The organism is Dickeya lacustris, from assembly GCF_029635795.1.
In the GTDB taxonomy this organism is placed as follows: domain Bacteria; phylum Pseudomonadota; class Gammaproteobacteria; order Enterobacterales; family Enterobacteriaceae; genus Dickeya; species Dickeya lacustris.
In genome coordinates this window covers 3,169,196-3,284,538 of record NZ_CP114280.1, presented here as the reverse complement: position 1 = coordinate 3,284,538, position 115,343 = coordinate 3,169,196, and the positions used below count along the sequence as shown (strand labels likewise).

The following is a 115,343-nucleotide window of genomic DNA, read 5'->3' as shown; positions in this document are numbered from 1 at the left end:
CGAAAACGGATGGCACAATAAAAATGCATGGTGAATGAAAACATCAAAAATAAACACAATTATTAAAATAATGGATATTTTTAATGCGCCTGCACCGTTATTGTGCGCAATGCGATTTATTCATTCACACCATGCAACTTTCTGGTGCTCTGACGCGTTTCGTATCGAAATAATGCAAATTTTGCATTATTTGCCAATTTGCACTTAACATCGTCTTTTTGCATTATAGAGTAAATTATTGGATGAACAATATGCGATTCTTATCACAAAAAGAGATTGACTCAGCTAAAAGCCGAAATATATTTAATATGCTTCACAAAAAACACCGCTATTTTTGCTCATAATTGGCCGCCACAAAGGACAGTTATGCAAATTTGCATTCATGCATCAGGAATGCCGTCAGCGATACCCAGTGTGTCAGGGTAATGGGTATTAACCGGCGCTACCTATTTTTGGAAGGAAGGGGTTTATGAATCGCTATCAACACGCGCTGTTATTTTCCTTCATCACGCTGGGTGCGCTTGCCAGCAACAGCGCTATCGCCGCTAAAACACAAATTACTTTTTTATACAGTGACGACGATCCAGAGCTGGTTCATTTTATGGAGCAGAAAGTTAAATCGTTTTCACAAAATAACGATCATATTGACGTTAATTTTGTCAGCACCGGTTATAACGCGCTGCAAACCCAATTACCGATGCAACTGGCCGCCGGCCTCGGCCCGGATATCGCCAAAACCACCCAGATGGGCCTGCTTTCCTACACGCTCGACCTGCGCCCTTATCTGACGGACGCCGCCGGATTTGAAAAGCGTTACGGCGCGGGCATTGAAAAAATTATGCGCATCAAAGGGGTGCATAAAGACAATGCGCTGCCGGGCTTTGTCGCCTCCTGGACGGCAGACCTGCCGTTCGTCAATGCCACGTTGTTCCAGCAAGCAGGCGTGCCGCTGCCGCAGCCGGGTTACACCATGGAACAACTGATGCAGGCCTCGAAGAAAGTGGCGGAAAAAACCGGCGTGGCGATCCCGTTTACTATCGATCGCAGCGGTTTTCGCTTCTCCGGCCCGGCCTACTCCTATGGCGCTCGCTACGATAAAGACGGCCAGATAAACTTCCCCGATGCGGCGGCACAGGCCTGGATCAAAGATTTAAAACGCTGGTCAGACGAAGGGATTTTCCCGCGTGAAATGTGGGGTGCCGCCGGTGGCGGGCAGTACAAAAGCATGGCGGATGACTTTGTGAACGGCAACATCGTCACCTATTTCTCCGGCAACTGGCAGTTAAACCAGTTCAGTAAGCAAGTCGGCAACGGTTTCGACTGGAAAATGCTGCCTGCGCCGTGCAAAGAAAAATGTATTTCGATGGGCGGTGCCACCTTCATTATGCCGTTTAAGACCAGTAAGCATCCGAAAGAAGTGGCGGAGTTCATGGAGTGGCTGGGCAGCGAAGCGACCCAGCGTGAAGTTGCCGAACGCTTTAACATTATTGTCGGCGCGGATATCGCCAACCTGAACTACCAAACGAAAGATCAGCATGTGATTGAGGGGCTGAATACGGCACGCGCTGAAATCGCCAAAATTCCGGCGTATGTCTTCGACTGGGAGAAAATGGAGAGTCTTGGCGGCAGCGAGCTGTACCCGATAATCCTGACGCGCTTCACGCAATATCTGAATAATCAGGTGTCGTATGAGGAGTATTTGCGCCTGACGGACAATGACGTCAAACGACTCAATCAGACCATTACCAGCAACCGTCAACAGCAAAAAGCCCAATAAACAAGCGGAGTCACGCCGGGATGAAACTTGCGCTCATGTCTGTCGCGATTGACGGTGATACTCCGTTCGACCGGCAGGCAGAACATGAACACTGTCAGCGGCACTGGCCGGATACTTCGCGCTGGTTGCTGGTGAGCGGCGCGTTCACCCGGCTGTTGCACTGGCAACCGGGCACGTTGCACTGCTACGGCGGCGGCCTGTTTCCGCTCGGCGACCCGGCGAGCCTGGCTCGTCTGGGGCTGTCTGGCGTACAGGCCATGTTGCAGGCGGTTGAAGGCATCACCCCTTCGACACCGCTGGCAGAGCAACTCTTTCGCCATTTCTCCGGCCATATCGAGCAGGTGGTGGACTGGTCAAAACAGGCGCGTGCCGCTGATTATGCGGCACTGGCCGCCGATATTCTGGCCCACCCGCACGACCCGCTCGCCCAACGGCTGCTCAAACAGAGTACCCAGGAACTACAGCATTTGCTGGATGTTGCAAGGGCGCAACAGGCGCAACAGGTTTGGCTCAGTGGGCCGCTGTGCGCCTGCTGTTTGGCGGCACTGAGCGACGATAACCACCGGGAGTTCCGTGAATGAGCAGTAACGATAACGCACGCGCGCCGCTGTATGCCGGGGTCGATGGCGGCGGCACCGGGTGCCGGGCGCGTCTTTATTGCGCGGATGGCACCCCGCTCGGTCAGGGTGTCGGGGGACGCGCCAACCTGCTGCTTGGCGTTGCCGCTGTGCGCCAGTCGGTGGATGACGCGCTGCATCAGGCGCTGCGACACAGCGGCTTGAGTACAGCGGACGCTGCGCGCCTGCATGTCGGGCTGGCGCTGGCTGGTGCCGAGCATCGCAGCGCTTATCAGGCGTTTCTGGCGTTGCCGCACGGCTATGCCTCGCAAGTGCTCAATACCGATGCGCTGGGCGCTTGTCTTGCAGTGAACCAGGGTAAAGAAGCCGGTGTGGTGATAGCCGGTACGGGCTCCTGCGCACTGGCATGGCAACCGTGTACCATCACCGCCTATGGCGGCCACGAATTCCCGATTTCCGATCAAGGCAGCGGGGCGCGTCTTGGCCTTGCGGCATTGCAATATTTATGGGGCGTCAGACAGGGCTGGGCGGCACCGTCTGCGCTCAGTCAACAACACGCCCTTCCCTTTGACAATCAACAGGATGCAGAGCAGTGGCTCCAACAGGCCCAGCCGGGAGACTACGCCCGGTTCGCGCCTGCCGTATTTGATTGCGCCCGTCAGGGTGACGCGCAGGCCACCGCACTGCTGCAACACACCGCCCACGAAATTGAAGCGCTGCTGGCGGCGGTGTCACGCCATTCGCTGCCACGCCTGTCGCTGATGGGCAGTATTGGCCTGCACATCCGCCCCTGGTTGTCGCCAGCGTGGCAACAGCGCTTATCGCCGCCGAGCGGCGACGCGCTGGACGGCGCGCGCCTTCTCGCCGTACATGGCTACGCGCTCTACCCTGAAGACGCAGCGCCCGGCTAAAAATCTCCCGGTTTTACTGCCCCACGCCTGCGCAATATGCTTGATCTTTGGCCTTTGCCCCTTCTTTGCCAGACGCCATGACGACGGCACAACGCCAGTCGTCAGCGTACATCCCGCTCTGCCGCCAGCCGGACACACTTTTTTACCTCTGATTCCCCCGCTCATAATTGTTATGTTATAACATATGATGATTAATCGGAGGATACTGTGACCAGTCTTTACGCGTTTTCTGCCGTCGCCCGTCTGGGGCTGGCTGGCATGATGTTGTTGTTACTGTGGGGATTGATTGGCTGGGCGGTGGCGCTGGCATGATTGCACTGCATTCACTGACGTTCGGCTATTCCGGTCAGCCGCTCGGCACGCTTGATGGCTGCTTTGAACACGGCTCGCTCACGGCAATTATCGGTGCCAACGGCTCGGGTAAATCCACCTTATTGAAAACACTCGCCGGGCTGTTGCCTGCGCTGTCAGGCCATTTCTGTATGGCGCCACAGGCGCGCCGCTCGCTTGGCTATCTGCCGCAGCTCAGTGAGTTTGACAGGCAATTTCCTCTTAGCGTCAGCGATCTGGTGCTGATGGGGTGTGTGCCGCATTGCGGTTTACTTGGCCGCATCAGCGGCACCTGGCGTCAACATGCGCAGCAGGCGCTTCACACCGTCGGCATGGCCGAGGCCGTGCACGCACCGATCGGCACGCTGTCAGGCGGCCAACTGCAACGGGTGCTGTTTGCCAGACTGCTGGTGATGCAATCACCGGTCATTTTGCTGGATGAGCCGTTTACCGGCATTGATGAACACACCACTCAGTTGTTGCTGGCGACCATCCACCAGTTACATCAGCAAGGGCGTACCATTTTGGCGGTACTGCACGATCTTGAGCAGGTAAGGACTCACTTTCCTCAGGTACTGATGCTGCACCCAGGCAGCCATCGCTGGGGCGATGGCTCATCGGTTCTGGCGGCTAACGCTGCCGCCACGCCGCCGCTGGAACAGGCCCGGCGCCCGGCGCTAAGGCAGGTGACATGATGTGGCTCGAACTGCTAACCACACCGTTTAGCGATTTTGGCTTCATGCGCCGCGCGCTGGTCGGCTGTCTGGCGTTAACGCTCAGTGCCGCGCCGCTCGGCTGCTTTTTGCTGTTGCGTCGTATGAGTTTGATAGGCGATGCGCTCTCTCATGCGGTGCTGCCCGGTGTGGCCATCGGCTACCTGATTTCTGGTATGTCGCTGCTGGCAATGGGCATCGGCGGTTTTATTGCCGGGCTCTCCGTTGCCATGCTCTCCGGGGTGGTCAGCCGCCGCACCGAGCTAAAAGAGGATGCCAGCTTCGCGGGCTTTTACCTCGGCTCACTGGCGCTCGGCGTCACGCTGGTGTCGCTGCGCGGCTCAAGCGTTGACCTGCTGCATGTGCTGTTTGGCTCGATACTGGCAATTGATGCTGAGGCCCTTATCACCATTGGCGCTATCAGTTCCGCCTCGGTGCTGATACTGGCGGTTATCTATCGGGCACTGGTGATTGAATCGTTTGATGTCACCTTCATGCGCCTGCTGTCACACCGCGCGCGCGCGATGATTCACGGGGTGTTTCTGTCACTGGTGGTACTGAATCTGGTCGCCGGATTTCAGCTCCTTGGCACATTGATGGCCGTCGGCATGATGATGCTGCCTGCCGCCTGTGCCCGTTTCTGGAGCCGCCGCCTGCCGGTGATGCTGGCGCTCGCCGTTGTTATCGGTGCTACAGCCAGCCTGGTCGGGCTTATCTGGTCTTACTATGCCGATTTGCCCGCAGGCCCGGCGGTCATCCTCACCACCACGCTGTTGTTCTGTTTTTCGGTTCTGTTTGGTTCCAATGGCGGCATGTTACGCACAGGTCGCACTACGACTCACTGAGAGGGAAGAGAAAATGAAACGTTCTGTATTGACTGTACTACTGGCCGGTTTGCTGTTAAGCCCTATGGCGATGGCCAAGGCATTGAATGTGGTTGCCAGTTTTTCTGTGCTGGGCGATATGGTCAGCCAAATCGGCGGCGCATACGTCGATGTCACCATGCTGGTCAAACCCAATGGCGACCCGCATGAGTTCGAGCCCTCCCCCAAAGACAGCAAAACGCTGTCACAGGCGGATCTCGTGTTCGTTAACGGCCTTGGGCTGGAAGGCTGGCTGGATCGCCTGATTAAAGCCTCTGGTTACAAAGGCGAAGTGATAACGGCAAGCCACGGCATTCACACGCTGAAAATGGCAGAGGATGGGAAAACCGTCACCGACCCGCATGCCTGGAACAGCATGAAAAACGGCATCAGCTACGCCCATAATATCGTCGAGGCGCTGGTAAAAGCAGACCCGCAGCACGCCAATGAGTATCGTCAGCAAGGCGATCGCTATATTCAACAGTTACAACAGTTGGATGACTACGCCACACAAACGTTCGCCGCAATCCCGAAGGACAAACGCAAAGTGCTGACCAGCCACGACGCTTTCGGGTACTTTGCCGCCGCTTATGGCGTACGTTTCCTCTCACCGGTGGGCTACTCTACCGAATCACAGGCCAGCAGCAAAACCGTCGCGAAGCTCATCACCCAGATAAAACAGGAGCAGGTTAAGCTCTATTTCATCGAAAACCAGACCGACCCGCGTCTGGTGAAACAAATCGCTGACGCCAGCGGCGCACAGCCGGGCGGCGAACTGTACCCAGAGGCGCTGACGGATGCCAGTGGCCCGGCCGCGACCTACACCGCTGCCTTTAAGCACAATGTTGACACCCTGGCTGCCGGTATGAAGTAAGCCAGCAGGCTGCCCGGTATCGCCGGGCAGTCCGCCTGCCTCGCCATGTCGCCGCACCGCGTTTTGCCCCCTGCGTTCTGATTATCGTTCGATAGCCCCTCATCGCCGTTTCGATTATGCTGATGGCGCGATAACGCTCTGGTTAATCGAGCGAAGGTCTACCCCACTCGCTCCTGCCGTCATCTGACAGACAGCATCGATAAACTCAGGTTACAGAAGGAATACTATGTTGAAGTTCGGCGTATTTTGCGGTTCAGCTCTCGGTAACAACGCGATTTATCAGCAACAGACGCAATCTCTCATCCGTTATCTGGTCAGCCAGAACGCCGGTATTGTTTACGGCGGCGGGAAGGTGGGCCTGATGGGGCTGGTGGCGGATACCGCGCTGGCCTATGGCGGCCACATAACCGGAGTTATCCCTAAGCACCTGGTGAATAAAGAACTGGCGCACCCGACGCTCACTGAACTGGTTATCACAGAAGACATGCATGAGCGCAAAGCGAAAATGGCTGAACTGGCCGATGTGTTCATCGCGTTGCCGGGCGGTGCCGGTACGCTGGAAGAAATCATCGAACAGTGGACCTGGGCGCAACTGGGCCTGCACCATAAAGCCTGCATCCTGTTTAACGTCAACGGCTACTATGACGGCTTTATCGATTTTATCGCCCGTACCGTGCGCGATGGCTTCATGAAGCAGGATTATCTCGACATGCTTATCGTTTCAGACAGCCCCGAAGCGGTGCTGGACAAAGCGCTGTCTTATCAGCCGCCCAAAGCCAAATGGGATAAATAAATGGCATAAATAAGTAGCATAAATAAGCAGCACATAGGCTGAGAACCCTCAGCCTATGCTCATCATCCCGGCTTACCCAAAACGCGCCAGTTCTTTATCGAAATCCAGCGGCTGAATGCCTTGGGCGTCACTATCTGCCGCCGTCAGTTGATTGGCAGGAATAAACCAGGTTATCTCAAACAGCAGGCCATCCGGGTCATGTCCGTACACGCTTTTATGCACGCCGTGATCTTCCTCCAGCCCTAAACGCCCCTCTTGCGCCAGCGTGTCGCGAATGCGCTTTAACTCGTGCAGCGAATCAACCTCCCACGCCAGATGGTAAAGCCCGGCGGGGGGTTCATGCTCGCCGGGTTGCTCGCCGCGCGCGCGAAACACCCCCGCCCGCTGCTGCCCCTGATTTTTCGCAAACAGCGCCAGATCATGGTCGTTATCCGATTCTGCCGCCTGGGTAAATACTGCCTGACGGCCACCCGGCTTTGGGCGAAACCCCAGCACATCACGGTAGAACGCGGTGCTTTTTTCCACATCCGATACATATAAAACAGCGTGATTCAAACGGGTGATCCCCATACACCTCTCCTGATGGCCTGATGAGTGAACCGGCATCGTGACACAACTGAATCAGCGTTTTATATATCGATTTCAGGCAACGAACGTCACCCGGCGCATAATCCCAACCGCATAGGGTAGAGGAGCGAGAAAGAGTGAGAAATAGACGGTGAAAAATAGACCGTGGAAAATGGAGAGTGGAAAACAGAGAGTGGAAAACAGAAAACGGCGGGAAACAGCGAGTGAGATACAGCGGAAAAAGGCCGCAGATCAGCGGCCTGTTACCGTCACCAATTGCAGTTCCAACGGCTGGGCGCGCAGCTGGCGCTCCACCTCGGCCGGTAACGCGCTATCGGTAATAATATCGGTCAATTCAGACAACGGCGACACGCAAAACAGCGAATAAGCGCCGTATTTACTGCTGTCGGCCAGTAATACCCGGCGACTGGCATTGGCACCAAGATCCTGCTTGATCCCAGCTTTTTCCTCGGTTGGCGTGGTAATGCCCTTCTCCAGACTCCACGAGTTACAGCTGATAAAAGCAATATCAGGATAGACGCTGCGCAGCAGGCGACGCCCGTGCTCGCCGATACAAGACTGGCTGCTGTCATCAATGCGCCCGCCGATAATCGTCACCTCGATTTGCTTGAACTCACACAAAAACAGCGCAATTTGCAAATCAGCGGTAATCACGCGCAGCGGCAAGTGGGTCAAATTACGCGCCAGTTCCAGCATCGTCGTGCCCGCATCCAGCACCACGGCATTGCCCGGTTTCACCAGCGCAGCCGCCTGTCGCGCTATCGCCTGCTTCTCTGCCAGGCTACGCTGTAATTTTTCATTGGTGGTGGGCTGGGAAGGGATAAAACGGTTGAGCGTCACCCCACCGTGGCTGCGGCTGATAACCCCCTGTTCGTCGAGTTTTATCAAATCGCGCCGGATAGTCGCAGGAGAAGCATCAATGACCGTCACCAGCTCATCCACCGTCACCAGATTATGACTTTTCAGATAATCCAGAATCTGATCAAGACGGCTCTGCCCTTTCACTCGCTCTCCGGTTATACGCAACGTATCAGTCAATCTATGCCCCACGACCTCATTAACAGGTTCCTTGCTCTCTCGCCACCGGCAACACCTTACCGCCACCGACAACGCCTTACCGCGACTGGCAACATTTTACTGCGACTGGCGATGCCTTTCACGGCTGACAGGGGAGGATTATGCCATATCAGGCATCAAGCCTGCCTCTTTTGCCTTCACAAAAAGGCGACGAGGCAGGCGTCACTACCGTCTGACACTGGCCGGATAAGCGCGTTTGCCGACAAACGCCCCGCGCTGTCAGCGCTCGCTATCAGGCTCGTTCGTTATCAGGCTTGTTTGTTATCAGGCTTGTTTGTTATCAGGCTAATTGCATCGCCAGTTTAATCGAAACGGCCATACTCTCAGGCTTCGCTTTACCTGTCCAGGCGATATCAAAGGCCGTGCCGTGATCGGCTGAGGTGCGAATAAACGGCAGCCCGGCCGTGATATTCACGCCATCATAGAAGCCCAATAGCTTCAGCGGAATGTGTCCTTGATCGTGATACATCGCCACCACCATGTCGTATTGACCTTCATAAGCCTGTAGGTAAACGGTGTCCGGCGGGCACGGGCCGTAGGCATCGATACCTTTGGCTTTCATCGCCTCGATGGACGGGCCGACAATCTTGATTTCCTCATCGCCAAACAAACCGTTCTCACCGGCATGCGGGTTCACCCCGGCAACCGCAATGCGCGGAGCCTGATAGCCGACACGTTTGAGGAAGGTATCGGCCATGGCAATCACGGTTTCCACCCGATCGCGGTTCAGCGTGTCCAGGAATTTACGCAACGCAATATGGGTGGTGACGTGAATCACTTTGAGTTTGTCGGTATAGAGCACCATGGCGTAATCGCGGCTGTTGGTCAGCTTCGCCAGCAACTCGGTATGCCCCGGATAGAGATGCCCGGCGGAGTGCAGCGCTTCTTTATTGAGCGGTGCGGTGGCAATGGCATGGACTTCACCCGCCATCGCCAGCTCAGTCGCACGTTTCACGCAGCGATAGGCCAAATCGCCCGCCTGCGCCTGTACCACCCCTTGCTTGAGGTTGTCAGGATCGGCCAGCGGCTCATCAATCACGTTAATCACGCCGGGCGCGAAACGCGCATCGGCAGGACGCGCAATTTCATTGAGCTCCACCTGCGGCACTACGCCTAATGCCAGAATACGGCGCAGCGTCTGTACGCAGCCCACCACCACTGCCGATGCGCCAGATAACTCACCTTCAGCCAGCGCCTTAATGATGATTTCAGGGCCAATGCCTGCCGGGTCGCCCATTGTTACCGCAATAATTTTACTCACACGCACTCTCCTCAATAAAACGCAAAACATGTAGCAGGGTGGCGTCATCGCCAAACCCGCCCGCTTTCGTCATCACAGGGATATCTCCTGCCAGGCTGTCTTGCAGGCGTCCCCAGGGAACGCAACCGGCAATTTGCCCCAGAATGCGAAATCCGTTGGCGTGCAGCGCATTGGCTGCCGCTATCGCAATATCCCCGCCCGATAAATAGAGCCCGCCCGGTCGCTGGCGCTGCACTATCTGCCGCGTCAGTTCACCCAGCCGTTGACTAATGGCATCCCCCAATTGCTGACGGTTCATGCCGTGGCGCTGACATAAGCGCTCTACCTCAAACCGCTGATTGTTGTTATGGCAGGTACGCACGATGCAGTGCTGACCGTGGCTTAATGAGGCCGTTGCCTGCGCGACGGTTTGCGCTATGCCCTCATCCCCCGCCAATACGCTGTCGATATCCACCTCCAGCAGCGTGACATCCGCACGCTGGCTGGCAGCCTGAATCTGTAATTGAGCGATTTCGCTCATCGAACCGACGACCGCCAGCAGCGCCCGGCACGGGGACCGCAGCGTCAACTGCCGCGCCAGCGCATCACTCATCCCGGCGGAGCCCGCCAACAGCGGTTTTTCCGGCAATTGGGCGGCAGCGCGTACAATCGCGTCGAGATCCTGTTGCGACTCGGCATCCAGCACCACCAGGCGCACGCCGCTATCGCAGAGCTGTTGCAGGCGCGCGGCAAGCTGCTGGTCGCGCACCTCGCGCAAAGACAGCCGCGCCTGAGCAAGCGGCGTCTGCTCGGCCAGCCGCTCCCCCACGCACGCCGAGCGTACCGGCGTTTTCGGATCGCTGGCGAATTCGGTGTCGGTCAGCAACTTACCGTATACCCACACCTGGCCATCGCGGGTAATGCGGCCAAGCGTCGGCGCGGCGGGAGCCACCAGCGCCAGCGACAGCCCGGCGGCAGTCAAGGCAGCGTCAATTTCTGCACCGGGATTGCCGCGTAACGTGGAGTCGATCTTTTTGATAATCCAGCCGCCAGCCTCCCGTTGCCGCCATGCCGATACCGCCTGCGTGGTTCGTTCTGCCGCTAGCCGGGCCGATAACGCCCGGCTATCCGTGTTGACAACCCATGCATCGCCCGCTGGCGCGTTATGCATATGCAGCACATCAAACAGCACGCTCACGTGCGCCCCTTTGCGCGCCAGCCCAACGCCGGCATCATTCGCGCCGGTAAAATCATCTGCCACCACTAATACGTTGGCCAGTTCACGTACGTTGGCCAGTTCACGCCGGTCTGACATGCCCGCTCTCCCTCTGTTCGACAACCTTAAATTGATTATATTGAATCACGTTTGATTATATGTGAGCAATATCAAATTATTCAAAACCAATTTCACCTATAAATTAGCCACACAATGCGAAAAAACGATTTATTTCCATCACAAACACAAGATGTGATTGAAATAAATCACTCATATCTCACTGACATCGCAGTGAAAAGGCGAGAAGACAAGGTCATCGTATGAATATCAACAGCACTCTTATCAGCGGTTATCAGGCACTGTTGGATCTCAGTTACCTGCTGCGCGACAAGCAGCATGTCCTGCTGGTCACGGACAAGAATATTGTCGGTTTAACGGGCGTGCAGACCCTGATGGCCCAGTTGAAAACGCACGTGCCGCAGCTTTCGGTCATTGATAACGTACCGGCAGAGCCGAGCCAGCATGATGTGGCGGCAGTCTTGCAGCAATTGCCTGCCACCCAGCCTGATCTGGTGATAGGCGTCGGCGGTGGTAGCGTACTGGACGTCGCCAAACTGCTGTCGCTGCTGTGCTCTGGCGAAGAAGGCATCACGCTTGATAGCCTGCTGGAAGGCCGCAAACCGACGCGTCGCACCACTTCGTTGCTGATCCCAACAACAGCGGGCACCGGTTCCGAAGCCACGCCCAACGCGATTCTGGCTATCCCGGAAAAAGAAACCAAAGTGGGCATTATCACCCCGGTGATGCTGCCGGATTATGTGGCGCTGATCCCTGAACTGACCACCAGCATGCCAGCGCACATCGCCGCCTCAACCGGCATTGATGCGCTCTGTCACCTGATTGAGTGTTTCACGGCCACCATCGCCAACCCGGTAGCGGATAACTATGCCTTAATCGGCATGAAGAAACTGTTCGCCAACATCGAAACAGCCGTCAATGAGCCGGGCAATCTGGAAGCGCGCTTGAATATGCTGTGGGCGTCTTATTACGGTGGCGCGGCCATCGCCCATGCGGGCACCCATCTGGTGCATGCCATGTCTTACCCGTTGGGCGGCAAATACCACATTCCACACGGGGTGGCGAACGCCATTTTATTGGCACCGTGTATGCGTTTTGTGCAACATGCCGCAGCAGAAAAATTCGCTCAGGCTTATGACCTGCTGCCAGACGCCAACCAGTCGCTTTCCACTGAGCAGAAAGCCGCTGCGCTGGTGGATTACTTCACCGCGCTGGTGAAACGACTGAATCTGCCGTCATCGCTGCAACAATTGGGCATTAGCCGGGATGATTTGCCCTACCTGGTGGACTCGGCGTTACAGGTGCAACGCTTGATGAAGAATGTCCCAACGACAGTACGCGCCGACGATGTACACGCCATCTACTCAAGCCTGTTTTAATGCGCTTTTCCAGGGACGCACAGCAGGTTAGTGAACAACGATTTTGCTACATAACAGTTGACATATACCCCAAATAATTCGAGTGGCAGGAAGGCGACGAGAGAGTGAACCCCGATGAGCTTACTTCGGTACGTGATTCGGGTGAGCGAACGCAGTCAACACGCCGGCAACGTGAGGTATGACGGGTATATAACGGTTGATGAATAACGAGGCATAACAATGAGTAAACCAATTAAAGGCGTTCTGACCGCGATCGTCACGCCCTTTGACCATCAGGGGGAATTCAGCCCCACCGCCCTGCGCCAGCAGGTTCAACGCCAGATGCGCTACGGCAACGGCATTTTCTGTAACGGCACCAACGGTGAATTCTTTGTGTTGCACACCGACGAGAAAGTAGCCGTCACCGAAACCTGCGTGGACGAAGCCGCCGGAAAAGTGCCCGTCGTGGCACATATCGGTGAAATTTCGACCCGTGAAACCATCAAGCTCGGCAAACGCATCGCCGCACTGGGCGTGGATGCCGTTTCCGTGATTACGCCGTATTTCGTGCCGCTCAAGCAAAGTGAGCTGATTGCCCATTACCGGGAAGTGGCAGACGCGCTGCCGGTACCGGTGTTCATGTACAACATTCCGGCCCGTACCGGCAATACGCTGCAACCGGAAACGGTGCGCGTACTGGCCGAGCACCCGAACATTATTGGCATCAAAGACAGCGCCGGTAGTTACGAGAGCCTGAGCGGTTTCCTGAGCGCGGTAAAAGATATGCCGGGCTGCGATGTGCTCAACGGCCCGGACTCACTGATTCATCAAGGCTTCGTTGACGGCTGCTCCGCCTGTATTTCTGGTCTTGCCAACGTTGCGCCACGCGCCATTAGCGAAATCTGGCACCGTTTCCACGCCGGTGACATCGAAGGCTCCCGTCAGGCGCAGGAGCAGGTGAGCGAGCTGCGCAAAACGCTTTATGCCGTTGCGTTCTCACCTGCGGTGGTGAAAAAGGCGTTGGTACTGATGGGGCAGGACGTCGGCGTCAGCCGCTATCCCATCCAGTTCTCTGCCCAGGATGAAGACACTATTCGTCAGATTATTCAACCGTTCGCTGAGTGAATGAACGCTTACCCTTACTCCTACAGGATCGAAAACCATGAACCATTTTGATCTGACAGACACACTTATCATCATCGGGATAATTGTTGTCTATATTGCCCTTACCTCCTGGCTGACGCTGCGCCTGCGCAGTAACTCCAACGCAGAATTCATGGAAGGCTCACGCGCGCTGCCCGCGTTTATCGTCGGCGTGCTGTTGATGACCGAATTTATCGGCGCGAAATCGACCGTCGGCACCTCGCAGGCCGCCTTTGAAAGCGGTATCGCCGCCTCCTGGTCGGTGATTGGCGCCGCCATCGGTTTCCTGCTGTTTGGCATGATTCTGGTGAAAAAGATTTATAACACCGGGAAAATCACCATTTCCGGGGCGATTGCCGAACGTTATGGCAACACCACCAAGAACATTATCTCCATCATCATGATCTACGCGCTGTTGCTGGTGAACGTCGGTAACTACGTCAGCGGCGCGGCGGCCATCTCCACCGTGCTGAAAGTCAGTCTGCCGGTGGCGGCACTGATTACCGCTATCGTCAGTACCTTCTATTTCTACTTCGGCGGCATCAAAGGCGTTGCTTACGTCACGCTTATCCACAGCGGCCTGAAATACGTTGGCGTGATGATTATTCTGTACGTGGCGCTGAAAATGACTGGCGGCATCACGCCGATGGTCGAGAAGATGCCGGAATTCTACTGGACATGGGACGGCAGCATCGGTGCCAGCACCATCGGCGCATGGCTTATCGGGACTATCGGCTCGATTTTCTGTACCCAGTTTGTGATTCAGGCTATTGCCTCCACCAAAGATGAGAAATCTGCCAAACGGGCGACCTGGATTGCGTTCCTGTTCTGTATGCCGATTGCCATTGCGATTGCCATCATCGGTGTTGCGGCTAAATTCGTCCACCCGGAAATCAAGAGCCTGTACGCGCTGCCCATCTTCCTGCAGGACATGAATCCGTGGCTGGCAGGCCTGGTGACGACGTCGCTGGTCGCCTCTATCTTCATCAGCGTGAGTACCGTTGCACTGGCGATTGCATCTCTTATCGTGAAAGATTTCTACGTGCCGTACTGCAAACCGACGCCAGAAAAAGAGTTCAAGATGACGCGCGTGTTCTCGCTCATCATCGGTTTCCTGCCGCTGGTGTTCGTGCTGCTGGTGCCGGAAGTGCTGAAACTGTCGTTCTTCACCCGTGCCATTCGCCTGTCGATTTCCGTGGTGGCAATGGTTGCCTTCTACCTGCCGTTCTTTAGCAGTTCCCGTGGCGTCAACGCCGGTTTGATTTTGTCGTGTGTGGTGACATCCGTGTGGTACATCATGGGCAACCCATTTGGCATCGACAATATGTACATTGCCCTGGCAACACCGGCGGTGGTGATGGCGATTGACCGCCTGATCCCCAACAAAGCCGCCAAAGCCGGACAAAAAACTGAACCATCCGTCCCCCACTCTGGAGCCTAAGTAGTCATGACGACCGAAACCATTACCATCGAACGCGACGGCCTGGTGCGCCCGGCTGATGCTGACAACCAACGTCTTGATGCCTACATTCCGTCAGAATGTCCGCAGAACCATGCGTCTAACCTGCTGCATCTGCCTAACGGCGATGTGCTGTGCGTCTGGTTCGGCGGCACGCAGGAAGGGGTGTCGGACATCTCGATTTACCTGTCGCGACTGGTCAACGGCAGCAACCAATGGACACCTGCCGTCAAGCTCTCCGACGACCCGACTCGCTCCGAACAGAACCCGGTGCTGTTTCTGGCACCGGACGGCGTACTGTGGTTACTGTACACCGCACAGAAATCCGGCAATCAGGACACCGCCATCGTGCGTTACCGCCAGTCGCAGGATCAAGGCGAGACCTGGGGTGAGATTGGCACGCTGCTGGAGCAGCCCGGCACCTTTATCCGCCAGCCGATTACCGTGCTGCCCAACGGCGACTGGCTGCTGCCGGTGTTCTACTGCCGCATCCAGCCGGGTGAAAAATGGGTCGGCAACGATGATATCAGCGCGGTGAAAATCTCAAGCGATCAGGGGCAAACCTGGCGTGAATCGGTGGTGCCGAACAGCACCGGCTGTGTACACATGAACATCACCCTGCTCAAAGACGGCACCCTGCTGGCGCTGTTCCGTAGCCGCTGGGCCGATTTCATCTACCGCAGCCACTCCACCGACGGCGGGGAAACCTGGTCAGAGCCGGAGGCGACCACGCTGCCTAACAACAACTCGTCGATTCAGGTGACGACGCTCGATAACGGCCATCTGGCACTGGTGTTTAACGCCATGAATGCCGACGGCGCGACCGAACGCCGCCTGTCGCTGTATGACGAAATCGAAGATGAAGAAGAGAGCGAGGCCAAAATGCCGGAAATCACCGCCGGACGCAGCGCCTTCTGGGGCGCACCGCGCGCGCCGATGACGCTGGCGATTTCCGAAGACGGCGGTAAAACCTGGCCGTGGCAGCGCAATCTGGAAGTGGGTGACGGTTACTGCATGACCAATAACTCGACGGATAAGCGTAACCGCGAGTTCTCCTACCCCAGCATCAAACAGGGGCCGGACGGCAAACTGCACATCGCGTTTACCTACTTCCGCCAGGCGATTAAGTACGTCTGCGTCAGCGAGGCGTGGGTCAAAGGCTAATACCGCTCCCCGCCCCTCCCCGTTGCCGGGGAGGTAATCAGTGGCTACCCACACCTTGTTGGCCCGTTGCCGACAAAATGGCGCGGGTAGCCGCACGGTTCATTCCCGTTCAGGGAGACTCTCGCCGCCTCCCTTCAATTTGCTCACTACTTGCTAAGGAACCGCTAATGATCGCAGGTAATCTGAATCATCTGCCGCTGGCAACGTTGCCTGAACCACTGCTTCGTATTCTGTCCGGCTTCACGCTCACACAGCTAAACGCCTTGCGGGAAGGCAAATACCAGCCCGAAGGCGTTGACTGGTTTTACTCTATCGGCACGGTATCGACTGCGCCGAAAGCCGAACGCCATACCGAATTCCACCGCCGTTTTCTCGATATTCAGTTGATTCTGGCAGGCGAAGAGATCATCGGCTACGACCTGAATGACGCAGGCGATCGCGCCGCCACCGAGCGCAAACCGGATCTGTTTATTCTGGATAAGCCGCAGGTGCCGCACGCCATTCGGCTCTCCGCCGGGGATTTCGTCACCTTCTATCCCGGCGAACCGCATCAGGCGCTGTGCGCCATCAACGACCAACCCGCGCCAGTGAAAAAAGCGGTGTTCAAAGTACCGGTTGAATTACTGAACACGCAGGGGTAAGCCGTATGTCAGCACAGAAACAGGCGGTGATCACCGGCAGCAGTTCCGGCATCGGCGCTGCCATTACCACCACGCTGCTGGCAGCGGGCTGGAAAGTGATTGGGCTATCGCGCCAGCCCGGTGCGCATCAGCATCCGAACTTCACGCATTATCCGCTGGATATCACCGATACACCGGCGCTCTGCGCGTTGCTGGACAGCCTGCCCGCCGTCGATGCAGTGATTCATGCCGCCGGGGTGATGAAAGCCGCCACACTGGGTGCGCTGTCCTACGCCGACAGCGAGCAGTTGTGGCAGTTGCATATTCAGGTGGCGGAAGTGCTGGCCGACCGGCTGGTGAACAAACTGCCGCAGGGCGGGCGCATCGTTCTGCTGGGCAGCCGCACCGCCAGCGGTGCCGCCGGACGCAGCCAGTACGTCGCCACCAAATCGGCGATGATCGGCATGGTGCGAAGCTGGGCGGCAGAGCTCGCGCCACGCGGCATCACGGTGAATATCGTGGCACCGGGTGCCACCGAAACACCGATGCTCAACCAACCGGGAAGACAAAGCTCGCCGCCGAAACTGCCGCCGATTGGCCGATTTATCCAGCCGCAGGAAGTCGCAGATTTGGTGGCCTACCTGCTGTCGCCATCGGCATCAGCCATCACCGGCCAGCAACTGGTTATCTGCGGCGGCGCGTCGCTCTAACGCGGTGAGCCGTGCGGGGGTTAATCACACAGCGTTAGCGGCAAGCGTCGCAAGGGATGCCCTGCGCCGCTTGCGGTCGCCTGTGCCACGATACGGCGGCGACATGATGATACGACGGGTTATCCCACTGATTACACGCCAGCGGGCAGCGCCATTAACCGCAGGGGCTAGCGCCCGCTCCTCCACGCTAAAACGGCTGACAGATTGTTTCAGCTGCTGTGAATGGGTTTCCAGATAAGCGGTTTCCGTCGCCGTTTGCTCGACCATCGCCGCATTCTGCTGGGTCGAGAGCTCCATGTCGGCAAGGGAGCGCGCTATGCCCTGCGTGGCGACGGATTGCTCTGCCGAGGTATCCGCAATCTTCCTGATAAACTCACTCGATAAATCCACCGACTGATTAATTTTCTGCATCACCTCGGCAGCCTGACTGATTTCGCTATAGCCCGTGCCAATCTTGTCTGATGAAGCATCGATAAGTTTTTTTATCTCATGCGCAGAGGCGGTGGTCTTCTGCGATAACGCGCGTATTTCCGCTGCCACAACGGAGAACCCCCGTCCGACATCGCCGGCTCGCGCGGCTTCCACAGCGGCATTGATAGCCAGAATGTTAGTCTGGAACGCAATACCTTCAATCACTTGGGTAATGGAGGAAATGCTGTCCGAATGCTGCTTAATACTCTCCATGGTACTGACGATTTGGCTCACCAGCTGATAGCCCTGATGCATTTCATGCGCGGCATTCTCCGATAACTGGCTCGCTTGCCGGGCATTGGCCGCATTCTCCTGCACGGATGCCGACACCTGCCCCATTGCCGACGCGGTATGCTGCAATGCAACGGCCTGCGTATCGGTGCGCTGTGATAACTCTACGCTGCTTGTACGGATATTCTCACTGGCTGAGGTTACGCCATCAGCGCTGGTGAGTACGTGTGCCACAATCGCGATTAATGACTGGCGCATGGTTTCAATGGCGGCCATCACACTGTATTGCTGCTTTTCATTAATCGCCGTTTTGACCGTCAAATTCCCTGACGCTATCGCTCTGGTCATCGCTAATAACACGGCAGGCTCCGCCCCCAGCGACTGGAAAATACGGCGTCGGGTCGCCAGCATCGCCAGTGTGCCCAATAATATTGCCGCAAATAAAATAACCGGCATCGCCAGCGAAAAATGACGTGCTGTTTCTCTGGCTGCAAGCGTTAATTGATTATTCTGCGCGGCCTCATCATTTATAAATGCATTCACGTCCGCCAGCCATTGTACAAATGCCGCACGCCCTTCATTTAATAAAAGAATACGCGCAGCATCATTTTTTTCGTCACGTTGCAGGCGAATCAACTGTTCGATAATTTCCCGGGTTTTATTAGCCGATTGCTGAATATTTTTATATAACTGTTTTTCTTTTTCTGTCGCATCCGATTTCCGCAACATGGCATCAAGACGCGTATCTGATTGTTGATAGAAATCAGATAATTCATTGATATGATTAATGATAGAAACAGATTCTTGTTTATCGGCAATCAGTAAATCACGCATAGCAATCGACCGGTCATGCACGCTACCGCGTAAATTCACCGCATAAAATTGCTTAACGCTATTTTCATCATTAATTTCAGTTAAAATCGAGCTGATATGGCGAATCGTCAGCAACCCTAAAACACCCAACAACACACTGACAACAATCGGAATAATAAAACCAACCACAATTTGCTTTTTTACCGTCATGGTATTTTTCATACTGCCTCCGGTGCCAACCTCATCACTGACTGTTTTTTTTATGTCTCAGTCATATTCTTATTTCATACTAAGTCAAATTGGCACCACAATCGATAGGTGGGTACATCGTCTCATTCTATTAATACGATTGGAGACAATGATATAACTTCGCGAGTCACACTGGCAGCAATCAATGGGTTTACAGGAATGGATTTATGTCGAATCGGATTACAGTAATAGATTGATACCCTAAATAATTTGAGTTGCAGGACAACACGCAGGCGCGTTGAACAACGCAACGCGTTGGCCCTTTAGGGCGAGGCCCAAGGGTGGGCCGAGTCATTAAAGCCAACGCACCTGCAACTTGAAGTATGACGGGTATATATCGGCAACCGGCTAACCTGACATGTTCACAAGGCAAGCAAAATAGCACCGGCTGCCGTCACCGGCCCCAACGACCAACGCACACATACACAGCCGCCGTTAGCCCTTATCAATAAAAGCGCGGTATTTTTCCAGCAATGCCAGAAAATCATCCAGCCCGCACAGCGACAGGCTCTCTTCATCATAATAACTCATGCCTTCTTCCAGCTCGCTGGTATCAAACGCCAGTTGATTGGCTCGCACCATCACCTCTTCACTGTCTAATAACAGTGAATATTCATGGCCAGCCCGCTCCCACTGGCGTTCACTGCCTGCCAGTTCACGTACCGCAGCCTCGACTTCATCAAGCACGCCCTGCTGCCCTTTAACTTCTTCATTTAGCCAGTGGCCGACGGCTTCATGCCCCATCGACATGCGCACGACGACCTGCCCGGTCACATCACGCAAAAATTCATAGTCCATATTCGTTCTCCAGCATGCCACCCTGAGAAACATCTCGGTGGTAAAAGAGCAAAAAAGGGAGGCCTCACGGCCTCCCTTCCTTATGTTACGACGAACTATAGCGATTTAGACGGCGGTCTGGAAGATCACCTTGTCAGCTTTATCAGCGTATTGCTGCAACTGATCAAAGTTGAGATAACGGTAAGTATCCACAGCCGTTTTATCTACCTGCTCCATATACGCCTGATACTCTTGCGGTGTCGGCAGTTTCCCTAACAGAGCGGCCACAGCGGCCAGCTCGGCAGACGCCAGATACACATTCGCGCCATTGCCCAGACGGTTCGGGAAGTTACGGGTCGAAGTAGAGACGACGGTTGAACCATCAGCGACACGTGCCTGGTTGCCCATGCACAGCGAGCAACCGGGGATTTCAACCCGCGCGCCACTTTTGCCAAATACGCTGTAGTAACCTTCTTCGGTCAGTTGTGCTGCATCCATACGGGTCGGCGGAGCCACCCACAGGCGCGTCGGTAACTGACCTTTGTTTTGATCCAACAGTTTGCCTGCGGCACGGAAATGGCCGATGTTGGTCATGCACGAACCGATAAACACTTCATCGATCTTGTCGCCCTGCACGGTAGACAGCAAACGCGCATCATCAGGATCGTTCGGCGCACACAGAATCGGCTCTTTGATCTCGTTCAGATCGATATCAATCACTGCGGCATATTCGGCATCGCCATCAGCCTCAAGCAACTGCGGGTCTGCCAGCCATTTTTCCATGCCCTGAATACGGCGCTCCAGCGTGCGACGGTCGCCATACCCTTCAGCAATCATCCACTTCAGCAGCACGATATTCGAGTTCAGGTACTCGATGATCGGCTCTTTGTTAAGCTTAATGGTACAGCCCGCCGCCGAGCGCTCTGCCGAGGCATCAGTCAGTTCAAACGCCTGCTCGACTTTCAAGTCCGGCAAGCCTTCAATTTCCAGAATGCGGCCAGAGAAGATGTTTTTCTTACCTTTCTTCTCAACGGTCAGCAGCCCCTGCTGGATAGCGTAATACGGGATAGCATGCACCAGATCACGCAGGGTAATGCCCGGCTGCATCTGGCCTTTAAAACGCACCAGCACCGATTCCGGCATATCCAGCGGCATCACGCCGGTTGCAGCAGCAAACGCCACCAGACCAGAACCCGCCGGGAAAGAGATACCGATCGGGAAACGGGTATGGGAGTCACCGCCGGTGCCGACGGTATCCGGCAACAGCATGCGGTTTAACCAGGAGTGGATGACGCCATCACCCGGACGCAGCGACACACCGCCACGGTTCATGATGAAATCCGGCAGGGTGTGATGAGTGTTCACATCCACCGGTTTCGGATAGGCCGCCGTGTGACAGAAAGACTGCATCACCAGATCGGCAGAGAAACCGAGACACGCCAAGTCTTTCAGCTCATCACGGGTCATCGGGCCGGTGGTATCTTGCGACCCCACTGACGTCATCTTCGGCTCGCAGTAAGCGCCCGGACGAATACCATCCACGCCGCAGGCACGGCCAACCATTTTCTGTGCCAGCGAGAAGCCGCGATCGCTCTGCGCCACATCTTTCGCCTGACGGAAAACGTCACTGTGCGGCAAAGCGAGAGCTTCGCGCGCTTTCGCCGTCAAACCACGACCGATAATCAGTGGAATACGGCCACCGGCGCGGACTTCGTCCAGCAGCACATCGGTTTTCAGCTCAAAATTAGCCAACAGCTCATCGGTTTCGTGATGACGTACCTCGCCTTTGTACGGGTAGATGTCAATCACATCGCCCATATTCAGTTTGGTGACATCCACTTCAATCGGCAATGCACCGGCATCTTCCATGGTGTTAAAGAAGATTGGCGCAATTTTACCGCCCAGCACTACGCCGCCCGCACGCTTATTTGGCACATTCGGGATATCTTCCCCCATGAACCACAGCACCGAGTTGGTGGCAGATTTACGTGAAGAGCCCGTCCCCACCACATCACCGACATACGCCAGCGGGAAGCCTTTCTTATTCAGCGCGTCTATCTGTTTGATAGGGCCAACGGCACCGGCTTGATCCGGCTCAATGCCCTCGCGAGCGTTTTTCAGCATCGCCAGCGCGTGCAGCGGAATATCCGGGCGCGACCAGGCATCTTGTGCCGGCGACAGATCATCGGTGTTGGTTTCCCCTGTTACTTTAAAAACAGTAACAGTAATTTTTTCAGCCAGTTGCTCGCGAGACAGGAACCATTCAGCGTCGGCCCAGGATTTCACGACCTGCTGTGCATAGCTGTTACCCGCTTTGGCTTTTTCTTCTACATCGTAAAAGTTGTCGAACATCAGCAGGGTATGCGATAACGCCTTGGCCGCGACCGGAGCCAGAGTGGGGCTGTCTAACGCCTCGATCAACGGCTGAATATTGTAGCCGCCTTGCATGGTGCCCAGTAATTCAGTGGCTTTTTCAGGAGTGACGAGAGGAGAGACCGTCTCGCCTTTGGTGATGGCTGCCAGGAAACTGGCTTTGACATAGGCCGCCTCATCAACACCAGGCGGAACGCGGTTCACTAACAGATCGACTAAAAATTCTTCTTCTCCGGCGGGGGGATTTTTCAGCAATTCCACCAATGCCGCCATTTGCGAAGCCTCTAGCGGTTTGGGTACGATCCCTTGTGCAGCCCGCTCGGCTACGTGCTTGCGATATTCTTCTAGCACGACGTTCTCCTCGCTCTCATTGTCTAATTATGCCCGGCACTCAGTTCCAGGTTGTTCCCCTACTTCACGTTGCCGGTACGTTGGCTTTTTTACCCTGCCCGATGGGCCGTGACAAACCACTTTAACATCAGCCTTTAACATCAGTTTTTGCCGGGTTGTCACTCCTCCGATCACCGATTTGAGTGAGCGGCATTGGATTCGTTTACACTGGCCCCGCCACGCAAATGATTTATGATCATTACCGATCTTGATGAATGAGCTGTGCGTGAATAGCCAAAACCAGCGGCCCAGTCCAGCTAATCGAGCATACCAGAGTTCAAACTGATTGTTAATTCGTTTACATTAAAGCAACATTTCATAAATAAGCTGCCCGTCACGGTTATTTTTATATTTTCGGTTCCCGTGTTGACGCAACGTACTCATACCTTTCATTTAACAGCGCTGTACCAGCACGATATCGGGACACCAGCGCACGCCGCGCAACCCGTAATTCAGTAAATGGGCTATAAAGGCCAGCATAGCAGTTGACATGAAAATCAACCACCGGGCAAACCACATAAACAACAAGGATAAAAAGGGCGCTATCTCCAGTGAACTCCGTTACCTAAACCGACTTGAGCCGCAGGGATTTCACCGTTATCTTCAATTGACGCGACCAACGATTCGTAGCCTATACATGATGTCCCATGTACATGATGCCCCATGCGGCATTGTGTTTATTTTTATCCATCAGCAAATGACCTGAGCCACTATTACTATGTCTGCTCACGCAAGCACTATTTCTGCTCACACAAGCAGTATGTCTGCCCACGAAAGCCTCACCCGCCAACTGGCGGAGCGTATTGTCACAACCCATCCAGACTCACACGCACAGCATCTTGCCCGCGATGGCGTCATCGATTTTCTCGCCTGCGTGTTGCCCATCTGGTATGGCGCGGTTGTCGATAGCGGCTTTACCCCGCTGAAGTCTGTCTATCAGGGCAGCGATAGCCAGACGCGCAGCCTGCTGCTGGGCTACGCGGGCCACGCACTCGATTTTGATGACTTTCATTCAAGCTTTCGTGGCCACCCCGGCACGGTTATCTTGCCCGCTTTATTCGCGCTGGCCAGCGAGCGCTCGCTCACCGAAGCCGATTTTCTCAGCGCTTATGTCATCGGTATAGAAACCGCCGGACGGCTCGGATTAGCCGCCGGGCCGCGCCACTACAGCCTTGGCTACCATAACACCGCAACGCTAGGTGCGCTGGCCGCGGCTGCTGCGGTGTGCCATGCCTGCCGGACGACCGTCGAGCAGACAGCAAACGCGCTCGGTATCGCTGCAACCCAGGGAGCCGGGCTGCGTGCGCAATTTGGTTCAGCAATGAAGCCACTGCATGCCGGGCTGGCGGCTCGCGCCGGTTTAAGCGCCGTTCAGCTAGCATTGGCCGGGTTTCACGGCAACCACGACAGCGTGGTGGAGGCCTTTCTGAGTGCCCACGGCGACGGTCAACACCATAGCAGCGCATTGATAGACAACTGGAGCAACCCGTGGCGTATTGAGACGCCAGGGTTGACGTTCAAACGCTATCCTACCTGTGGTGGTACACACAGCGCCGCCGAAGCCGCCTTTCAACTACGGGCTGAGTGGCAGCGGCATACCAACCTGCCGTTTGAGCAGTTAGCCGCATCCGTTGAGCGAATCACGGTTTCCTTCCCGCCAGGTGGTGATGCCGCTCCATTTATCCATCAGGCCCGCACCGGTGTTGAGGGGCGTTTTAGTCTGGAATATGTGATTGCAGCCGCACTCATTGAAGGTGAATTACGCTTAGAGCGCTTTAGCGAAAGCCCGGTTGAACAACATATCGCCACGTTAGCCAGCAGCGTCTCACGTCAGCCAGATTCCAATGCACCGCCAGATGAGCAAAATCCCGATGCGCGTTTTCATGACGTCACCCTGTGGCTAAAAGGAGGAAGCAGCCTGAACGCCAGAGTGAGCTGGCAGCAAACCGCCGCCATGCCGACTGACGTGCTAGCCAAACTTGACCAAACGCTGAAGCTGCTGCCCACGCTGCCAGCCCGTCAAATACGCCAGGCCTGCTTGCTGGCCGCACCGGGGTCGCTATCAGCGCTGGTGCATTGGCTTTCATAGCCGCATCGTCTTAGTCGGGCCAGTCGGGGCCTCACCGCGAACGCCCCGAATGCGCTTCTGACACACCCAGTTTGCTATCCAGCCAGTGAAACACCGCATCTTGCTGTTCCTGATAGAACACATGCCCCAGATCCGGCCAGATGCGCGTTTCCAGTTGCGCCTGCGCATGCTGCGACTGCCACACCTGATGCAGACGCCGATACGCCTCTTCCACCACCGGTTGGCTAAACAAAGGGTCTTTACCACCGTTAAAAAGCAGCATCGGGCGTGGTGCGGCAATGCTGGCTACATCAGGAAAATCCAGATGCGCGGGCAAACCGGGGTGCAACATATAAAACGATGACTGACCACGCAGGATGTTATTGCCAGGCACCATCAGGCCGTCATACGTCCCCATCCAGGCGATGGCGGCGCTGGCCGCCGCTTTATCAGATAACGCCGCCAGTTGCCAGGCGCGATAGGCCCCCATGGAAAACCCCAGTACGCCGATACGCTTAGGGTCAACCTCTGGCAACGAGGCCAAAAAATCCAGTGCTCGGGTATCTTCATAAGCCACCAAACCCGCCAGCGAGCGGCCAAGGTTAAAGAAATTACTGGCCAGCGCCTGCTGTTGCTCGTATTTCAGCGGCCCTCGGTCGCCAAATCCCAGTGCGTCCACGGCGAATACCACATAACCTCGCCGGGCCAGTTCATCACCCACAAAACGCCCGGAGAAGTAGCGTTCAGCCCAGGCGGTAGCGGAGGCGATACGGCCCTCATCGCCCCACGGACGAACCATTTTCTCTTTACCAATATCAAATTTCGCGCCGTGATCGTGCAGTAATAGCACCGCTGGGTGTGGTGCAGGCGTTTTCGGCACGAGCATTAACCCCGCCACCCGACTCTCATCCGTGAGGTTAAACACCACTTTCTGGGCGACATAGTCCCCCCTATCCTGATTATCAATAACCTGTGGTGAAAAAGCGCGCTGGGAATCTGGCGTCAGAAGCTGTGCGCGCACGAGCTGTCTGGCGTGTTTCTGCCAGTCGGCAAAGTGGTGATAACGCCCGGACAGCCAGGAGTCAGGATAGGTAAGCTGTTGTTTAAGTTGCGGGTAGAACGTGGGTAGCGCGTCATCGGTGATTGCACGCGTTGTGTAAGCAGTATCATTAGCCATAAGCGAAAAACTGACCAGACATCCCATCAGGGTACTGAGGATACGACGTACGCTAAATTTTTTCATGGACGTTATGATGAACGTTTTCATGCACATCGTCATGAGCACCTCCCTTTGATCATTCGCGATGTTCCGTGCTGTGACAGAGTGTAAATCACTCTTTAATCCAGCATAGGGAGAAAAATAAATTCTGGGAGCAAGGTTAAAAAAAATCCGGCAACACGTGCCGGATAGAGAGGAAAACAGCAAGATACGCCGCACTCCGCCGGATACCGACGGAGTCACGAATTATTTCTTCTTCGCTTTGGCGTTTGGCAGGTCGGTAATACTGCCTTCAAACACTTCTGCGGCCAGGCCGACAGATTCATGCAGCGTCGGGTGAGCATGAATGGTCAACGCGATGTCTTCAGCGTCACAGCCCATTTCAATGGCCAGACCAATTTCACCCAACAGTTCACCGCCGTTGGTGCCGACAATCGCCCCACCGATCACACGGTGCGTTTCTTTGTCGAAAATCAGCTTGGTCATACCGTCAGCGCAATCAGAGGCGATCGCACGGCCTGATGCCGCCCACGGGAACACGGCGGTTTCGTAGCTGATGCCTTTCTCTTTCGCTTCTTTCTCAGTCAAACCGACCCAAGCCACTTCCGGCTCGGTATAGGCGATAGACGGGATCACTTTCGGATCGAAGTAGTGTTTCTTACCGGAGATCACTTCAGCGGCAACATGGCCTTCATGTACGCCTTTGTGCGCCAGCATCGGCTGACCGACGATGTCACCGATAGCGTAGATGTGCGGCACGTTAGTGCGCAATTGCTTGTCCACACGGATAAAGCCGCGCTCATCGACCTCTACACCCGCCTGACCCGCATCCAGCAGCTTGCCATTCGGCACACGGCCGATAGCCACCAACACCGCATCATAACGCTGTGCTTCAGCAGGCGCATTTTTGCCTTCCATCGACACATAGATGCCATCTTCTTTGGCTTCTACCGCAGTCACTTTCGTTTCCAGCATCAGGTTAAATTTCTTGCTGATACGCTTAGTGAATACTTTAACGATGTCTTTATCGGCTGCGGGGATCACTTGATCGAACATTTCCACAACGTCTATCTGCGAACCCAGAGCATGATAGACCGTGCCCATTTCCAGGCCGATAATACCGCCACCCATGACCAGCAGACGGCCAGGAACAGTTTTCAGCTCCAGCGCATCGGTCGAATCCCACACGCGCGGATCGTCATGAGGAATAAACGGCAGTTGGATCGGGCGGGAACCCGCAGCAATAATGGCATTATCAAAATTTACCGTGGTGTTGCCACCTTCGCCTTCTACGACCAGCGTATTCGGGCCGGTAAATTTACCAAAACCGTTGACGACTTTGACTTTACGGCCTTTCGCCATACCAGCCAGACCACCGGTCAACTGATTGATGACTTTCTCTTTCCAGGTACGGATTTTATTGATGTCAGTCTGCGGTTCGCCAAAAACGATACCGTGTTCAGCCAATGCTTTGGCCTCTTCGATAACTTTCGCGACATGCAACAGCGCTTTGGAAGGAATACAGCCGACATTCAGACAAACACCACCCAACGTGGAGTAGCGCTCAACCAATACCGTTTCCAGACCTAAATCTGCACAACGGAACGCCGCAGAGTAACCTGCGGGGCCCGCGCCAAGTACCACCACCTGAGCTTTAATTTCAGTACTCATCATGACCTCTTGTTTTGTTTGTCCGGCGGGTCAGACGTCGTTATTTATGGCGAGTCAAGTCATTACGCCCGTCATCCACCGGGACGCGTCCACCGCCAGCAGTTTACAGAATTGTTAATAATCTGCAAAGCACGTAACGGTGCGCCTCACTCGCACCAATAGAACACAGGCGGTGTGCTACGGTGCGGGCATGAACAAAAAGGCTGGCCGCAGGGCCAGCCTCTACGGTTACATCACCAACCGGCGAATATCGCTCAGTGTGTTGTTGATGATGGTGATAAAGCGGGCACCATCAGCACCGTCGATCACGCGGTGGTCGAACGACAAGGAGATAGGCAGCATCAGGCGCGGCACAAACTCTTTACCATTCCAGACCGGCTCCATCGAGGATTTAGACACCCCAAGAATCGCCACTTCCGGTGCATTGACGATAGGTGCGAAGTGGGTCGTTCCCAAACCACCAATGCTGGAGATGGTAAAGCATCCGCCCTGCATTTCGCCTGCCGTCAGTTTACCATCACGGGCTTTCTTGGAGATGACGGTCAGCTCACGAGATAACTCAATGATGCCTTTCTTGTTAACATCCTTGAACACCGGCACAACCAGGCCATTTGGCGTATCTACCGCTACACCGATGTTGATGTATTTCTTCAACGTCAGGCGCTGGGCGTCTTCAGACAGTGAGCTGTTGAAACGCGGCATCTGCTCAAGCGCAGTCGCAACGGCTTTCATGATGAACACGACTGGCGTTATCTTCACATCCAGCTTACGCTTCTCGGCTTCCACGTTCTGCTGTTTGCGGAACGCTTCCAGATCGGTGATATCGGTTTTGTCGAAGTGCGTAACGTGCGGAATAACCACCCAGTTACGGCTCAGGTTGGCACCAGAGATCTTCTGAATACGGCCCAACTCGACTTCTTCGATTTCACCAAATTTGCTGAAATCGACTTTCGGCCACGGCAGCAAGCCAGGCAGAGAACCGCCGGTCGCCGCACCCGCAGCTGGCGCAGATTCAGCGCGTTTTACCGCGTCTTTCACATACGCCTGCACGTCTTCACGCAGGATACGACCTTTACGGCCAGTGCCTTTTACTTTCGCCAGATTCACGCCAAATTCACGTGCCAGACGGCGGATAACCGGGGTCGCATGGATATAAGCGTCATTTTCAGCAAACTCGCTCTTACCCTCGGCTTTCGCTGCCGCCGGAGCAGGAGCCGCCGCTGGAGCGCTGGCTGCCTGAGCCGGTGCCGCAGCAACAGAAGCCACTGCCGGAGCCGCACCTTCGACTTCGAACACCATAATCAGCGAACCGGTTTTGACTTTGCTACCGGTGCTGACTTTGATTTCTTTTACGGTGCCCGCAAACGGTGCCGGGACTTCCATTGAGGCTTTGTCACCTTCAACGGTAATCAGCGACTGTTCGGCCGCCACTTTATCACCGACTTTCACCAGCACTTCGGTCACTTCGACTTCATCGCCGCCGATATCCGGCACGTTGACGTCTTTGGCGCCACTGCTCACAGCCGGGGCCGCAACCGGGGCACTGGCTACAGGAGCCGCTGCCGCCGCAGGCGCGGCACCCGCCACCTCAAACACCATGATAAGCGAGCCAGTTTTTACCTTGTCGCCTGCCTTGATGCGAATTTCTTTGACGGTGCCCGCAAACGGTGCTGGCACTTCCATTGAAGCTTTATCGCCTTCAACGGTAATCAGTGATTGTTCGGCGCTTACAGCATCGCCGACTTTCACCAACACTTCGGTCACTTCAACTTCGTCACCGCCGATATCCGGTACTTCCACCTCTTTGGCGGCGCTGGCAGCGGCAGGTGCCGCAGCAGGCGCTGGCGCAGCAGCGGCTGGAGCCGGTGCGGCAGCCGCCGCACCCTCTGCTTCAAAGACCATGATTAATTTACCGGTCGCGACTTTGTCACCAACCGCTACTTTGATTTCTTTCACCACACCGGCTTGCGGTGAGGGCACTTCCATCGAAGCCTTGTCGCCTTCTACAGTGATAAGCGACTGCTCGGCGTCCACTTTGTCACCCACTTTGACCAGCACTTCGGTGACTTCAACTTCATCTGCACCGATATCCGGTACGTTGATTTCGATAGCCATTACGCTTTCCTTCTTATGCTACGCGCGGGTTAACTTTTTCAGGGTTAATGTCGAATTTCTTGATGGCTTCAGCCACAACAGATTTCTCAACTTCACCGCGTTTAGCCAGTTCGCCCAGTGCAGCAACAACCACATAGGAAGCATCAACTTCAAAGTGGTGGCGCAGGTTTTCACGGCTGTCGGAACGACCGAAACCGTCCGTACCCAGTACGCGGTAGTCGCTAGCCGGAACGTAAGTGCGTACCTGCTCGGCAAACAGTTTCATGTAATCGGTAGACGCGACTGCCGGTGCGTCGTTCATCACCTGAGCGATGTACGGTACGCGCGGCGCTTCGGTCGGGTGCAGCATGTTCCAACGCTCGCAGTCCTGACCATCGCGGGCCAGTTCCGTGAAGGAGGTGACGCTGTACACATCAGAACCGATGCCGTAGTCATTCGCCAGGATCTGTGCGGCTTCACGCACATGACGCAGGATAGAACCTGAACCCAGCAACTGAACCTTACCTTTGCTGCCCGCCACCGTTTCCAGTTTGTAGATACCTTTGCGGATACCTTCTTCGGCACCTTTCGGCATCGCTGGCATGTGGTAGTTTTCGTTCAGCGTAGTGATGTAGTAGTAAATGTTTTCCTGCGCATCACCGTACATACGAACCAGACCGTCATGCATGATGACAGCGACTTCATAAGCGAAAGCCGGATCGTAGGAAATACAGTTCGGGATAGTCAGCGACTGAATATGGCTGTGGCCATCTTCATGCTGCAAACCTTCGCCGTTCAGCGTGGTACGTCCAGACGTTCCGCCAATCAGGAAGCCGCGAGCCTGCTGGTCGCCAGCCGCCCAGCACAGGTCGCCAATACGCTGGAAACCGAACATTGAATAGTAGATATAGAACGGGATCATCGGCAGATCATTGGTGCTGTAAGACGTTGCCGCCGCCAGCCAGGATGAACCTGCGCCCAGTTCGTTGATCCCTTCTTGCAGGATCTGACCTTTCTGATCTTCTTTGTAGTACGCCACCAGCTCGCGATCCTGCGGGGTGTACTGCTGACCGTTCGGGCTGTAGATACCAATCTGACGGAACAGACCTTCCATACCGAAGGTACGCGCTTCATCAGCGATGATAGGCACCAGACGGTCTTTGATAGACGGGTTCTTCAGCATCACATTCAGCGCACGGACAAATGCGATGGTGGTGGAGATTTCTTTGGTCTGTTCTTCTAACAGCGAGCTGAAATCTTCCAGTGAAGGCAGAGCCAGTTTCTCAGAGAATTTCGGCTGACGCGACGGCAGGTAGCCTTCCAGCGCCTGACGACGTTCGTGCAGGTATTTGTACTCTTCGGAGTTTTTGTCGAAGGTAATAAACGGCAGGTTTTCGACATCTGCGTCCGCAACCGGCACATTGAAACGGTCGCGGAAGTAACGCACGCCGTCCATGTTGATTTTCTTAACCTGATGGGCAATGTTTTTGCCTTCGGCCGCATCACCCATACCATAACCTTTAATGGTATGAGCCAGAATAACCACCGGCTTGCCCTTGGTTTCCTGCGCTTTTTTCAGTGCAGCGTAGACTTTCTTCGGATCGTGACCACCACGGTTCAGAGCCCAGATGTCGTCATCGCTCCAGTCTTTCACCAGCTCGGCAGTTTCCGGGTATTTACCAAAGAAATGCTCGCGTACATAGGCACCGTTTTTGGACTTGAAGGTCTGGTAGTCGCCATCAACGGTTTCGTTCATCAGTTGAATCAGCTTACCGCTGGTATCTTTACGCAGCAGCTCATCCCAACGACCGCCCCAGATAACCTTGATAACTTCCCAGCCTGCGCCACCAAAGATGCCTTCCAGCTCGTTGATGATTTTACCGTTACCTGTTACCGGGCCATCCAGACGCTGCAAGTTACAGTTGATAACGAATACCAGGTTGTCCAGTTTTTCACGGGTTGCGATGGTGATAGCACCCTTAGACTCTGGCTCATCCATTTCACCGTCGCCGAGGAAGGCGTAAACAGTCTGCTTCGTTGTATCTTTCAGACCACGGTTATTGAGGTATTTCAGGAATTTAGCCTGGTAAATCGCGTTAATCGGGCCAAGACCCATAGAAACGGTTGGGAACTGCCAGAATTCCGGCATCAGTTTCGGATGCGGATAGGAAGACAGGCCGTTGCCATGCGCTTCCTGACGGAAGTTGTTCATCTGTTCTTCAGTCAGGCGGCCTTCAAGGAAGGCACGGGCGTAAACGCCGGGAGAAATGTGGCCCTGGAAGAACACCAGATCGCCGCCATCCTGTGCATTACGGGCACGGAAGAAGTGGTTAAAACACACTTCATAGAAGGTAGCGGAAGACTGGAAAGACGCCATGTGACCGCCCAGCTCCAGATCCTTCTTAGAGGCACGCAGTACCGTCATCACAGCGTTCCAGCGAATTGCGGAACGAATACGGCGCTCCAGATCAAGGTTCCCCGGATATGCAGGTTCATCTTCAAGCGCAATGGTGTTGATATAGCTACTGCTGGCACTGCCCGCAGCAACCTTTACCCCACCTTTGCGTGCTTCAGTCAGCACCTGATCAATCAGGAACTGAGCGCGCTCAACACCCTCTTCACGGATAACCGATTCGATCGCTTGCAGCCAGTCGCGCGTTTCGATCGGATCCACGTCATTATTCAAACGTTCTGACATGGTGTATTCCTTATCTGTTTCTAATCAGTGGATTTATCTGGAGCCTGTCTTCTTGTACTCTGTTCCCGCTGGAGAAAGCACAGGAAGACAGGCCCTTCGTCTTGTTTGCCGCATTTGGCCGCCAACTGGCGACCTAATCCTTGCGTTGCTGGAGCCGTCGTAACGAGCGTTCTCGCCGGCTGTGTTCCCGGTTAAGTTCCAGCAATACTTCTTCTATAAATGCCAGATGGCGATGTGACGCCTCGCGGGCCTTTTCCGGCTCACGGGCGACAATTGCCTCAAAAATTCTGGCACGATGGTCGCTCACCTGCGTCAGCACTTCACGACTCAGATAAAGCAACTCAAAATTCTGCCTGACATTCTGCTCAAGCATTGGCCCCATGCACCTTAGCAAATGCAGCAACACCACATTGTGCGTCGCCTCAGTGACCGCAACCTGATAATGCATCACCGCTTCTGACTCGGCGACCAAGTCTCCCGACTCACGCGCAGTATCGATTTGCGCGTGGCAGTCGCGAATACGCTGCAAGTCCTCTTCCGTACCGCGTAAAGCAGCGTAGTAAGCAGCAATGCCTTCCAGTGCATGACGGGTTTCAAGGAGATCAAACTGCGCTTCGGGGTGATTACTCAGTAATTCTGCCAGCGGATCGCTGACACTCTGCCAGAGGTTACTCTGCACGAACGTGCCGCCACCCTGGCGACGCAAAAGTAATCCTTTAGCCTCAAGACGTTGGATAGCTTCGCGCAACGAAGGGCGGGAAACATCAAACTGTTTAGCTAACTCACGTTCGGGAGGAAGTTTCTCACCAGGACGCAAGGTTCCTTCAAGGATCAGAAACTCCAGTTGCTGTTCAATCACATCTGACAGTTTGGGCTGACGGATCTTGCTGTAGGCCATGTAGATTCTTCCCGGCGAAAAGCGCGGAGTCAATTGGTAATACCAATTTTAAAAACGTGACGCACAAAGTAACAAAGTATTCACCTTCTGTCCATACGGAGGTCGAGTGAAATTACCAATCACCCCACTTTTTAACAAATGCCTGGAATTTTATGGAAAAACCGCCAAGCGGTCAGTGGTATTACCATTCTACCTCTGGGTTTGTTTTAACTTTTCTGAAACTAAAACCAGTCAAAGCTGAACCGTTTAACCCATTACCGAGTGAATAAAAAGCACTAAAAATCGCATAAAAAAACAAACCTATGCATTTAAGCAGTCATTCACTTCACCTTGAGGCTGCGTATTTGGCACGCGTCTCTATTATTGAACGTCATGAGCTAAAACATCGGCTAACGGCTCCATCTTGTACGGTGTAAAAAACCATGGAGAAAAAAGATGCCGCGATGGGCTTCATTAGGTAGCCAGCATCTCACGGTAAGAGCGGCAAGAAGGCAAGGCACATGAATTATCACATCACACTTTTGCGTTTCTGCTCGCAAGAAATCAGTGCAATTCTGCACGCTTATCACTATTCTCTGACGCGCGATAGCACTGATAACAATTCAGGTTTGTCAATATCGTAAAAATAAAATTACATATACGTAAAAAGGCAAGCACACCGCGCAGGTGCCCGGCTTACCTTTCCATCGGCAGAGGGTTAAAAAGCATGCAAGATCAACAAGACGGTACGCTACAGCGTGGCTTGAAAAACCGTCACATACAGTTGATTGCCCTGGGGGGTGCAGTAGGAACCGGCCTGTTCCTCGGTATCGCACAGACGATCAAAATGGCAGGCCCTTCGGTGTTGCTGGGTTATGCGATAGGTGGATTGATTGCGTTTTTCATCATGCGTCAGTTAGGCGAGATGGTCGTAGAAGAGCCGGTTGCAGGCTCATTCAGCCATTTTGCTTACAAATACTGGGGCAACTTTGCCGGTTTTGCCTCCGGCTGGAACTACTGGGTGCTCTACGTATTAGTCGCGATGGCAGAACTGAGCGCAGTCGGCATTTATGTACAGTATTGGTGGCCGGGCGTGCCTACCTGGGTTTCCGCTGCGGTATTTTTCGTCCTGATTAACGCCATAAACCTCGCTAACGTCAAGATGTACGGCGAGCTGGAGTTCTGGTTTTCGATTATTAAAGTCGCCGCGATTATCGGCATGATTGCTTTTGGCAGTTGGCTTTTGATGAGCGGCCATGGCGGCCCGGAAGCAACCGTAACCAACCTCTGGGCACAGGGCGGCTTTTTCCCCAATGGCATCAGCGGGTTAGTCATGGCGATGGCTGTCATTATGTTTTCGTTTGGCGGCCTCGAGCTGGTGGGTATTACTGCCGCTGAAGCCGACAAACCAGAAGAAAGCATCCCACGCGCAACCAACCAGGTGCTCTATCGTATATTGCTCTTCTATATTGGCTCACTCACCGTGCTGTTATCTCTCTATCCTTGGGGGAAAGTGGTAGAAGGCGGTAGCCCGTTTGTGATGATTTTCCATGCATTAAACAGCGAACTGGTGGCTAACATTCTCAATCTGGTTGTTCTGACAGCTGCGCTATCTGTTTACAACAGCTGCGTATACTGCAACAGCCGTATGCTTTACGGCCTAGCCAAACAAGGTAATGGCCCGCAATCGCTGCTGAAAGTCGATCGTCGCGGTGTTCCTGTCGTCGCCATTGGATTATCAGCGCTGGCAACCGCCTTGTGCGTACTCATCAACTATCTCCTGCCGGGTAAAGCCTTTGAACTGTTGATGGCGCTGGTTGTTTCCGCATTGGTTATCAACTGGGCGATGATAAGTCTGGCCCACCTGAAATTCCGCGCAGCGAAGGACAAACAAGGCGTTAAAACACGTTTTCAGGCGCTGTGGTTCCCTTATGGTAATTACCTGTGTCTGGCCTTCATGGTTGGCATACTGGTGATTATGTTTATGACTCCGGGCATTCAGATTTCTGTTTTGCTGATCCCGGTATGGCTGGTGATATTAGGTATTGGCTACCGTTTTAGAAAACGCCATTAATTTAAACCTCCGACAGTTTTAACCGACGGACGAAAGAGAAAGAGGATGAGCGCAATGCGGTCATCCTCTTTTTTTCTTTCTTATTTTCTCTCTTCTTTTCTCGCTATTTTTCTCGCTATTTTTCTCGCTATCGGCCGCTAAATCAGCGTGCCGTAAATCGTCAACAGAGCAACGACGACAACCAATATCTGCGTAACTTTTTTTGCCAACGATACCGCTGCCTGTGGCGTAGATATTGGGTCGCTATGCGGCTCTCTTTCCAAAGAGAATTGCGCCAGCCGGGTTAGCACCCAATACTGCGACGAACGCCAGTCCATCATCGCGGCAAACCATGCAGGCAGTGCCTTTTCACCATGCCCTAACAGAGCATACGCCACCCCAGCCAGACGAACAGGAAGCCAATCAAGCCAATGCAGCAGGGTATCAACCCCCGCATTGGCGCGCTCCAGCGGCGTGTGATGGCGGGCGAGACAGCATTGCCTGGCGCGTAATACGGTATAGCCGACCAATGCGACTGCGCCATACGGGCCTGCCACCACAAACCAAAACAGCGGTGCCAGATAAAAACGGAAATTTAACCACAGCAGCGCATTTTGCAGCTCTTTTAACCGCTCGCGCGCGGTCGCTTCCTGCGGTAAACCATGGATGAGCGCCAGCTCAACCGCCATTTCCTGACAAGCATCGCTCTCACCGCGTTTTGCCGCCTGAATATAGCGGTGATAATGTTGGCGCGACTCGCCTGCGCCAATGCACAATAGCCCAATGACAATCCACAGAAAAAGCTGCGGCAAGCCGAATAGCCAGCCACTCAGCAGCCGCTGCAACACAAACACGCCCCCCATTGCTGCCAGCGACAGGAAAAGCGTCTGCAACAAAGACGGGGATGAAAGATGACGAAACAGCCGCTCCAAATGATGATCCAGTTGCCAGCGATCGCTACGCTTAAAGCCCCGTTCCCACCCTAAAACCAACAATAGGCTAAACAGCGTCATTGGCTTACTCCCCTTTCTGCACGTGTGCCTGCCATAACTGTTGATACCGTGCCCAATCAAATGCCGGGCCCGGGTCTGTTTTACGTCCTGGCGCAATGTCGCTATGCCCGGTAATTCGCGCCGACGTAATACCATAATACTCATTGAGTAGCCGCGTCACCTGCGCGAGGCGGTTATATTGCTCGGGGGTAAAGGGCGTGCTATCTGTGCCTTCAAGTTCAATACCAATAGAGAAATCATTACAGCGCTCGCGCCCCTCAAACTGAGAAACACCGGCATGCCAGGCGCGTTTATCAAAAGCGACATACTGAATAACTTCGCCGTCACGACGAATCAGACAATGGGCTGACACCCGCAAATGGCTAATCGTGGCAAAATACGGATGGTCGCTACCCTCTAATGTGCCGGTAAAAAGCCTATCGATATAGGGCCCGCCAAACTCACCCGGCGGTAAACTAATATTATGGATGACCAACAGCGAGGGAAGCTCCCCCTGCGGACGTTCATCCTGATGCGGTGACAGAATATGTGTCACCCCTGTCAGCCAACCATTCTCGACCCTCATCGCTCCTCCTTTAAGCAATCTGCCATGTAAGTGACAGTCATTAAGCGATCTGCCACAGCTGATGACTTATCATGTCGGTATCTTACCGCATCTGCCACATTGCCGATGCGTTAGATTTATCCACTGCTTGCACCGCAGAATATGCGCACAATCTATGATGTTCCGCCTGTCTTCTGGTATGCTGCGCCCCTTCTTTCTGATGGGAAGCTAAGAAAGCGCGCGCCGCAAGCAAACGTTTCCGCCTACCCCATCGCCAGAAAGTTTTCTCAACATTTTTTTGTTATTACCGTCCGAATGGCTATCCCACAGGCTGATAGTTCAGGCTGTTGATGATAGGTCGGGCAACACAGAGAATCGTCATGAAAAAAATCCTTGCTGCCTGTGCAATTAGCACGTTGTCATACAGTTTACCCACTCTTGCGGAGAGTCATGATCCGCAATATCTCTCTGACTGGTGGCATCAAAGTATTAACGTTGTAGGCAGCTATCACACGCGTTTTGGGCCCCAGTTGAATAACGATGTATACCTCGAGTATGAAGCTTTCGCCCGCAAAGACTGGTTTGATTTCTACGGTTATATTGACGTGCCAAAAACGTTTGGCGCGGGCAACACGCCTGACCGTGGTATTTGGGACAAAGGTTCCCCGCTGTTCATGGAACTTGAACCGCGTTTTTCAATTGATAAATTAACCCACTCGCAGTTAGGTTTCGGCCCGTTTAAAGAGTGGTACGTTGCGAATAATATTATCTACGATCAGGGTCGTAATAACGATTCGCGCCAGAGTACCTGGTACGTAGGTCTGGGTACCGACATTGCCACCGGCACCGATCTCTCACTGTCTGCCAATATCTACGCCAAGTATCAGGGCCAGAACTACACCGCGCCCAATGAAGATCGTTGGGATGGATACCGCTTCAAAATTAAATACTTCTACCCGATTGCCTCCGTGTGGGGCGGCAAGCTGACCTATATCGGCTTTACCAACTTTGATTTCGGCTCAGACCTGGCTAACGCAGCAGGCCCATCACGTACTAGCAACGCGATTGCCTCTAGCCATATTCTGGCCTTGAACTACGATCACTGGCACTATTCTGTGGTCGCGCGTTACTTCCACAACGGTGGCCAATGGGCTGAGGGCACGGAATTAGATTTTGGCCGTGGCCCATTCAATGTTCGCTCTACCGGATGGGGATATTATCTGGTCGCAGGCTACAACTTCTGATTGTTGCCATCATGTATCCCGGCTATCGTCGGGATACGAAATAACGCGCTGAATTTATAAAACTATCTCTTATTCAGCGAGATAGCATAATTCTGAATTGCCGTCGGGGTCGCACAATGACAACACGCCGTTATAGTCAGGAACAACGCCAGGCCGAACTGCTTGGTCGTATTGAGCAAGATATTCCCACCAGCGTCAGCCTGGCATTACGTGAGGATCTGGGGGGGGAAGTCAACCAAGAGCACGATATCACCGCACAGCTATTACCGGCAGAGACCATGGCCAGCGCCGTTATTATCACCCGTGAAGCGGGCGTCTTCTGCGGCCAACGCTGGCTGGACGAAGTATTCCGCCAGTTAGGCGGCAACATCACCATTGACTGGCAAGTCCAAGACGGTGATGCATTGACCGCTAATCAAGTGCTGTGCCAACTACACGGTGTCTCCCGCATCCTGCTCACCGGAGAGCGCACCGCGCTCAATTTCCTGCAAACGCTCAGTGGCGTGGCAACCGAAGTCAGCCGTTATGTTGCGCAACTGACTGGAACACGAACCCGCTTGCTGGATACGCGAAAAACGGTGCCAGGTTTACGTACTGCGCTTAAATACGCGGTACTGTGCGGTGGCGGCAGCAATCACCGTCTGGGTTTGGCAGATGCATTTCTTATCAAAGAGAACCACATTATTGCAGCCGGCTCCATCAAACAGGCGGTCGAAAAAGCCCTTCAGCTACGTAGCGATGTGCCGGTAGAAGTCGAGGTAGAGACCCTGAACGAACTGCAACACGCTCTTGATGCAGGTGCAGACATTATCATGCTGGATAATTTTACGCTGGCCGCCATCCGGGAAGCTGTCACATTGACCAACGGCCGTGCGCTATTGGAAGTCTCTGGCAACGTCACACTGCAAACCCTGGCAGATTACGCAGCCACAGGCGTTGACTATATTTCGGTGGGCGCGTTAACCAAGCATGTGCGGGCGCTCGATTTGTCGATGCGCTTTAGCTAGCGCACGATGGCATAAAACCGCTACGCCATCAGCCGGGCATACCAATGGGCTGATGGCGTAGCGGCAACAGACTCCACGCCATCCTTTTTTCCGTTTCTCTACTTTTCTACTTTTCTACTTTTCTACTTTTCTACTTTTCTACTTTTCTACTTTTCTACACGACTATTTCTCGGCCCGCTCCCTCACATCGTCATTTTGCGAGGCGCTTCGCCTCTATTTTGTAACGCTCCCTCATAAAGCACTGCGGTTTAGCGGGCGGCTTCCTGATTTAAACACTGCTCATCGCCAACCATACAGGCCGCCATTATCCTGCCGCTACCAGCCATACCAGGGAATGCATACCATGACACAACACGGATTTTCATTAATCGAACTGATGGTGGTCATCGCCATTATTGCCATGCTGAGTGCTTTAGGCATACCGGCTTACCAAGGTTATCTACAAAAAGCGGCGATGACAGATATGCTGCAAACCATGGCGTCGTATAAAACTGCCGTCGATCTCTGCGGGCTGACGAACGCCGGGTTTGGCGAGTGCAATGCCGGGGTACAAGGCATTCCTGCCGCCACATCCTCACGCTATGTCAGCGCTGTAACCATCAATAGCGGCGTCATTACACTTACCGGTCAATCAACACTGCAAGGCCTGCGCATTGTGATGACGCCAGTCATGGATACACCAAACGGCGCACCCCGCTGGACTCGCGCCTGCCAGCCTGACGTAACGGCAGAAAGCCTGCGGCAGGCCTGCGAAGACGTGTTCCGTTTTGACAGCAATGCGGGGTGAACGATATGCAAGCCCACACATCACACCACCATGAGTTGCAGCAGCTTTGCCAGCGCTATCATGCCTTACTCTTAAGTGTGGATGAGCACACCGTTTGTATTGCTGTAGCCGGTTTGGTGGCAGAAGAACTGATAGCCGCGTTGCGTTTTACCAGTCATCGACGGGTCATCGTTGAGCAGTGGCCAGCCGCACGAATTGAACAACGGTTGACCATGCCGCAGGCACAGGAAACGGTAACAACTTACGGTAGCGCAGCCTTAGCGCCACAAGAGGATATCGATGATGTCCCGGTCGTTCGATTTATTAATCATACATTAGAGCTCGCTATTCATAAGCGGGCCTCTGACATTCACTTCGAGCCCTTCTCCTGCGGCTACCGCATCAGATTACGTATTGATGGTGTTTTACACCCCGCACCTCCCGTGCCGGATGATATCGCAAACCGGCTCATTGCAAGGCTCAAGATAATGGGTTGCATCAATATTGCAGAACGTCGTCTGCCGCAGGATGGTCAGTTCACGCTACCAGTAGGGCAGCAGGTCTACTCGCTGCGAATCGCTACGTTACCGGTTCAAGGTGGCGAAAAAGTTGTTCTTCGGGTACTACAAACACAGCAACAGGCACTCAAACTCGATGAATTAGGGCTACCCAACCCGGCATTACAGCTCTTCAAACGTACACTGGCATTACCACAAGGGCTAATTCTGGTAACAGGGCCGACTGGCAGCGGCAAGACTTTCACACTCTATAGCGCAATTGACTGGCTCAATGACGTCAGCCGTAATATTTGCAGCGTCGAAGACCCGGTAGAAATACCGCTTCCCGGCATTAATCAAACCCATGTGCACAGTAAAAGCCCGTTGGATTTCGCCAAGGTACTGCGCGCGTTACTGCGCCAAGACCCGGATGTGATCATGATTGGCGAAATACGCGATGCAGAAACCGCTGAAATCGCGGTGAAGGCCGCACAAACCGGCCATTTAGTGCTCTCAACGCTACACACGAATTCAGCCATTGAGACGCTCACTCGTCTCGGTCATCTTGGCATTCCCGGCTACTTACTCGGCGCAGCATTGAAACTTATCATTGCACAACGTTTAGTCCGCCGTTTATGTCCACACTGTCGGCAACCGTTACGCGAGCTCACCTCATTGCCTGATGCACTTTGGTCTGGCCCTTTACGTCAGTGGAGCCCTATTGGATGTGAGCACTGTTTCTCAGGCTACTATGGCCGTGCGGCGCTCTACGACTTACTGCCTGCCACATCGGAAATTCAGCACCGGCTCGTCACGCAAACAGCCCACTTACATCATCAACCATCCACGCCATTGAGCGAAGAAAATGGCCTGCTGCGCGCAGGCTTAATCCTGGTTCATGAAGGTATTACGTCTCTTGCCGAAGTCTATCGCGTCGTTGGAGAGAGAGGGAATCCGCAACCATGATGGCAAAACGCAAACTTTACTACTGGCAGGCACTACGGCCTGATGGGACATGGTGTAGCGGTGAGCGCATAGGTAACAGCAAGCATGATATCTACCATTTTTTGTTATCTATGGGCTATCAGCCATTGCGCCTAAAAACTGGCGCCTACCTGACAGCACGTTACTGGCGTGGGCCACAATTGCAGTTATTTATCCAGCAGTTAGCCACGCTATTACAAGCAGGATTACCGCTACTCGATGCGCTTGACTTGTTAAGCAGTCAGCATGAGAAACCGGCATGGCGCTGCCTGATACAGGAAGTTCGGCTGCAAGTCACTCAGGGGCGGGCGCTTTCAAACGTTCTGGCAGACTATCCAGATATATTTCCACCAATTTTCAGCGCATTAGTTACCGTTGGTGAATTAACCGGCAAATTGGATGAGTGCTGCGCGCAATTGGCTGACTATCAGGAGGCTCGGCAAAAAATGGCTGGCAGTGTTATCAAAGCGCTGCGTTACCCAGCCTTCATCATCGTCTCAGGGCTTATGATTGCCTTGCTGATGCTGACGCTGGTATTACCCGAATTCGCCAGCCTCTATAGCGCCTTCAATGCCCCGCTACCTTTACTCACCCGAATGATGCTTGCTCTCTCGCGATACCTTGGCGATTACAGCGTATGGCTCATGGGGTTATCGGCAACTGTCGTGCTGTATTATCAGCGATTACGCAGGAAATCCCCGCACTGGCAAAGGCGAGAACATCAACTCTTGCTCAGACTACCGCTACTCTGCGAACTGATTAGAAGTCACTGCCTCAGCCAGATATTTTATACACTATCGATGACACAGCAGGCAGGGTTAACACTTCCTGTGGGTCTGAGTGCGGCAGCAACACTGAATAATCGGGTATATCAGCACTCGCTCATAGCGATACAGCATCAACTGGAGCAAGGCATTCCGCTCGGGCAGGCGATGCAATCCTATCCACAGCTATATCCCTCACCTTGCGAGCAATTCATTCGTGTTGGAGAAGAGAGCGGTGCTCTCGATACTCTGTTTACTCGCCTGGCGCACTGGTATGAAAGCCATACCAAACAGCGTGCCGATATGCTGACCCAGACATTAGAACCTGTGTTGTTAACCGCCGTTGGCGGTCTGGTCGGCATACTGGTTATCGCCATGTATCTGCCTATCTTTCAATTAGGGAACATGTTAGCCGGAGCCTGAGACCCAGACCTCATCACGGAAACTCACCCGATACGAACACCGAAGGCTGTATTAAATAGCATCTTCACGGCATAAACATCGTGACGGAATAATGGCTGTGTACAACACTGCGATTTTCTACCGAATTGGGCTAGAATCCGGTAAATTTATCCGGCCATTCTCAGTGGATTACTATGGCATATACCATCGCATTAACCGGCGGCATTGGCAGCGGAAAAAGTACCGTCGCACAAGGGTTTGCCGATTTAGGCGTCTGTGTTGTCGATGCCGATGTGATAGCTCGACAGGTGGTAGAACCTGGGCAGCCAGCGCTGGTCGCGATTGCCGAACATTTCGGACGTCGCATCTTGCTGCCTGATGGCTCATTAAATCGTGCAGCGCTACGCGAGCGCATTTTTGCAAATGAAGAAGAGAAGTGTTGGCTTAACGCCCTGCTTCACCCGCTCATTCAGGCACAGACACGGCATCAGTTAGCTGAAGCGACAACGCCTTATGTACTCTGGGTTGTACCCCTGCTGGTAGAAAATCATCTACAACCACAGGCACAACGTATATTGGTCGTGGATGTTGCAGCGGAAATTCAATTACAACGCACCATGGCACGCGATAAAATCTCACGAGCACAGGCGCAGCGTATTCTGGCTGCACAAGCCAGCCGGGAGCAGCGACTTGCCTGTGCTGATGATATTATCGACAACAACAATAATCCGAACGAGCTTGCCCTGCGAATCGCCGAACTTCACCAGCGCTATCTCGAACTGGCGGCCATCGCAACTGACAGGATGAACCATAATGAGTGATGAAACTCCAACAGTCCTTTTTGAATATCCGTTAAATGAAAAAATGCGCACCTGGCTGCGACTGGAGTTTTTACTCCAGCAGATCTATGACAACTACGAATTAAAAGATATTAGCGTCGCACTGGTATTTTTCCGTGCCGTAGCAGAGCTGCTGGATATCCTTGAGCGGGGCGATGTACGCCCGGATTTACTAAAAGAGCTGGAGCGACAACAGCAAAAGTTGGCGCAATGGGGGGAACTTCCAGAAGCAGATATTTTAAGAATCAACACATTAGTGCACAAGCTTCGTAATTTGTCCACAGAACTCATCTCCGCACCACGAATGGGCCAGAGCCTTCGTGAAGACAAACTTATCAGTATGGTCAGGCAACGCCTTAGCCTTCCTAGCGGTTGTTGCAGCTTCGACTTACCCACTTTGCATATTTGGCTGCATCAAATACCAGAGGTCAAACTGCGCCAGACCTACATTTGGCTTGAGAGCCTCACGGCAATGAAACGGTCGCTGGACACGGTTCTTGAGCTCATTCGTCAAGCTGGCGCGTTTCGTGAGCAAATCAGCCTCAACAGTTTTTATCAGGATAACGCGAGCGATGCCGACCTGCTGCGTCTAAAAATCGCGCTCGAGCACCAGATTTATCCACAGGTATCAGGCCATAAGACACGCTTTGCTATCCGTTTTTTGCCGCTGGAGAGCGATCAAATTACTCCAGCGAGGTTTACTTTTGAGCTTGCCTGCTGCTAGCAAACCCCATAGCGCATTTGGGAGCGCGGGCAAAAGCCTGGTCAATCATATTGATGGGTACACAGGCGCGGATAATACGGGTAGACATCCTCGCATCTGAACATCTTTCGCTTTACCCCACTGGATATCGATAACGTGGATAACGAGATAATTTTTGTAAAATGCCCGACGTGCATGAAAGCTGTTGAATGGCGGGAAACCAGCCCCTATCGTCCATTTTGCAGTAAACGTTGCCAGCTAATTGATTTGGGCGAATGGGCCGATGAAGAAAAGCGCATCCCCAGCGAGGAAGATATTTCAGATAGCGACACCTGGAGCGAAGAGCAGCACTAATCGGCTCAGGTAGGTCAGCGGGCGGTGACACAAAGCTCGGCCTCTTCCAGGAAGGCGCTGCTGAAAATGCCTCGATTAAGAACGCATATCGAGTGAAAACAGATCTATTGAAAACAGATCAATTGAAAACAGATCAATTGAAAACATATCGATTCATGCCGCGCTGTGGCATGAATCGTCATAGCCTGTTTATGCTGATGCAATACCGGCTTTAAGACGTTTTATCATCTCCGCATTTGCAGGCGGGAATGCATTTTCATCCAGCTCATCAGCGCGTAGCCACCGTGAAGCCTGTCCTTCTCGTCCATACGGCTCGCCATGCCATTGCTCCACCAGAAAAAAATGCAATGTAATGATGCGATCCCCTGCTGAAAACGTTTTACTCTCCAGAGGTTGCGCGCTTACAACATCGATACCGACTTCCTCATGTAATTCGCGAACCAAGGCCTGCTCAGGTGTTTCGCCCTCCTCAACCTTTCCTCCGGGAAACTCCCATTTTCCGGCCATATGCACCCCTTCAGGGCGGCGGGCAATAAAAAATGCCTGCTGCGGATTACGGATAATCCCTACGGCAACAGATAAAGATTTTTGCACCATCTTATTCCTCTCTATCAGTAAAAAGGCGGTCATAGACCGCCTTAGCAAACCGCTTAACGCGCCATCGCTACGCTATTTTTGCAAACGGCCATGACACTGTTTGTATTTTTTCCCTGAACCACACGGGCAAGGGTCGTTACGGCCAATTTTGCGATCGGCAAACGGCGCATCACCAGTGGCCGCAGCCTCATCCTGATGGCTCAGTTGCTGCTGGCGGGCCAGGCGCTCGGCCTCTTCGCGGCGCTGTTGTTCAAGCGCCTCGATTTCTTCCGGCATTCTTATCTGCACTTTGCTCAGGGTACTGATGACTTCATATTTCAGGCCCTCCAGCATCGAAGCAAACATCGCGAATGACTCGCGTTTATACTCCTGTTTTGGATCTTTTTGCGCATAGCCACGCAAATGGATGCCCTGACGCAGATAATCCATTGCAGCCAGATGCTCTTTCCACAGTGAATCCAGCGTTTGCAGCATGACGCCTTTTTCAAAGTTACGCATCACGTCGCTACCCACAACCTCTTCTTTACGACGGTAAACGTCCACCGCTTGCTCATAGATACGCTCACGCAGCGTTTCTTCATGCAATTCCGGCTCTTTATCCAGCCACTCAGCTATCGGCAAGTCGAGATCAAAATCGTTTTTCAGCCGCTGCTCAAGCCCCGCAATATCCCACATTTCCTCAAGCGATTGCGGTGGAATATGCGCATCAATGGTGGCTTTAAACACGTCTTCACGGATGCTATTGATGGTTTCACTGACATCCGATGCGTTAAGCAATTCGTTACGCTGTGTGTAAATCGCTCGTCGTTGATCGTTCGCCACATCATCATATTCAAGCAGCTGTTTACGAATATCGAAGTTACGGTTCTCCACCTTACGCTGTGCGTTAGCGATAGCTTTCGTTACCCAAGGATGCTCAATAGCCTCGCCTTCTTTCATACCGAGTTTACGCATCATGTTAGACACGCGATCGGAGGCAAAAATACGCATCAGAGCATCTTCCATCGACAGGTAAAAACGCGATGAGCCCGCATCCCCCTGACGACCAGAACGACCGCGCAACTGGTTATCGATACGGCGCGACTCATGGCGCTCGGTGCCAATGATATGCAACCCACCTGCCGCCAGAACCTCATCATGACGCTGCTGCCAGCGCGCCTTAACTTCGGCTATCTGTGCATCATCCGGGTTCTCAAGTTGCGCAACCTCAGACTGCCAGCTTCCCCCCAGCACGATATCGGTACCACGACCGGCCATGTTAGTTGCAATCGTCACGGCACCGGAGCGTCCCGCCTGCGCAACAATATCGGCTTCCATGGCGTGGAACTTGGCATTGAGAACATTGTGTGTAATGCCGGCCTTCGTCAGCGCATGAGAAACCACCTCGGATTTTTCAATCGAGATAGTCCCGACCAATACCGGCTGGCCTTTAACGGTACGTTCTTTGATATCTTCAATGATTGCGCCGATTTTTTCCTGCTCAGTCATGTAGACCAAATCAGGCAAATCTTTACGGATCATCGGCCGGTTAGTCGGTACCACAATGGTATCCAGCTTATAGATGGAGCTGAACTCAAACGCTTCTGTGTCCGCCGTCCCTGTCATCCCCGCCAGTTTTTCGTAAATACGGAAATAGTTCTGGAAGGTAATCGAGGCCAGCGTCTGGTTTTCGTTGTTGATTTTTACATTTTCTTTGGCCTCTACCGCCTGATGTAAACCATCAGACCAGCGACGCCCTTGCATGGTACGCCCCGTGTGCTCATCAACAATGATCACTTCGTCGTCTTTGACGATGTAATCCACATCGCGGGTAAACAAGACGTGCGCGCGCAGTGCTGCGGTTACATGGTGCATCAGCATAATATTGGTTGGAGAATACAGTGACTCACCTTCCGCCATGATGCCTTCATTCACCAACAGCTCTTCAATTTTGACCAAACCGCGCTCCGTCAGGTTAACCTGACGCGCCTTCTCATCAACGGAAAAATGCCCTTCCCCCTGGAAAGTATCAGAGTCCTCTTTTTCCTGACGGATCAGATGCGGGATGATTTTGTTAACCCGCATATAGAGTTCAGAGCTATCCTCCGCCGGGCCGGAAATGATGAGCGGCGTACGCGCTTCGTCAATTAAAATGGAGTCAACTTCATCCACCAGTGCGTAATACAACTCGCGCTGTACACGCTCTTCTGGGCTGAAAGCCATGTTGTCGCGCAGGTAGTCAAAACCATACTCATTGTTAGTGCCATAGGTGATATCGGCTGCATACGCCTCACGCTTGGCTGGTGCTGGCATCCCTGGCAGGTTAATACCTACCGTTAAGCCGAGAAATTCGAACAGCGGGCGGTTATTTTCCGCATCACGCTGCGCCAGATAGTCATTCACCGTTACAACGTGTACACCACGACCGGTCAGCGCGTTCAGGTAAGCCGGCAGCGTTGCGGTTAACGTTTTCCCCTCACCGGTACGCATTTCCGCAATACAACGTTCATTCAGCACCATGCCGCCTATCAGCTGTACATCAAAATGACGCATGCCAAACACACGTTTACTGGCTTCGCGAACAACAGCAAAAGCTTCCGGTAGTAATGTTTCCAGCGTTTCACCTTTCTTAATCCGCTCACGAAACAGCTGTGTTTTCGCTTTTAGCTCGTCATCGGAGAGTTTCTCCATATCCGGCTCAAGGCGGTTGATGACTTCAACAATTTTGCGCATACGGCGCAGCGCACGGTCATTACGGCTACCAAAAACTTTGGTTAATAATTTGATTAACATAATAATTTTAGTCTCAACAATGCCAGTTCACTGATGCTGGCAAACATCAAACAAGGAAAATTTCAACACAAGCACCACTCGCACACACGTGCGTAGCAGCCATCAGCACATTGGACCGGCTCGAATGCCCTGAACCTGTGATAACCACAGACCTGTGTGATAAGAAAGGGTAGTATGGGGGGGCGGTACAACTGATACGCCAGAAAACGCAAGCGGCGTATCACGTATTAACAATGCGTTAAGCGTCTCCAGCAACGCCTGACGATGGTCAGAAGTGACGTCAGTCACCGCCACTGCGGGCGTTAAGGCAAACGAGAGATGCCGGATGACCGTGCGAATCGCGTGTTGATGCCAAAAATCGTTACTCAGCAGTGATCGACGGCGAGAATCCTTTAAGGCGACCAGATCGTGAAGATTAAAGTAAGAAACGTGTTGGCGGCTAACGGTCGGGACAGCATTGGGTTCCGTTGAGGTATCACGCGACTCGCTAAAATTGGCAGGTAGGCCAAGCGTCGCCGCAACCATACCTAATAACAGGTGAGGCCAGAAATAACGTCTGCCAAATTGTCGCCAACGATTTAAAATACCAATCACAAGTTTCTTTCCGTCGGAGCCTGCGTTATGCGTGATAACCGTCCACAATCACTGGAGTCATTTTTTGATGGCGCATCGCCAGCCGCTTCAGGCCCGTTGCACGATATTCAACAACGAGCACTGGCTTTATTAAAGCTCAATCGGGCTGTCATGGGTTTGCTCCCCTCTGCGCTGCATCCCTTTTGCCGCGTCGCTAACTATCGACAGGGGCTACTGATACTGGAAACAGCCAGCGCCAACTGGTTAATGCGGTTACGTTATGAGCAACCCGCAATACTGTCAGCGCTGCGCGCACAAATACTACCATCATTGGTCGCAATCGACATCAGGATTAATCCAGCACTGGCCGCAAAAGTGCATGAAAATGAGCGCGCGCCGACAATCGAAACGATAGCCGATATACCATCGACGACGCGAAAGTTAAGCGTTCACAGTGCGGAAATACTGAATAACCTGGCGGAGCAAAGTCCAGAGGGGTTGCAGAAAATACTAAAACGACTGGCGTTACTGGCCGGAGAGAATACCAGCAACACCTCGTCGTTATAAGATTACATCGTTACAAAAGCACGATAGCGCTAATAATACAGGGATTAACCTTGATGGTTTATCCTCTGTATCATCCGTCACTTACGCCAGCACAGCAGAAGGGGCTTTGAATGCCAATGGCATTTCCGCTTCGTCTTCAAAGGTGACGAATTCCCACGCTTCCTGTTTAGCCAGTACAGCTTGCAGCAATTTGTTATTCAGCGCATGGCCAGATTTGAAAGCGGTGAATGCACCGATAATGTTGTGGCCGCACATGAACAGATCACCAATGGCATCCAGCATTTTGTGACGAACAAATTCATCATCAAAACGCAAACCATCTTCATTCAATACACGGTAGTCATCCACCACAATAGCGCAATCGAAACTGCCACCCAGACACAAACCACGCGACTGTAAATATTCAATATCGCGCATAAAGCCAAAGGTACGAGCGCGGCTGATCTGGCGCACAAACGCATCAGCGGAGAAATTCAGCTTGAAACGCTGTGAACCGGCATCAATCACCGGGTGATTGAAATCAATGGTGAAATCCAGGCTAAAACCATTGAATGGTTTCAGTTCGGCCCATTTATCGCCGTCTTCCACCCGCACAGCTTGCTTGAGGCGAAGGAATTTTTTAGCACAATTCAGCTCTTCGATACCCGCATCCAATAGCAGGTAAACAAAAGGACTGGCGCTGCCATCCATAATCGGGATTTCCGGCGCATCGACTTCAATCACAATATTATCGATACCCAACCCTGCCAGAGCCGCATTCAGATGCTCCACGGTCGAAATACGCACGTCATGCTCATTAACCAGGCAAGTACAGAGCATGGTATCACGCACGGATTTGGCATCAGCCGGAAAATCAACCGGTGGATTCAAGTCAGTGCGACGATAGATGACCCCGGTATTTGCCGGTGCAGGACGCATAGTCAGGGTGACTTTCTTGCCGGTATGAAGCCCGACCCCTGTCGCCTGTACGATACGTTTTAGTGTACGTTGTTTGATCATCATATTATCTCGCATTCATCTGAACCTACGGCCTTAGCTTATACCAAGACCGGCGGCACAGTTTAGCACAAAGAGCGGAGATGCCAACCGGCCTTAGTCGGCCTGCTTGCGCAAGAAGGCCGGAATATCAAGATAATCCGGTTCCTTATTGGGCTGTACGCTCTGATCATTCACGACTTTAGCAGCAGGTTTCTCCTGCGGCAATGGCGCCATTCCATGTTGTTGATAACGGTGATCCATAACAGGCTGGCTGCTGGTCTGCTTATTCGTCACCAACGTGATTTCAGGGCGTTTATCCATACCGATACCCGTCGCCACAACAGTAACACGCAGCTCGTCATTCATGTCTGGGTCAAGCGAGGTACCGATCACAACCGTGGCATTATCAGAAGCAAATGCACGAATCGTGTTCCCTACCGTTTCAAACTCATCCAAACGCAGATCAAAACCCGCAGTAATGTTAACCAGCACACCACGAGCACCCGACAGATCGATATCTTCGAGCAGTGGGCTGGAAATCGCCATTTCAGCGGCTTCTTCGGCACGGTCTTCACCACGGGCAACGCCAGAGCCCATCATCGCGTAGCCCATTTCAGACATCACGGTACGCACGTCGGCGAAGTCTACGTTCATCAGACCTGGGCGAGTGATCAGTTCCGCAATCCCCTGAACCGCGCCTTTTAGCACATCGTTCGCTGCGCCAAACGCATCAAGCAAAGAGATACCGCGCCCCAGCACTTTCAGCAACTTATCATTCGGTATGGTAATGAGCGAATCGACATGCTTAGAGAGCTCGGCAATACCCTGCTCGGCAAACGCCATGCGTTTTTTGCCTTCGAAGTTAAACGGCTTCGTCACCACAGCAACGGTTAAGATGCCGAGCTCTTTAGCCACCTCGGCGACAACGGGTGCAGCGCCAGTTCCGGTGCCTCCGCCCATTCCAGCCGCAATAAAGACCATGTCTGCACCTTCCAGAGCGGTGCGCAGTGCATCACGATCTTCTTCGGCTGAATTACGGCCCACTTCAGGGTTAGCTCCGGCACCCAGCCCTTTGGTGATACCGCTACCAATCTGGATTGTCTGACCTACTGCCGTTTTTCTCAGTGCCTGGGCATCGGTGTTAACCGCAAAGAATTCAACACCTTCGATGCGTTCACGCACCATGTGTTCGACGGCGTTACCGCCACCGCCACCGACGCCGATGACTTTAATCACCGCGTCGTTGGTTAACTCCATTGGTTCAAACATAATCTCTCTCCGTCTTGTGCCTGTGTTACTTCAAGATCAAAAAAGTCGTAATCATGATCTCTTTTGATAATCGTCAAAATTCTTTTCTTAGCCAGCTATTCAGGCGTTTAAACCAGTTGCTGACAGAAGCGCGCTTCTCAACTTCGTGTTCACCACTCAGATGAGACTCTTTGCCGTAATGCAGCAACCCTACAGCGGTCGAATAGTAGGGTTCCTGTGCATAATCCGTTAAGCCTGTAATGTTTAGCGGCTGACCAATACGCACCTGTGTATGAAAAACACGCTGCGCACAGGCGGCCAGCCCATCAATCTGCGCGGCACCGCCGGTCAGCACGATACCAGCCGCCAGATGGTGTTTCACGCCTTGCTGACGCAACTGCTCCTGCAACTGCAACAGCTCTTCATTAACCAGATTCAACAATTCGGTGTAACGCGGTTCAATCACTTCAGCCAGGGTCTGACGTTGCAGACTACGAGGTGGCCTGCCGCCAACACTCGGTACTTCCACCGTTTCATCCTTGCTGACAATCGAACCCAGCGCACAGCCATAACGCACTTTTATGGCCTCGGCATCGGTCGGCGGCGTACCAAACGCGTAGGCTATATCGCTCGTAACCACGTTACCAGCATACGGAATCACTTTTGTGTGGCGTAACGCACCACCGGTGTAAACAGCCATATCCATGGTGCCACCGCCGATATCCACCACACAGACACCTAACTCCCGCTCATCCTCGGTCAGCACCGCATAACTTGATGCCAGACCAGCGAAAATCAGTTGATCCACTTTCAAGCCACAGCGTTCTACTGCCTTGACGATATTCTTCGCCATATCATTATGGCAGGTGATGAGGTGCACCTTGGCCTGCATACGGACACCGGACAAGCCAACCGGGTTTTTAATCCCTTCCTGATAATCAATCGCGTACTCTTGCGGGATAACATGCAAGATGCGGTGCTCGTCGCGCACCCGGACAGATTTGGCCGTATGCACCACGCTTTCTACATCGTCCTGAGTCACTTCTTCTTCCGAGATAGGCACCATACCAATCTCGTTCTGGCAACTGATATGTTTGCCAGACAATGCCAGATACACCGAAGAGATCTGGCAGTCCGCCATCAGTTCCGCCTGGTCGATGGCGCGCTGCACACACTTGACCACCGACTCCAAATCATTAACACCACCTTTATCCATACCCCGGGATGGGCAACTGCCCACACCGATGATATTGATCATGCCATCTGGCAGAACCTCACCAACCAGTGCAGCGACTTTTGCTGTACCGATTTCCAGCCCAACTACCAGTTTTCTGTCCGTCGACTTGATCATTGCTGTTTAGCCTGTGCCTGATTTTGCTGATTACCGTTCTTTTGCTGACCAATGTCTTTTTGCTGATCACTGTCTTTTGGCTGCTCAATAAACGCCGGGCCCCATCCTACTGCCGCACCGGTGTCGTACCGTAAATCGACATAATTGACCCGCTTGTTTTCCGTTTGAGCCTGCCGCTGTAATAACGCATACAACTCCAGAAAACGCGCCAGTCGCCGATTGCGGTCATCACGCCCCAGATTAAGGCGGACATCATCTTCCAAGCCTACCTGCCATGAATGGCGCGCGGTCATCGCCACCATCTTCACCATGAATTTGCCTGCCACCAGGGTCTGGCTAATTTCACGATATCCCTCAAGCACATCGTCTTCACTGCCTTCGGGGCCATAAAGCATCGGCAGTTTTTTATTACCAACCCGTTCAGCCGGCACGCTGAACGTATTTCCGTCACTATCAACCATTAGCTGGTCATTCCAGCGCGCAAACGGAATATATTCAACCAGATGAATCTTTAATTCATCCGGCCACTGCTTGCGCACGCTCGCTTGTTTGATCCAAGGTAAGCGTTCTATCTGCTGCTGAATGACATTCACATCCTGTGTCATAAATGTCCCTGGCGGCCCTAATGACAAAATCGCCTGCCGAATATCATCGTTGGTGGTGTAGTGCCGCTCACCGGTGACAACCAATCGGGAGAGTGGCAGACGGCTGGCATCTTTCATCCACCCCAGCACCATCCAGCTTCCCCACAGGATAGTTCCCACCACCATGAGCAGGAACACGATTCCAGCCAGTTGAACACCGTTACTGCTGCCTCGCGAACTGTTCCCCGGTTCACGCCCGTGTGTATTTAACGCCGCCTGCGACATACTAATCAGCCAATTCCGCAAGACATGCGCGGCAATACCCCTGCCTTTTTCGGGGGCGAGTGCGAAAAACACACCTCATAGCAGTGCTTCAGCCAGTGTCCCGTCTGCTCAACATCGGGCTTCTGGCCAAAAAGACAACCCATAAAGGTTCGTTTTATCACTGCCATCACGCGCTCATATTCCCATTTTCAGTCTTTAGCTGCCGGTTGCAGGCGGGTTTCCGCCAGCCGACGCGCCAGTTTGCCAATGTTACCGGCACCTTGTACCAGTATCAGGTCATCACCCTGCAATGCTTGCGCCAGTAACTCCGGTAACGCGTCAACATCCGGCACCATGATAGGATCTATCTTTCCGCGCCCGCGAATCGTCCGACACAGGGAACGGCTATCGGCACCAGGAATCGGTGCTTCACCGGCCGGGTACACATCCAGCATCAGTAACACATCGACCTGAGACAAAACATGCGCGAAGTCATCGTACAGGTCACGAGTACGGGTATAACGGTGCGGCTGGAAAATCATCACCACACGCTTATCCGGCCAGCCCGCCCGTGCCGCCTTAATGGTCGCGTCAACCTCGGTTGGATGATGCCCATAGTCATCAACCAGCATGGCGCTGCCGCTTTTGCCATTAACCGGCACCAGGGAAAACTCGCCCAGAAAATCAAAGCGGCGACCGGTTCCCTGAAAACGCGCCAGCGCCCGCAAGATGGCCTCGTCGTCAATACCTTCTTCCGTTGCAACCGCGACGGCGGCGGCGGCATTCAACGCATTATGACGCCCCGGTGCGTTGAGGGTGACATTCAGCAGCGGTTTACCCTGTCGCGCCAGCGTGAACATGCCCTGTGCGCCAACCTGACGGTAATCAGCCACGCGTACATCCGCATTCTCACTAAAACCATAGGTCGTAATATGGCGGCCAACACGCGGCAACAGCTCACGAATCACCGCATCATCAAGGCACATCACCGCATGCCCATAAAAAGGCAGGTTATGCAGGAAATTGATGAACGTCTGTTTGAGGTTCTCAAAATCGCCCTGATACGTATCCATATGGTCAGCTTCAATATTGGTGACAATAGCGACCATCGGCTGCAAATGCAGAAACGAGGCATCGCTTTCATCCGCCTCAGCTATCAAAAAACGGCTCGAGCCCAAACGGGCATGCGTCCCCGCCGCTTTAACCAATCCGCCATTGACAAACGTCGGGTCTAAACCCGCTTCGGCATAGATACTTGTGACCATTGCCGTCGTCGTGGTTTTGCCATGCGTACCCGCAATTGCGATGCCATGACGAAAGCGCATCAATTCTGCCAGCATTTCTGCTCGACGAATCACGGGAATACGGGCCTCATGAGCCGCTATAATCTCTGGGTTGTCTGCTGTAATCGCGCTGGACACCACAACCACACTTGCGTTATTCACATTTTCCGGGCGATGGTGAAAATAAATCTGCGCACCCAACTCGGTCAGTTGTTGCGTCACCGCATTCGGTGCCAGGTCAGAACCGCTTATTTCATAGCCTTCATTCGCCAGAACCTCAGCAATGCCACCCATACCGGCACCGCCGATACCGACAAAATGGATGTGCCTAACTCGGTGCATCTCCGGCACGATGGAACGCAGTTTCGCCAGTTCTTGTGTATTCACTATTTATCGCAACCTACATCAATGCCGGGAGAGTTCCGGCCATATCATTAATCCTGAGCAGAACGAGAGGAGTTCGCTGTCGCTGCGGCGATAACGTGCTCTGCTACCTTCTGCGTTGCATCGGGGTGCGCTACCGTGCGGGCTCTTTGCGCCATCTCACGGAGTGTTGCCCGATCCCAGCCAGAGAGCGTTGTGCTTAATGCTTCAACGCTGAGGTCTGACTGTTCAATAATTTTGGCCGCCCCAGCCTTTTCCAGCGGTAAAGCGTTCCAATATTGTTGGCGATCTTTATGCTGAAAAGGCACGAACAGCGCCGGTAAACCTGCGGCAGCGACTTCACTGACGGTTAATGCGCCAGAGCGGCATACCACGACATCCGCCCAGGCATACGCCTGTGCCATATCATCGATAAATTCCGTAATACGATGCTGCGGCTGCCCGGCATCGGCATAGGCCGCCTGAACATCGCTTTGCGCGCCTTTCCCGGTCTGATGCCAGATAGTCACCGCCTCACCCAACGCGGCGGCCACACCGGGCAACGTTTGGTTGAGCACGCGCGCGCCCTGGCTGCCGCCAACGACCAGCACGCGCACCGGGCCATGGCGATCGGTCAAGCGTTGCTCAGGGGCCGGTAGCGCCAACACATCGGTTCGCACCGGGTTCCCCACCACCTCTGCGTCAGAAAAAGCGCCGGGAAATGCCTGTAAAACCCGGCTGGCGATACGCGACAACCAACGATTGGTCAGCCCGGCGATACCATTTTGCTCATGTAAAACCACCGGAACACCGCACAGCCAGGCGGCAATACCACCCGGGCCTGACACATAACCGCCCATGCCCAGCACCACATCGGGTTGATAACGGCGAATAATCGTCTGGGCCTGTCGCACGGCGCGAAAAATACGCACTGGCGCAAGCAGCAGCGCAACAAGTCCCTTCCCTCTCAACCCCGAAATGCGAATAAAGTCGATATCGATGCCGTGTTTAGGCACCAGTTCGGCTTCCATTCTGTCAGCAGTGCCAAGCCAGCGCACCTGCCAGCCCTGCGCCATCAAGTGTTGCGCAACGGCAAGACCAGGGAACACATGCCCACCGGTTCCGCCTGCCATCACCATCAAACGCTTGCCTTTGCCACTCATCGGGCACTCCTCGTAAACGCCTGCGCTTTCGTCAGGCGCGTCTCATAGTCAATACGCAACAACAACACGATGGCCGTTGACATAATCAACAAACTGGAACCACCGTAACTGATAAGCGGTAGAGTCAACCCTTTCGTCGGCAACATACCTGCCGCCGCACCGACATTGACCAGTGTTTGAAAGCTGAACCAGATACCTATTGAGCAGGCCAGAAAACCAGAAAAACGCTGATCGATTTCCAGTGCTCTGCGTCCGATAGACATCGCCCGAAAAGCGACGCAGAATATCATTAACAGTGCTAAAACCACACCGATATAGCCAAGCTCTTCTCCTAAAATGGAGAAAATAAAGTCGGTGTGCGCTTCAGGTAAGTATTCCAGCTTCTGTACGGAGTTACCGAGCCCTTGTCCCCATAATTCCCCACGGCCAAACGCCATAAGCGATTGGGTGAGCTGATAGCCGCTGCCAAACGGGTCGTCCCACGGGTTCCAGAACGAGGTCACGCGGCGCACACGGTAAGGCTCGGCAATAATCAACAGCCCAACGGCAAAAGCGCCGCAACCGATAATGGCAAGAAACTGCCACAATTTGGCACCGGCCAAAAACAGCATGGCCAGCGTGGTAATAAACAGCACAACGACAGTACCCAGATCCGGCTGGGCCAGCAGCAGCACCGCCAGCACTACCATGACGCCCATCGGTTTACAAAAGCCCCAGAAGTTACTGCGCACTTCATCAACCTTGCGCACCATATAGCTGGAGAGGTAGCAAAACAGCGAAAGCTTGGAGAGCTCGGCAGGCTGAACACGCAACGGGCCAAGGGAAATCCAGCGGGATGCGCCATTCACCGAGCTGCCAACCACCAACACCACCAGCAGCATCACGATGGATGCCAACAGCAAGACAATGCTATAGCGCTGCCAGACCTCCATCGGCACCCGCATCGTCACCAGCGATAAGCCAAATGCCAGCCCAAGATAGAGCGCATCACGTTTGGCAAATAAAAACGGGTCGCTTGCCAAACGCTGTCCTACCGGCATGGATGCCGATGTCACCATCACAAAACCAATAATCGCCAGCCCCAGCGTCAGCCACAACAGCGTCCGATCATACAGTACGGCGCTGAGGTCATCGCTTTCGCGAGTCCCCATCATCCAACTTTTCAGACGCCCGACAATACTGGCTCCGACAATGCGCATTATCCCAGCTCCTGCGCCAAACGGGCGAATTCGTCGCCGCGCTGCTCAAAGCTGCGGAACTGATCTAAACTGGCGCAGGCAGGCGAGAGCAGTACCATGTCACCGGAGCGCAGACGCTCGGCGATCAGGTGCATTGATTGCGCCATGGTTTCCGTCTGCGCGGCAATGTCAGGGCGCAGCGCCGCCAACTGCCCGCCATCGCGTCCAAAGCAGTACAGCCGGATATGCTCGCCCTGCAAATAAGGCAACAGCGGAGAAAAATCTGCCGATTTACCATCGCCGCCCAACAGCAAGTGCAGCGTGCCATCAACACGCAGCCCACTCAGCGCCGCTTCGGTACTACCGACATTGGTGGCTTTCGAGTCGTTAACCCAGCGAACGCCGTTACGCTCCAGCGCCAGTTGGAAGCGATGCGGCAAGCCGGTAAACGTGGTCAGCGCCGTCAGCGCCGAGGCACGCGGAATCCCAACGGCATCAGCCAGCGCTAATGCAGCCAGCGCATTGGTATAGTTATGCTGCCCAACCAGTTTGATTTCGCGGGTATTTAACACGCGCTCGCCGTTAACACGTAACCAGGTTTCCCCTTGCTGACGATTAAGGTGGTAATTACCGACATCGACACCAAAACTCAGGCAGCGATCGTCGGCACCGCGTACCGGCATGGTTAACGCATCATCCGCATTGACAATACAGACGCTGGCTTGTTCGTAGATACGTAATTTGGCGGCACGATACTGCTGCAACCCCAGCGGATAGCGGTTGGTGTGATCTTCGGTGACATTGAGGATAGTCGCAGCGGCGGCACGCAGGCTGTAGGTGGTTTCCAGTTGAAAACTGGACAGCTCCAGTACATATAGCGAGCACTCTTGCTTGAGCAGTTCCAGCGCCGGAACACCGATATTGCCGCCTACGCCTACGGCTAACCCCGCCGCGCGCGCCATTTCACCAACCAGCGTGGTCACGGTGCTCTTGCCGTTGGAACCGGTGATAGCGACGATAGGTGCCTGCGCTTCACGGCAGAACAATTCGATATCGCCGATAATTTCAATCCCCGCCTGCGCCGCCTCACACAGCAGCGGCGTCGCCAGCGCAATACCGGGGCTTGCGATAATCAAATCCGCAGACAACAGCCACGCTTCATTAAGGCTGCCGAGGTGACGCTCAATATTGGCAGGTAACTTATCAAGGCCCGGTGGACTGATACGGGTATCCACCACGCGTGGCACAACACCGCGCGTCAGGAAAAAATCAACACAGGACAGCCCTGTCAGGCCTAACCCGATAATGACAACCTTTCTACCCTGATAGTCCATGTTTACCGTACCTTATTTACCGTACTTTGAGCGTGACCAAACCGATGAGCATCAGCATCATCGAAATAATCCAGAACCGTACAATCACACGCGGCTCCGGCCACCCTTTAAGTTCATAATGGTGATGAATAGGCGCCATGCGGAAAATACGCTGGCCACGCAGTTTGAAAGAACCGACCTGCAAGATAACCGACAGCGTTTCCACCACGAAAACACCGCCCATAATCACCAGCAGAAACTCCTGTCGCAGCAGCACGGCTATCGTTCCCAACGCGCCGCCCAGAGCCAGAGAACCGACATTCGCCCATGAACACCTGGGCCGGATAAGTGTTAAACCAGAGAAAACCGAGACCGGCACCGACAATGGCAGTACACACCACCACCAGCTCGCTGGCATGGCGAATGTAGGGAATATGCAGATAACTGGCGAAATTCATGTTACCGGTAGCCCAGGCCACCAGCGCAAACCCGGCGGCGACAAACACGGTCGGCATAATCGCCAGCCCATCGAGGCCATCGGTCAGGTTCACCGCGTTACTGGTGCCGACGATGACAAAATAGGCCAGCAAAATATAGAGCAGCCCTAACTGTGGCATCACATCTTTGAAGAATGGCACCACCAGTTGTGTTGCCGGTGTGCCTTTGCCAATGGCGTACATCGAAAATGCCACCGTCAAGGCCAGCACCGATTGCCAGAAATATTTCCAGCGCGCAATCAGCCCCTTGGTGTCTTTACGCACCACCTTACGGTAATCATCGACAAACCCGACGATGCCATACCCGATTAACACCAGCAGCACGCACCAGACGTAAGGGTTCGCCAGATTAACCCACAGCAACACCGAGGCAATGATTGAAGCCAGAATCATCACACCGCCCATCGTCGGGGTGCCGCGCTTACTAAAATGGGACTCCGGCCCTTCGCTACGCACCACCTGGCCTATCTGCAAGCGCTGGAGCCAGGCAATCAAGTGCGGCCCCATCCACAGCGAAATCATTAATGCCGTCAGCAGGCTGACAATGGCGCGAAACGTCAAATAAGAGAAGACGTTAAAGCCGGAATAATACTTGACCAGATGCTCGGCCAGCCAAACTAACATGTGGCATTCTCCTGTAATGCGTGTACTACCTGCTCCATCGCCGCACTGCGGGAGCCTTTGATTAATATCGTCAGGGTATTATGCTGCGCGATGAGCGCGTGCAAACGGGCAATCAACGCGGGTTTATCAGCGAAATGCTCGCCTACGCCGCTATTTTCACTGATGAGCGCGCTCAATACGCCCACACTGAGCACTTTATCAATCTTTGCCTGATGCGCAGCTTCGCCAACCTGACGGTGGCAGGCCTGAGCATCCTGACCCAATTCAGCCATATCGCCGACCACCATCACACGGTATCCCGGCATTTCTGCCAGCACCTGCACTGCGGCCTGCATCGAACCAACATTGGCGTTATAGCTATCATCAAGCAGCTGTTTTCCCGCCGAAAGCGTAATCGGGAACAGACGCCCAGGCACAGCGGACAGTTCTGCTAACCCGGCTTTCACCGCCGCCAACGGTGCATCAACAGCCAATGCCAGCGCGGCGGCAGCCAGCGCATTGGCAACATTGTGTCGCCCGGGTAACGGCAGCGTAACCGCTATCGCACCGACCGGCGTATGCAAGGTAAAATCCGTCCCCCTGGCACCGACGTTTATCTCGCTGGCATAAAAATCCACGCCATCGCGCTGCTGCGGTGAAAAGCGCCAGAGCGTCTTACCCTGTAATGCTGGCTGCCAGCGCGCTTCGTCGTGGCTATCCGCGTTCACTATCGCCACACCGCTTTGCGGCAAACCGCCAAAAATCTCGCCTTTGGCTTGCGCAACGCCTTGCAAAGACCCAAACCCTTCCAGATGCGCGGCGGCGAGATTATTCACCAGCGCGGCTTGCGGGCAGACCATGGCTGTGGTGTAAGCGATTTCGCCAACATGGTTAGCACCAAGCTCAATCACCGCGTAGTCATGCTCTGACGTCAGGCGAAACAGCGTTAGCGGCACACCGATGTCATTATTAAAATTACCGGCGGTATACAGCACATTGCCGCACTGACGTAAAATGGACGCCGTCATCTCCTTGACGGAGGTTTTACCCGAAGAACCGGTCAAGGCGACGACCTTCGCACGGCTCTGCTGCCTGACCCAGCGGCCAATGGTTCCCAGCGCTTGCCGGGTGTCCTGCACCACCAATTGCGGCACATTGACAGGTAAGTGCTTACTGACCAGTAATGCCGCCGCCCCTTCTTTAACGGCAACATCGGCATAATCATGAGCATCAAATTGCTCGCCACGTAATGCAACGAACAGGCAACCCGCCGTCAGCTTGCGGGTATCGGTTGAAATGTCATCAACGAAAAGGTCATCTCCCAACAGACGCGCATCAAGGATGTCGGCCAGTTGTCGTAACGACACGCGGATCATGCGATAACCCCCAGCAAACGGGCAACGGTGATTCGGTCTGAATAATCGAGCCGTTCATTACCAACCAGTTGATAATCTTCATGTCCTTTACCCGCGACCAGCACCACGTCCTGCGCGCTGGCCTGCATTACCGCACTCGTTACCGCTTCCGCACGTCCTGCAATCACCTGAACGCGCCCGGCATCCAGCAAGCCACTGAGAATATCGGTCACGATGGCATGCGGATCTTCACTGCGCGGGTTATCGTCTGTCACGATCACCCGATCGGCCAGTTGTTCAGCAACCGCACCCATCAGGGGCCGCTTACCTTTATCCCTATCGCCGCCGCAGCCAAACACGCACCACAGCGTGCCGTGGCAATGCAAACGCGCGGCCTGCAACGCTTTTTCCAGCGCATCGGGAGTATGAGCATAATCCACCACCACCGTCGGACGATTCTCGGCCACGAACACTTCCATGCGGCCACAAACCGGCTGGAGCGAAGACCCGGTTTCCACCAACTGCGCCAGCGGATAGCCCAACGCCAGCAGCGTCGCCAGCGCCAGCAACAGGTTACTGACATTAAACGCCCCCATCAGGCGGCTGTTGATAACACCAGCCCCCCAACAGGAATCAAAATGCACCGTAAAACCGCTGTCGTGATAGGTCACTTGCGTTGCCCGCAGCCAGCGCGCACGGCTGGGCTCAATATGCCCGTCTGCCTGCCCTGCTGGGCCCATCGTTACCGCAACGGCATCCGGCAGGCGCGACAACCAACGGCGTCCCACATCGTCATCTGCATTGATAATGTGCTGCCCAGACGCATGCTCGGCGAACAGTTGCCATTTAGCCGCTTCATAACTGGCCATATCGCCGTGATAATCAAGATGATCTCGGCTCAGGTTGGTAAACACCGCAGCGGCGAACGACAGCGCGGCAACGCGATGCTGCACCAGTCCGTGCGAGGAGACTTCCATCGCCGCGAATTGTGCCCCTTGCGCCACCAGTTGGCTGAGTGTTTGCTGCACATCGACCGCCGAACCGGTGGTATTTTCTGAGGGCACCACATGCCCTAACAGACCATTGCCTACCGTGCCCATCACCGCGCTGGTTTTCCCCAACGCCTGGCACCATTGCGCCAATAACTGGGTCGTGGTGGTTTTGCCGTTCGTGCCCGTCACGCCGACCAGTTGCAACGCTGATGAGGGCTGGTGATAAAAACGCCCGGCCAGTTCTGAGAGCCGCTGATTCAGGTTGGCGAGATAAATCACCGGGACACCATGCATATCAACCCGCTTACCGTCCGGCATGTCGGCATCAGCCTGCGCGACAATCGCCGCCACACCCTGCGCGATAGCTTGCGGAATATAGTGCCGCCCATCGGTTTTATGGCCGACCACAGCCACAAACAGATCCCCGGCAGCCGCTGCACGGCTGTCTAATGTCATTTCCCGCAGCGCACACGCCGGGGCGTCACTGACCCACGGCGTCAGGACATCGCGCAAGTTACGATCTGTCACCTGAACCCTCTTTTCTGTTAGTCACAAATTCACTTTTCTCGCCGTTCGCCAACGCATCTGGTTCGATGTTCATGGTACGTAACACACCGCCCATGATTGCGCCGAAGACCGGTGCCGATACAGCACCACCGTAGTATTTGCCCGCCTGAGGGTCATTGATAACCACCACCAGCGCAAAGCGCGGATTACTGGCGGGAGCGACTCCGGCGGTATAGGCAATGTACTTGTTGATGTATTTTCCATCCGGGCCGACTTTCTTTGCCGTACCGGTTTTAATGGCTATGCGATACCCCTTCACCGCCGCTTTCGTGCCGCCGCCGCCGGGTAATGCCACGCTTTCCATCATGTGTACCACCGTGCGGACTATCGATTCCGGGAACGCCCGTTCACCGGGGACTGGCGGGTCAACTTTGGTTATCGACAGCGGGCGATAAACGCCAAAACTGCCGATGGTGGCGTAAACGCGGGCCAGTTGCAGCGGCGTCACCATCAACCCATAGCCAAACGAGAAGGTCGCGCGCTCGATATCCGACCAGCGTTGACGGTTTGGATAAAGGCCAAGGCTTTCACCGACTAACCCCAGATTGGTCGGTTTACCAAGGCCGAAACGAGAGTAAGTGTCCACTAATGCAGAGGCCGGCATCGCCAGCGCCAGATGTGATACCCCAACGTTACTGGACTTTTGCAGCACACCGGCCAGTGTCAGTTCGCTATAGCGTGCCACGTCTTTGATTTCGTGACCGTTGATGTAATACGGCAGCGTATTGAGTACCGCATTCTCTTTCACGACGTTACGCTGAAGCGCCGTCATCACCACCATCGGCTTTACTGTCGAACCGGGTTCAAAAATATCGGTAATCGCCCGGTTACGAATCACGTCAGTTGCTGTACCGCTCAGGTTATTCGGGTTATAGGAAGGGCTATTGGCCATCGCCAGCACTTCACCGGTGTTAACATCCACTAACACCGCCGTACCGGATTCCGCCTTGTTAAACGCTACGGCATTGTTCAGTTCACGGTAGACCAGCGCCTGCAAGCGTTCATCAATACTGAGCACCAGATTATGAGCGGCCTGACTGTCTACCGAGGAAATGTCCTCGATAACGCGGCCGAAGCGATCTTTACGCACCGTCCGCTCACCCGGCCGCCCGGTTAACCAGCGGTCGAAGCTTTTCTCGATGCCTTCAATGCCCTGACCATCGATATTGGTAAAACCGATTAAATGCGATGTGACTTGTCCTGAAGGGTAGTAGCGGCGCGACTCTTGACGCAGATTAATGCCCGGCAACTTAAGTTTATGAACATATTCACCGATTGCTGGGTTTATCTGACGAGCGAGATAGACAAAGCGGCCACTGGGATTGGCATTCACCTTGGCGGCAATCTGGTCAAGCGGCAGATCCAACGCATCGGCCAGCGCTTTCCAGCGAGTATCTAGCGAAATGCCGCCGTGATCATTCACTTCTTTTGGATCTGCCCATATGGCGTTGACCGGCACGCTTACCGCCAAAGGACGACCCGCCCGATCGCTTATCATGCCGCGTGCCGTCGGGACTTCCTGCACGCGCAGAGAGCGCATATCACCTTCACGAACCAGCTTATCGGGCGCAATAACCTGCAAATAAGCGGCCCGCAGCATCAGGCCAACCATGCACAACAAAATTCCCCCGCACAGCAACGCAAAACGCCAGCTGACAAAGCTGGCATGTTCTTCCTGACGCTTTAACTTTCCTGGCCGCGCTGCTTTCATAATTTAGCAGTACCTATTAACTCATTGTTGCTTAACCACAATATTTTCCTGTGACGGATCAACATGCACCATATGGAGCTTTTCGGTGGCGATCTGTTCAACACGACTGTGATCGCCCAGCGCATTCTCTTCCAAAATCAGGTTGCGCCATTCAATATCGAGAGCGTCGCGTTCAAGCAGCAACCGCTCACGTTCGGCAGTCAGCAAACGCGTGCGGTGTGCGGTTGTCACCACCAAAATCGCCGACACCAGCACCGCTATCAGCAGCAGTACCGCTATCTTGCCGTGGCGCAGCAAATCTTCCGCAATGACGCCGCCAAGAGAATGACGCTCATTGCCAATCACGATGCGAGCCTCTCGGCAAAGCGCAATACTGAGCTGCGCGCTCGCGGGTTATCGGCAACTTCAGCCTCGGGCGGCATCATTTTTCCTATCGATTTCAGCGTCTGACCGCCCTGACTGCGCAACTGTTCTTCCGTCAGCGGTAATCCGGCAGGCACTTGCGGCCCACGGCTATGCTGACGGATAAAGCGTTTCACAATCCTATCTTCCAGCGAATGAAAGCTGATAACCGACAGACGACCACCGGGTGCCAGCACCTGCAACGCCCCATTCAAGGCGCGCTCAATTTCTTCGAGTTCACTGTTGATATAGATGCGAATAGCCTGAAATGAACGGGTGGCCGGGTGCTTGTGTTTTTCCCGTATCGGGCTTGCCGCCGCAATGAGCTCCGCCAGCGCTTTGGTGCGCGTCAGTGGATCAAGGCGGTTGCGCTCAACAATGGCGCGAGCGATACGTTTGGCAAAACGCTCTTCACCGAAGGTTTTCAGCACCCAGGCGATGTCTTCTTCAGCCGCGCTCATTAACCATTGCGCCGCCGATTGACCACGGGTCGGGTCCATACGCATATCGAGCGGGCCATCACGCATAAATGAAAAACCGCGCTCCGGGTCATCCAACTGCGGCGAAGAAACGCCTAAATCCAGCAAAATGCCATCAATTTTGCCGGTCAAACCGCGCTCTGCAACATAATCAGCGAGATCGGAAAATGGCCCATGAATGATCGAGAAGCGCTCATCGTTAAAGGTTTGAGCGACAGCCACAGCCTGTGGGTCGCGATCAATTGCCAGCAAGCGACCTTCCGGCCCGAGATGAGACAGAATGAGGCGCGAGTGACCACCACGACCAAACGTGCCATCAATATAGATACCGTCGCTGCGGATACCCAGGCCGTTAACAGCCTCATCCAACAGTACAGTGGTGTGTTTAAACGTTTCTGCCATGACTATAGTGATAAATCCCGCAGCCGCTCGGATAACGGCTCCTGAGCCGACTGCTCTGCGTCAATATCTTCCTTGACTTGTCGATACCAGGTCTGTTCATCCCACAGCTCAAATTTATTGAACTGTCCAACCAGCATCACTTCTTTCGTAAGACCCGCATGTTGCCGCAGTGTTGAGGCAATTAATATCCGGCCAGCGTTATCCATCTGACATTCACTGGCATGTCCCAACAGCAGGCGCTGAACTCGGCGTTCAACAGGGTTCATACTGGACAGGCGAGAAAGTTTCTGTTCGATAATTTCCCATTCGGGCAGTAGATAAAGCAGCAGGCAGGGCTGATGCAGGTCAATGGTACAAACCATTTGGCCTTGCGCTTCCTCTGTAAGCCAATCCCGGTATCGGGTAGGAACGGCGAGCCGTCCTTTGCCATCGAGGTTGACCAGCGTCGCCCCACGAAACATGACCGTATTTAACCCTTCATGACCTTTTTTACCACTTTATCCCACAAATCCCCACTAATGAGAGTTTACGGAGCGGATTAAAAGCTTGTCAAGCCAGCACAGGGGCACCTGAACATTATTTCCGATTTAGTTGAGGTATGAAAAAACCGCCAAAAAATCATCACCGCGAAATAATGAAGATTAACGTTGTGATTATTTAAGGAAAATTAATGGCTATCAGGAAGGAGGCTAAAGATATCGCGTTTTTTATTCGATGCAATATTATTTTGATTGTCACAGTTAGATACGTATTTTTTGATTTTCACTGCCGATAATTTCTATTTTTATCGACTGATTTTTAAACAGTTTCTTGATAATTTTTCGCGCACTTATCCGCATACAGACATCAGAATGAATTTATTTTCGCCAGAATGAAATTTTTTTGATGTCGCACACGCTATCTGCCACTTCAGGCAAGGTTATCTATTTATCCCGGAAATATTAAGCAACAGGCGCGTCATTCTTTATACGGCCTACTGGCGTTATATCCACCTCATTCACATTCACTTGCACTTTACTTCTTGGCAACATTCTTTTTGCACTGCCGTAGTGTTTTCTCTGTGTGACAGTCACCGTTCTAATGGAAAAGATAAAACATTGTTTTATATAACATAATAAACTTCTCTCACGATCTATAGAGCGTAAAAGACGATTTGCAGCCATAAAGTCGCGCTGATGAACAAAAAACAATCAAAAATAAGTTTTTTTCACTAGTTAAAAGATAATTAATAGATATGTATACTGATAAGAATGCAATTAAGCCAAACCAAAAACCAAAAAAACGCCAATTAAGTAAAATATTATACTTCAAATAGGGGTTTAAGAAGATGTTTTCCTCCGCATCCAAAATTCGTGGTATTGTCGCCGATACCGTTGCCATGGTGGTCTACTGTTTTCTAACAGGGATGGCAATTGAAATCGTCTTATCCGGTATGACTTTTGAGCAATCACTTTCCTCACGGTTATTATCTATTCCGGTGAATATTGTTATTGCCTGGCCATATGGCGTATATCGCGATCGTATTGTTGCGATAACGTTACGATTTAGTATGAAAGGGCAGAGAGGGAAAAACATTGCCGATCTGTTTGCTTATGTCAGTTTCCAGTCGCCTGTTTATGCCGCTATCCTACTGATTATCGGCGCAGAACCAGAACAAATCATTAAAGCTGTTGCCAGCAATGCGCTTATTTCCATGCTGATGGGCGTGGCATACGGTTATTTTTTGGAGTATTGCCGCCGTCTGTTCCGTGTCAGTATTTCCCAAAGTTCGCAAATTATCAGTCATTAATCCGAAATCGATTATTGGGAATATAAAAACGAAGAAAAAGGAATAAAAATAAGAATTATCTTACACAAGAAACAGACAAATCTAACGCGCGAAAAGAAGGGAAAAAGAAGGGGTATAGCCACACATACCGCAACGCTTTTCGTCAGGTTTAACGCAAGCCGACAGCTGATTTTCATCGCGCCGTGTCGCCAGAACACCGAGGTGTGGCGCATTGAACGCCACATCTGCCGCATATTATGTTGTCATCGCCATAACGCTGTCAGTGCTGGCAACCGCTGCCGCACTGACAGAACCGTCTTAGCGCCGAGTCACTAACGTCGGCCTAAAGAGCCGCGTCGGTACAGATTTCGCCGGATACGGTACAACCCCGGCTTGGGTTTGCGCGGCTCATCAAGACTTGCCAGCACCAGTTCCAGCACGCGTTCTGCCACTTCGCGATGACGCTGCGCCACCGCCAGCACCTGACATTCCAGAAAATCCAGTAGTTCATTATCGCCAAACGTGGCAATCGCCAAATTATTCGGCAAGCGGCCACTCTGCCTTAGCGTGACATCCATGACGCCCTGCAACAGGGGAAACGACGTGGTGAACAGCGCCTGAGGCATTGGATGCGTTTTCAGATACTCTTCAAATACCGCTGCCGCAGCACTGCGTTCATAGCTATTGGCATAAATGTAATTGACCTGACGGGCATCGCCTTCCCAGGCTTGCCGAAACCCTTGCTCACGTAAAAAACTCACGGATAACTCGGGTAATGCGCCGAGATACATCACGGCCTGGGCGTCTATTTTGCGCAACTCCTGCGCCAGCATTTCCGCATCTTCCATATCCGCCCCAACCACGCTGGTGAAGTGCTCGCGGTCAAGCGCTCTATCAAGCGCGATAATAGGCAGAGGATCGTTAGCCCAACGTTGATAAAACGGATGCTCCGGCGGTAAAGCCGTCGAAACGATGATGGCGTCAACCTGACGTTGCAGCAGATGTTCAATACAACGCATTTCGTTATCGGGTTGATCTTCAGAACAGGCAATCAGCAACTGATAACCGCGCTGACGCGCCTGACGCTCCAGATAATTGGCAATACGGGTATAGCTGGTATTCTCCAAATCGGGAATCACCAGCCCGATAGAGCGGGTACGCCCGGCACGCAAACCGGCAGCCACGGCGTTTGGGTGGTAATTATGTTCCCGAACAACCGCCATCACTTTTTCAACCGTTTTGTCGCTCACGCGATATTGCTTCGCCTTACCATTAATAACGTAACTGGCCGTTGTACGCGAAACCCCAGCAAGACGCGCAATTTCATCCAGTTTCACTGGCAACCCCTTAATAAGCCGGATAAAAAGTAAAGAATAAACCGATAACCATGAATTAACCGTGGATATGATACCGATCTAAACGCAGAAAACACTGACGGGCAACCGCTTTTATTATTTATATCGGTTCAGAAGTAAAAAGCCCGGCGTCATAGCCGGGCTAGATATTACCACCATAGAAGCCAGTTTTGCTGTACGAAAATCAGCATATTGCCAAACTACCGGCCCCGTTTCAGCTTCGCGTCAGCGCATGATACGCTCGCCGCGAGCAACGCCGACCACGCCTGAGCGCGCAACCTCAATCACTTCAGCGACCTCACGCACGCTATTGAGAAAGGCATCGAGCTTTTCACTGGTGCCCACCAGTTGCACGGTATACAGCGAGGCGGTGACATCCACAATCTGCCCGCGAAAAATGTCTGCGCTGCGTTTGACTTCTTCACGCCCGTATCCGGTTGCCTGGAGTTTGACCAACATCAGCTCGCGCTCAACATAAGCGCCTTGCCCAAGCTCGCTCACGCGCAGCACATCCACCAGTTTATGCAGTTGTTTTTCAATCTGCTCCAGCACTTTCTCATCACCCACGGTTTGAATGGTCATGCGAGACAGTGTCGGGTCATCCGTTGGGGCAACCGTCAGGCTTTCAATGTTATAACCGCGTTGTGAAAACAGGCCAATCACGCGCGACAGCGCACCTGATTCATTCTCCAGCAATACTGACAAAATACGACGCATGATCAGGTCCTCTCCGTTTTACTTAACCACATCTCATCCATTGCTCCGCCACGGATTTGCATAGGATAGACATGCTCGCTGCTGTCTACGCGTACATCCACAAACACCAGACGGTTTTTTTGCTCCAGCGCCTCGGTGAGTTTCGACTCAAGCTCATCCGGCTTATCGATAGTGATACCGACATGGCCGTAAGCCTCTGCCAGTTTGACAAAATCAGGCAGCGACTCCATGTATGAGCTGGAATGGCGGCCAGAATAGATCATGTCCTGCCACTGTTTGACCATACCGAGGAAACGGTTATTCAGGCTGACCACGACAACCGGTAAGTCATACTGCAACGCCGTCGATAACTCCTGAATATTCATCTGGATACTGCCATCACCGGTCACGCAGATAACGGTTTCCTGCGGCAACGCCAGCTTAATCCCCAGCGCGGCGGGTAAACCAAACCCCATCGTACCCAGACCGCCGGAGTTCACCCAACGGCGCGGCTCATCAAACGGGTAATAGAGTGCGGCAAACATTTGGTGCTGACCCACGTCTGAAGCAATATACGCCTTGCCCTGCGTCAGGCGGTGCAGCGTTTCAATGACAGCCTGCGGTTTGATGGCTTCACCCTCAGTGCTGTACTTCAGGCACTGGCGCGCGCGCCATTGCTCAATGAGCTGCCACCAGTCGCGTAACCCATCAAATTTCTGCGACGTATTACCACCTTGCGCCAACAGATCCAGCATCAGCGTCAGTACCTGATGGGCGTCGCCAACAATTGGAATATCTGCCGCTACCGTTTTAGAAATGGAGGCGGGATCGATATCAATATGCAAAATAGTGGCGTTCGGGCAGTATTTGGCCAGATTATTGGTGGTTCTATCATCAAAACGCACCCCGACGGCGAAGATGACATCCGCGTTGTGCATTGCCATATTGGCTTCGTAAGTGCCGTGCATGCCCAGCATGCCAAGACACTGGCGATGGGTGCCAGGGAAGCCGCCCAATCCCATTAACGAGCAGGCGACAGGGAGATTCAGTTTCTCTGCCAGCTCACGCAATGGCTGATGGCAGTTGGCATTAATGACGCCGCCGCCGCTGTAAATAACCGGGCGCTCTGCGGCCAGCAGCGTCTGCAACGCGCGTTTGATCTGCCCTTTATGGCCCTGCACGGTCGGGTTGTAAGAGCGCAGGCTGACCTGATCCGGGTAGGCATAAGGCAGTTTGTTGGCGATGTTGAGAATATCTTTTGGCAAATCCACCACCACGGGGCCTGGGCGACCGCTGGCGGCGAGATAAAACGCTTTCTTCAGCACCGTAGGAATATCTTCCGTGCGCTTAACCAGATAGCTATGCTTCACCACCGGGCGGGAAATCCCCACCATGTCGCATTCCTGAAACGCATCATAACCAATCAAAGAGGTTGCTACCTGACCAGAAATCACGACCAGAGGAATGGAGTCCATGTATGCGGTCGCAATCCCGGTAATTGCATTCGTCGCCCCAGGGCCTGATGTGACCAACACCACGCCGACCTCGCCCGTTGCACGTGCATAACCGTCAGCCATGTGTACCGCGCCCTGCTCATGACGCACTAAAATATGCTCGATGCCACCAACCGTGTGCAATGCATCATAAATATCCAGCACCGCCCCACCCGGATAACCGAACACATGTTTTACGCCCTGATCGATCAACGATCGAACCACCATTTCGGCGCCTGACAACATCTCCATGGGTTTGCCTCTTATTGTTCAGATAGCGACTTGTTCAGATAGCGACGCTTCACGCCGCAGTATTGACAGGGGAAAACCCCGCGCTCACAGACGGCTCCCACAGGAGGCCGCCGGGTTTTAACATATAACTTATTAACATAACGCCAGATGATGACGCAGGCAAACCGCGCGGCCGCGCAGGCGGTGCGGTGTTTTTAGTAAATCAACTGTTAAAAGAGAGTAAGAGGAGATAAAACGCTAACACATCAGCATGACATTCAAAAATATCCCGCCATGCCGATGCATTACAGAGTGAAATATTGGTACAAAAAATTAAAGCTCACCGTCATCAACCGTCAAAACGACTGCTAATCGGTGTACATGGCTTCAATTTCCAGCTGATAACGCTGATGAATGACTTTTCGACGGAGTTTTAATGTCGGGGTCAACTCACCTTGCTCCAGACTAAACGGCGCGGCCAGCAACGTGAATTTCTTTACCTGCTCAAAGCGGGCAAACTCTTTTTGCACCGTATGCAGGCGCTGTTCAAACAGCGACAAAATATGGCTATTGCGCAACAGCTCCATCCTGTCTTGATAGATAAGATTGATAGAACGCGCATACTCTTCCAGCGCATCAAAACAAGGCACAATCAGTGCGGATACATATTTACGCGCATCGGCAATCACCGCGACCTGTTCGATAAAGCGATCCTGGCCTAATGCACCTTCCAAATGCTGAGGCGCAATATATTTCCCCCCGGACGTCTTCATCAGATCCTTCAGCCGTTCGGTGATAAACACATTGCCATTTTCATCTATTTCACCGGCATCACCGGTTTTAAACCAGCCATCAGGCGTAAACGCAGCAGCTGTCTCCTGCTCGCGACGATAGTAGCCGCGCATCACGGTTGCACCGCGCACCTGAATCTCATTGTGCTCGCCTATTCGAACGGCAATGCCCGGCAGCGGCGTCCCTACGGAGCCGGTTTCGCCATACTCTTGCCAGCACGAAACGGTCGCACAGGTTTCCGTCAACCCGTAGCCATAGACAATCCGCACGCCCATCGACTGAAAAAACGCGATTATCCGGCTATCAAGATGTGCGCCTGCGGCAGGCATAAAGCGCACGTTGCCGCCTAACAAATGGCGTAAACGCGACAAAACCAGCCGGTCAGCCAGACGATAACGCAGCGTTTGCCACAGACCGACGCTTTTACCTGCCTGACGACGTAAAAAGGCCTGTTTTCCCTGCGTCATCGCCCAATGAAACAACGACCGACGTAACCAGGGTGCCTGCGCAACCTTTTCATGAATTGCGCTAAACACTTTTTCATAAAAGCGAGGGACTGCGCACATTAGCGTAGGCCGCACAGCGGCCATGGCGTCACGCACTCGATTGGTATCACGCAGAAAAACGTTCACCGCATCGCTGTGCATAATAAAAAAGCTCCAGGCTCGTTCAAACACATGCGACAGCGGCAGAAAACACAGTGATACATCCTGGCCGCCAACGTCCAGGCGCTCATCGTGCAGCATCAGTTGGTTTGCCATATTGGCATAATCGAGCATGACGCCTTTGGGCTCACCGGTTGTGCCCGAGGTGTAGATAAGCGTGAATAAATCATCAAGGCTACGCTCGGCCACGCGTTGGCGCAGCACCGGCTCCCACACCGTCACTTCCGCCTTCTCTTCAAACTCCTGCAACGACATCGCCATATCACAACCGCGACGCCGAATCTGATCATCCATCAGAATAATCGTGCGTAGCTGTGGGCAGCTCTCACGCAGCGACATCAGCAGATCAAACTGCGCCTGGCCGCCAACAAACACGATTCGAATATCCGCATCGTTGAGAATAAACGCGGTTTGGGCCGCCGCACTGGTGGCATATAGCGGTACGGTCACGGCGCGCAGATGCAATAACGCTAAATCAGTCAATGACCAGGCAATCGCATTGTCAGAGAAGATAGCCACCCGCTCCTGTACATCAACGCCTAATCCAAGCAGGCCGCAGGCAATGCGACGGATGCGTTCACCGGCTTGATGCCAATCGAGCTGGCATTCCCGGTGCGGCTCCCATTCACGGAACGCCAGCGCGTTTGGCCGCTGGGTTATCTGCTGTTGAATGCGATGAACCAGGTGGTATTGCGAGAGTGACGGGTCTTGTGAGTGTGAATGAGTCTTCATGATGCGTGCATGAGCCTGACAATTTCAATAATCGGCGATATAAATCGGGCAGGCAGTCTACCTTGCCGCAAAGCCGCGTCAAAGCGCTTTCCGCTGCTTTTGCGCAGGGAGTGTGACCGACCTGACACCCACCCAGTGGCTGGTGTGTATTATATCGCGCTGTTGACATCACAACGTGAATCAAGTACCAATAAGAGCAGAACTGAATTTTAATCGATTTGGATGACGAAACAGCATGTTTAACTTCGCTAAACTACCGGGCCTACTACTACACGCATCTTGTTTGCGCGGTATGCCGGTGGGCGATAGTCAGAGCTGATTTCACATCGCACCACACATAAAAACCCGCGCCAATGCGCGGGTTTTTTTTTACTCGCCGGGCGTCAGACACAACACATTAAGGAAGAAGACTGATGAGCCAACAAGTGATGATTTTCGATACAACGTTGCGTGACGGTGAACAAGCGTTGCAAGCGAGCCTCAGCGTAAAAGAAAAATTGCAGATTGCGCTGGCGCTTGAACGAATGGGCGTTGATGTCATGGAGGTCGGTTTCCCGGTTTCCTCTCCCGGCGATTTCGAGTCAGTACAAACGATTGCCCGCAACATCAAAAATAGCCGGGTGTGTGCGCTGGCCCGCTGTGTCGAAAAAGATATCGACGTTGCCGCCGAATCCTTGCGTGTCGCCGAAGCATTTCGTATTCACACCTTCATCGCCACCTCGCCGATGCACATTGCCACCAAGTTGCGCAGCACGCTGGATGACGTCATTGAACGCGCGATTTATATGATCAAACGCGCGCGCAACTACACCGACGATGTGGAATTCTCCTGTGAAGATGCTGGTCGCACGCCGATTGAAGACTTAAGCCGGGTGGTCGAAGCCGCCATCAACGCTGGCGCTCGTACTATCAACATCCCTGACACCGTGGGCTATACCCTGCCGCACGAATTCGGCAATATCATCGCATCGTTGTATCAGCGCGTGCCGAACATCGATAAAGCGATTATTTCCGTACACACCCACGATGACCTGGGTCTGGCGGTCGGCAACGCGATGGCTGCCGTCCATGCGGGTGCGCGTCAGGTTGAAGGCACGCTGAACGGTATCGGCGAGCGCGCCGGTAACTGTGCGCTGGAAGAAGTGATTATGGCGATTAAGGTGCGCAACCAGTTGATGAACCTGCACACTGGTATCAACCATCAGGAAATTTACCGCACCAGCCAAATCGTCAGCCAGATTTGCAACATGCCGATTCCGGCGAACAAAGCGGTGGTCGGCGCTAACGCCTTCGCGCATTCTTCCGGTATCCATCAGGATGGCGTGCTGAAAAACCGCGAAAACTACGAAATCATGACGCCGGAATCGATCGGCCTGAAAGAAGTGCAGTTGAACCTGACGTCTCGTTCTGGCCGTGCTGCCGTTAAGCACCGCATGGAAGAAATGGGTTACAAAGAAAATGATTACAATCTGGATACGCTCTACGCCGACTTCCTGAAACTGGCCGACAAGAAAGGCCAGGTGTTCGATTACGATTTGGAAGCGCTGGCGTTCATCAACAACCAGCAGGAGAGCTCCGAGTTCTATCGTCTCGATTACTTTAGCGTGCAGTCCGGCTCAAGCGTGATGGCAACGGCATCCGTCAAATTGTCATGCGGTGAAGAGACACTGTCTGAAGCGGCGACGGGCAACGGCCCGGTGGATGCGGTGTATCAGGCCATCAACCGTATCACGGGTTATCCGATTAATCTGGTCAAATACCAGTTGTCAGCCAAAGGACAAGGCAAAGAAGCGTTGGGTCAGGTAGACATCGTGGTGGAGTATCAAGGACGCCGTTTCCACGGCGTGGGTCTGGCAACGGATATCGTCGAATCCTCTGCGAACGCCATGGTTAACGTATTAAACAACATCAAACGCGCACAGTTGGTAGAAAAAGAAGTGCAACGTTTGCAGCAGCACAACAAACACAACAGTCAGGAAACAGTGTGATGACCAAGAGTTACCATATCGCCGTCTTACCCGGTGACGGCATCGGCCCGGAAGTGATGGCCCAGGCATACAAAGTATTAGACGCCGTTCGCCAGCGTTTCGGTTTACAGCTCACCACCAGCGAGTATGACGTCGGCGGTATTGCTATCGATCGTCAGGGCACGCCGCTGCCGCAAAGCACGGTCGAAGGTTGCGAACAGGCCGACGCCATTCTGTTTGGCTCCGTCGGCGGCCCGAAATGGGAACACCTGCCGCCGGCAGAGCAGCCAGAACGCGGCGCGTTGCTGCCATTACGTAAACACTTCCGTCTGTTTAGTAACCTGCGCCCGGCCCGCCTGTACCAAGGGCTGGAAGCTTTCTGTCCGTTGCGCAGTGATATCGCCGCCAAAGGCTTTGATATTCTGTGTGTGCGTGAACTGACCGGCGGCATTTACTTCGGTCAGCCGAAAGGCCGTGAAGGCAGCGGCATGCACGAACGCGCGTTCGACACCGAGGTATATCACCGTTTCGAAATCGAGCGGATTGCCCGCATCGCCTTTGAATCAGCGCGCAAACGCCGCAGTCTTGTCACCTCTATCGACAAAGCTAACGTGCTGCAAAGCTCGATTTTGTGGCGCGAAATCGTCAACGAAATCGCCCGTGACTACCCGGACGTGAAACTCAATCACCTGTACATCGACAACGCCACCATGCAGTTGATCAAAGACCCGTCGCAGTTTGACGTGTTGCTGTGCTCTAACCTGTTCGGCGATATTTTGTCCGACGAGTGCGCGATGATAACCGGCTCTATGGGAATGTTGCCGTCAGCCAGCCTCAATGAGCAGGGTTTTGGCTTGTATGAACCGGCGGGCGGTTCGGCACCAGATATCGCCGGTAAAAACATCGCCAACCCGATTGCGCAAATCCTGTCTGCTGCGCTGCTGCTGCGCTACAGCCTGGGGGCCGATGACGCCGCCACCGCCATTGAGCAGGCCGTTAACCGCGCGCTGGCGGAAGGCTACCGCACCGGCGATCTGACTAACGGCGAGCAAGCCGTCACTACCGATGAAATGGGCGACGCGATTGCCCGCTTTGTAGCTGAAGGGGCGTAATCATGGCGAAAACCTTATACCAAAAACTGTTCGAGGCGCATGTAGTACACGAAGCGCCGAATGAAACTCCGTTGCTGTATATCGACCGTCATCTGGTGCATGAAGTCACGTCACCACAGGCGTTTGACGGCCTGCGCGCCATGGGCCGCAAAGTGCGCCAGCCAGGGAAAACCTTTGCCACCATGGATCATAACGTGTCCACCCAGACCCGCGACATCAATGCCAGCGGCGAAATGGCACGGATCCAGATGCAGGAACTTATCAAAAACTGTGCCGAATTCGGCGTGCAGTTGTATGACCTGAACCACCCGTTTCAGGGCATCGTGCATGTTATCGGGCCGGAACAAGGCATGACGCTGCCAGGCATGACCATCGTCTGCGGTGATTCTCACACCGCGACTCATGGCGCGTTTGGCTCGCTGGCATTTGGTATCGGCACCTCGGAAGTCGAGCACGTTCTGGCGACACAAACCCTGAAACAGGGCCGCGCCAAAACCATGAAAATTGATGTCAGTGGCGAAGCAGCCCCCGGCATCACCGCCAAAGACATCGTGCTGGCCATCATCGGGAAAACCGGCAGCGCGGGCGGCACCGGCTATGTGGTGGAGTTCACCGGCAACGCGATTCAGGCTCTGAGCATGGAAGGCCGTATGACGCTGTGCAACATGGCCATCGAAATGGGCGCAAAAGCAGGCCTGGTAGCACCGGATGACACCACCTTTGCTTACCTGAAAGGCCGCCAGTTCGCCCCCACCGGCAGCGACTGGGATGCCGCCGTTGCCTACTGGAGCACCCTGCGTTCTGATGATGATGCCACCTACGATGCCGTCGTCACGCTGGATGCCGCCGACATTGCGCCGCAAGTCACCTGGGGCACCAACCCCGGTCAGGTGATTGCCGTTGATCAAATCATTCCGTTACCGGAATCGTTTAGTGACCCGGTAGAACGCGCCTCGGCAGAAAAAGCACTGGCGTATATGGGCCTGCAAGCGGGCGTGAAACTGACCGATGTTGCCATCGACAAAGTGTTTATCGGCTCCTGCACCAACTCGCGTATTGAAGACTTGCGCGCCGCCGCCGCCATCGCCAAAGGGCGCAAAGTGGCCGACGGCGTGCAGGCTTACGTGGTGCCCGGCTCAGGCCCGGTCAAGGCGCAGGCGGAAGCCGAAGGGCTGGATAAAATCTTTATCGACGCCGGTTTCGAATGGCGGTTGCCCGGCTGTTCCATGTGTCTGGCGATGAACAATGACCGCCTGAACCCCGGCGAGCGCTGCGCCTCCACCAGCAACCGTAACTTTGAAGGGCGTCAGGGCCGGGGTGGACGTACCCATCTGGTCAGCCCGGCAATGGCCGCTGCCGCTGCCGTAACCGGCCGCTTTGCTGATATCCGTGAACTGAACTAAAAGGGGCGACACCATGGCTAAATTTACCCAACACACAGGTCTGGTCGTGCCGCTTGATGCCGCCAACGTCGATACCGATGCGATTATCCCCAAGCAGTTCCTGCAAAAGGTGACGCGCACCGGTTTTGGTCAACACCTGTTTCACGACTGGCGTTTTCTTGACGATGCCGGGCAGCAGCCTAACCCGGAGTTCGTGCTGAACCTGCCGCGCTACAAAGGAGCCAGTATTCTGCTGGCGCGCGAAAACTTCGGCTGTGGTTCTTCGCGCGAGCACGCGCCGTGGGCATTGACCGACTACGGTTTTAAAGTCGTTATCGCCCCGAGCTTTGCCGATATTTTCTACGGTAACGCGTTTAACAACCAGCTGTTGCCGGTCAAACTGAGCGAGTCGGATATCGATGACTTGTTCAAACTGGTCGCCAGCCATGACGGTATTACCTTCACGGTGGACCTGGAGGCACAGCAGGTGAACGCGGGCGAGAAGACCTATGCGTTTGAAATAGACAGCTTCCGCCGCCACTGCATGATAAACGGTCTGGACAGCATCGGCCTGACGCTGCAACACGATGCCGCCATCGCCCGTTACGAAGAACAGCAACCGGCGTTTCTGCGTTAGTTTGGCTCTGTGGGCTTTTGGCTTACAGACAAAACGACTTAAGCGCAGGCAAAGCGATTTCAGGCATCCAAACTGTGCTGAGGTGGACGACTTCGCCGGGTGAGCCGCATGGATGCGGCGAAAGCCCGTGCCGCGTATGGAACGCGTCACGGGCGGCCCGAACAGCGAAGGCGAACGCCGAAGGTACCGCGTTAGCGGCGCAGTTTAGCCTCCAGCCAGTGGTCAAGGAGAGGCGGCGTTTGAGCCTCTCCTTGTCGTGCGTGCGACGGTGCTGCAAAGGGAGAATCGACGTTATCGCGCACGAAACCGCCCACCGGTCTTGCATAAGCTCCTCAAGCAACAAAACACGGCTGTTTGCCAACAAACTCAATGTGAACGCGGGCCACGGCTCCAGTAGGCCATGAAGGTGATGGCATCCTGTGCGACCCCTTTTTCTGCCAGCAGATAGCGACGCAATGCTTTCACCGCAGAGGATTCCGCTGCAACCCAGCCAAAGAATTGACCTTGCTGGGTGCTGGCCGGTTGCCAGACTTTTTCCCCCTCAGCGATATCCTCAACCGTTACCGGGTGTGATACGGCTTGCGCTACCGGGCATGACCAATGCCGCGCCGCTTCCAGCAAACGCTCGCCATAAGTTGCGCCCGTGCCTTCGCGCGGCAGCCACACCACCTCGGCAAACGGCAACGTGCGATAGTCATCGGTGCAATCCGCCTGTAACGGTACTTCGATGAACGCCTGCACTTGCGGCGGGTTATCCTGCTGCGCCAGTTGCTCAAGAATACTCTTGATGGCCGGTAGCGCGGTTTCATCGCCCATCAATAACACCTGCCGGGTGTGCGCGGACTGCACCCACTCATAGCCGCCGTTATCACCGGCATAATCCCCACGCGGCGCGACCACCTGCAAACGTGCGCCGGGCTCGGCACCAAGCGCCCACGTGGAAGCCGGGCCTTCGGTGCCGTGCGCGACAAACTCTACCGTCATCTCGCCGCGCTCGGTATCCAGCGCACGCAGCGTATAGGTGCGCGCAATCGGTCGCTGTGCCTTGGGCAGCGCCTGCGCCAGCTTGTACCACTCGCCTGTCGGCGGCAGGCTTGACGGCGTGCCATCTTCCGCAGGCAACAGCACTTTGATGCGCTGATCCGGCGCACAGAGTTTCATTCCTTTTATCGCCTCGCCCTGTAACACACAGGCTATCAGAGACGGCGTCAGCAAGACCTTGTGCGCCAATGTGACATCAAAGACTCTATATTCCTTTACCCCAGCCATAACGCTGCTCACCTTTTGTTACAACGACTGTTACAACGACTGTTACAACGACGTGTTACACCGACTCTGGCCTGAACACAGCAGGCCCGCTACCTGGCACCGTTTTACCAGCAATTAATGGTAATGAGAAGCATTATTGATAAATTTATCGACCTATCGCACGGCGCTGGCCTGTGCCGGATTGCCCGTGAGATCACGGTTTTTACCGCCGCTTTTCGCCTATGCTTGACGTCCAATACTCACGAGATAAGGAGGGCTCATGACACGCATCATCCGGTGTTATCGACAGAATCTCTGTGGCGATTGCCGCCCCTGGTTCAATATCGACCATCGTCTGACCAATGATTTTCCCCGCTCGCTTCATGCCTGAGTCAGCCGCGCGCTGACCTTCCGTTGTTTTGTCCATCTGGCGCATAACCGCCTGATTTTCTTGTATTGACATAACATTCAACTGACGCCACATCCGAAACGTGGTGCCGTTGCGCCCCTGCGGGCGAGAGGAGAGATTGCATGAAACGTATTCCTGAACCTTTTCGTATCAAAATGGTAGAAAACATCCGTATGACCAACCGCGCCGAGCGGGAGAAAGCCTTGCAGGAAGCAGGCTATAACCCGTTTTTGCTGCGTAGCGAGGATGTGTATATCGACCTGCTGACCGACTCCGGCACCGGTGCCATGAGCGACCGCCAGTGGGCCGGGTTGATGATGGGCGATGAAGCCTATGCCGGTTCGCGCAACTACTACCATTTGTGTGAAAAAGTGCAAACCTTGCTGGGCTACCCGTTCACCATTCCCACCCATCAGGGGCGCGGTGCCGAGCAGATTCTGTTCCCCTGCCTGATAGCCAAAAAGCAGCGCGCTGGCGGCGGCAAAAAGCCGGTGTTTATTTCCAATTTCCATTTTGATACCACCGCCGCCCACGTTGAGCTCAACGGCGCGCGCGCCATTAACGTCGTCACGCCGAAAGCCTTTGACACCACCACCTATTACGACTGGAAAGGCGACTTCGACCTCGACCTGTTACAGACGACGATTGAGCAGCATGGCGCAGACAACGTGGTGGCTATCATCACCACCGTCACCTGTAACAGCTCCGGCGGCCAGCCGATTTCAATGGGTAACATGCGTGAGGTGTATCGCATCGCGCAGCAGCACGGCATTCCGGTGGTGATTGACTCTGCCCGGTTTTGTGAAAATGCCTGGTTCATCAAACAGCGTGAAGCCGGTTATGAAAACCGCTCCATCAAAGCGATCGTCCATGAGATGTATCAATATGGCGATATGCTGACCATGTCAGCGAAGAAAGATCCGATGGTGAACATTGGCGGCCTGTGCTGTTTTCGCAGCGACGAAGAGCTGTTCAACGAGGTGCGTATTCGCTGCGTGCCGATGGAAGGCTTCGTCACCTATGGCGGGTTGGCCGGGCGCGACATGGAAGCGCTGGCGATAGGGCTTGAGGAAGGCATGAACGAAGATTACCTGACCTACCGCATCGGCCAGGTGACGTATCTTGGCGAGCGCCTGCGCGCAGGCGGTATTCCGATTCAATACCCGGTGGGCGGCCATGCGGTATTTGTCGATGCGAAAAAGCTGCTGCCGCACATTCCAGCCGAGCAGTTCCCGGCACAGGCACTCAATAACGAGCTCTATCTGGAAGCCGGTATTCGCAGTGTGGAAATCGGCTCATTACTGCTGGGGCGCGACCCGGACACCGGCGAACAGAAACCCTCGCCGCTGGAGTTGCTGCGCCTGACCATTCCGCGCCGCGTCTACACCAACGACCACATGGACTACATCGCCGACTCGCTGATTGTCCTCAAAGAGAGAGCCAGCAGTATCAAAGGGCTGACGTTTACCTATGAGCCGCCGGTACTGCGTCACTTCGTCGCTCGCCTCAAACCGGTGGAATAACGCGCCACCATAAAACCTGTCATAAAAAAAGCCAGCGGAACAGGCCGCTGGCTGGTGAACAACACCATTACTCAGAATCGTGTGGCGGTGGGCCGCCACGTTATTTAGCGCCACCCTTTATCACCACCATTTAGTCCCCCCCTTTAGCACCGTCGGGGGTGATATCCATCAGCGTTAACCGATGACGTGTCGTTATAACCAGTGGCGATACGTCTTCTCATCCATCTGTGCGATATGCCATTGCGTGGCCTGTAGCAATATGGCCATCCGTTCGGCCTCACTCAACCGCCCCACGCCACAACCGCTGCCGCGACACAGCCAGTAGCGATAAAAACGCAATAATCGGTTCATATTGCCCCTCCTCAGATAACGCCCCTTCGCTGTCATCAAGTATCCGCGTAATATAGGGGAAAATATATTGATGAACTTAAGCCATGGAGTTCCTCTTTTATGTCCTCATCGATGTCCTCACCCCCGCTATCGCCACGCGCTGTGCCATCGCCCCGCCTGCAACAACAATTCATTCGGCTCTGGCAGTGCCTGCAAGGGCAGGATACAGACACCACGCTGCAAGAATTGGCCGGGCTGCTGCACTGTTCGCGCCGCCATATCCGCTCGTTGCTCGGCGCGATGCAACAGCAAGGCTGGCTGACCTGGCAGGCGCAGGCCGGGCGCGGTAAACACTCACGCCTGTGCTTTCTCTACACCGGGTTGACCTTGCAACAACAGCGCGCCGAAGACCTGCTTGAGCAAGACCGCATTGACCAACTGGTGCAGTTGCTCGGCGATAAAGAGGCCGTGCGCCAGATGGTGCTGTCCCATCTGGGCCGCCGTGTGCGTCAGGGTCGCCACCTGCTGCGTATTCTCTACTATCGGCCAATGCTGAACCTGTTACCCGGCAGTGCGCTGCGCCGCTCGGAAACGCATCTGGCGCGCCAGATTTTCAGCGGCCTGACCCAGCTAAATGAGGAAAACGGGGAACTGCTGGCGGATCTCGCCCACCATTGGCAGGCGCTGTCGCCGCTGCATTGGCGCTTTTATCTACGCCCCGCTGTCCGGTTTCATCATGGCCGGGAACTGACCATGGAGGACGTTATCGCCTCGCTAACGCGGTTAACACCGCTGGCGCTGTTTTCACACCTGAGCGACATCCGCTCGCCGATGCCGTTCGTGCTCGATATCCATCTCAGCATGCCAGACCGCTGGCTGCCGTGGCTGTTGGGCAGTGTGGCGGCGATGATCCTGCCCAACGAGTGGCCGACGCTGCCCGATTTTATACGCCAGCCGATTGGCACCGGGCCTTATCGCGTGGTACGCAATACCCCCGACCGGCTCAAAATAGACGCTTTTGATGATTACTTCGGCTACCGGGCGCTGATTGACGAGGTGAGCATCTGGGTGCTGCCCGATGCGCCGGTGATCCCCGCCTGCACCGTCACGCTGCAAGGCGATGATACGCTTGATAACGAACTGGAAAACCGGCTGGAAGAAGGGTGCTATTTCCTGCTGTTTGACCGCCGCTCCCCGGCCATGACCGACCCGGACGTGCGCCACTGGTTATCTCAGGTACTCAGCCCGGTGGCGATGTTAAACCTGGCGCCAGACCCCTACCAGAGCGATTGGTCGCCCGCCTATGGCTTGCTGCCGCGCTGGCATCACAGCCCGCCACGCAGGGTGCGCGATAAACCGCCCGGCCTGACCGAGCTTACCCTCAGTTGTTATCGCGACCACCCGGAATACACGGTGATAAGCGGAATCATGCAGCAGTTGCTGGCGGTACACGGCGTAAAACTGACGCTGCGCACACTGGAGTTCGACGCGTGGTGCCAAGGCGAAGACGCAGGCGATCTCTGGCTTGGCAGCGCCAATTTTTATCTGCCGCTGGAATTTTCTGTCTTCGCCATGCTGTGCGAGCTACCGCTGTTGCGCCACTGCCTGGCGGACGGCGAGCTGGATGCGCTCACCCGCCAGTGGCGTCAGGGCGGGCTGGATCTGGCGCAGTGGTGCCAATCGCTGGTGTGTGAGGCGGCCATTCACCCGCTCTTCCACCACTGGTTGCGCCTGCAAGGGCAGGCCAACATGCGCGGCCTGCGCATGAACACACTAGGCTGGTTTGATTTTAAATCCGCCTGGTTTGCACCGAGCGACTAGCGCAGCGAGGCAGGAATATCGCCCGCCGCGCGAATCATACTTTTCCTGCCGTCATGAAGCCTCTACAATAGCGCCGTTCTCAACGGGGTGCGCCTGGGCATAATTATGCCGCAGGCCGCTGAGAAAATACCCGTCGAACCTGATCCGGTTAATACCGGCGAAGGGATTTGAGACTGCATACTTTGCCTGCTCAAAGACCTTTGCCGCCTTCAACATTATTGGAGCGCAAAGTGCTTAAACATTCTCTTACTGCATTCATGTCTTGCCTGCTGGTGCTCAGTGCCCCGGCATTCGCCAAATCGACTCTCACGGTCTACACCTACGACTCCTTCTCTTCCGAATGGGGCCCGGGCCCATCCATCAAAGCGGCGTTTGAAAAAACCTGTGACTGCGAACTGAAATTCGTGGCGCTGGAAGATGGCGTAGCGCTGCTCAACCGTCTGCGCATGGAAGGTAAAAATACCCCGGCTGACGTGGTGCTGGGGCTCGATAACAATCTGGTGCAGGCGGCAGAACAAACCGGGCTGTTTGCCAAACACGGTATCGATACAGGCGCGTTGACGGTGCCCGGCGGCTGGCAAAACGCCACGTTCCTGCCCTTTGACTACGGCTACTTTGCCTTTGTCTATAACAAAGACAAACTGAAAAACCCGCCTGCCAGCCTCAAAGAGCTGGTGGAAGGGCCGCAGGCGTGGAAAGTGATTTATGAAGATCCGCGCACCAGCACGCCGGGTCTGGGGCTGCTGCTGTGGATGCAAAAAGTGTATGGCGATAACGCGCCGGACGCCTGGCAGAAACTGGCGGCGAAAACCGTCACCGTCACCAAAGGCTGGAGCGAGGCCTATGGCCTGTTCCTGAAAGGCGAGGCGGATTTGGTGCTCAGTTACACCACATCTCCGGCTTACCATGTGATTGCCGAGAAGAAAGAGAACTATGCGGCGGCGAATTTTAGCGAAGGCCACTACCTGCAAGTGGAAGTCGCCGCGTCGCTGGCGGGTAGCAAAAACCCGCAGCTGGCGACGCAGTTCCTGCAATTTATGGTCAGCCCGACGGTGCAGAACCTGATCCCGACCACCAACTGGATGTATCCGGCTATCCACACCGATCTGCCCGCAGGCTATCAAAACTTATCCGTACCGGCCAACGCACTGACCTTTAGCGCACAGCAGGTCGCAGAACAGCGCGCGGGTTGGGTGCAGGCATGGCAACGCGCCGTCAGCCGTTGATAACGCCCCGGCGTTTTCTTGCCGGAGCACTGTGGCCGGGTGTTTTCGCCGCCGGGCTGCTGTGCGCCACCGCGTTGCTGGCGTTCGGCGCGCTGTGGTACGAGGCGGGCGATGCCCCCTGGCTCGCCTTATGGCAAGACCACTACCTGTGGCACGTTCTGCGTTTTAGCGTCTGGCAGGCGCTGCTGTCTTCGGCGCTCTCGCTGGGGCCGGCCTTGCTGCTTGCCCGGGCGTTATACCGTCGCCGCTTTCCCGGCCACCGCTGGCTATTGCGCCTGTGCGCCATGACGCTGGTGCTGCCGGTGCTGGTGGCGGTCTTCGGCCTGTTGCGGGTGTATGGCCGCGAAGGCTGGCTGGCGCACGCGCTGGCGCTGCTCGGCCTGCCGTATCGCTTTTCGCCATACGGTTTGCCGGGCATTTTGCTGGCCCACGTCTTTTTTAACCTGCCGCTGGCAACACGGCTGTTTTTACAAACGCTGCAAAACATCCCGACGGAACAGCGTCAGTTGGCCGCCCAGCTTGGCCTGCGCAGCTGGCACTTTTTCCGCTGGGTGGAGTGGCCGTGGTTGCGCCGCCAACTGCTGCCCGCCGGTGCGCTGATTTTTATGCTGTGTTTTTCAAGCTTTGCCACCGTGCTGGCGCTCGGCGGCGGCCCACAGGCCACCACCCTTGAACTGGCGATTTATCAGGCCCTGAGCTTTGACTATGACCCGGCGCGCGCAGCGCTGCTGGCACTGCTGCAACTGTGTTGCTGTCTGGCGCTGTTGCTTGCAAGCCAGCGCCTGAGCCACTGGCTTGCGCCGGGCACCAGCCAGCGCCTGCACTGGCGTGACCCGCAAGACAGCCTGTGGAGCCGCCTGTGCGACACGCTTGTCATCACGCTGGCGCTCGCTCTGCTCTTACCGCCGCTGCTGGCGGTGCTGGCGGATGGCATTAACCCGTCGATGCGCAACGTGTTTAGCCAGCCTGCGCTCTGGCAGGCGCTGGGCACCTCAGTCAGTGTGGCACTGGCCGCCGGGATGGTGAGCGTGTGCCTGACGCTGATGCTGCTGTGGAGCAGCCGCTCGCTACGCTTACACCAGCGACCGCTGGCAGCGCAATGGCTGGATCTGAGCGGCATGCTGATTCTGGCGATGCCCGGCATTGTGCTGGCCAGCGGCTTTTTTCTGCTGTTTAACCGCACGCTTGGCTTACCGTCATCCCCCTATGCCTTGGTGGTGCTGACCAATGCTCTGCTGGCCCTGCCCTACGCCAGCAAAGTGCTCGAAGGGCCGATGTATGACACCGCCGCACGTTACAACGCGCTATGCCAGTCACTGGGGTTATCCGGTTGGCAGCGACTGCGGGTAGTGGAATTACGCGCCCTGCGCGCCCCGCTGATGCGCGCACTGGCGTTTGCCTGCGTGCTCTCTGTTGGGGATTTTGGCATCATCGCGCTGTTTGGCAGCGAGCAGTTTCGCACCCTGCCGTATTATCTCTATCAGCAAATCGGCGCTTATCGCAGTAGCGAAGGAGCCGTCACCGCGCTGATACTGCTGGCGCTGTGTTTTCTGTTGTTTACGCTCATTGAGAAACTGGCAGGCAAGAATGATAACGCTTGATACGCTGACCTACCTCTACCAGCATCAGCCGATGCGCTTTGATGCCGCTATCAAGGCCGGTGAACGTGTAGCCATTCTCGGCCCCAGCGGGGCGGGCAAGAGCACGCTGCTGGCGCTGATAGCCGGTTTCCTGATGGCTGACAGCGGCAGGCTGACACTTAACGGGCAAGACCACCGCGCCAGTGCGCCGTCACAACGCCCGGTGTCGATTCTGTTTCAGGAAAATAACCTGTTTGCCCACCTGACGCTCTGGCAGAATATCGCACTCGGCTTACACCCCGGCCTGAAACTGACGGCCACGCAACATGCGACGCTGCATGATATTGCCGAGCGCATGGGGTTAAGCGGTTTACTGGAGCGTCTGCCCGCGCAGGTGTCCGGCGGCCAGCGCCAGCGGGCTGCGCTGGCTCGCTGCCTGATTCGCCAGCAACCGATCTTGCTGCTCGATGAGCCATTTTCCGCGCTCGACCCAGCGCTGCGCCAGGAGATGCTGGCGCTGGTCGAGCATGTGTGTCAGGAGCGCTCGCTGACCTTGTTGATGGTGTCGCATCAACTGGACGATGCGCTGCGCATCGCACCGCGCAGCCTGCTGATAGCTGAAGGCCAGATTTGTTACGACGGCCCCAGCGCCGCATTGTCGCAGCATCCTGAGGCGGCACGACGATTAGGGATACGCTGACGGTTGTGTCATTGTGGTAGGAAAACGTGATCTTAAGCACGAATTTGCCTTTTGATGATGGCAAAGCCTTGTCGAATTTTCTGCACTCATGCTTATATGGGGTCGCTAATTAACCAAAACGAACACAGGTTCTCCGTGAAACACACCACCTCTACTTTCGCACTACTAAACAACGCCGCGCTGCTTGACGCGGTCGTCGTCGTGCGCGTGGTGGTCGTGGTCGGCAGCGCGCCGTAACGGGTTCCGAATCAAACCTAGATTCCCAAACCCCGCCGGCGCAAGCCGAGCGGGGTTTCTTCTTCCTACCCTCCCCGCTCTCCTGACACCGGCTCTGATAAAGGACAGGATTATGCGTTATACAGGCGCGGAGCTGATCATCCGCCTGCTGGAACAGCAAGGCATTACTACCGTGACCGGCATTCCCGGCGGTGCTGCATTACCGTTGTATCATGCACTGGGCAAAAGCCAGACCATTCGCCATGTGCTGGCCCGCCATGAACAGGGGGCCGGGTTTATCGCTCAGGGGATGGCGCGCGTCAGCGGTAAAGCCGCCGTCTGCATGGCCTCCAGCGGGCCGGGAGCCACCAACCTGCTGACCGCGATCGCCGATGCCAAACTCGATTCCATCCCGCTGGTCTGCATTACGGCTCAGGTTTCCTCAGGCATGATAGGGACAGATGCGTTTCAGGAGGTCGATACCTACGGCATCTCGATTCCCGTGACGAAACACAACTATCTGGTGCGCGACATCAGCGAACTGCCGCAGGTGATTAACGACGCTTTTCGACTGGCGCAATCCGGTCGCCCCGGCCCGGTGTGGGTAGACATTCCCAAAGACGTGCAGACCGCCACCATTGAGCTGGCGCAACTGCCTGCCCCGGCCGCACTCTCCCCGGCGCCGGCTATCGACACCCAGGCCCTGCGCGCCGCCGCCGCGATGATTAATCAGGCCAAACGGCCGATTCTGTATCTGGGCGGTGGCATCATCAGCGCCGGAGCGCATCAGCAAGCCATCGAACTGGCGGAGCGCGCCGGGTTGCCGACCACCATGACGCTGATGGCGCTCGGTGCCATGCCGGTTGACCACCCGCTGTCGCTTGGCATGTTAGGGATGCACGCCGCCCGTTGTACCAACCTTATCCTGCAACAGTCTGACCTGCTTATCGTGCTCGGCGCGCGCTTTGATGACCGCGCTATCGGCAAAGCCGAACAGTTCTGCCCGGATGCCAGCGTGATTCATATCGATATCGACCCGGCCGAGCTTGGCAAAATCCGCACACCGCATGTCGCCCTGAATGCCGATGTTGCTGACGCGCTCACACAGTTGCTGCCGTTAATCGACACCCAGTCACGCCAGGCCTGGCGCGATGAGGTACAGGCGCTGCAACGCGAATTCCCGCTGAACATGCCAAGGGTGGACGATCCGCTGAGTCATTACGGGCTGGTACACGCGGTTGCCGGGCAGCTTGATGACAACGCGATTATCACCACCGATGTCGGCCAGCATCAAATGTGGGTGGCGCAGGCCTACCCGTTACGCCGCTCGCGCCAATGGCTGACCTCCGGCGGCCTCGGCACTATGGGCTTTGGCTTGCCCGCTGCCATTGGTGCTGCGCTGGCCGCGCCTGAGCGCACTGTGGTGTGCTTTTCCGGCGACGGCAGTTTGATGATGAACATTCAGGAGATGGCTACCGCCGTCGAAGAGCAACTGAACGTTAAAATCGTCTTGATGAATAATCAGGCGCTGGGATTGGTTCACCAGCAACAGGCGCTGTTCTACCAGCAAAACTACGTTGCCTCTGATTACCGCTATCAGACCAATTTTCTGGCCATTGCCGCCGGATTCGGCTTCGCCACCTGTGACCTGAACGCCGCCGATGACCCGCATGCCGCACTGCGTGATGCCCTGCAACGCCCCGGCCCGGTGCTCATTCATGCCGCAATTGATATCAACGAAAAAGTGCTTCCGATGGTGCCGCCGGGTGCCGCCAACATTGAGATGATTGGAGAGTAAATCATGACGACCCCGACTATTCCCGCGCAGGTGACACTTGAGCTTTCCGTGCGCAACCACCCCGGCGTAATGTCGCATGTCTGTGGCTTATTTGCCCGCCGCGCCTTTAACGTCGAAGGCATTATGTGTATGCCGCTGCCAGACAGCGAGCAGAGCCGCATTTGGCTGTTGGTGAAAGACGATCAACGCCTGCCACAGATGATAAGTCAGGTAGAAAAGCTGGAAGACGTGTTGCAGGTAACGCGCCACGGCGAAGAGATGCGAATTTTTGATCAGGTGGCGGAATTCTACCGCTAACCTCGGGCGCGATACCGGGCAAACCGGTATCGCTCCGGCTCATTTATCCATGCAAAATCTGCCACAGCAAACGCCGGTACACCGGCATCAACGGATGCTGCCACAGTTGCCACAGACTAACGGCGGCGATAACCGATAACAGGGGTGCCAGCCAGCGCAGACGTGACGCCGTCAACCCGCCGGTTGACGCGGCATCGTCCCCACGAGGGACGCGCCACCAACGCCACAGCAGCCAGCCCGCGCACCACAGCAACACCGCCGTCACCAACAGCAACCACTTAAAGCTGCCGCTATCGGCCTGCGCAGGAATATCGATAGCCACACCCGCCAGAATGCCGGGCAGCAGATACACCGGCGGCCAGGTGAGGCAACCGAGAATATTCGGCAGCGCAAAACGCCGGGGCGAAAGCTCCAGCATACCCGCCACCATCGGAATCAGCGGCCGCGTCGGGCCAAAAAACCGCCCGACCAGAATCGTCGCCATACTGTGGTGATGCAGCATTTTTTCCGTGCGGTACAGATAAGCGCGATGCTTTTGCAAAAATGACCAGCTATGCAGCCGGTCTTTAAAACGCCAGCCGATGAAATAGGAAATCCAGTCCCCCAGCAGGCAACCGACAATCCCCATGCCCCAGGCCGGGTAAAGCCCCATGTTGCCGCTGCCGATAAGCGCGCCGAGTGAAGCCATCATCAGCGTGCCGGGCAACAGCAACCCCACCAGCGCCAGTGACTCCAGAAACGCGACCAGCAGCACCGCCGTCAGCGAATAGGCCAGTGATTGTGTTATCAAATGTTCCAGCCAGGCTTCCATAAATCTCTACATTTCTGCTTTTTTATGAACGAAGATAACGGGATGATAGCAGGAAAGCGGCAAACGATGGCCGATAATAGCAGTGGGATGAATAGCAATGGGATGTATCACGCCAGAGCGTTGTCAGGCACAGGCATAACTGGACAGATACTGTATAAATACCCATAATTTTCTACACCGTAGATTTTTGACTCTGACAACCTAACCCTGACGACATGTGATGAGCATTACCTCTCCCCGGCAAGGCTTTGTGTTAACCCGCCATTGGCAGGATACCCCCGCTGGTATTCAGGTCGATTGCTGGCTGGCCACAGACGATGGCCCCTGTCAGGTTCGCTTGCCGATGCAGCAAGCGATAGCCTTCGTTCCGTTACGTCACCAGGCGCTTATCAGGCGCATGTTGCGCCACGAACGTCACTGGCAATTGCGCCCGGTGCCGCTACAGAGTTTTCACCACGAGCCGCTGCTGGGGCTGTATTGCCAGCAATACCGCCAGTTACTGCGTATCGAAAAACAGCTGCGCGAGGCAGATATCGCGGTGTATGAAGCTGATATCCGCCCGCCAGAGCGCTTTTTGATGGAGCGCTTTATCACCGCGCCGGTGTGGTTTAGCGGTGAACCCTCTGCCAGCGGCGTGCTGGAAAATACCCGTCTTAAGCCTGCCTCTGGCTATCAGCCGACGCTTAAAACCGTGTCGCTGGATATAGAAACCAGTCGCCACGGCGAGCTGTACTGCATTGGGCTTGAGGGGTGCGGGCAGCGTCAGGTTTTTATGCTGGGGCCACCCAACGGTCAGGCGGATGAGGCCGCTGGCCTGACGCTCGATTATGTCGCCAGCCGCCCGCAACTGCTGGAAAAACTCAATCAGTGGCTGGCAACCTATGACCCGGACGTGATCCTCGGCTGGAATCTGGTGCAGTTTGACTTACGGGTATTGCAACAACACGCCGAGCGCTATCACATCCCACTGCGCCTTGGGCGTCACGCACAGGCGCTGGAATGGCGGGAGCACGGCTACCGGCAGGGGCACTTTTTCGCCAGTGCGCCGGGCCGTTTGATTGTCGATGGCATTGAGGCGCTGAAATCCGCCAGCTGGCATTTTGCGTCTTTTAGCCTGGAATTTGTCGCGCAAACGCTGCTTGGCGAAGGCAAAGCCAGCGAGAACCCCTATCAACGGCTGGATGAGATAGAGCAGCGCTTCGCCCACAATAAACCGGCGCTGGCGCACTATAACCTGAAAGATTGTGAGCTGGTGACACGCATTATCGAACACACGCACTTGCTGCCGTTTTTACTGGCGCGCGCCAGTGTTACCGGGTTAGCCGCCGACCGCAGCGGCGGCTCGGTGGCCGCCTTCACCCACCTGTACCTGCCGCGTATGCACCGCGCCGGTTTCGCCGCCCCCAATCTTGGCGAGGTGCCGCCGCAGGCAAGCCCAGGCGGCTATGTAATGGACTCGCGCCCCGGTCTCTACGACTCGGTGCTGGTATTGGACTACAAAAGCCTCTACCCCTCGATTATCCGCACCTTTTTGATAGACCCGGTCGGGTTGATTACCGGCTTACAGCAGGCTGATGAACAGCACTCCGTGGCCGGTTTTCTCGGTGCCCGGTTTTCCCGCCAGCACCACTGCCTGCCTGCGATTGTGGCCGCTATCTGGCAGCAACGCGACCTGGCCAAACAGCACGGCGACAAGCCGCTGTCGCAGGCGCTGAAAATCATCATGAATGCGTTTTATGGCGTGCTCGGCTCCAGCGGCTGCCGCTTTTTCGACCCTCGCCTCGCCTCATCGATTACCCTACGCGGCCACGACATCATGCGCCAGACGCGGGCGCTGATTCAAGCCAGGGGCTATCAGGTCATCTACGGCGATACCGATTCGACATTCGTCTGGCTTAAGCAAGCGCACAGTAACGCCGCCGCAGATGCGATTGGCCAGGAACTGGCAGAACACGTCAACCGCTGGTGGCAACAGCACTTATTTCAACAGCATGGGCTCACCAGCGCGCTGGAGCTGGAGTATGAGACCCATTTCCAGCGCTTTTTAATGCCGACCATTCGCGGTGCCGAGCTTGGCAGCAAAAAACGCTACGCCGGGTTGATACACAGTGCGCAAGGCGAACAGATGGTATTTAAAGGGCTGGAAACGGTGCGCTCCGACTGGACGCCGCTGGCGCAACAGTTCCAGCAGCAACTCTACCAGCGCATATTCCACCGCGAGCCCTATCAGGACTGGCTGCGAGCGTTCGTGCAGCGCACACTCAGTGGCGAGCATGATTCATGGCTGGTCTACCGCAAACGCCTGCGCCACAAACTCAGCGACTATCAGCGCAATGTGCCACCGCAGGTGCGCGCGGCACGCATGGCCGACGACTACAACCGCCAGCACGACAGGCCGCTGCAATATCAAAACGGCGGCTGGATAAGCTATGTCATTACCGTCAACGGCCCGGAACCGCTAGAGAACCGCCGCTCCGCGCTCGACTACAGCCATTACGTCGAAAAACAGCTTCAGCCGGTGGCTGATGCAATTTTACCCTTCCTGCACGATGATTTTGCTACACTGATTACCGGACAAATGGGGCTATTTTAATGTGATGCTGCTGCCTGACAGGTGACGAACAGGCCACCATCCAGTACCATAGCGCCCTTTCAAAATATCAGGCGTTTCCCATCCCCGTACTACCCGCTATGCCCGACATCGCCCACGGCGTGTTGCGCACGGCAGGACAGGTATTGCCAGATGAGGGGCGCGACCCCGGTCAACACATTCTCCGACAACGACGAGTATCGAGTTTAGAATTTATGCCTTTTACACTTGGTCAACGCTGGATAAGCGACACAGAAAGCGATTTGGGATTGGGTACGGTAGTAGCGATGGATGCCCGTATGGTGACGTTGCTGTTTCCCGCCAGCGGCGAAAACCGCCTCTATGCCAGAAATGACGCCCCCATCACCCGCGTGATGTTCAATCCCGGCGATACCGTCACCAGCCATGAGGGCTGGCAGTTACAGGTTGACGATATTCGTGACGAGAATGGCCTGCGCACCTATATCGGCCAGCGGCTGGATACGCAAGACTCCGCCGAGCTGCGCGAAGTCTTTTTAGACAGCAAACTCACCTTTAATAAGCCGCAAGACCGGCTGTTTGCCGGGCAGATAGACCGGATGGACCGCTTTGCGCTGCGCTACCGCGCCCGCCTGCACCAGCACGCGCAGGCATTGCAGCCGTGGGGTGGCCTGCGCGGTATGCGCGCCAGCCTTATCCCGCATCAGTTGTACATTGCCCGTGAAGTGGGCCAGCGCCACGCGCCACGCGTGCTGCTGGCTGATGAAGTAGGGTTGGGTAAAACCATTGAAGCAGGCATGATTATCCACCAGCAACTGCTGGCCGGACGCGCCGAGCGCGTGCTGATAGTGGTGCCGGAAACCTTGCAGCATCAGTGGCTGGTGGAGATGCTGCGCCGGTTTAACTTGCTGTTTTCTCTGTTTGATGACGAGCGTTACGCCGAAGCGCGTCTGGACAGCGACAACCCGTTTGAAACCGAGCAGTTAATCATCTGCTCGCTCGATTTTGTGCGCCGCAACCCCTCGCGCTTTGAACAGTTACAGGATGCCGAATGGGACTTGCTGGTGGTCGATGAAGCGCACCATCTGGCCTGGAGTGAAGCGGCACCGAGTGCGGCTTACCGCGCCATTGAGAAGCTCGCCGAGGTCACGCCCGCAGTCTTGCTGTTGACCGCAACGCCAGAGCAGTTAGGGCAGGAAAGCCACTTTGCCCGCCTGCGCCTGCTTGACCCGGATCGCTTCCACGATTATCAGGAATTTGTCGCCGAACAACAGCACTACCGCCCGGTGGCGGATGCCGTCAGCTTGCTGCTGGGCGGTGAGCCTATCAGCGATGCGCAGCGCAACATGTTAAGCGACATGCTGGGCGAGCAGGATATCGAGCCGCTGCTGAAATCCATCGCCAGCGAGCGTGAGGATGCTATCAGCGCCCGTCAGGAGCTGATAGCCATGCTGATGGACCGCCACGGCACCAGCCGGGTGCTGTTCCGTAATACCCGCCAGGGGGTAAAAGGCTTCCCGAAACGCGAGCTGCACCAGATAAAACTGCCGCTGCCGACGCAGTATCAAACCGCGATGCGCGTCGCCGGTATCATGAATGCGCGTAAATCAGCGGAAGACTGCGCCCGCGACATGCTCTACCCGGAACAAATTTATCAGCAATTTGAAGATGATAACGCGACATGGTGGAGCTTTGACCCGCGCGTTGAATGGATGCTGGATTTCCTCACCAGCCACCGTGATGAAAAAGTGCTGGTTATCTGCGCCAAAGCCGCCACCGCGCTGCAACTCGAACAAGTGCTGCGCACCCGCGAAGCGATTCGTGCCGCCGTGTTCCACGAAGGGCTATCGATTCTCGAGCGTGACCGGGCGGCAGCGTATTTCGCCTCCGCCGAAGACGGCGCACAGGTGCTTATCTGTTCCGAGATAGGCTCCGAGGGCCGCAACTTCCAGTTCGCCAGCCATCTGATCATGTTTGATCTGCCGTTTAACCCGGATCTGCTGGAGCAACGCATCGGTCGTTTGGATCGTATCGGCCAGAGCCGTGACATCCAGATTATGGTGCCGTATCTGGAAAATACCGCGCAGGCATTGCTGGTACGCTGGTATCACGAAGGGCTCGATGCCTTCGAGCACACCTGCCCGACCGGTCGCACCATTTATGATAAGCACCATGAACAGTTGATTACGCTGCTGGCGAAACCCACCGAAACCGACGGGCTTGATGAGCTCATCCACACCTGTCGCCAGCAACATGACCAGCTCAAGGCACAACTGGAACAGGGGCGTGACCGCCTGCTGGAACTGCACTCCAATGGCGGTGAGCAGGCTCAGGCGCTGGCTGCGGCAATCGCCGAGCAGGATGATGATGTCGGTCTGGTCAATTTTGCCCTCAACCTGTTTGATATCATCGGTATCCATCAGGATGACCGCAGTGACAACCTGATAGTGCTGACGCCATCGGATCATATGCTGGTGCCGGATTTCCCCGGCTTGCCGCAGGATGGTTGCACCATTACCTTTGACCGCGAGCAGGCGCTGTCGCGCGAAGATGCCCAGTTCGTCAGTTGGGAGCACCCGCTGATTCGTAACGGGCTGGATCTGGTGCTCTCCGGCGACACCGGCAGTTGCGCCGTCTCGCTGCTGAAAAATAAAGCCTTGCCGGTTGGCACCTTGCTGACGGAGCTGGTGTATGTGGTTGAAGCGCAGGCACCGAAAAAACTGCAACTGACCCGCTTCCTGCCACCGACGCCGATTCGCGTACTGCTCGATCGCAAAGGCACCAATCTGGCCGCTCAGGTGGAGTTTGAAAGTTTCAATCGCCAGTTGAGCGCGGTGAACCGTCATACCTCCAGCAAGCTGGTGAATGCGGTACAAGATGATGTCCATGCCATGCTGCAAAAAGCCCAGCCCGTGGTGGATGCACAGGCGCAGGTGCTCATCACCGAAGCGAAAAACCGTGCCGATACCGAACTCCGCCGCGAACTTGAACGTCTGCAAGCGCTGAAAGCCGTCAACCCGAATATTCGTGATGACGAACTCGAGGCGCTGGAAGAACAGCGTGAACAGGTGCTGCAAAACCTGCAACAGGCCAACTGGCGTCTCGATGCTATCCGCCTGGTGATGGTGGCGCATCAGTAAACGCCATCGGTTGTCTATATATACGCGCGGCAACGTCACTGACGTGCCGCGCTGTCGGAGTTGTCATGCACCCCTACAATCCGCCGCGCGATCCCTGGTTACATATTCTGTATCAAGACCCGCATATTATGGTCGTGAATAAACCGAGCGGCCTGCTCTCAGTGCCGGGTCGGGCCGAGGAACACAAAGACAGCATCATGAGCCGCATTCAGGCCGATTTTCCCGCCGCCGAATCCGTACATCGGCTCGATATGGCGACCAGCGGCGTAATAGCCGTGGCGCTGACCAAGGCCGCCGAGCGCGAGCTTAAACGGCAGTTTCGCGAACGAGAGCCGAAGAAATCCTATGTCGCACGCGTGTTTGGCCATCTTGAGCAGGATGAAGGGCTGATAGACCTGCCGCTGATTTGTGACTGGCCGAATCGCCCCAAACAGAAAGTCTGCTTCGAGCAGGGCAAACCCGCTCAGACCGCCTATCAGGTTCTCTCGCGCGATGATGATGGCACCACTCGCGTCAACCTAATGCCGATTACCGGACGTTCGCACCAGTTGCGGGTACATATGCTGGCGCTCGGCCACCCGATTTTAGGCGACGGGTTTTATGCCTCGCCCGAGGCGCTGGCGCGGGCCCCAAGGCTGTTACTGCATGCTCAAGAGCTGGCTATCACGCATCCGGCATTCGCCACACCGATGCATTTTCGCTGCGAAGCCGACTTTTAAAGCGCGTCCGGCACGATGACGTGTCTCGTTAACAACAGGATGACAGTGGGGAAACGCGCAGGGCGTCAGCGGGAAAACTTGTGGGTTTTGAGGAATTCGTAAGCAGCCTGAATGTCCTGGGCTTTGCGCTTGGCCATTTCAATCATTCTGGGCGATAGCCCTTTGCCCATCATTTTATCGGGATGATGTTCACTCATCAGTTTGCGGTAAGCCCGTTTTACCGTCGCCGCATCATCGCTGGTATGCACGCCCAGCGTGCGGCAGGCGCTCTCAAGCGTAGGCCCGCGCGATGACACCGGCGGACGCTGGCCATAAGACTGCCCGCCATACGAGCGCTGATAAGATTTATTCCCCTGACGCGAAGAAGAGTTATAGCTATTGTTCTGTGACTGTGAACTCCCACTCCCCTGCTGAGACTGCCCTTGTTGTCTCGACTGGCTGTTCTGCCGTGACTGATTATTTTGCTTGGATTGGTAACTGTTCTGCCGCGACTGATAATTCCCCTGGCGCGACGACTGGCTGTTACGTTCCATATTGCGCATGAACAGTTCAAACTGCTCGCGCGTCACGCCCAGCTCATCGGCAAAAACATACAGCAACCGGCGCTCGTTAGGGTGCAGCGCGCCATCAACAAACGCGACCTGCAATTGAATTTCAAGAAACATGCGAATCAGATCAAAGCGGCCGATGCAGGCATCGCGCAGTTTACGCAGCTTGTTTCGCACCGGAAACTGACTGGCTTTGCCTTCGCGAAACGCCTGTTGCGCCGCATTGCGCGCTTCGCCATACAGCTCAAGCCTATCCATCATGTTGGTGGCGATACGGATGTCTGACTCCGTCACCCGCCCCTTGGATTTCGCCAGATGTCCCATCGCCTGAAAGGTCGTGAGACAGAATAATGCCTGACGGGTCGCCTGTGCGGAAAAAAAGTCGCGCTGACGGGATGCCCGGGCTCTGTCAACCAAATGACCTAGCAAGAGCCCGATAATCAACCCGCTGATCCCCGCGCTGGATACAATCCCGAGCGCCAGTCCCAGCAACTTTCCCCAATACTGCATATACTCCTCAAATCCTCATGCCGTCGGCTAAAAATTGCTTTATCATACCCGTCATTTATCTTTGCTCCTAACGGCAACGCATAGAAAATGGCGGGGATTTTGCACTGGCACCGTGCCAGTGGTTATATCAAGTCTCTGGCCGTTTGCCGGCATACTGCCCCTGATGACGGAACACCTGATACTGCGTATGAAAAAAAGTCTTCCAACCTTGCTGGCCTCGCTTATCGGGTCGGCGCTGTACAGCCAGCATGCGCTGGCCGATCTCGCCTCTCAGTGCATGTTGGGCGTACCCGTGTATAACCGTCCGTTTGTCGCGGGCGACACCAACCAGTTGCCGGTTCACATTACCGCTGACCAGTCACAGGCCAACTATCCGAACGATGCGGTGTTCTCAGGCAATGTTTACGTTGAACAAGGCAACCGTGTCCTCACCGCCGATCAGGTGTTGCTTAACCAAAAGCCGCAGGCGAATCAGGCCGATCCTGTCCGTACTGTGACCGCCATCGGCAATGCGCATTACGATGACAATCAGGTGATCCTCAAAGGCCCGAAAGCCTGGTCTAACCTGAACACGAAAGACACCGACGTGGAGAACGGCAACTATCAAATGGTTGGCCGTCAAGGGCGCGGCGACGCCGACAAGATGAAGATGCGTGAGAATAACCGCTATACCATTTTGGATCACGGCTCATTTACGTCTTGCCTGCCTGGAGATGATAGCTGGAGTGTGGTCGGTTCGGAAGTGATTCAGGACAGACAAGAAGAAGTTGCTGAAATCTGGAATGCCCGCTTTCGTATCGCCGGTGTCCCGGTGTTCTACAGCCCCTATATGCAACTTCCGTTGGGTGACAGACGCCGCTCCGGTTTTCTCATCCCCAATGCCAAATATGGCAGCAGCAATGGGTTTGAGCTGATTACACCCTATTACTGGAACATTGCGCCAAATTACGACGCCACCATTACCCCACACGTGCAGACCAACCGTGGTATGCAGTGGCAAAACGAGTTCCGCCACCTGTCGCGTTTTGGCTTTAGCCTGGTTGAATTTGACTGGCTGGAGAACGACAGGCAGTACAAAAATGACGTGATGTCGGGCAAATCCGGCTACGCCGCCGATGATGACTATACTCGCTGGCTGTTCCACTGGCAGCATTTCGGCGTGATGGACCAGGTCTGGCGTTTTGGCGTGGATTACACCAAAGTCAGTGACTCGAGCTATTTTACCGATCTCGACTCTTTCTACGGTAATACCACTGACGGTTATGCCACGCAAAAATTCAGCCTGGGCTACGCCAACCAGAATTGGGATGCCACATTATCGACGCGCCAATATCAGATTTTCAGCAGTCTGGCGAGCCGGGATGTGTATCGCGCAATGCCGCAGCTTGATATCAACTACTATCAAAACGATGTCGGCCCGTTTGACTTCCACCTCTATGGTCAAGCGGTGAAATTTACCAACGTCAACCCCGTCTACCCTGACGCCAGCCGCTTCCATGTCGAACCGACGTTGTCGCTGCCGATTGCCAACAAATGGGCCAGCCTGAATACCGAAACCAAACTGATGGCGACCCACTATCAGCAGGAAAATCTGGATAAATACCTCGCCAGCGGCGTCAACAACACCGAGGCACTGGCATTAAAAGAGAGCGCCAATCGTGTGATGCCGCAGTTCAAAACTGACGGCAAAATGGTGTTTGAACGCGAGATGGACTGGGCGGCAGGCTACACCCAGACGCTGGAACCTCGCGTGCAGTACCTGTATGTGCCATATCGTAATCAGTCATCCATTCGTACCTATGACTCCACATTGTTGCAGGCTGACTACGCCGGTTTGTTCCGCGATAGAACCTTCAGTGGCCTGGATCGTATCGCTTCAGCCAATCAGGTATCGAGCGGCGTCACCACCCGGTTATACGACAGCGCGCTTGAGGAGCGGTTTAACGCCTCTCTCGGCCAGATTTACTATTTTGACCGCCCGCGTACCGGGACATCCACCAATATTGACCAAAATAATGACAGCGGCAGCCTGGCCTGGGCTGGCGACGCCTATTGGAAATTCGCCGATAACTGGGGCGTACGCGGCGGCGCTCAGTACGATAAACGCATCAATAATTTCACATTGGGTGATGCGGTACTGGAATACCGTGGTGGTGGCGAACGTATGTTCCAGTTGAATTACCGTTTCGCCAGTGCCGAATACATTCAGGCAATGTTACCTAACATCAGAAATCCGGGTTATCAGCAAGGTATTTCTCAGGTTGGCGCTACCGCCAGTTGGCCGCTGTCAGAGCGCTGGGCGATTATCGGCGCTTACTATTACGATACCAAAGCGAATCAGCCTGCTGACCAGAAACTCGGCCTGCAATACAACACCTGCTGTTGGGCGGTCAACGTTGGCTATGAGCGTAAAATTACCAAATGGAACAGCAACCTTAACCAAAGCGTGTATGACAACAAAGTCGGCTTCAGCTTTGAGTTACGCGGGTTGAGTAGCAACTACAGTCTGGGAACAGGAAAAATGCTGGCAACGGGCATTTTGCCTTACCAGCGCGCCTTCTAAGGTATTTGATGATGGTGTTATGCCGGGAACTCTGACAACGAGAGGCGTCTAACTAACCGGTAGCTATAAGTAACCTGTAGCAATAAAGAACCTGGCGTAGCAGAGCGTGTTTGGTCATCGGTTTACACGCGCTCTGGGGCCAAAAACCTTGGCATACACGGTAGCTGAACGTTTTTGGCCCGTATGGGTTTAACTGGCAGCGAACCCAGCCTTTGATGGGATAGGTTCTCAACATTTAACCCGCTCTGGCGGATGATATTAACGGGAAAGGTATGAAGAACTGGAGAGCGCTTGTTCTGGGGCTGGCACTGAGTGCCAATATGGCAGTTGCGGCACCGCAGGAGATAAATAAAATCGCCGCCGTGGTCGATAACAGTGTCGTGCTGGAAAGCGATATCAATAGCCTGCTGCAATCCGTGAAAATGAATGCGCAGGAAGCCGGCCAGCAACTGCCGGATGACAGCACGCTCCGCCACCAAATTCTGGAACGCCTGATCATGGATAACATCATCATGCAGATGGCGCAGAAGATGGGCGTGCAGATTTCCGACGAGCAACTGGATCGCTCTATCACCAATATCGCGGCGCAAAACCGCATGAGTCTTGATCAATTACGCGGTCGGCTGGCCAATGAAGGCGTCAATTTTGACACCTATCGCAACCAGATTCGCAAAGATATGACCATCGCTGAAGTGCGTAACAGCGAAGTGCGCCGTCGCGTTACCGTTCTGCCGCAAGAGGTGGACTCTCTCGCCCAACAGCTCGCAAGCCAGGGGGCGAATGGCCCTGAAGTTAACCTCAGCCAGATTCTGATCCCGCTTGCGGAAAACCCGACGCAAGATCAGGTTGATAAAGCCGAGTCATTGGCAAACCGGCTGGTAAAAGACGCCACGCAAGGGGCCGATTTTGGCAAACTGGCGATTACCTACTCCGCCGATCCGCAGGCCTTAAAAGGCGGCCAGATGGGATGGGGGCGTCCACAAGAGTTACCATCGCTGTTTGCCGAACGTCTCTCTAGCCCGCGTAAAGGCCAGATAATCGGGCCAATCCGCTCAGGCGTCGGTTTCCATATTTTGCGTGTCAATGACACCCGTGGCGGCGATCAGGCGGTTTCGGTGACAGAGATGCACGCACGCCACATCCTGCTGCGTACCTCGGTGGTGATGAATGATGCCCAGGCTCGCGCCAGGCTTGAAGACGTCGCCAGCCAAATTCGTAGCGGCAAACTGAGCTTTGCTGCGGCCGCCAAACAGTTATCACAAGACCCCGGCACCGCCAATCAGGGCGGCGACCTGGGATGGGCCTCACCGGATATGTACGACCCGGCATTCCGCGATGCGCTGACCCAACTGCAAAAAGGCGAACTCAGTGCGCCGGTTCACTCCTCTTTCGGTTGGCACTTGATTCAATTGCTGGATTCTCGTCAGGTCGATAAAACCGACGCAACGCAAAAAGAGCGCGCATATCGCATGCTGTTTAACCGTAAATTTGCTGAAGAAGCCCAGACCTGGATGCAGGAAAAACGTGCCGCAGCCTACGTGAAAATCATTAGTGGTCAGAACTGATGCAAACTGAAAAGCCGCAATCCGGCAGCGCCCCGATAGCCCACACTGGCGTTGCCAGAATCGTTATCACGCCCGGCGAACCCGCCGGGATTGGCCCCGACCTGATTGTTGCGCTGGCCCAGCAAGACTGGCCTGTGGAACTGGTGGTGTGCGCGGATGCGGCGTTACTGCAAACGCGCGCGCAGGCATTGCAACTGCCGCTGCAATGGCGCGAATATCAGCCGTCGCAGCCGGCACAACCCCAGCAAGCCGGTACGCTGACGCTGCTGCCGGTGCCGCTCCACGCGCCAGTTGTCGCAGGCCAGTTAGACGTTGCCAACGCCCGCTATGTGGTCGAAACGCTGGCACGCGCCTGCGATGGCTGCTTGCAGGGGGAATTTGCCGCTCTCGTCACCGGCCCGGTGCAGTAAAGGCATTATTAATGATGCCGGTATCGCATTTTCCGGCCATACCGAGTTTTTCGCCGATCGCAGCCACTGCCAGCGAGTGGTGATGATGCTGGCAACCGAAGAGCTGCGTGTAGCTCTGGCCACCACCCACCTGCCGCTCAAAGCCGTTTCAGATGCGATCACCCGCGACAGCCTGCATGAAGTGATCGCGATTTTGCATCACGACTTGCAGCAAAAATTCGGTATTTCGCAGCCGGTTATCTACGTCTGCGGGCTCAATCCACATGCCGGAGAAGGCGGGCATATGGGGCGCGAGGAGTTGGATGTGATTATCCCGGCGCTCGATGAGCTGCGTCAGGCTGGGATTCAGCTTGTCGGCCCGCTTCCGGCCGATACCTTGTTTCAGCCCAAGTATCTCGACCACGCCGACGCCGTGTTGGCGATGTATCACGATCAGGGCTTGCCCGTACTGAAATATCAGGGCTTTGGCCGGGCTGTTAATATTACTCTGGGGCTACCGTTCATCCGTACCTCCGTTGACCACGGCACCGCGCTGGAACTGGCCGCCAGCGGTCAGGCCGACTCAGGCAGTCTGCGTACTGCCTTACATCTCGCTATTGATATGACGACTAACTGTAATGAATAACCGCGTCCACCAAGGCCACTTCGCGCGTAAGCGTTTTGGTCAAAATTTTCTTAACGATCACTTTGTCATCGACAGCATCGTTAGCGCCATCCACCCACTGCCGGATCAAGCTATCGTAGAGATAGGCCCGGGTTTAGGCGCATTAACCGTGCCGGTTGGCGATCGCATGGATCGTTTCACCGTGGTGGAGCTTGACCGCGATCTGGCCGCCCGTCTGGAAGTACACCCGACGCTGAAAGATAAGCTCACCATCATCCAACAGGATGCGATGACCGTCGATTTCGCCGCTCTGTCGCAACAGGCGGGACAACCGCTGCGGGTTTTTGGTAATCTTCCGTATAATATTTCGACACCGCTGATGTTCCACCTGTTCAGCTATACTCACGCCATTCGCGATATGCACTTTATGTTGCAAAAAGAGGTGGTGAACCGCCTGGTCGCAGGCCCGAACAGTAAAGCCTATGGCCGTCTGAGCGTGATGGCGCAGTATTATTGTCAGGTGATCCCGGTGCTGGAAGTGCCGCCAACGGCTTTCAAACCCGCGCCCAAAGTCGACTCAGCGGTAGTCAGACTGGTGCCGTACACCACCTCGCCATATCCGGCGGTGGATACGCGCGTATTAAGTCGGATAACGACCGAGGCGTTTAATCAGCGCCGGAAAACGTTGCGCAACAGCCTGGGGAATGTGTTCACTCCCGAGCAACTCATCGCGCTGGAAGTAGACCCGAATAGCCGGGCAGAGAACGTCACGATTATGCAATATTGTCGGCTGGCCGAATGGCTGACCGCACACCCCACATCGCAGGAATAAGCTGGAGTTGTCGTCATGATGAATGCGCCCCGAGTTTGCATACAGGTTCAGAGCTTCTATGTCGAAGCGCAATCCCAGCCAGAGGAAGCGCGCTTTGTCTTTGCCTATACCATTACTATCCGCAATCTGGGGCGTCATGACGTCAAACTGCTTAACCGCTACTGGCTTATTACTAACGGTAACGGTAAACAGACCGAAGTCCAGGGCGAAGGCGTTATCGGCCTTCAGCCCGTTATCAACCCCGGTAGCGAATTCCAATATACCAGCGGCGCGATTCTGGAAACCCCAATGGGCACCATGGAAGGCTATTACCAGATGATTGACCATCAGGGCGAAACATTTCAGGCCCCTATTAGCGTATTTCGCCTGGCGATCCCCTCACTGATACATTAAACGATTATGGCTACCTATCTTATTGGCGATGTTCACGGCTGCGCCGTCGAACTCAAGGCGCTATTGGCTCAAATTGGCTTTAACCCTGACGATGACACGCTGTGGCTCACCGGCGATCTGGTCGCGCGCGGCCCCGACTCCGTCGAGGTGTTGCGCTATGTACGCTCACTGGGCGATGCGGTGCGTCTGGTGCTCGGCAACCACGATTTACACCTGTTAGCCGTCTATGCAGGTATCAGCCGTAATAAACCGAAAGATCGTTTAGATCCACTGCTCAACGCACCGGATGCGGACGAACTGATTAACTGGCTACGCCGCCAGCCGCTGCTTCAGGTCGATGAAGAGAAAAAGCTGGTGATGTCCCACGCCGGTATCACGCCGCAGTGGACACTGGAAACGGCAAAAATGTGCGCGCGCGAGGTAGAAGCTATCCTCAGCAGCGACAGCTACCCGCTGTTTCTCGATGCGATGTACGGCGATATGCCAAACCACTGGAGCCCGGAGCTCAGTGGGTTAGCCCGGTTACGCTTTAGCACCAATGTGTTTACCCGCATGCGTTATTGCTTCTCCGGCGGCCAGCTTGACATGCTGTGTAAAGAGGCACCATCACAGGCTCCGTCGCTACTTAAACCCTGGTTTTCGCTGGGTGGGCCGATTGCAGCCGAGTACGCGATTGCCTTCGGTCACTGGGCATCCCTGGAAGGCAAAGGCACGCCAGAAGGCATTTATGCACTGGATACCGGTTGTTGCTGGGGAGGAGCGCTGACTTGCCTGCGTTGGGAAGATAAACGCTATTTTTACCAACCTTCGCGACAAACACAGCTTAACAGCGGCAACATCGCGCTGTAATGTCACCGGCGCATGGCCGCCGGTGACAGTCACATCACGCCATTACGCGCCAATCACGCCGCCATCTTCACGGGTTATCATGATAACCGACGAGCGAGGCCGCACGCTGTTGCCAGGAAAATGCGAGTCGCCTTTCTCACCGGGGTGCTGCACGTTAACAAACAGCGTGCGGTAATCCGGCGTAAAGGCGATCCCGGTCAGCTCGCAGGATTTTGGGCCGACCATAAAACGGCGAATCTCGCCGCTGGTCGGGTCGCCCACCAGCATCTGATTATTCCCCTGGCCGACAAAATCACCGCTGTTGCTGTAGTTACCGTCTGTCAATATCCACAGGCGGCCATCCTTATCAAAGCCCAATCCATCGGGGCTGTTAAAGCTGTTTTCTGCGGTAATGTTTGGCGTACCGCGATTCACGCCCTCCGGGTGTGCCACCGGATTGCCGCACAAGGCGTACATATCCCAGTTAAACAGCGTTGCACTGGCATCGCCGCCTTCATCCCAGCGGATTATCTGGCCATAAATATTATTCGGACGCGGGTTGGCGGCATTGACCGGCATGCCCTCTTCACCGCGTTTACTGTTGTTTGTCAGCGTACAATAGGCCCGGCCATCATGCGGATTCACCGCTATCCACTCCGGCCTGTCCATGCGCGTGGCCTTCACCTGTGAGGCCGCTTTACGGGCAAAAATCAGCACCTCTGCCTGGCTGTGAAAACCGTTTTCCGGCGTCAATCCATTTTTGCCAAACTCCAGCGCAATCCAGCGCCCTTTGCCTTTTAGCGGTGTACCGGCTTCATCGGCATCGAACTGCGCAACATACAGCACGCCGTCATCCAGCAATGCGGCATTCGCCGCCGGGTTGCTGATATCAACCCGGCCTGCCGAGACATATTTATAGATAAACTCGCCGCGCTCATCATCCCCCATGTACACCACCAACTGGCCATTTTTAGCCACAGTCACAGCCGCGTTCTCATGCTTGAAGCGCCCCAACGCCGTGCGTTTTACCGGCACGGCATTCGGGTTCATCGGGTCGATTTCCACAATCCAGCCGTGGCGGTTAAATTCGTTCGGATGCGCGGCGACATCAAAGCGGTCATCAAAATCCACCCAGTTACGCTCAGGCTCTTTGACCTTCAATGAGTAACGTTTCTGCTCTGGCGTGGTTTGATAGTCCGCCTGACGGGTGCCGAAATAGGTATCAAAGTTCTCTTCACAGGTCAGGTACGTGCCCCACGGCGTCTTGCCATTCGCACAGTTGCCAAACGTTCCCAGCACCTGCATACCCTGTGGGTCGGCGGCGGTTTTCAACAGCGCATGGCCTGCCGCCGGGCCGCTAAAGCGCATCGGCGTATTGGCGGTAATACGGCGGTTATAGCGCGACGGGCGTTCAATCTCCCAACGTACTGAATCGGCGACACGCTTGACGGCGACAATCGACACACCGTGAGCGGCCTGAGATTTGCGCACATCGTCGAGGCTGACGGCTTTGGTGCCGCCGTGCGCAAACAGGTACTGCTCGTTGACATATTCGTTATTGATGGCCATCACGCCGTGGCGTTCATCAATCGGGAAAAAGCTCATGCCGTCGTTATTATCGCCAAACTGTTTTTCCTGATCGGCGGCGCTGCTCTTGCCTTCAGGATGAAAAGCCGGTGCCCCTTCGAGTAACGGCTCTCCCCAGGAGATCAGCACCTCGGCACGGTAGCCGGACGTAATCACGATGTTATCTTCCGTCGAGGTGGCGATGCCCTTAAAACCGAGTAACGGGCTGGAAGGCGTATTGCCGTTGGCCGCCTTGGTCACGCCGGGGAAAAAACCGATACCTCCGCCGAGAAACCCTGCCAGCCCCAGTGCTCCGGCATGGCCTAACAGTTTGCGGCGGGCAGGATCCATCAGGTGCGCGTCATGATTAAGGTGAGTGTTGTCAGTCATAGTCGGCTACGTCCTTTGCATGGTTCATTCAGGCGAGGTCACACACCTCACCACGAGGCAGGAATGACGACCGATGCTACGCAATAAATATGACCAAACGTTTACACCAGGATACAGACAAGAAACAAAAACCAATAATCAGCAACAATAGCCGGAGATAGCGAGGATAAAAAAACCCGCCGATGGCGGGTCGAGGTGAGCAAAGCGAAGGCACTAGCGACGTTCAAGAATCTCGAAACAGTAGCAGTGCGAGTTGTGTTCATCGGCATCGTGGAATTCGCTGAAGCTTGATACCCACTCATCCGGCTCATAGTCCGGGAAATGGGTATCGCCTTCGACTTCAGCATCAATGTGAGTCAGATAAAGCCGGGTGGCACGCGGCAACATCTGCTGATACACATGACCGCCGCCGATCACCATGACTTCCTCAACCTCTCCGGCGGCGGCCAGCGCAGCCTCCAGCGAATCCGCCCAAGTGACGCGATCGTCATCGCCGGGCTGGCGACTCACCACAATGTTCAACCGGCCAGGCAGCGGCTTGCCGATAGACTGGTATGTCTTGCGCCCCATGATAACGGGCTTATTGAGGGTGTTGCGCTTAAACCACGCTAAATCGGCGGGCAAATGCCACGGCATGGCATTTTCCATACCGATCACACGATCTACTGCCAGTGCGGCAATCAAACTAATCACCATGGTAAAACCCTACAAGCTACGAAATGGGTGTCACTATACGTAAAGGCTGTGGAGGCGTCGATATCATAACCGGGCCCACAGCCAATATTTAAGAGAACACCGAATACCTGTGAATTATACGCCGGGACGTTTACGGTAAATCCAGATACCGGGTAACGACAAACCGATAGACAGTGCCCCCACAATGAAGCTGGCCTTCAAAAAGTTGGTGATGAGCGTCTGCATCAGCGCTTCGCTGTAACCCTGATGGGAGAGCTGTACCACGGAAATCATCGCGGTGTAGGCAGAAATACCGGGAAACATCGGGATAACAGCCGCAACGGTGAACACCTTCGGATGGGCCAAAAACCAGCGTGACCAGCGAATACCGATAATCCCCACCATAATCGAGGCCACAAATGTTGCCCATTCAACCGGCACGCCAAAGCGAATCAACAAAAAGCGCGCACCGTGCCCCAGGCCGCCAAGCAACGCGCAGTACGGTAACGCGCGCATCGGTACATTGAACACCATAGCAAACCCTACCGCAGGGACTGCCGCCAGCAGCATGTCCTGAATCAACGCGCCAATCAGTTCAATGACCATCCGTGAAGCCCCCATAGCGTCATCGCCGTTACCACACCAATGCAGGTTGCCAGAGTCAGCAGGCTCGCCATCGTCCAGCGCGCCAGCCCGGTATTGATATGGCCTTTAAACATATCCGCCACCGCATTAATCAACGGAAAACCAGGCACCAGCAGCAATACGCTGGCCGCCATCGCCACGGAGGAGCTCTGTTCCAGACCGGGAACCCGCATCAGCAGGCCGGATGCGGAGGTGGCGACAAAAGCGGTAATACAGAAATTAATCAATGGATTGAGATGACGAGCCGTGAGTACCTGACGGACATACATCGCCATGCCGCTGGCTATCAACGTCACCAGAAACGCATCCCAGCCACCGCCGTTCAAGCGGCTAAAGCAACCACACGACAGTGCCACCATCGTCACCATCAACCAGCGCGGATAGCGTAACGGCTTGATATGGCTAAAGCGTTTCGCCACGCCATCCACATCCAACAGCTTATGCTCGGCCATGATCACGACACGCTGCACTTCCGTCACCACATGCATGTTGATGCCGCGATCGACATTTTTACGCGTCGATGTCAGGCAATGCCCCTGCATGATGGTGGTCAGGACAATCGAATTCGCCGAGATAGAGCCCTCAACACTATCCATCCCTAATGCAACGCCAAGGCGTGATGCCAATTGTTCAACCAGTGTACTTTCCGCACCATGCTGTAACAGCAACAGCGCACATTGAATACATAACCGGGTAATATCCCGTTGCTGTGTTGTTTCACATACCATGTTACATCCCTACTGTCTGCCCAAATATAACCACTATTACTGTGGCTTTTATAAGTTTATTAACACGTAAAACGGGTGATGGATAGCGTGGAAAAATGAATAGTGCGAAAAAATTTCACTGACGGTATTATGCCCACCTTTTTCCGCCAGATCTTTGATTGCCACACATAATCCATCATGCTTGAGACCTCTTTATTTGTCGCCACCATCGCTGCGCTGGGGATGATTTCTCCCGGCCCGGACTTCTTTCTGGTTATCAAAAACGCGGTGCGTTATCCGCGTATCGCCGCCATGATGACTGTTCTCGGCGTTATCGCAGGCGTTGCTACCCATATGGCCTACTGTGTCGCGGGGCTGGCCGTGGTTATCACCACCACACCTTGGTTATTCAGCCTGCTGAAATACGTCGGCGCGGCCTACCTTATCTGGCTTGGCCTACAGGCATTGTGCGCTCGCGGCGGCAGCCAGCTCTCCCTTTCCGGCATCCGTAGCCAGCACGTCGGGCTGTGGAAAGCCTTCATGCAGGGCTATCTGTGTAACCTGCTCAATCCCAAGGCCACGCTGTTCTTTCTGGCGGTATTTACTCAGGTACTGAACCTTGATTCCAGCCTCGGTGAAAAGCTGTGGTACGCCGGAATCATTCTCGGCCTGACGCTTATCTGGTGGCCGCTGCTGGTGGTACTGATTCAAAGTGAAGCAGTGCGGCAAGGGTTATCCAAGGCGCAAAAATTGCTCGATAAATTGCTGGGCGGCGTCCTGATAACGCTTGGCATCAAAGTCGCCCTGAGCTGATCGCTCCTGCCTGGATAGTCTGGCCTGCGCCATCGACCACCTCGCCATACACCAACCTGAAGATGAAAAAAAACCGGTCAGCAACTGGCCGGTTTACGTTTCTGATAACTCACGGTAACGCTTTAGCCATTCAGACGCGCATGCATTTCCTGCACCGAAATAACCTGCTCGGTCGGATCGGCATTGAGCGACATCGCGGTGGCAAAACCGCCGTTCATGGTGGTGTCGTAATGCACTTTATATTGCAGTGCGCTGCGGCGAATCAGTTTGGAATCTTCAATCGCCTGACGACCTGCCGTGGTATTGACGATGTAGGTGTACTCGCCATTCTTGATGCGATCCTGAATGTGCGGGCGGCCTTCGTGCACTTTGTTCACCAGGCGCGGGTTAATTCCAGCCTCACCCAACACCACCGCAGTACCGTGGGTCGCATCCAGCTCAAAGCCGTGTTTAAGCAGTTTCGCAGCCAAATCCACCACCCGCGCTTTATCGCCTTCACGCACCGACAACAGCGCACGCCCGGTTTTCTTCATCGGCGAGTTGCTGCCCAGCATCGCTTTGGCAAAGGCTTCAGCGAAGGTACGGCCCACGCCCATCACTTCACCGGTCGAGCGCATTTCCGGCCCAAGAATCGGGTCAACGCCGGGGAATTTATTGAACGGCAGCACCACTTCCTTGACGGAGTAGTACGGCGGGATCACCTCTTTGGTGACGCCCTGCTGCGCCAGCGTTTGTCCCACCATCACGCGGGCGGCCACTTTCGCCAGCGGCACACCGGTCGCTTTGGAAACAAACGGCACGGTACGGGCCGCACGCGGGTTCACCTCAATCAGGTACACTTCGTTGTTTTTCACCGCGAACTGCACATTCATCAGGCCACGCACGGCAAGCTCGAACGCCAGTTTTTCTACCTGCTGGCGCATCACATCCTGAATTTCTTTGCTCAGGGTGTAGGCAGGCAGTGAACACGCGGAGTCACCGGAGTGAACCCCCGCCTGCTCGATGTGCTCCATAATGCCGCCAATCAGCACGCGCTCACCGTCGCAAATGGCGTCCACGTCCACTTCTACAGCATCATCCAGGAAGCGGTCTAACAGTACCGGCGCATCGTTGGAAACGCTGACGGCGGTCTGGAAGTAACGGCGTAAATCCACTTCGTCATACACGATTTCCATCGCGCGGCCACCCAGTACGTAAGACGGGCGCACCACCAGCGGATAACCGATGTTAACGGCTTTTTCCACCGCCTGGTCGATGGTGCTGACCGTGGCGTTAGCCGGTTGCTTCAGGCCAAGGCGGTTAACCGCCTGCTGGAAGCGCTCGCGGTCTTCGGCGCGGTCGATGGCATCCGGGCTGGTGCCAATCACCGGCACACCGGCGGCTTCAAGCTGGCGCGCCAGTTTCAATGGCGTCTGGCCGCCATACTGCACGATAACGCCCTTCGGCTGCTCGATACGCACAATCTCCAGCACGTCTTCCAGCGTGACCGGCTCAAAGTAGAGACGATCGGAGGTGTCGTAATCGGTGGAGACGGTTTCCGGGTTACAGTTGACCATGATGGTTTCATAACCATCTTCACGCAGCGCCAGCGCCGCATGCACGCAGCAATAGTCGAACTCGATGCCCTGGCCGATACGGTTCGGCCCGCCGCCCAGCACCATTATCTTGTCGCGATCCTGATTCGGGTTGGCTTCGCACTCCTCATCATAGGTGGAGTACATATAGGCGGTGTCGGTAGCAAATTCCGCCGCACAGGTATCCACGCGCTTATACACCGGGTGCAGATTGTATTTCTGGCGCAGTTTGCGGATTTCGCTCTCAGAAACCCCTGCCAGTTTTGCCAGACGCGCATCGGCAAAGCCCTTACGCTTCAGTAACCGCAGGAATTCCGGCGTCAGGCCATTCGCCCCTTGTTCAGCCACCTGCTCTTCCAGGCGCACCAGTTCTTCGATTTGCACCAGGAACCAGCGGTCGATGTTGGTCAGGTTGAACACGCCGTCAACCGACATCCCGGCACGGAATGCATCGGCCAGATACCAGATACGATCGCCGCCGGCATCTTTCAGTTCACGGCGGATCTTGGTCAGCGCTTCCGGGTCATCCAGACTCACTTTCGGATCGAAACCGGTCGCGCCCACTTCCAGGCCACGCAGCGCTTTTTGCAGCGACTCCTGCTGGGTACGGCCAATGGCCATCACTTCACCTACCGACTTCATCTGTGTGGTCAGACGATCGTTAGCACCGGCGAATTTTTCAAAGTTAAAGCGCGGGATCTTGGTGACAACATAGTCGATGGACGGCTCAAACGACGCCGGAGTACGCCCGCCGGTAATGTCGTTCATCAGCTCATCGAGCGTGTAACCCACTGCCAGTTTGGCGGCAATTTTGGCAATCGGGAAGCCGGTGGCTTTGGAGGCCAGCGCCGAGGAGCGCGACACGCGCGGGTTCATCTCGATAACGATCAGACGCCCGGTTTTCGGGTTGACCGCAAACTGCACGTTAGAACCGCCGGTTTCCACGCCGATTTCACGCAGTACCGCCATCGAAGCGTTACGCATGATTTGATACTCTTTGTCCGTCAGCGTCTGTGCCGGAGCGACAGTGATGGAGTCACCGGTGTGAATGCCCATCGCATCAAAGTTTTCAATCGAGCAGACGATGATGCAGTTGTCATTCTTATCCCGCACCACTTCCATTTCATACTCTTTCCAGCCGATCAGCGATTCGTCGATCAGCAGTTCCTTGGTCGGCGACAAATCCAGGCCACGGGTACAAATTTCTTCAAACTCTTCGCGGTTATACGCGATGCCGCCACCGGTGCCGCCCATGGTGAAGGACGGGCGAATAATGCAGGGATAGCCCACATCCGCCGCAACAGCCAACGCCTCGTCCATGGTGTGTGCAATACCGGAACGCGCGGTTTCCAGGCCGATTTTCTTCATCGCGATGTCGAAACGGCGGCGATCTTCCGCTTTATCAATGGCATCCGCAGTGGCACCAATCATGGTGACGTCAAACTCCGCCAGCACGCCCTGCCGCTCCAGCTCCAGCGCGCAGTTCAGCGCCGTCTGGCCACCCATGGTCGGCAGCACCGCATCCGGGCGCTCTTTTTCGATAATTTTACGCACTACTTCCCAGTGAATCGGCTCGATGTAGGTGGCATCAGCCATTTCCGGGTCGGTCATGATGGTGGCGGGGTTAGAGTTCACCAGAATGACGCGGTAGCCTTCTTCACGCAGCGCCTTACACGCCTGAGCACCGGAATAGTCAAACTCACATGCCTGACCGATAACAATCGGGCCGGCACCGAGGATCAGGATACTTTTTATGTCTGTACGTTTTGGCATTTCTCGCTCCTGCGAACCCGTTTACTCACCGCTGCCCGGGCGCTATCGCCCTGTTCGTTTCCCGCAGCGTGACTAAACGAGCGCTGATTATTTGGTGTTACGGTAAGACTCAATCAGTTCGATGAAGTGATCAAACAGCGGTGCGGCATCGTGCGGGCCGGGGCTCGCTTCCGGGTGCCCCTGAAAACTGAACGCAGCTTTATCGGTGCGGTGAATCCCCTGCAACGAACCGTCGAACAGCGATTTGTGCGTCGCGCGCAGCGTGGCGGGCAGCGATGTTTCATCGACCGCAAAGCCATGGTTTTGGGCGGTTATCATCACGCGGTTGCCATCCAAATCTTTCACCGGATGGTTGCCACCGTGGTGGCCGAATTTCATCTTGACGGTTTGCGCGCCGCTGGCGAGCGCCAGCAACTGGTGGCCCAGACAGATACCAAACACCGGAATATCGGTTTCCAGAAACGCTTTGATAGCCTCAATCGCGTAATCGCACGGTGCCGGGTCGCCGGGGCCATTGGAGAGGAAAATACCGTCCGGGTTGAGTTTCAGTACCTCATCAGCCGGGGTTTGCGCTGGCACAACCGTCAGGCGGCAGCCACGATCCACCAGCATACGCAGGATGTTGCGCTTCACGCCGTAGTCATAGGCCACCACATGATACGGCAGTTCGCTCTCGTCTTTTGCTGCGGGCAATTCCCCTTCCAGCGTCCAACTGCCCTGTAACCAGGTATAGGGTGATTGTGTCGTCACCTCTTTGGCAAGATCCATCCCCTTAAGGCCAGGAAACACCTTGGCTTTTTCCAGCGCCAGCGCTGCATCCGGCGCATCACCGGCAATAATGCAACCGTTCTGCGCACCTTTTTCACGCAGCAGCCGTGTCAGCTTACGGGTGTCGATATCCGCAATCGCCACAATGTTGTTGCGTTTGAGGTAATCAGACAGGCTTTCTTCGCTGCGGTAATTGCTGGCAATCAGCGGTAAATCACGGATAACCAACCCTTGAGCATGAACGGCGGGAGATTCTTCATCGGCTTTGTTGGCACCGACATTGCCAATATGAGGATAGGTAAGAGTAACAATCTGGCGGGAATAGGAAGGATCAGTGAGGATTTCTTGATAACCGGTCATCGACGTATTGAAGACCACTTCCCCCACTGCCGCTCCCTCTGCCCCAATGGCCCGACCGTGGAATTGGGTTCCGTCTTCCAGAACCAACAGCGCTGACTTAATCAAAACACCCTCCGAGGAATAAAAAATCACGTTATTTGCATATTAATTCAGTTTGAAACGCTAAATCAATGCAAAAACCACCTGTAAGGCAAATTTTTGGCAAATTGCGCGCATTTTAATGATGCCCCCGCCCGTTGTCCACTTAAAGCAACATTTTTTTGGGTATTTTATGGCTTCAGAGAGGAATCATCATTCTCAGCGATAAAAACATACGTCAACTAAGAAAAGTAAACGGTTGCTAACCATAATGAACAACAAAGTGGTGAAAATCACCGCAAACCTGACTTGCGCAGCAATAAGCACACAAAGAAAACGAGAAAAACACAGAGAAAACAACAATAAAAAGCAATCTAATAAACAAAACCCAATAAGAAGCCTGTTTTTTACAAAAAAAATGGCACAAAATAATGTGCCATTTTAAATCAATGGATTAAATAAAGCCTCTTTTTAATAGGCATCATAAATCATTTAATCCAAGTACATCTCTCATATCAAAAAGACCCTGATTATGCGCACTTAACCACAATGCCGACCTGACAGCGCCATTTGCAAACGTCATACGGCTTGAGGCTTTATGAGTTATCTCAATGCGCTCGCCGATATCGGCAAACATGGCGGTGTGCTCGCCGACGATATCGCCTGCACGCACAGTGGCAAAGCCGATG

93 protein-coding genes, 2 pseudogenes and 1 riboswitch (1 of these 96 cut by a window edge) are annotated in these 115,343 nt (G+C 54.7%); of the genes and pseudogenes, 47 read left to right on the top strand and 48 right to left on the bottom strand.

Going from position 1 to position 115,343, the window contains the following annotated elements; translation table 11 throughout:
- Positions 1 to 469 precede the first annotated feature (469 nt).
- The 7 genes from O1Q98_RS14870 to O1Q98_RS14840 all read left to right on the top strand — a co-directional run bounded on the left by O1Q98_RS14870 (position 470) and on the right by O1Q98_RS14840 (position 6,839).
- The gene (locus O1Q98_RS14870) at positions 470 to 1,777 is read left to right on the top strand and encodes an ABC transporter substrate-binding protein (RefSeq protein WP_125260612.1); all 1,308 of its coding nucleotides are present in this window, start codon (positions 470 to 472) and stop codon (positions 1,775 to 1,777) included.
- 20 nt (positions 1,778 to 1,797) lie between these two features.
- Positions 1,798 to 2,358 (top strand): glucosamine kinase, encoded by a 561-nt coding sequence (locus tag O1Q98_RS14865; RefSeq protein WP_125260613.1) that lies wholly within the window; start codon positions 1,798 to 1,800, stop codon positions 2,356 to 2,358.
- A complete protein-coding gene (locus O1Q98_RS14860) occupies positions 2,355 to 3,266 on the top strand; it encodes a glucosamine kinase nucleotide-binding domain-containing protein (protein WP_125260614.1) in 912 nt (303 codons plus the stop codon). Before O1Q98_RS14865 ends, O1Q98_RS14860 begins: the two co-directional genes overlap by 4 nt.
- Positions 3,267 to 3,574: 308 nt before the next feature.
- Positions 3,575 to 4,291, top strand: a complete 717-nt coding sequence (locus tag O1Q98_RS14855) for a metal ABC transporter ATP-binding protein (protein ID WP_125260615.1) — start codon at positions 3,575 to 3,577, stop codon at positions 4,289 to 4,291.
- Entirely contained in the window at positions 4,288 to 5,154 is an 867-nt protein-coding gene (locus tag O1Q98_RS14850) for a metal ABC transporter permease (RefSeq protein WP_125260616.1), read from the top strand. Before O1Q98_RS14855 ends, O1Q98_RS14850 begins: the two co-directional genes overlap by 4 nt.
- A 13-nt stretch (positions 5,155 to 5,167) precedes the next feature.
- Entirely contained in the window at positions 5,168 to 6,046 is an 879-nt protein-coding gene (locus O1Q98_RS14845) for a metal ABC transporter substrate-binding protein (protein WP_125260617.1), read from the top strand.
- 226 nt (positions 6,047 to 6,272) lie between these two features.
- Positions 6,273 to 6,839, top strand: a complete 567-nt coding sequence (locus O1Q98_RS14840; RefSeq protein ID WP_125260618.1) for an LOG family protein — start codon at positions 6,273 to 6,275, stop codon at positions 6,837 to 6,839.
- Between the two features lie 72 nt (positions 6,840 to 6,911).
- On the opposite strand, the gene O1Q98_RS14835 is transcribed toward O1Q98_RS14840, so the two are convergent.
- From O1Q98_RS14835 to dtnK, 4 genes are all read right to left on the bottom strand, one after another.
- Positions 6,912 to 7,409: a VOC family protein gene (locus O1Q98_RS14835; RefSeq protein WP_125260619.1), complete on the bottom strand. Its 498-nt coding sequence runs from the start codon at positions 7,407 to 7,409 to the stop codon at positions 6,912 to 6,914.
- Positions 7,410 to 7,658: 249 nt separating this feature from the next.
- Positions 7,659 to 8,477 (bottom strand): DeoR/GlpR family DNA-binding transcription regulator, encoded by an 819-nt coding sequence (locus O1Q98_RS14830; protein WP_125260620.1) that lies wholly within the window; start codon positions 8,475 to 8,477, stop codon positions 7,659 to 7,661.
- Between the two features lie 307 nt (positions 8,478 to 8,784).
- Positions 8,785 to 9,765, bottom strand: coding sequence for a D-threonate 4-phosphate dehydrogenase (locus O1Q98_RS14825; RefSeq protein WP_125260621.1), 981 nt, complete (start codon positions 9,763 to 9,765; stop codon positions 8,785 to 8,787).
- The gene (gene dtnK, locus O1Q98_RS14820) at positions 9,758 to 11,059 is read right to left on the bottom strand and encodes a D-threonate kinase (RefSeq protein WP_416232429.1); all 1,302 of its coding nucleotides are present in this window, start codon (positions 11,057 to 11,059) and stop codon (positions 9,758 to 9,760) included. The genes O1Q98_RS14825 and dtnK overlap by 8 nt, the downstream gene beginning before the upstream one ends.
- A gap of 221 nt (positions 11,060 to 11,280) precedes the next feature.
- On the opposite strand from dtnK, the gene O1Q98_RS14815 reads away from it, so the two are divergent.
- The 6 genes from O1Q98_RS14815 (at position 11,281) to O1Q98_RS14790 (ending at position 17,492) form a co-directional block, all read left to right on the top strand.
- A complete protein-coding gene (locus O1Q98_RS14815) occupies positions 11,281 to 12,417 on the top strand; it encodes an iron-containing alcohol dehydrogenase (RefSeq protein ID WP_125260622.1) in 1,137 nt (378 codons plus the stop codon).
- 219 nt (positions 12,418 to 12,636) lie between these two features.
- The gene (locus O1Q98_RS14810; protein ID WP_125260623.1) at positions 12,637 to 13,521 is read left to right on the top strand and encodes a dihydrodipicolinate synthase family protein; all 885 of its coding nucleotides are present in this window, start codon (positions 12,637 to 12,639) and stop codon (positions 13,519 to 13,521) included.
- A gap of 37 nt (positions 13,522 to 13,558) precedes the next feature.
- Positions 13,559 to 14,980 (top strand): sodium:solute symporter family protein, encoded by a 1,422-nt coding sequence (locus O1Q98_RS14805; protein WP_125260624.1) that lies wholly within the window; start codon positions 13,559 to 13,561, stop codon positions 14,978 to 14,980.
- Between the two features lie 6 nt (positions 14,981 to 14,986).
- Positions 14,987 to 16,162, top strand: coding sequence for a sialidase family protein (locus O1Q98_RS14800; protein ID WP_125260625.1), 1,176 nt, complete (start codon positions 14,987 to 14,989; stop codon positions 16,160 to 16,162).
- Between the two features lie 167 nt (positions 16,163 to 16,329).
- Positions 16,330 to 16,803, top strand: a complete 474-nt coding sequence (locus O1Q98_RS14795) for a NanQ anomerase/TabA/YiaL family protein (protein ID WP_125260626.1) — start codon at positions 16,330 to 16,332, stop codon at positions 16,801 to 16,803.
- 5 nt (positions 16,804 to 16,808) lie between these two features.
- Positions 16,809 to 17,492 carry an SDR family NAD(P)-dependent oxidoreductase gene (locus O1Q98_RS14790; RefSeq protein WP_125260627.1) on the top strand — a complete coding sequence of 228 codons (684 nt, stop codon included), beginning with the start codon at positions 16,809 to 16,811 and terminating at the stop codon, positions 17,490 to 17,492.
- Positions 17,493 to 17,516: 24 nt separating this feature from the next.
- Here the strand turns inward: O1Q98_RS14790 and O1Q98_RS14785 are convergent, their stop codons facing one another.
- From O1Q98_RS14785 to acnB, 3 genes are all read right to left on the bottom strand, one after another.
- The gene (locus O1Q98_RS14785) at positions 17,517 to 19,229 is read right to left on the bottom strand and encodes a methyl-accepting chemotaxis protein (protein WP_278142103.1); all 1,713 of its coding nucleotides are present in this window, start codon (positions 19,227 to 19,229) and stop codon (positions 17,517 to 17,519) included.
- Between the two features lie 462 nt (positions 19,230 to 19,691).
- The gene (locus O1Q98_RS14780; protein ID WP_125260629.1) at positions 19,692 to 20,054 is read right to left on the bottom strand and encodes a YacL family protein; all 363 of its coding nucleotides are present in this window, start codon (positions 20,052 to 20,054) and stop codon (positions 19,692 to 19,694) included.
- Positions 20,055 to 20,159: 105 nt separating this feature from the next.
- Complete coding sequence (gene acnB, locus O1Q98_RS14775) at positions 20,160 to 22,757, bottom strand: bifunctional aconitate hydratase 2/2-methylisocitrate dehydratase (RefSeq protein WP_125260630.1); 2,598 nt, start codon at positions 22,755 to 22,757, stop codon at positions 20,160 to 20,162.
- A 799-nt stretch (positions 22,758 to 23,556) separates the two neighbouring features.
- On the opposite strand from acnB, the gene O1Q98_RS14770 reads away from it, so the two are divergent.
- Positions 23,557 to 24,885, top strand: a complete 1,329-nt coding sequence (locus O1Q98_RS14770) for an MmgE/PrpD family protein (protein WP_125260631.1) — start codon at positions 23,557 to 23,559, stop codon at positions 24,883 to 24,885.
- 31 nt (positions 24,886 to 24,916) lie between these two features.
- Here the strand turns inward: O1Q98_RS14770 and O1Q98_RS14765 are convergent, their stop codons facing one another.
- The 5 genes from O1Q98_RS14765 to pdhR all read right to left on the bottom strand — a co-directional run bounded on the left by O1Q98_RS14765 (position 24,917) and on the right by pdhR (position 33,444).
- Complete coding sequence (locus tag O1Q98_RS14765) at positions 24,917 to 26,131, bottom strand: dienelactone hydrolase family protein (RefSeq protein WP_416232430.1); 1,215 nt, start codon at positions 26,129 to 26,131, stop codon at positions 24,917 to 24,919.
- A 198-nt stretch (positions 26,132 to 26,329) separates the two neighbouring features.
- Positions 26,330 to 27,754 carry a dihydrolipoyl dehydrogenase gene (lpdA, locus tag O1Q98_RS14760; protein WP_125260632.1) on the bottom strand — a complete coding sequence of 475 codons (1,425 nt, stop codon included), beginning with the start codon at positions 27,752 to 27,754 and terminating at the stop codon, positions 26,330 to 26,332.
- A 228-nt stretch (positions 27,755 to 27,982) separates the two neighbouring features.
- Positions 27,983 to 29,869 carry a pyruvate dehydrogenase complex dihydrolipoyllysine-residue acetyltransferase gene (gene aceF, locus O1Q98_RS14755; protein ID WP_125260633.1) on the bottom strand — a complete coding sequence of 629 codons (1,887 nt, stop codon included), beginning with the start codon at positions 29,867 to 29,869 and terminating at the stop codon, positions 27,983 to 27,985.
- Between the two features lie 13 nt (positions 29,870 to 29,882).
- Positions 29,883 to 32,546, bottom strand: a complete 2,664-nt coding sequence (gene aceE, locus O1Q98_RS14750; RefSeq protein ID WP_125260634.1) for a pyruvate dehydrogenase (acetyl-transferring), homodimeric type — start codon at positions 32,544 to 32,546, stop codon at positions 29,883 to 29,885.
- Positions 32,547 to 32,679: 133 nt separating this feature from the next.
- A complete protein-coding gene (gene pdhR / locus O1Q98_RS14745; protein ID WP_125260635.1) occupies positions 32,680 to 33,444 on the bottom strand; it encodes a pyruvate dehydrogenase complex transcriptional repressor PdhR in 765 nt (254 codons plus the stop codon).
- A gap of 706 nt (positions 33,445 to 34,150) precedes the next feature.
- On the opposite strand from pdhR, the gene O1Q98_RS14740 reads away from it, so the two are divergent.
- Entirely contained in the window at positions 34,151 to 35,497 is a 1,347-nt protein-coding gene (locus O1Q98_RS14740) for an amino acid permease (RefSeq protein WP_125260636.1), read from the top strand.
- A gap of 137 nt (positions 35,498 to 35,634) precedes the next feature.
- Here the strand turns inward: O1Q98_RS14740 and ampE are convergent, their stop codons facing one another.
- Both ampE and ampD read right to left on the bottom strand, forming a co-directional pair.
- Positions 35,635 to 36,489 carry a beta-lactamase regulator AmpE gene (ampE, locus tag O1Q98_RS14735; RefSeq protein ID WP_125260637.1) on the bottom strand — a complete coding sequence of 285 codons (855 nt, stop codon included), beginning with the start codon at positions 36,487 to 36,489 and terminating at the stop codon, positions 35,635 to 35,637.
- 4 nt (positions 36,490 to 36,493) lie between these two features.
- On the bottom strand, positions 36,494 to 37,054 hold the full coding sequence (ampD, locus tag O1Q98_RS14730; RefSeq protein ID WP_125260638.1) for a 1,6-anhydro-N-acetylmuramyl-L-alanine amidase AmpD: 561 nt from the start codon (positions 37,052 to 37,054) through the stop codon (positions 36,494 to 36,496).
- Positions 37,055 to 37,413: 359 nt separating this feature from the next.
- On the opposite strand from ampD, the gene O1Q98_RS14725 reads away from it, so the two are divergent.
- The 8 genes from O1Q98_RS14725 to yacG all read left to right on the top strand — a co-directional run bounded on the left by O1Q98_RS14725 (position 37,414) and on the right by yacG (position 44,593).
- Positions 37,414 to 38,277 (top strand): nucleoside-specific channel-forming protein Tsx, encoded by an 864-nt coding sequence (locus O1Q98_RS14725; protein WP_125260639.1) that lies wholly within the window; start codon positions 37,414 to 37,416, stop codon positions 38,275 to 38,277.
- Between the two features lie 116 nt (positions 38,278 to 38,393).
- On the top strand, positions 38,394 to 39,284 hold the full coding sequence (gene nadC, locus O1Q98_RS14720) for a carboxylating nicotinate-nucleotide diphosphorylase (RefSeq protein ID WP_125260640.1): 891 nt from the start codon (positions 38,394 to 38,396) through the stop codon (positions 39,282 to 39,284).
- A 343-nt stretch (positions 39,285 to 39,627) separates the two neighbouring features.
- The gene (gene ppdD / locus O1Q98_RS14715) at positions 39,628 to 40,071 is read left to right on the top strand and encodes a prepilin peptidase-dependent pilin (RefSeq protein WP_125260641.1); all 444 of its coding nucleotides are present in this window, start codon (positions 39,628 to 39,630) and stop codon (positions 40,069 to 40,071) included.
- 5 nt (positions 40,072 to 40,076) lie between these two features.
- Positions 40,077 to 41,513 (top strand): type II secretion system protein GspE, encoded by a 1,437-nt coding sequence (gspE, locus tag O1Q98_RS14710; RefSeq protein WP_125260642.1) that lies wholly within the window; start codon positions 40,077 to 40,079, stop codon positions 41,511 to 41,513.
- The gene (gene hofC, locus O1Q98_RS14705) at positions 41,513 to 42,718 is read left to right on the top strand and encodes a protein transport protein HofC (protein WP_125260815.1); all 1,206 of its coding nucleotides are present in this window, start codon (positions 41,513 to 41,515) and stop codon (positions 42,716 to 42,718) included. The genes gspE and hofC overlap by 1 nt, the downstream gene beginning before the upstream one ends.
- 173 nt (positions 42,719 to 42,891) lie before the next feature.
- Positions 42,892 to 43,518, top strand: a complete 627-nt coding sequence (gene coaE, locus O1Q98_RS14700) for a dephospho-CoA kinase (RefSeq protein ID WP_125260643.1) — start codon at positions 42,892 to 42,894, stop codon at positions 43,516 to 43,518.
- Complete coding sequence (gene zapD / locus O1Q98_RS14695) at positions 43,511 to 44,260, top strand: cell division protein ZapD (RefSeq protein WP_125260644.1); 750 nt, start codon at positions 43,511 to 43,513, stop codon at positions 44,258 to 44,260. The genes coaE and zapD overlap by 8 nt, the downstream gene beginning before the upstream one ends.
- Positions 44,261 to 44,395: 135 nt before the next feature.
- Entirely contained in the window at positions 44,396 to 44,593 is a 198-nt protein-coding gene (gene yacG, locus O1Q98_RS14690; RefSeq protein WP_125260645.1) for a DNA gyrase inhibitor YacG, read from the top strand.
- Positions 44,594 to 44,782: 189 nt separating this feature from the next.
- Here the strand turns inward: yacG and mutT are convergent, their stop codons facing one another.
- From mutT to secM, 3 genes are all read right to left on the bottom strand, one after another.
- Positions 44,783 to 45,190 carry an 8-oxo-dGTP diphosphatase MutT gene (gene mutT, locus O1Q98_RS14685; protein WP_125260816.1) on the bottom strand — a complete coding sequence of 136 codons (408 nt, stop codon included), beginning with the start codon at positions 45,188 to 45,190 and terminating at the stop codon, positions 44,783 to 44,785.
- A gap of 72 nt (positions 45,191 to 45,262) precedes the next feature.
- Positions 45,263 to 47,962: a preprotein translocase subunit SecA gene (gene secA / locus O1Q98_RS14680; RefSeq protein ID WP_125260646.1), complete on the bottom strand. Its 2,700-nt coding sequence runs from the start codon at positions 47,960 to 47,962 to the stop codon at positions 45,263 to 45,265.
- 102 nt (positions 47,963 to 48,064) lie between these two features.
- Positions 48,065 to 48,556, bottom strand: a complete 492-nt coding sequence (gene secM, locus O1Q98_RS14675) for a secA translation cis-regulator SecM (protein ID WP_125260647.1) — start codon at positions 48,554 to 48,556, stop codon at positions 48,065 to 48,067.
- A 27-nt stretch (positions 48,557 to 48,583) separates the two neighbouring features.
- On the opposite strand from secM, the gene O1Q98_RS14670 reads away from it, so the two are divergent.
- Positions 48,584 to 49,102, top strand: coding sequence for a DUF721 domain-containing protein (locus O1Q98_RS14670; protein WP_125260648.1), 519 nt, complete (start codon positions 48,584 to 48,586; stop codon positions 49,100 to 49,102).
- A gap of 81 nt (positions 49,103 to 49,183) precedes the next feature.
- Here O1Q98_RS14670 and lpxC read toward each other — a convergent pair whose 3' ends face one another.
- The 15 genes and pseudogenes from lpxC to mraZ all read right to left on the bottom strand — a co-directional run bounded on the left by lpxC (position 49,184) and on the right by mraZ (position 66,296).
- Positions 49,184 to 50,101, bottom strand: coding sequence for a UDP-3-O-acyl-N-acetylglucosamine deacetylase (lpxC, locus tag O1Q98_RS14665; protein ID WP_164513041.1), 918 nt, complete (start codon positions 50,099 to 50,101; stop codon positions 49,184 to 49,186).
- A 93-nt stretch (positions 50,102 to 50,194) separates the two neighbouring features.
- Entirely contained in the window at positions 50,195 to 51,349 is a 1,155-nt protein-coding gene (gene ftsZ / locus O1Q98_RS14660; protein WP_125260650.1) for a cell division protein FtsZ, read from the bottom strand.
- 73 nt (positions 51,350 to 51,422) lie between these two features.
- Positions 51,423 to 52,679 carry a cell division protein FtsA gene (ftsA, locus tag O1Q98_RS14655; RefSeq protein WP_035344206.1) on the bottom strand — a complete coding sequence of 419 codons (1,257 nt, stop codon included), beginning with the start codon at positions 52,677 to 52,679 and terminating at the stop codon, positions 51,423 to 51,425.
- Positions 52,676 to 53,548 carry a cell division protein FtsQ gene (gene ftsQ, locus O1Q98_RS14650; RefSeq protein WP_125260651.1) on the bottom strand — a complete coding sequence of 291 codons (873 nt, stop codon included), beginning with the start codon at positions 53,546 to 53,548 and terminating at the stop codon, positions 52,676 to 52,678. Before ftsQ ends, ftsA begins: the two co-directional genes overlap by 4 nt.
- 188 nt (positions 53,549 to 53,736) lie before the next feature.
- Entirely contained in the window at positions 53,737 to 55,197 is a 1,461-nt protein-coding gene (gene murC, locus O1Q98_RS14645; protein ID WP_125260652.1) for a UDP-N-acetylmuramate--L-alanine ligase, read from the bottom strand.
- Positions 55,198 to 55,244: 47 nt separating this feature from the next.
- Positions 55,245 to 56,336: an undecaprenyldiphospho-muramoylpentapeptide beta-N-acetylglucosaminyltransferase gene (gene murG / locus O1Q98_RS14640; protein ID WP_125260653.1), complete on the bottom strand. Its 1,092-nt coding sequence runs from the start codon at positions 56,334 to 56,336 to the stop codon at positions 55,245 to 55,247.
- A complete protein-coding gene (gene ftsW / locus O1Q98_RS14635) occupies positions 56,333 to 57,535 on the bottom strand; it encodes a cell division protein FtsW (protein WP_125260654.1) in 1,203 nt (400 codons plus the stop codon). Before ftsW ends, murG begins: the two co-directional genes overlap by 4 nt.
- Complete coding sequence (murD, locus tag O1Q98_RS14630) at positions 57,535 to 58,848, bottom strand: UDP-N-acetylmuramoyl-L-alanine--D-glutamate ligase (protein WP_125260655.1); 1,314 nt, start codon at positions 58,846 to 58,848, stop codon at positions 57,535 to 57,537. Before murD ends, ftsW begins: the two co-directional genes overlap by 1 nt.
- 16 nt (positions 58,849 to 58,864) lie before the next feature.
- Positions 58,865 to 59,948, bottom strand: a pseudogene (gene mraY, locus O1Q98_RS14625) (phospho-N-acetylmuramoyl-pentapeptide-transferase).
- The gene (gene murF, locus O1Q98_RS14620; protein ID WP_125260657.1) at positions 59,942 to 61,303 is read right to left on the bottom strand and encodes a UDP-N-acetylmuramoyl-tripeptide--D-alanyl-D-alanine ligase; all 1,362 of its coding nucleotides are present in this window, start codon (positions 61,301 to 61,303) and stop codon (positions 59,942 to 59,944) included. Before murF ends, mraY begins: the two are co-directional and overlap by 7 nt.
- Entirely contained in the window at positions 61,300 to 62,802 is a 1,503-nt protein-coding gene (gene murE / locus O1Q98_RS14615) for a UDP-N-acetylmuramoyl-L-alanyl-D-glutamate--2,6-diaminopimelate ligase (protein WP_125260658.1), read from the bottom strand. Before murE ends, murF begins: the two co-directional genes overlap by 4 nt.
- Positions 62,789 to 64,552 carry a peptidoglycan glycosyltransferase FtsI gene (locus tag O1Q98_RS14610; protein WP_125260659.1) on the bottom strand — a complete coding sequence of 588 codons (1,764 nt, stop codon included), beginning with the start codon at positions 64,550 to 64,552 and terminating at the stop codon, positions 62,789 to 62,791. Before O1Q98_RS14610 ends, murE begins: the two co-directional genes overlap by 14 nt.
- A 21-nt stretch (positions 64,553 to 64,573) precedes the next feature.
- Positions 64,574 to 64,897, bottom strand: a complete 324-nt coding sequence (gene ftsL, locus O1Q98_RS14605; RefSeq protein ID WP_125260660.1) for a cell division protein FtsL — start codon at positions 64,895 to 64,897, stop codon at positions 64,574 to 64,576.
- On the bottom strand, positions 64,894 to 65,835 hold the full coding sequence (rsmH, locus tag O1Q98_RS14600; protein ID WP_125260661.1) for a 16S rRNA (cytosine(1402)-N(4))-methyltransferase RsmH: 942 nt from the start codon (positions 65,833 to 65,835) through the stop codon (positions 64,894 to 64,896). Before rsmH ends, ftsL begins: the two co-directional genes overlap by 4 nt.
- A gap of 2 nt (positions 65,836 to 65,837) precedes the next feature.
- Positions 65,838 to 66,296 carry a division/cell wall cluster transcriptional repressor MraZ gene (mraZ, locus tag O1Q98_RS14595; protein WP_125260662.1) on the bottom strand — a complete coding sequence of 153 codons (459 nt, stop codon included), beginning with the start codon at positions 66,294 to 66,296 and terminating at the stop codon, positions 65,838 to 65,840.
- 866 nt (positions 66,297 to 67,162) lie between these two features.
- Between mraZ and O1Q98_RS14590 the strand changes: the two genes are divergently transcribed.
- Positions 67,163 to 67,624, top strand: a complete 462-nt coding sequence (locus O1Q98_RS14590) for an L-alanine exporter AlaE (RefSeq protein ID WP_125260663.1) — start codon at positions 67,163 to 67,165, stop codon at positions 67,622 to 67,624.
- A gap of 311 nt (positions 67,625 to 67,935) precedes the next feature.
- On the opposite strand, the gene cra is transcribed toward O1Q98_RS14590, so the two are convergent.
- The 4 genes from cra to O1Q98_RS14570 form a co-directional block, all read right to left on the bottom strand.
- Positions 67,936 to 68,940, bottom strand: coding sequence for a catabolite repressor/activator (cra, locus tag O1Q98_RS14585; protein WP_125260664.1), 1,005 nt, complete (start codon positions 68,938 to 68,940; stop codon positions 67,936 to 67,938).
- 243 nt (positions 68,941 to 69,183) lie between these two features.
- Entirely contained in the window at positions 69,184 to 69,675 is a 492-nt protein-coding gene (ilvN, locus tag O1Q98_RS14580) for an acetolactate synthase small subunit (protein ID WP_125260665.1), read from the bottom strand.
- Between the two features lie 2 nt (positions 69,676 to 69,677).
- Positions 69,678 to 71,399 (bottom strand): acetolactate synthase 3 large subunit, encoded by a 1,722-nt coding sequence (gene ilvI / locus O1Q98_RS14575; RefSeq protein WP_125260666.1) that lies wholly within the window; start codon positions 71,397 to 71,399, stop codon positions 69,678 to 69,680.
- A 347-nt stretch (positions 71,400 to 71,746) separates the two neighbouring features.
- Positions 71,747 to 73,567, bottom strand: coding sequence for an AMP-dependent synthetase/ligase (locus tag O1Q98_RS14570; RefSeq protein WP_125260667.1), 1,821 nt, complete (start codon positions 73,565 to 73,567; stop codon positions 71,747 to 71,749).
- A 413-nt stretch (positions 73,568 to 73,980) separates the two neighbouring features.
- On the opposite strand from O1Q98_RS14570, the gene leuA reads away from it, so the two are divergent.
- The 4 genes from leuA to leuD are packed head-to-tail and all read left to right on the top strand — an operon-like array spanning position 73,981 to position 78,665.
- On the top strand, positions 73,981 to 75,555 hold the full coding sequence (gene leuA / locus O1Q98_RS14565; protein ID WP_125260668.1) for a 2-isopropylmalate synthase: 1,575 nt from the start codon (positions 73,981 to 73,983) through the stop codon (positions 75,553 to 75,555).
- A complete protein-coding gene (gene leuB, locus O1Q98_RS14560) occupies positions 75,555 to 76,646 on the top strand; it encodes a 3-isopropylmalate dehydrogenase (protein WP_125260669.1) in 1,092 nt (363 codons plus the stop codon). The genes leuA and leuB overlap by 1 nt, the downstream gene beginning before the upstream one ends.
- A gap of 2 nt (positions 76,647 to 76,648) precedes the next feature.
- Entirely contained in the window at positions 76,649 to 78,049 is a 1,401-nt protein-coding gene (gene leuC, locus O1Q98_RS14555) for a 3-isopropylmalate dehydratase large subunit (RefSeq protein WP_125260670.1), read from the top strand.
- 13 nt (positions 78,050 to 78,062) lie between these two features.
- Entirely contained in the window at positions 78,063 to 78,665 is a 603-nt protein-coding gene (leuD, locus tag O1Q98_RS14550; protein WP_125260671.1) for a 3-isopropylmalate dehydratase small subunit, read from the top strand.
- Positions 78,666 to 79,031: 366 nt separating this feature from the next.
- On the opposite strand, the gene O1Q98_RS14545 is transcribed toward leuD, so the two are convergent.
- Positions 79,032 to 79,934, bottom strand: coding sequence for a siderophore-interacting protein (locus O1Q98_RS14545; protein WP_125260672.1), 903 nt, complete (start codon positions 79,932 to 79,934; stop codon positions 79,032 to 79,034).
- Positions 79,935 to 80,136: 202 nt separating this feature from the next.
- Complete coding sequence (locus O1Q98_RS14540; protein ID WP_278142070.1) at positions 80,137 to 80,376, bottom strand: hypothetical protein; 240 nt, start codon at positions 80,374 to 80,376, stop codon at positions 80,137 to 80,139.
- 68 nt (positions 80,377 to 80,444) lie between these two features.
- Here O1Q98_RS14540 and tnaA point away from each other — a divergent pair, with 68 nt between their 5' ends.
- The gene (tnaA, locus tag O1Q98_RS14535; protein WP_125260674.1) at positions 80,445 to 81,845 is read left to right on the top strand and encodes a tryptophanase; all 1,401 of its coding nucleotides are present in this window, start codon (positions 80,445 to 80,447) and stop codon (positions 81,843 to 81,845) included.
- Positions 81,846 to 82,037: 192 nt separating this feature from the next.
- Here the strand turns inward: tnaA and sgrT are convergent, their stop codons facing one another.
- A complete protein-coding gene (gene sgrT / locus O1Q98_RS14530) occupies positions 82,038 to 82,196 on the bottom strand; it encodes a glucose uptake inhibitor SgrT (protein WP_125260675.1) in 159 nt (52 codons plus the stop codon).
- A 141-nt stretch (positions 82,197 to 82,337) separates the two neighbouring features.
- On the opposite strand from sgrT, the gene sgrR reads away from it, so the two are divergent.
- The 6 genes from sgrR to ilvN (O1Q98_RS14500) all read left to right on the top strand — a co-directional run bounded on the left by sgrR (position 82,338) and on the right by ilvN (O1Q98_RS14500) (position 89,813).
- Positions 82,338 to 83,996, top strand: coding sequence for an HTH-type transcriptional regulator SgrR (sgrR, locus tag O1Q98_RS14525; protein ID WP_125260818.1), 1,659 nt, complete (start codon positions 82,338 to 82,340; stop codon positions 83,994 to 83,996).
- A 73-nt stretch (positions 83,997 to 84,069) separates the two neighbouring features.
- Positions 84,070 to 84,180, top strand: a riboswitch (TPP riboswitch).
- A 73-nt stretch (positions 84,181 to 84,253) separates the two neighbouring features.
- On the top strand, positions 84,254 to 85,222 hold the full coding sequence (gene thiB, locus O1Q98_RS14520; RefSeq protein WP_125260819.1) for a thiamine ABC transporter substrate binding subunit: 969 nt from the start codon (positions 84,254 to 84,256) through the stop codon (positions 85,220 to 85,222).
- The gene (gene thiP / locus O1Q98_RS14515) at positions 85,198 to 86,823 is read left to right on the top strand and encodes a thiamine/thiamine pyrophosphate ABC transporter permease ThiP (protein ID WP_125260676.1); all 1,626 of its coding nucleotides are present in this window, start codon (positions 85,198 to 85,200) and stop codon (positions 86,821 to 86,823) included. Before thiB ends, thiP begins: the two co-directional genes overlap by 25 nt.
- Entirely contained in the window at positions 86,810 to 87,502 is a 693-nt protein-coding gene (thiQ, locus tag O1Q98_RS14510; protein WP_125260677.1) for a thiamine ABC transporter ATP-binding protein ThiQ, read from the top strand. Before thiP ends, thiQ begins: the two co-directional genes overlap by 14 nt.
- A gap of 349 nt (positions 87,503 to 87,851) precedes the next feature.
- Positions 87,852 to 89,516, top strand: a complete 1,665-nt coding sequence (gene ilvB / locus O1Q98_RS14505; protein WP_164513032.1) for an acetolactate synthase large subunit — start codon at positions 87,852 to 87,854, stop codon at positions 89,514 to 89,516.
- 3 nt (positions 89,517 to 89,519) lie between these two features.
- A complete protein-coding gene (gene ilvN / locus O1Q98_RS14500; protein WP_125260679.1) occupies positions 89,520 to 89,813 on the top strand; it encodes an acetolactate synthase small subunit in 294 nt (97 codons plus the stop codon).
- A gap of 43 nt (positions 89,814 to 89,856) precedes the next feature.
- On the opposite strand, the gene O1Q98_RS14495 is transcribed toward ilvN (O1Q98_RS14500), so the two are convergent.
- Positions 89,857 to 90,624: a DedA family protein gene (locus tag O1Q98_RS14495; protein WP_125260680.1), complete on the bottom strand. Its 768-nt coding sequence runs from the start codon at positions 90,622 to 90,624 to the stop codon at positions 89,857 to 89,859.
- Between the two features lie 220 nt (positions 90,625 to 90,844).
- Here O1Q98_RS14495 and O1Q98_RS14490 point away from each other — a divergent pair, with 220 nt between their 5' ends.
- The 3 genes from O1Q98_RS14490 (at position 90,845) to rluA (ending at position 97,052) form a co-directional block, all read left to right on the top strand.
- Positions 90,845 to 93,217, top strand: coding sequence for a DNA polymerase II (locus O1Q98_RS14490; protein ID WP_125260681.1), 2,373 nt, complete (start codon positions 90,845 to 90,847; stop codon positions 93,215 to 93,217).
- A gap of 212 nt (positions 93,218 to 93,429) precedes the next feature.
- Complete coding sequence (gene rapA, locus O1Q98_RS14485; RefSeq protein ID WP_125260682.1) at positions 93,430 to 96,333, top strand: RNA polymerase-associated protein RapA; 2,904 nt, start codon at positions 93,430 to 93,432, stop codon at positions 96,331 to 96,333.
- 65 nt (positions 96,334 to 96,398) lie between these two features.
- A complete protein-coding gene (rluA, locus tag O1Q98_RS14480; RefSeq protein WP_125260683.1) occupies positions 96,399 to 97,052 on the top strand; it encodes a bifunctional tRNA pseudouridine(32) synthase/23S rRNA pseudouridine(746) synthase RluA in 654 nt (217 codons plus the stop codon).
- Positions 97,053 to 97,117: 65 nt separating this feature from the next.
- Here the strand turns inward: rluA and djlA are convergent, their stop codons facing one another.
- A complete protein-coding gene (gene djlA / locus O1Q98_RS14475; RefSeq protein ID WP_125260684.1) occupies positions 97,118 to 98,110 on the bottom strand; it encodes a co-chaperone DjlA in 993 nt (330 codons plus the stop codon).
- A 187-nt stretch (positions 98,111 to 98,297) separates the two neighbouring features.
- On the opposite strand from djlA, the gene lptD reads away from it, so the two are divergent.
- From lptD to apaH, 6 genes and pseudogenes are all read left to right on the top strand, one after another.
- The gene (lptD, locus tag O1Q98_RS14470; protein ID WP_125260685.1) at positions 98,298 to 100,673 is read left to right on the top strand and encodes an LPS assembly protein LptD; all 2,376 of its coding nucleotides are present in this window, start codon (positions 98,298 to 98,300) and stop codon (positions 100,671 to 100,673) included.
- Between the two features lie 272 nt (positions 100,674 to 100,945).
- Positions 100,946 to 102,238 (top strand): peptidylprolyl isomerase SurA, encoded by a 1,293-nt coding sequence (surA, locus tag O1Q98_RS14465; protein WP_125260686.1) that lies wholly within the window; start codon positions 100,946 to 100,948, stop codon positions 102,236 to 102,238.
- A pseudogene (pdxA, locus tag O1Q98_RS14460) lies at positions 102,238 to 103,273 on the top strand (4-hydroxythreonine-4-phosphate dehydrogenase PdxA). Before surA ends, pdxA begins: the two are co-directional and overlap by 1 nt.
- Positions 103,266 to 104,084, top strand: a complete 819-nt coding sequence (gene rsmA, locus O1Q98_RS14455; RefSeq protein ID WP_125260688.1) for a 16S rRNA (adenine(1518)-N(6)/adenine(1519)-N(6))-dimethyltransferase RsmA — start codon at positions 103,266 to 103,268, stop codon at positions 104,082 to 104,084. Before pdxA ends, rsmA begins: the two are co-directional and overlap by 8 nt.
- Before the next feature lie 15 nt (positions 104,085 to 104,099).
- Positions 104,100 to 104,477 carry a Co2+/Mg2+ efflux protein ApaG gene (gene apaG, locus O1Q98_RS14450; protein WP_125260689.1) on the top strand — a complete coding sequence of 126 codons (378 nt, stop codon included), beginning with the start codon at positions 104,100 to 104,102 and terminating at the stop codon, positions 104,475 to 104,477.
- Between the two features lie 6 nt (positions 104,478 to 104,483).
- Positions 104,484 to 105,326 (top strand): bis(5'-nucleosyl)-tetraphosphatase (symmetrical) ApaH, encoded by an 843-nt coding sequence (gene apaH / locus O1Q98_RS14445; RefSeq protein WP_125260690.1) that lies wholly within the window; start codon positions 104,484 to 104,486, stop codon positions 105,324 to 105,326.
- Positions 105,327 to 105,368: 42 nt separating this feature from the next.
- On the opposite strand, the gene O1Q98_RS14440 is transcribed toward apaH, so the two are convergent.
- The 4 genes from O1Q98_RS14440 to O1Q98_RS14425 all read right to left on the bottom strand — a co-directional run bounded on the left by O1Q98_RS14440 (position 105,369) and on the right by O1Q98_RS14425 (position 109,309).
- A complete protein-coding gene (locus tag O1Q98_RS14440) occupies positions 105,369 to 107,261 on the bottom strand; it encodes a PhoX family protein (RefSeq protein WP_125260691.1) in 1,893 nt (630 codons plus the stop codon).
- Between the two features lie 213 nt (positions 107,262 to 107,474).
- The gene (gene folA / locus O1Q98_RS14435; protein WP_125260692.1) at positions 107,475 to 107,957 is read right to left on the bottom strand and encodes a type 3 dihydrofolate reductase; all 483 of its coding nucleotides are present in this window, start codon (positions 107,955 to 107,957) and stop codon (positions 107,475 to 107,477) included.
- Between the two features lie 114 nt (positions 107,958 to 108,071).
- Positions 108,072 to 108,542 (bottom strand): threonine/serine exporter, encoded by a 471-nt coding sequence (locus O1Q98_RS14430; RefSeq protein ID WP_125260693.1) that lies wholly within the window; start codon positions 108,540 to 108,542, stop codon positions 108,072 to 108,074.
- On the bottom strand, positions 108,527 to 109,309 hold the full coding sequence (locus O1Q98_RS14425; RefSeq protein ID WP_125260694.1) for a threonine/serine exporter family protein: 783 nt from the start codon (positions 109,307 to 109,309) through the stop codon (positions 108,527 to 108,529). The genes O1Q98_RS14430 and O1Q98_RS14425 overlap by 16 nt, the downstream gene beginning before the upstream one ends.
- A gap of 177 nt (positions 109,310 to 109,486) precedes the next feature.
- On the opposite strand from O1Q98_RS14425, the gene O1Q98_RS14420 reads away from it, so the two are divergent.
- Positions 109,487 to 110,101 carry a LysE family translocator gene (locus tag O1Q98_RS14420; protein WP_125260695.1) on the top strand — a complete coding sequence of 205 codons (615 nt, stop codon included), beginning with the start codon at positions 109,487 to 109,489 and terminating at the stop codon, positions 110,099 to 110,101.
- 122 nt (positions 110,102 to 110,223) lie between these two features.
- On the opposite strand, the gene carB is transcribed toward O1Q98_RS14420, so the two are convergent.
- Both carB and carA read right to left on the bottom strand, forming a co-directional pair.
- Positions 110,224 to 113,448: a carbamoyl-phosphate synthase large subunit gene (gene carB / locus O1Q98_RS14415; protein WP_125260696.1), complete on the bottom strand. Its 3,225-nt coding sequence runs from the start codon at positions 113,446 to 113,448 to the stop codon at positions 110,224 to 110,226.
- 87 nt (positions 113,449 to 113,535) lie between these two features.
- The gene (gene carA / locus O1Q98_RS14410; protein WP_125260697.1) at positions 113,536 to 114,681 is read right to left on the bottom strand and encodes a glutamine-hydrolyzing carbamoyl-phosphate synthase small subunit; all 1,146 of its coding nucleotides are present in this window, start codon (positions 114,679 to 114,681) and stop codon (positions 113,536 to 113,538) included.
- Between the two features lie 244 nt (positions 114,682 to 114,925).
- On the opposite strand from carA, the gene O1Q98_RS14405 reads away from it, so the two are divergent.
- The gene (locus O1Q98_RS14405; RefSeq protein WP_164513033.1) at positions 114,926 to 115,099 is read left to right on the top strand and encodes a hypothetical protein; all 174 of its coding nucleotides are present in this window, start codon (positions 114,926 to 114,928) and stop codon (positions 115,097 to 115,099) included.
- A gap of 36 nt (positions 115,100 to 115,135) precedes the next feature.
- On the opposite strand, the gene dapB is transcribed toward O1Q98_RS14405, so the two are convergent.
- Positions 115,136 to 115,343 carry the end of a 4-hydroxy-tetrahydrodipicolinate reductase gene (gene dapB, locus O1Q98_RS14400; RefSeq protein ID WP_125260698.1) on the bottom strand. It continues 614 nt past the right edge of the window, so the window shows 208 of its 822 coding nt (coding positions 615–822); the start codon falls outside the window, past its right edge; the stop codon is at positions 115,136 to 115,138.

Coding starts and splice junctions, on each gene's coding strand:
- O1Q98_RS14870 (WP_125260612.1), top strand. CDS start 470: ATGAATCGCTATCAACACGCGCTGTTATTTTCCTTCATCACGCTGGGT.
- O1Q98_RS14865 (WP_125260613.1), top strand. CDS start 1,798: ATGAAACTTGCGCTCATGTCTGTCGCGATTGACGGTGATACTCCGTTC.
- O1Q98_RS14860 (WP_125260614.1), top strand. CDS start 2,355: ATGAGCAGTAACGATAACGCACGCGCGCCGCTGTATGCCGGGGTCGAT.
- O1Q98_RS14855 (WP_125260615.1), top strand. CDS start 3,575: ATGATTGCACTGCATTCACTGACGTTCGGCTATTCCGGTCAGCCGCTC.
- O1Q98_RS14850 (WP_125260616.1), top strand. CDS start 4,288: ATGATGTGGCTCGAACTGCTAACCACACCGTTTAGCGATTTTGGCTTC.
- O1Q98_RS14845 (WP_125260617.1), top strand. CDS start 5,168: ATGAAACGTTCTGTATTGACTGTACTACTGGCCGGTTTGCTGTTAAGC.
- O1Q98_RS14840 (WP_125260618.1), top strand. CDS start 6,273: ATGTTGAAGTTCGGCGTATTTTGCGGTTCAGCTCTCGGTAACAACGCG.
- O1Q98_RS14835 (WP_125260619.1), bottom strand. CDS start 7,409: ATGGGGATCACCCGTTTGAATCACGCTGTTTTATATGTATCGGATGTG.
- dtnK (WP_416232429.1), bottom strand. CDS start 11,059: ATGTCAGACCGGCGTGAACTGGCCAACGTACGTGAACTGGCCAACGTA.
- O1Q98_RS14815 (WP_125260622.1), top strand. CDS start 11,281: ATGAATATCAACAGCACTCTTATCAGCGGTTATCAGGCACTGTTGGAT.
- O1Q98_RS14810 (WP_125260623.1), top strand. CDS start 12,637: ATGAGTAAACCAATTAAAGGCGTTCTGACCGCGATCGTCACGCCCTTT.
- O1Q98_RS14805 (WP_125260624.1), top strand. CDS start 13,559: ATGAACCATTTTGATCTGACAGACACACTTATCATCATCGGGATAATT.
- O1Q98_RS14800 (WP_125260625.1), top strand. CDS start 14,987: ATGACGACCGAAACCATTACCATCGAACGCGACGGCCTGGTGCGCCCG.
- O1Q98_RS14795 (WP_125260626.1), top strand. CDS start 16,330: ATGATCGCAGGTAATCTGAATCATCTGCCGCTGGCAACGTTGCCTGAA.
- O1Q98_RS14790 (WP_125260627.1), top strand. CDS start 16,809: ATGTCAGCACAGAAACAGGCGGTGATCACCGGCAGCAGTTCCGGCATC.
- O1Q98_RS14785 (WP_278142103.1), bottom strand. CDS start 19,229: ATGAAAAATACCATGACGGTAAAAAAGCAAATTGTGGTTGGTTTTATT.
- O1Q98_RS14780 (WP_125260629.1), bottom strand. CDS start 20,054: ATGGACTATGAATTTTTGCGTGATGTGACCGGGCAGGTCGTCGTGCGC.
- O1Q98_RS14770 (WP_125260631.1), top strand. CDS start 23,557: ATGTCTGCCCACGAAAGCCTCACCCGCCAACTGGCGGAGCGTATTGTC.
- O1Q98_RS14765 (WP_416232430.1), bottom strand. CDS start 26,131: ATGAAAACGTTCATCATAACGTCCATGAAAAAATTTAGCGTACGTCGT.
- lpdA (WP_125260632.1), bottom strand. CDS start 27,754: ATGAGTACTGAAATTAAAGCTCAGGTGGTGGTACTTGGCGCGGGCCCC.
- aceF (WP_125260633.1), bottom strand. CDS start 29,869: ATGGCTATCGAAATCAACGTACCGGATATCGGTGCAGATGAAGTTGAA.
- aceE (WP_125260634.1), bottom strand. CDS start 32,546: ATGTCAGAACGTTTGAATAATGACGTGGATCCGATCGAAACGCGCGAC.
- pdhR (WP_125260635.1), bottom strand. CDS start 33,444: ATGGCCTACAGCAAGATCCGTCAGCCCAAACTGTCAGATGTGATTGAA.
- O1Q98_RS14740 (WP_125260636.1), top strand. CDS start 34,151: ATGCAAGATCAACAAGACGGTACGCTACAGCGTGGCTTGAAAAACCGT.
- ampE (WP_125260637.1), bottom strand. CDS start 36,489: ATGACGCTGTTTAGCCTATTGTTGGTTTTAGGGTGGGAACGGGGCTTT.
- ampD (WP_125260638.1), bottom strand. CDS start 37,054: ATGAGGGTCGAGAATGGTTGGCTGACAGGGGTGACACATATTCTGTCA.
- O1Q98_RS14725 (WP_125260639.1), top strand. CDS start 37,414: ATGAAAAAAATCCTTGCTGCCTGTGCAATTAGCACGTTGTCATACAGT.
- nadC (WP_125260640.1), top strand. CDS start 38,394: ATGACAACACGCCGTTATAGTCAGGAACAACGCCAGGCCGAACTGCTT.
- ppdD (WP_125260641.1), top strand. CDS start 39,628: ATGACACAACACGGATTTTCATTAATCGAACTGATGGTGGTCATCGCC.
- gspE (WP_125260642.1), top strand. CDS start 40,077: ATGCAAGCCCACACATCACACCACCATGAGTTGCAGCAGCTTTGCCAG.
- hofC (WP_125260815.1), top strand. CDS start 41,513: ATGGCAAAACGCAAACTTTACTACTGGCAGGCACTACGGCCTGATGGG.
- coaE (WP_125260643.1), top strand. CDS start 42,892: ATGGCATATACCATCGCATTAACCGGCGGCATTGGCAGCGGAAAAAGT.
- zapD (WP_125260644.1), top strand. CDS start 43,511: ATGAGTGATGAAACTCCAACAGTCCTTTTTGAATATCCGTTAAATGAA.
- mutT (WP_125260816.1), bottom strand. CDS start 45,190: ATGGTGCAAAAATCTTTATCTGTTGCCGTAGGGATTATCCGTAATCCG.
- secA (WP_125260646.1), bottom strand. CDS start 47,962: ATGTTAATCAAATTATTAACCAAAGTTTTTGGTAGCCGTAATGACCGT.
- O1Q98_RS14670 (WP_125260648.1), top strand. CDS start 48,584: ATGCGTGATAACCGTCCACAATCACTGGAGTCATTTTTTGATGGCGCA.
- lpxC (WP_164513041.1), bottom strand. CDS start 50,101: ATGATCAAACAACGTACACTAAAACGTATCGTACAGGCGACAGGGGTC.
- ftsZ (WP_125260650.1), bottom strand. CDS start 51,349: ATGTTTGAACCAATGGAGTTAACCAACGACGCGGTGATTAAAGTCATC.
- ftsA (WP_035344206.1), bottom strand. CDS start 52,679: ATGATCAAGTCGACGGACAGAAAACTGGTAGTTGGGCTGGAAATCGGT.
- ftsQ (WP_125260651.1), bottom strand. CDS start 53,548: ATGTCGCAGGCGGCGTTAAATACACACGGGCGTGAACCGGGGAACAGT.
- murG (WP_125260653.1), bottom strand. CDS start 56,336: ATGAGTGGCAAAGGCAAGCGTTTGATGGTGATGGCAGGCGGAACCGGT.
- ftsW (WP_125260654.1), bottom strand. CDS start 57,535: ATGCGCATTGTCGGAGCCAGTATTGTCGGGCGTCTGAAAAGTTGGATG.
- murD (WP_125260655.1), bottom strand. CDS start 58,848: ATGGACTATCAGGGTAGAAAGGTTGTCATTATCGGGTTAGGCCTGACA.
- murF (WP_125260657.1), bottom strand. CDS start 61,303: ATGATCCGCGTGTCGTTACGACAACTGGCCGACATCCTTGATGCGCGT.
- O1Q98_RS14610 (WP_125260659.1), bottom strand. CDS start 64,552: ATGAAAGCAGCGCGGCCAGGAAAGTTAAAGCGTCAGGAAGAACATGCC.
- rsmH (WP_125260661.1), bottom strand. CDS start 65,835: ATGGCAGAAACGTTTAAACACACCACTGTACTGTTGGATGAGGCTGTT.
- mraZ (WP_125260662.1), bottom strand. CDS start 66,296: ATGTTTCGTGGGGCGACGCTGGTCAACCTCGATGGCAAAGGACGGCTC.
- O1Q98_RS14590 (WP_125260663.1), top strand. CDS start 67,163: ATGTTTTCCTCCGCATCCAAAATTCGTGGTATTGTCGCCGATACCGTT.
- ilvN (WP_125260665.1), bottom strand. CDS start 69,675: ATGCGTCGTATTTTGTCAGTATTGCTGGAGAATGAATCAGGTGCGCTG.
- ilvI (WP_125260666.1), bottom strand. CDS start 71,399: ATGGAGATGTTGTCAGGCGCCGAAATGGTGGTTCGATCGTTGATCGAT.
- O1Q98_RS14570 (WP_125260667.1), bottom strand. CDS start 73,567: ATGAAGACTCATTCACACTCACAAGACCCGTCACTCTCGCAATACCAC.
- leuA (WP_125260668.1), top strand. CDS start 73,981: ATGAGCCAACAAGTGATGATTTTCGATACAACGTTGCGTGACGGTGAA.
- leuB (WP_125260669.1), top strand. CDS start 75,555: ATGACCAAGAGTTACCATATCGCCGTCTTACCCGGTGACGGCATCGGC.
- leuC (WP_125260670.1), top strand. CDS start 76,649: ATGGCGAAAACCTTATACCAAAAACTGTTCGAGGCGCATGTAGTACAC.
- leuD (WP_125260671.1), top strand. CDS start 78,063: ATGGCTAAATTTACCCAACACACAGGTCTGGTCGTGCCGCTTGATGCC.
- O1Q98_RS14545 (WP_125260672.1), bottom strand. CDS start 79,934: ATGGCTGGGGTAAAGGAATATAGAGTCTTTGATGTCACATTGGCGCAC.
- O1Q98_RS14540 (WP_278142070.1), bottom strand. CDS start 80,376: ATGTCAATACAAGAAAATCAGGCGGTTATGCGCCAGATGGACAAAACA.
- tnaA (WP_125260674.1), top strand. CDS start 80,445: ATGAAACGTATTCCTGAACCTTTTCGTATCAAAATGGTAGAAAACATC.
- sgrT (WP_125260675.1), bottom strand. CDS start 82,196: ATGAACCGATTATTGCGTTTTTATCGCTACTGGCTGTGTCGCGGCAGC.
- thiB (WP_125260819.1), top strand. CDS start 84,254: ATGTCTTGCCTGCTGGTGCTCAGTGCCCCGGCATTCGCCAAATCGACT.
- thiP (WP_125260676.1), top strand. CDS start 85,198: ATGGCAACGCGCCGTCAGCCGTTGATAACGCCCCGGCGTTTTCTTGCC.
- thiQ (WP_125260677.1), top strand. CDS start 86,810: ATGATAACGCTTGATACGCTGACCTACCTCTACCAGCATCAGCCGATG.
- ilvB (WP_164513032.1), top strand. CDS start 87,852: ATGCGTTATACAGGCGCGGAGCTGATCATCCGCCTGCTGGAACAGCAA.
- ilvN (WP_125260679.1), top strand. CDS start 89,520: ATGACGACCCCGACTATTCCCGCGCAGGTGACACTTGAGCTTTCCGTG.
- O1Q98_RS14495 (WP_125260680.1), bottom strand. CDS start 90,624: ATGGAAGCCTGGCTGGAACATTTGATAACACAATCACTGGCCTATTCG.
- O1Q98_RS14490 (WP_125260681.1), top strand. CDS start 90,845: ATGAGCATTACCTCTCCCCGGCAAGGCTTTGTGTTAACCCGCCATTGG.
- rapA (WP_125260682.1), top strand. CDS start 93,430: ATGCCTTTTACACTTGGTCAACGCTGGATAAGCGACACAGAAAGCGAT.
- rluA (WP_125260683.1), top strand. CDS start 96,399: ATGCACCCCTACAATCCGCCGCGCGATCCCTGGTTACATATTCTGTAT.
- djlA (WP_125260684.1), bottom strand. CDS start 98,110: ATGCAGTATTGGGGAAAGTTGCTGGGACTGGCGCTCGGGATTGTATCC.
- lptD (WP_125260685.1), top strand. CDS start 98,298: ATGAAAAAAAGTCTTCCAACCTTGCTGGCCTCGCTTATCGGGTCGGCG.
- surA (WP_125260686.1), top strand. CDS start 100,946: ATGAAGAACTGGAGAGCGCTTGTTCTGGGGCTGGCACTGAGTGCCAAT.
- rsmA (WP_125260688.1), top strand. CDS start 103,266: ATGAATAACCGCGTCCACCAAGGCCACTTCGCGCGTAAGCGTTTTGGT.
- apaG (WP_125260689.1), top strand. CDS start 104,100: ATGATGAATGCGCCCCGAGTTTGCATACAGGTTCAGAGCTTCTATGTC.
- apaH (WP_125260690.1), top strand. CDS start 104,484: ATGGCTACCTATCTTATTGGCGATGTTCACGGCTGCGCCGTCGAACTC.
- O1Q98_RS14440 (WP_125260691.1), bottom strand. CDS start 107,261: ATGACTGACAACACTCACCTTAATCATGACGCGCACCTGATGGATCCT.
- folA (WP_125260692.1), bottom strand. CDS start 107,957: ATGGTGATTAGTTTGATTGCCGCACTGGCAGTAGATCGTGTGATCGGT.
- O1Q98_RS14430 (WP_125260693.1), bottom strand. CDS start 108,542: ATGGTCATTGAACTGATTGGCGCGTTGATTCAGGACATGCTGCTGGCG.
- O1Q98_RS14425 (WP_125260694.1), bottom strand. CDS start 109,309: ATGGTATGTGAAACAACACAGCAACGGGATATTACCCGGTTATGTATT.
- O1Q98_RS14420 (WP_125260695.1), top strand. CDS start 109,487: ATGCTTGAGACCTCTTTATTTGTCGCCACCATCGCTGCGCTGGGGATG.
- carB (WP_125260696.1), bottom strand. CDS start 113,448: ATGCCAAAACGTACAGACATAAAAAGTATCCTGATCCTCGGTGCCGGC.
- O1Q98_RS14405 (WP_164513033.1), top strand. CDS start 114,926: ATGAACAACAAAGTGGTGAAAATCACCGCAAACCTGACTTGCGCAGCA.